Annotated in this window: 89 protein-coding genes, 5 tRNA genes and 1 pseudogene (2 of these 95 only partly in view); 27 read left to right on the plus strand and 68 right to left on the minus strand. The window is 61.6% G+C overall.

The window, feature by feature from the left end; translation table 11 throughout:
• The 9 genes from GM668_RS17520 to GM668_RS17560 form a co-directional block, all read right to left on the minus strand.
• Positions 1–585 carry the 5' end (the start) of a two-component system response regulator gene (locus GM668_RS17520; RefSeq protein WP_155440243.1) on the minus strand. It extends 1,647 nt beyond the left edge of the window, so the window shows 585 of its 2,232 coding nt (coding positions 1–585); its start codon is at positions 583–585; the stop codon falls past the left edge of the window.
• A 52-nt stretch (positions 586–637) separates the two neighbouring features.
• Positions 638–1,873 carry a sensor histidine kinase gene (locus tag GM668_RS17525; RefSeq protein WP_155440244.1) on the minus strand — a complete coding sequence of 412 codons (1,236 nt, stop codon included), beginning with the start codon at positions 1,871–1,873 and terminating at the stop codon, positions 638–640.
• On the minus strand, positions 1,870–4,095 hold the full coding sequence (locus GM668_RS17530; RefSeq protein WP_229499474.1) for a PAS domain-containing sensor histidine kinase: 2,226 nt from the start codon (positions 4,093–4,095) through the stop codon (positions 1,870–1,872). Before GM668_RS17530 ends, GM668_RS17525 begins: the two co-directional genes overlap by 4 nt.
• 151 nt (positions 4,096–4,246) lie before the next feature.
• Entirely contained in the window at positions 4,247–4,873 is a 627-nt protein-coding gene (locus GM668_RS17535; protein ID WP_155440245.1) for a response regulator transcription factor, read from the minus strand.
• Positions 4,870–6,066 (minus strand): sensor histidine kinase, encoded by a 1,197-nt coding sequence (locus GM668_RS17540; protein WP_155440246.1) that lies wholly within the window; start codon positions 6,064–6,066, stop codon positions 4,870–4,872. Before GM668_RS17540 ends, GM668_RS17535 begins: the two co-directional genes overlap by 4 nt.
• Positions 6,067–6,194: 128 nt before the next feature.
• Positions 6,195–6,773, minus strand: a complete 579-nt coding sequence (locus tag GM668_RS17545) for a sugar O-acetyltransferase (protein WP_211923412.1) — start codon at positions 6,771–6,773, stop codon at positions 6,195–6,197.
• A complete protein-coding gene (locus tag GM668_RS17550) occupies positions 6,773–8,434 on the minus strand; it encodes a SulP family inorganic anion transporter (protein WP_155440247.1) in 1,662 nt (553 codons plus the stop codon). Before GM668_RS17550 ends, GM668_RS17545 begins: the two co-directional genes overlap by 1 nt.
• Before the next feature lie 62 nt (positions 8,435–8,496).
• Positions 8,497–9,063: a TetR/AcrR family transcriptional regulator gene (locus GM668_RS17555; protein ID WP_155440248.1), complete on the minus strand. Its 567-nt coding sequence runs from the start codon at positions 9,061–9,063 to the stop codon at positions 8,497–8,499.
• Positions 9,064–9,161: 98 nt separating this feature from the next.
• Positions 9,162–10,646, minus strand: coding sequence for a GGDEF domain-containing protein (locus GM668_RS17560; RefSeq protein WP_155440249.1), 1,485 nt, complete (start codon positions 10,644–10,646; stop codon positions 9,162–9,164).
• A gap of 186 nt (positions 10,647–10,832) precedes the next feature.
• Between GM668_RS17560 and GM668_RS17565 the strand changes: the two genes are divergently transcribed.
• Positions 10,833–11,825 carry an SDR family oxidoreductase gene (locus tag GM668_RS17565; RefSeq protein ID WP_155440250.1) on the plus strand — a complete coding sequence of 331 codons (993 nt, stop codon included), beginning with the start codon at positions 10,833–10,835 and terminating at the stop codon, positions 11,823–11,825.
• A gap of 1 nt (position 11,826) precedes the next feature.
• Positions 11,827–12,783, plus strand: a complete 957-nt coding sequence (gene ku / locus GM668_RS17570; protein WP_155440251.1) for a non-homologous end joining protein Ku — start codon at positions 11,827–11,829, stop codon at positions 12,781–12,783.
• A 95-nt stretch (positions 12,784–12,878) separates the two neighbouring features.
• On the opposite strand, the gene ligD is transcribed toward ku, so the two are convergent.
• Together ligD and GM668_RS17580 are read right to left on the minus strand one after the other, a co-directional pair.
• Complete coding sequence (ligD, locus tag GM668_RS17575; RefSeq protein WP_155440252.1) at positions 12,879–15,452, minus strand: DNA ligase D; 2,574 nt, start codon at positions 15,450–15,452, stop codon at positions 12,879–12,881.
• A 73-nt stretch (positions 15,453–15,525) separates the two neighbouring features.
• Positions 15,526–15,996, minus strand: a complete 471-nt coding sequence (locus GM668_RS17580) for a cache domain-containing protein (protein WP_155440253.1) — start codon at positions 15,994–15,996, stop codon at positions 15,526–15,528.
• Positions 15,997–16,199: 203 nt separating this feature from the next.
• On the opposite strand from GM668_RS17580, the gene GM668_RS17585 reads away from it, so the two are divergent.
• On the plus strand, positions 16,200–16,982 hold the full coding sequence (locus GM668_RS17585) for a substrate-binding periplasmic protein (protein WP_170305685.1): 783 nt from the start codon (positions 16,200–16,202) through the stop codon (positions 16,980–16,982).
• On the opposite strand, the gene GM668_RS17590 is transcribed toward GM668_RS17585, so the two are convergent.
• The 6 genes from GM668_RS17590 to GM668_RS17615 all read right to left on the minus strand — a co-directional run bounded on the left by GM668_RS17590 (position 16,979) and on the right by GM668_RS17615 (position 26,088).
• A complete protein-coding gene (locus GM668_RS17590) occupies positions 16,979–18,796 on the minus strand; it encodes a sensor histidine kinase (protein WP_155440255.1) in 1,818 nt (605 codons plus the stop codon). The two genes, GM668_RS17585 and GM668_RS17590, sit on opposite strands and share 4 nt — an antisense overlap.
• Before the next feature lie 117 nt (positions 18,797–18,913).
• Positions 18,914–20,389 carry an efflux transporter outer membrane subunit gene (locus tag GM668_RS17595; RefSeq protein ID WP_155440256.1) on the minus strand — a complete coding sequence of 492 codons (1,476 nt, stop codon included), beginning with the start codon at positions 20,387–20,389 and terminating at the stop codon, positions 18,914–18,916.
• Positions 20,389–23,571: an efflux RND transporter permease subunit gene (locus GM668_RS17600; RefSeq protein ID WP_155440257.1), complete on the minus strand. Its 3,183-nt coding sequence runs from the start codon at positions 23,569–23,571 to the stop codon at positions 20,389–20,391. Before GM668_RS17600 ends, GM668_RS17595 begins: the two co-directional genes overlap by 1 nt.
• 11 nt (positions 23,572–23,582) lie before the next feature.
• The gene (locus tag GM668_RS17605) at positions 23,583–24,836 is read right to left on the minus strand and encodes an efflux RND transporter periplasmic adaptor subunit (protein ID WP_155440258.1); all 1,254 of its coding nucleotides are present in this window, start codon (positions 24,834–24,836) and stop codon (positions 23,583–23,585) included.
• A 143-nt stretch (positions 24,837–24,979) separates the two neighbouring features.
• Positions 24,980–25,861: an alpha/beta hydrolase gene (locus tag GM668_RS17610; RefSeq protein ID WP_155440259.1), complete on the minus strand. Its 882-nt coding sequence runs from the start codon at positions 25,859–25,861 to the stop codon at positions 24,980–24,982.
• Positions 25,861–26,088 (minus strand): hypothetical protein, encoded by a 228-nt coding sequence (locus GM668_RS17615; protein ID WP_155440260.1) that lies wholly within the window; start codon positions 26,086–26,088, stop codon positions 25,861–25,863. Before GM668_RS17615 ends, GM668_RS17610 begins: the two co-directional genes overlap by 1 nt.
• A gap of 187 nt (positions 26,089–26,275) precedes the next feature.
• On the opposite strand from GM668_RS17615, the gene GM668_RS17620 reads away from it, so the two are divergent.
• The 6 genes from GM668_RS17620 (at position 26,276) to GM668_RS17645 (ending at position 34,495) form a co-directional block, all read left to right on the plus strand.
• Positions 26,276–27,220: a LysR family transcriptional regulator gene (locus tag GM668_RS17620; protein WP_155440261.1), complete on the plus strand. Its 945-nt coding sequence runs from the start codon at positions 26,276–26,278 to the stop codon at positions 27,218–27,220.
• Positions 27,217–28,167, plus strand: coding sequence for a D-2-hydroxyacid dehydrogenase (locus tag GM668_RS17625; RefSeq protein ID WP_155440262.1), 951 nt, complete (start codon positions 27,217–27,219; stop codon positions 28,165–28,167). Before GM668_RS17620 ends, GM668_RS17625 begins: the two co-directional genes overlap by 4 nt.
• A 224-nt stretch (positions 28,168–28,391) precedes the next feature.
• Positions 28,392–30,218 (plus strand): TonB-dependent receptor, encoded by a 1,827-nt coding sequence (locus GM668_RS17630; RefSeq protein WP_229499501.1) that lies wholly within the window; start codon positions 28,392–28,394, stop codon positions 30,216–30,218.
• A gap of 11 nt (positions 30,219–30,229) precedes the next feature.
• Complete coding sequence (locus GM668_RS17635; protein WP_155440264.1) at positions 30,230–31,168, plus strand: type 1 periplasmic-binding domain-containing protein; 939 nt, start codon at positions 30,230–30,232, stop codon at positions 31,166–31,168.
• Positions 31,165–33,210: an ATP-binding protein gene (locus GM668_RS17640; protein ID WP_155440265.1), complete on the plus strand. Its 2,046-nt coding sequence runs from the start codon at positions 31,165–31,167 to the stop codon at positions 33,208–33,210. Before GM668_RS17635 ends, GM668_RS17640 begins: the two co-directional genes overlap by 4 nt.
• Positions 33,182–34,495, plus strand: a complete 1,314-nt coding sequence (locus tag GM668_RS17645) for a diguanylate cyclase domain-containing protein (RefSeq protein ID WP_229499481.1) — start codon at positions 33,182–33,184, stop codon at positions 34,493–34,495. Before GM668_RS17640 ends, GM668_RS17645 begins: the two co-directional genes overlap by 29 nt.
• 50 nt (positions 34,496–34,545) lie before the next feature.
• Here GM668_RS17645 and GM668_RS17650 read toward each other — a convergent pair.
• The 5 genes from GM668_RS17650 to GM668_RS17670 form a co-directional block, all read right to left on the minus strand.
• Positions 34,546–34,622, minus strand: a tRNA-Arg gene (locus GM668_RS17650).
• A 41-nt stretch (positions 34,623–34,663) separates the two neighbouring features.
• A tRNA-Arg gene (locus GM668_RS17655) sits at positions 34,664–34,740 on the minus strand.
• A 38-nt stretch (positions 34,741–34,778) separates the two neighbouring features.
• A tRNA-Arg gene (locus tag GM668_RS17660) sits at positions 34,779–34,855 on the minus strand.
• Positions 34,856–34,880: 25 nt separating this feature from the next.
• Positions 34,881–34,957, minus strand: a tRNA-Arg gene (locus tag GM668_RS17665).
• A gap of 81 nt (positions 34,958–35,038) precedes the next feature.
• Positions 35,039–35,115 (minus strand) — tRNA-Arg (locus GM668_RS17670).
• Positions 35,116–35,404: 289 nt separating this feature from the next.
• Between GM668_RS17670 and GM668_RS17675 the strand changes: the two genes are divergently transcribed.
• The 3 genes from GM668_RS17675 to GM668_RS17685 all read left to right on the plus strand — a co-directional run bounded on the left by GM668_RS17675 (position 35,405) and on the right by GM668_RS17685 (position 39,961).
• Positions 35,405–35,791: a response regulator gene (locus GM668_RS17675; RefSeq protein WP_155440266.1), complete on the plus strand. Its 387-nt coding sequence runs from the start codon at positions 35,405–35,407 to the stop codon at positions 35,789–35,791.
• Positions 35,792–35,868: 77 nt separating this feature from the next.
• Positions 35,869–38,739, plus strand: a complete 2,871-nt coding sequence (locus GM668_RS17680; RefSeq protein WP_211923413.1) for a hybrid sensor histidine kinase/response regulator — start codon at positions 35,869–35,871, stop codon at positions 38,737–38,739.
• 220 nt (positions 38,740–38,959) lie between these two features.
• Positions 38,960–39,961: a diguanylate cyclase domain-containing protein gene (locus GM668_RS17685; protein WP_155440267.1), complete on the plus strand. Its 1,002-nt coding sequence runs from the start codon at positions 38,960–38,962 to the stop codon at positions 39,959–39,961.
• Positions 39,962–39,993: 32 nt separating this feature from the next.
• Here the strand turns inward: GM668_RS17685 and GM668_RS17690 are convergent, their stop codons facing one another.
• Positions 39,994–40,416, minus strand: coding sequence for a hypothetical protein (locus tag GM668_RS17690; protein WP_155440268.1), 423 nt, complete (start codon positions 40,414–40,416; stop codon positions 39,994–39,996).
• 190 nt (positions 40,417–40,606) lie between these two features.
• On the opposite strand from GM668_RS17690, the gene GM668_RS17695 reads away from it, so the two are divergent.
• On the plus strand, positions 40,607–42,226 hold the full coding sequence (locus tag GM668_RS17695; protein WP_170305686.1) for a response regulator: 1,620 nt from the start codon (positions 40,607–40,609) through the stop codon (positions 42,224–42,226).
• A gap of 92 nt (positions 42,227–42,318) precedes the next feature.
• Complete coding sequence (locus tag GM668_RS17700) at positions 42,319–43,008, plus strand: sensor histidine kinase (RefSeq protein WP_229499483.1); 690 nt, start codon at positions 42,319–42,321, stop codon at positions 43,006–43,008.
• Between the two features lie 11 nt (positions 43,009–43,019).
• On the opposite strand, the gene GM668_RS17705 is transcribed toward GM668_RS17700, so the two are convergent.
• From GM668_RS17705 to GM668_RS17715, 3 genes are all read right to left on the minus strand, one after another.
• Positions 43,020–44,387: an NAD(P)/FAD-dependent oxidoreductase gene (locus GM668_RS17705; RefSeq protein ID WP_155440271.1), complete on the minus strand. Its 1,368-nt coding sequence runs from the start codon at positions 44,385–44,387 to the stop codon at positions 43,020–43,022.
• 9 nt (positions 44,388–44,396) lie between these two features.
• Entirely contained in the window at positions 44,397–44,837 is a 441-nt protein-coding gene (locus GM668_RS17710; RefSeq protein ID WP_155440272.1) for a hypothetical protein, read from the minus strand.
• 91 nt (positions 44,838–44,928) lie between these two features.
• Positions 44,929–45,699: a transporter gene (locus GM668_RS17715; RefSeq protein ID WP_155440273.1), complete on the minus strand. Its 771-nt coding sequence runs from the start codon at positions 45,697–45,699 to the stop codon at positions 44,929–44,931.
• A 96-nt stretch (positions 45,700–45,795) separates the two neighbouring features.
• Here GM668_RS17715 and GM668_RS17720 point away from each other — a divergent pair, with 96 nt between their 5' ends.
• From GM668_RS17720 to GM668_RS17735, 4 genes are read left to right on the plus strand one after another with little or no spacing between them, the layout of a single operon-like run.
• Complete coding sequence (locus GM668_RS17720) at positions 45,796–46,230, plus strand: MarR family winged helix-turn-helix transcriptional regulator (RefSeq protein ID WP_155440274.1); 435 nt, start codon at positions 45,796–45,798, stop codon at positions 46,228–46,230.
• Positions 46,227–47,729: an MDR family MFS transporter gene (locus GM668_RS17725; RefSeq protein WP_155440275.1), complete on the plus strand. Its 1,503-nt coding sequence runs from the start codon at positions 46,227–46,229 to the stop codon at positions 47,727–47,729. Before GM668_RS17720 ends, GM668_RS17725 begins: the two co-directional genes overlap by 4 nt.
• 43 nt (positions 47,730–47,772) lie before the next feature.
• Entirely contained in the window at positions 47,773–49,203 is a 1,431-nt protein-coding gene (locus tag GM668_RS17730; RefSeq protein WP_229499485.1) for an efflux transporter outer membrane subunit, read from the plus strand.
• Between the two features lie 8 nt (positions 49,204–49,211).
• The gene (locus GM668_RS17735; protein WP_155440277.1) at positions 49,212–50,363 is read left to right on the plus strand and encodes an HlyD family secretion protein; all 1,152 of its coding nucleotides are present in this window, start codon (positions 49,212–49,214) and stop codon (positions 50,361–50,363) included.
• A 5-nt stretch (positions 50,364–50,368) separates the two neighbouring features.
• Here GM668_RS17735 and GM668_RS17740 read toward each other — a convergent pair whose 3' ends face one another.
• Positions 50,369–51,922 carry a hypothetical protein gene (locus tag GM668_RS17740; RefSeq protein ID WP_155440278.1) on the minus strand — a complete coding sequence of 518 codons (1,554 nt, stop codon included), beginning with the start codon at positions 51,920–51,922 and terminating at the stop codon, positions 50,369–50,371.
• Between the two features lie 88 nt (positions 51,923–52,010).
• The gene (locus tag GM668_RS17745) at positions 52,011–52,505 is read right to left on the minus strand and encodes an Lrp/AsnC ligand binding domain-containing protein (protein ID WP_155440279.1); all 495 of its coding nucleotides are present in this window, start codon (positions 52,503–52,505) and stop codon (positions 52,011–52,013) included.
• A gap of 100 nt (positions 52,506–52,605) precedes the next feature.
• Between GM668_RS17745 and GM668_RS17750 the strand changes: the two genes are divergently transcribed.
• Both GM668_RS17750 and GM668_RS17755 read left to right on the plus strand, forming a co-directional pair.
• Complete coding sequence (locus GM668_RS17750) at positions 52,606–53,895, plus strand: D-amino acid dehydrogenase (RefSeq protein WP_155440280.1); 1,290 nt, start codon at positions 52,606–52,608, stop codon at positions 53,893–53,895.
• An 88-nt stretch (positions 53,896–53,983) separates the two neighbouring features.
• Complete coding sequence (locus GM668_RS17755) at positions 53,984–54,823, plus strand: HDOD domain-containing protein (protein ID WP_155440281.1); 840 nt, start codon at positions 53,984–53,986, stop codon at positions 54,821–54,823.
• A gap of 16 nt (positions 54,824–54,839) precedes the next feature.
• Here GM668_RS17755 and GM668_RS17760 read toward each other — a convergent pair whose 3' ends face one another.
• The 8 genes from GM668_RS17760 to GM668_RS17795 form a co-directional block, all read right to left on the minus strand.
• A complete protein-coding gene (locus GM668_RS17760; protein ID WP_155440282.1) occupies positions 54,840–55,289 on the minus strand; it encodes an RrF2 family transcriptional regulator in 450 nt (149 codons plus the stop codon).
• Between the two features lie 10 nt (positions 55,290–55,299).
• On the minus strand, positions 55,300–55,935 hold the full coding sequence (locus tag GM668_RS17765; RefSeq protein ID WP_155440283.1) for an FABP family protein: 636 nt from the start codon (positions 55,933–55,935) through the stop codon (positions 55,300–55,302).
• Between the two features lie 67 nt (positions 55,936–56,002).
• On the minus strand, positions 56,003–58,681 hold the full coding sequence (locus GM668_RS17770) for a bifunctional diguanylate cyclase/phosphodiesterase (protein WP_155440284.1): 2,679 nt from the start codon (positions 58,679–58,681) through the stop codon (positions 56,003–56,005).
• Between the two features lie 218 nt (positions 58,682–58,899).
• Positions 58,900–66,591, minus strand: coding sequence for an SPM autocatalytic domain-containing protein (locus GM668_RS17775; protein WP_155440285.1), 7,692 nt, complete (start codon positions 66,589–66,591; stop codon positions 58,900–58,902).
• A 122-nt stretch (positions 66,592–66,713) separates the two neighbouring features.
• Positions 66,714–75,056: an SPM autocatalytic domain-containing protein gene (locus tag GM668_RS17780; protein ID WP_155440286.1), complete on the minus strand. Its 8,343-nt coding sequence runs from the start codon at positions 75,054–75,056 to the stop codon at positions 66,714–66,716.
• A gap of 432 nt (positions 75,057–75,488) precedes the next feature.
• Positions 75,489–76,229 carry an SDR family oxidoreductase gene (locus GM668_RS17785; RefSeq protein ID WP_155440287.1) on the minus strand — a complete coding sequence of 247 codons (741 nt, stop codon included), beginning with the start codon at positions 76,227–76,229 and terminating at the stop codon, positions 75,489–75,491.
• 115 nt (positions 76,230–76,344) lie between these two features.
• Positions 76,345–77,355: a sensor domain-containing diguanylate cyclase gene (locus GM668_RS17790; protein ID WP_155440288.1), complete on the minus strand. Its 1,011-nt coding sequence runs from the start codon at positions 77,353–77,355 to the stop codon at positions 76,345–76,347.
• Positions 77,356–77,498: 143 nt separating this feature from the next.
• Positions 77,499–78,284 (minus strand): VPLPA-CTERM sorting domain-containing protein, encoded by a 786-nt coding sequence (locus GM668_RS17795; RefSeq protein WP_155440289.1) that lies wholly within the window; start codon positions 78,282–78,284, stop codon positions 77,499–77,501.
• Positions 78,285–78,638: 354 nt separating this feature from the next.
• Between GM668_RS17795 and prsT the strand changes: the two genes are divergently transcribed.
• Positions 78,639–81,395: an XrtA/PEP-CTERM system TPR-repeat protein PrsT gene (gene prsT, locus GM668_RS17800; RefSeq protein WP_170305687.1), complete on the plus strand. Its 2,757-nt coding sequence runs from the start codon at positions 78,639–78,641 to the stop codon at positions 81,393–81,395.
• Between the two features lie 70 nt (positions 81,396–81,465).
• Here the strand turns inward: prsT and GM668_RS17805 are convergent, their stop codons facing one another.
• Positions 81,466–82,752 (minus strand): ABC transporter substrate-binding protein, encoded by a 1,287-nt coding sequence (locus tag GM668_RS17805; RefSeq protein WP_155440291.1) that lies wholly within the window; start codon positions 82,750–82,752, stop codon positions 81,466–81,468.
• On the minus strand, positions 82,749–84,809 hold the full coding sequence (locus GM668_RS17810; protein WP_170305688.1) for a TonB-dependent receptor plug domain-containing protein: 2,061 nt from the start codon (positions 84,807–84,809) through the stop codon (positions 82,749–82,751). Before GM668_RS17810 ends, GM668_RS17805 begins: the two co-directional genes overlap by 4 nt.
• Positions 84,810–84,999: 190 nt before the next feature.
• On the opposite strand from GM668_RS17810, the gene GM668_RS17815 reads away from it, so the two are divergent.
• The 3 genes from GM668_RS17815 to GM668_RS17825 are packed head-to-tail and all read left to right on the plus strand — an operon-like array spanning position 85,000 to position 90,351.
• Positions 85,000–85,548 (plus strand): YfiR family protein, encoded by a 549-nt coding sequence (locus tag GM668_RS17815; protein ID WP_155440293.1) that lies wholly within the window; start codon positions 85,000–85,002, stop codon positions 85,546–85,548.
• 28 nt (positions 85,549–85,576) lie between these two features.
• Entirely contained in the window at positions 85,577–88,273 is a 2,697-nt protein-coding gene (locus tag GM668_RS17820; protein ID WP_170305689.1) for a response regulator, read from the plus strand.
• Complete coding sequence (locus tag GM668_RS17825) at positions 88,270–90,351, plus strand: putative bifunctional diguanylate cyclase/phosphodiesterase (protein ID WP_155440295.1); 2,082 nt, start codon at positions 88,270–88,272, stop codon at positions 90,349–90,351. The genes GM668_RS17820 and GM668_RS17825 overlap by 4 nt, the downstream gene beginning before the upstream one ends.
• Here GM668_RS17825 and GM668_RS17830 read toward each other — a convergent pair.
• From GM668_RS17830 to GM668_RS17940, 23 genes are all read right to left on the minus strand, one after another.
• Positions 90,348–90,836, minus strand: coding sequence for a hypothetical protein (locus GM668_RS17830; protein ID WP_155440296.1), 489 nt, complete (start codon positions 90,834–90,836; stop codon positions 90,348–90,350). The genes GM668_RS17825 and GM668_RS17830 overlap by 4 nt on opposite strands.
• Before the next feature lie 38 nt (positions 90,837–90,874).
• Positions 90,875–91,792: an MBL fold metallo-hydrolase gene (locus GM668_RS17835; protein ID WP_170305690.1), complete on the minus strand. Its 918-nt coding sequence runs from the start codon at positions 91,790–91,792 to the stop codon at positions 90,875–90,877.
• A 94-nt stretch (positions 91,793–91,886) separates the two neighbouring features.
• Positions 91,887–92,291: a hypothetical protein gene (locus GM668_RS17840; protein ID WP_155440298.1), complete on the minus strand. Its 405-nt coding sequence runs from the start codon at positions 92,289–92,291 to the stop codon at positions 91,887–91,889.
• Positions 92,278–93,036 carry a class I SAM-dependent methyltransferase gene (locus GM668_RS17845; RefSeq protein WP_170305691.1) on the minus strand — a complete coding sequence of 253 codons (759 nt, stop codon included), beginning with the start codon at positions 93,034–93,036 and terminating at the stop codon, positions 92,278–92,280. The genes GM668_RS17840 and GM668_RS17845 overlap by 14 nt, the downstream gene beginning before the upstream one ends.
• A gap of 203 nt (positions 93,037–93,239) precedes the next feature.
• A complete protein-coding gene (locus GM668_RS17850; RefSeq protein WP_155440300.1) occupies positions 93,240–94,958 on the minus strand; it encodes a tetratricopeptide repeat-containing diguanylate cyclase in 1,719 nt (572 codons plus the stop codon).
• 138 nt (positions 94,959–95,096) lie between these two features.
• On the minus strand, positions 95,097–96,518 hold the full coding sequence (locus GM668_RS17855; RefSeq protein ID WP_155440301.1) for a M56 family metallopeptidase: 1,422 nt from the start codon (positions 96,516–96,518) through the stop codon (positions 95,097–95,099).
• The gene (locus GM668_RS17860; protein WP_155440302.1) at positions 96,518–96,889 is read right to left on the minus strand and encodes a BlaI/MecI/CopY family transcriptional regulator; all 372 of its coding nucleotides are present in this window, start codon (positions 96,887–96,889) and stop codon (positions 96,518–96,520) included. Before GM668_RS17860 ends, GM668_RS17855 begins: the two co-directional genes overlap by 1 nt.
• Before the next feature lie 81 nt (positions 96,890–96,970).
• Positions 96,971–97,342, minus strand: a complete 372-nt coding sequence (locus GM668_RS17865; protein ID WP_155440303.1) for a 5-carboxymethyl-2-hydroxymuconate Delta-isomerase — start codon at positions 97,340–97,342, stop codon at positions 96,971–96,973.
• A gap of 114 nt (positions 97,343–97,456) precedes the next feature.
• Positions 97,457–98,566 carry an ankyrin repeat domain-containing protein gene (locus GM668_RS17870; protein ID WP_155440304.1) on the minus strand — a complete coding sequence of 370 codons (1,110 nt, stop codon included), beginning with the start codon at positions 98,564–98,566 and terminating at the stop codon, positions 97,457–97,459.
• An 89-nt stretch (positions 98,567–98,655) separates the two neighbouring features.
• Entirely contained in the window at positions 98,656–99,024 is a 369-nt protein-coding gene (locus GM668_RS17875) for a glyoxalase superfamily protein (RefSeq protein WP_155440305.1), read from the minus strand.
• Positions 99,025–99,106: 82 nt separating this feature from the next.
• Positions 99,107–99,721 (minus strand): hypothetical protein, encoded by a 615-nt coding sequence (locus GM668_RS17880; protein ID WP_155440306.1) that lies wholly within the window; start codon positions 99,719–99,721, stop codon positions 99,107–99,109.
• A 148-nt stretch (positions 99,722–99,869) separates the two neighbouring features.
• Entirely contained in the window at positions 99,870–100,184 is a 315-nt protein-coding gene (locus GM668_RS17885; protein ID WP_155440307.1) for a hypothetical protein, read from the minus strand.
• 116 nt (positions 100,185–100,300) lie between these two features.
• Positions 100,301–100,666: a hypothetical protein gene (locus tag GM668_RS17890; RefSeq protein WP_155440308.1), complete on the minus strand. Its 366-nt coding sequence runs from the start codon at positions 100,664–100,666 to the stop codon at positions 100,301–100,303.
• A gap of 85 nt (positions 100,667–100,751) precedes the next feature.
• Entirely contained in the window at positions 100,752–101,048 is a 297-nt protein-coding gene (locus GM668_RS17895; RefSeq protein WP_155440309.1) for a hypothetical protein, read from the minus strand.
• Positions 101,049–101,150: 102 nt separating this feature from the next.
• Positions 101,151–101,495 carry a low molecular weight protein tyrosine phosphatase family protein gene (locus GM668_RS17900; RefSeq protein ID WP_155440310.1) on the minus strand — a complete coding sequence of 115 codons (345 nt, stop codon included), beginning with the start codon at positions 101,493–101,495 and terminating at the stop codon, positions 101,151–101,153.
• Between the two features lie 70 nt (positions 101,496–101,565).
• Complete coding sequence (locus tag GM668_RS17905) at positions 101,566–102,063, minus strand: hypothetical protein (RefSeq protein WP_155440311.1); 498 nt, start codon at positions 102,061–102,063, stop codon at positions 101,566–101,568.
• 332 nt (positions 102,064–102,395) lie between these two features.
• Complete coding sequence (locus GM668_RS17910; RefSeq protein ID WP_155440312.1) at positions 102,396–102,710, minus strand: hypothetical protein; 315 nt, start codon at positions 102,708–102,710, stop codon at positions 102,396–102,398.
• 61 nt (positions 102,711–102,771) lie between these two features.
• Positions 102,772–103,233: a hypothetical protein gene (locus GM668_RS17915; protein WP_155440313.1), complete on the minus strand. Its 462-nt coding sequence runs from the start codon at positions 103,231–103,233 to the stop codon at positions 102,772–102,774.
• Between the two features lie 400 nt (positions 103,234–103,633).
• The gene (locus tag GM668_RS17920) at positions 103,634–103,933 is read right to left on the minus strand and encodes a hypothetical protein (protein ID WP_155440314.1); all 300 of its coding nucleotides are present in this window, start codon (positions 103,931–103,933) and stop codon (positions 103,634–103,636) included.
• A gap of 283 nt (positions 103,934–104,216) precedes the next feature.
• A complete protein-coding gene (locus GM668_RS17925) occupies positions 104,217–104,675 on the minus strand; it encodes an SMI1/KNR4 family protein (RefSeq protein WP_155440315.1) in 459 nt (152 codons plus the stop codon).
• An 87-nt stretch (positions 104,676–104,762) separates the two neighbouring features.
• On the minus strand, positions 104,763–105,008 hold the full coding sequence (locus GM668_RS17930; protein WP_155440316.1) for a hypothetical protein: 246 nt from the start codon (positions 105,006–105,008) through the stop codon (positions 104,763–104,765).
• Positions 105,009–105,090: 82 nt separating this feature from the next.
• On the minus strand, positions 105,091–105,741 hold the full coding sequence (locus GM668_RS17935; protein WP_155440317.1) for a hypothetical protein: 651 nt from the start codon (positions 105,739–105,741) through the stop codon (positions 105,091–105,093).
• Between the two features lie 548 nt (positions 105,742–106,289).
• Positions 106,290–106,697, minus strand: coding sequence for a hypothetical protein (locus GM668_RS17940; protein WP_155440318.1), 408 nt, complete (start codon positions 106,695–106,697; stop codon positions 106,290–106,292).
• A 164-nt stretch (positions 106,698–106,861) separates the two neighbouring features.
• Between GM668_RS17940 and GM668_RS31910 the strand changes: the two genes are divergently transcribed.
• Both GM668_RS31910 and GM668_RS17945 read left to right on the plus strand, forming a co-directional pair.
• Complete coding sequence (locus GM668_RS31910; RefSeq protein WP_211923414.1) at positions 106,862–107,143, plus strand: phage integrase N-terminal SAM-like domain-containing protein; 282 nt, start codon at positions 106,862–106,864, stop codon at positions 107,141–107,143.
• A 6-nt stretch (positions 107,144–107,149) separates the two neighbouring features.
• Entirely contained in the window at positions 107,150–107,854 is a 705-nt protein-coding gene (locus GM668_RS17945; protein WP_443094196.1) for an integron integrase, read from the plus strand.
• Here the strand turns inward: GM668_RS17945 and GM668_RS17950 are convergent.
• The 7 genes and pseudogenes from GM668_RS17950 to GM668_RS17970 all read right to left on the minus strand — a co-directional run bounded on the left by GM668_RS17950 (position 107,851) and on the right by GM668_RS17970 (position 115,226).
• Positions 107,851–108,198 (minus strand): STAS domain-containing protein, encoded by a 348-nt coding sequence (locus GM668_RS17950; RefSeq protein WP_229499489.1) that lies wholly within the window; start codon positions 108,196–108,198, stop codon positions 107,851–107,853. The two genes, GM668_RS17945 and GM668_RS17950, sit on opposite strands and share 4 nt — an antisense overlap.
• The gene (locus GM668_RS17955) at positions 108,195–108,563 is read right to left on the minus strand and encodes a response regulator (protein ID WP_155440319.1); all 369 of its coding nucleotides are present in this window, start codon (positions 108,561–108,563) and stop codon (positions 108,195–108,197) included. Before GM668_RS17955 ends, GM668_RS17950 begins: the two co-directional genes overlap by 4 nt.
• Positions 108,564–108,623: 60 nt before the next feature.
• Positions 108,624–110,048, minus strand: a complete 1,425-nt coding sequence (locus GM668_RS17960) for a methyl-accepting chemotaxis protein (RefSeq protein WP_371868726.1) — start codon at positions 110,046–110,048, stop codon at positions 108,624–108,626.
• Positions 110,031–110,807 (minus strand): annotated as a pseudogene (locus GM668_RS31770) (MCP four helix bundle domain-containing protein); the annotation flags it as partial. The gene GM668_RS17960 and the pseudogene GM668_RS31770, both read right to left, overlap by 18 nt.
• A 63-nt stretch (positions 110,808–110,870) precedes the next feature.
• Positions 110,871–113,198 (minus strand): methyl-accepting chemotaxis protein, encoded by a 2,328-nt coding sequence (locus GM668_RS31775; protein WP_170305692.1) that lies wholly within the window; start codon positions 113,196–113,198, stop codon positions 110,871–110,873.
• A gap of 230 nt (positions 113,199–113,428) precedes the next feature.
• Entirely contained in the window at positions 113,429–113,581 is a 153-nt protein-coding gene (locus GM668_RS30575) for a hypothetical protein (protein WP_170305693.1), read from the minus strand.
• A 223-nt stretch (positions 113,582–113,804) separates the two neighbouring features.
• A complete protein-coding gene (locus GM668_RS17970) occupies positions 113,805–115,226 on the minus strand; it encodes an amidase (protein ID WP_155440322.1) in 1,422 nt (473 codons plus the stop codon).
• A 78-nt stretch (positions 115,227–115,304) separates the two neighbouring features.
• Between GM668_RS17970 and GM668_RS17975 the strand changes: the two genes are divergently transcribed.
• Positions 115,305–115,343, plus strand: partial view of an L-lactate dehydrogenase gene (locus tag GM668_RS17975; RefSeq protein ID WP_229499491.1) — the 5' end (the start) only. Its footprint extends 900 nt past the window's final position; the window shows 39 of its 939 coding nt (coding positions 1–39); its start codon is at positions 115,305–115,307; the stop codon falls past the right edge of the window.

Consider the following 115,343-nt stretch of genomic DNA (forward strand, 5'->3'; position numbering starts at 1 on the left):
GCGCGTGGCGGCAAAGACCTGGCTGGCCAGCTTGAGCGCATCTTCATTGGCGCGCCGCCGTTTGACTTCCGCTTCCAGCGACATGGCCACGGCCGCCAGTTCCGCCGTGCGCTGCATGACATGCTGTTCCAGGCTGGCGCGCTCCATGGCCAGCGCCTGCTGCGCGCGCCGCAAGCGCACCTGGGCGTCGGTGCGGGCCAGGATTTCCTCGGCCTGGAACGGCTTGGCAATGAAATCCACGCCACCCAGTGAAAAGCCGCGCAACTTGTCGTCCGTATCGTGCTGCGCCGACAGGAAGATCACCGGCACGTCCTGCAATTCCGGCATAGCCTTCAGGCGGCGGCACACTTCATAGCCATCCATGCCGGGCATGCGCACGTCGAGCAAAATCAATTCCGGGGGCCGCGACTGGGCAGTCCACAGCGCCAGTTCGCCATTGGGCGCCTGCCGCACGTAATAGCCGGCGCCGGTCAGCAAATCGCTCAACAGCTTCAGGGAAGCCGCCGTGTCTTCCACGATCAGCACTTCCCCCTTGCCGACGCCTGCCTTCGCTGTTGCCTGTCCTGTTGCCTGTTCTTGCCGCATTGCTTCCTTTCGCCGCCGCACCCGTACCGCGCAAACCGTATACTATATAACGCTACCACATATTCGACGATGCCCCAAGGGCCGGCGCGCTGAGCGGCAGCCGGATATCGAACCAGGCGCCGGGCCGCCCGCCGCCGCTGTGCACTTCAATGGTCCCGCCCAGCACATTGACGATCAGGCTGTGCACCACGTGCAGCCCCAGTCCGCCCGTGCCCTCGCCCATGCGGGTCGTATAAAACGGTTCAAACACGCGCGCCATATGGTCTGCCGGAATGCCGGCGCCATTGTCGGCAAATTCCAGGCGCACCGCCGCACCGTCCACCGATGCCGTCAGCGCAATGGCGCCGCCCGCGCCGGGCGCAAAGGCATGCACCAGCGAATTGCGCGTCAAATTCGTGATGACCTGGCACAGCGCGCCCGGATAGCTGTCCATTTTTATACCCAGCGCGACGCCGGTTGCCATCTCTACGCCTGCTTCGCGCAGCGACGGCCCCAGGGTCTTGGCCATGCCCTCCACCAGGGTCGCCAGGTCGAATTCGCGGCGCTGGGAACTGGTCTGGTCCACGGCCACCTGCTTGAAGCATTCAATCAAGTCGGCGGCACGCTGCAGGCTGCGCAGCATCAGCCCCGTGGCTTTGCACGTATCGGCGCCAAAGCGCTCCAGTTCCGAGCGGCGCAAGCCCTGGTCGATGTTGCTGAAAAATTCCCGCGCGCGGTCATCCAGCGCGCTGGCGGCCAGCACGGTATTGCCGATCGGCGTATTCAATTCATGGGCAATGCCCGCCACCAGCGCACCCAGTGCGGCCATCCGTTCCGAGCGCATGATTTCCTGCCGCGCGGATTTCAATTCCGCCAACGCGCGCGACAGTTCGCCATTGCTCGATGCCAAAGCGGCCTGAGTGCGTGCCAGGCGGATATGGGCGCGCGTGCGGGCCAGCACTTCTTCCGACTGGTAGGGCTTCGCAATAAAGTCCACGGCGCCGGCCTGGAACCCGCGCACCTTGTCATCCGTGTCGTACTGGGCCGACAGGAAGATCACGGGCGTATCGCGCAATTGCGGATCGGCTTTCAGGCGGCGGCACACTTCATAGCCATCGATGCCCGGCATCCGGATGTCGAGCAGGATCAATTCCGGCGGCCGCGCCTGGGCGCTCCACAGCGCCAGTTCGCCGTCGGGCGCCTGGCGCACCAGGTAACCGGCGTTGCCCAGCAATTCACTCAACAGCTTGAGCGACGCGGGCGTGTCTTCCACCACGAGGATTTCACCTTCCATAGCGCCCTGGCTCATCCTGCTTGCTCCTGCATATCAATGCCCTGCGCGGCGGCGCCCGGCCCCCCCAGCAGCGTACACAATTGCGGATAAGCGTGCTGCTGCAGCATTGCTTCGATGCCGGCCACCACGTCATCCAGCTCTTCCGGCAGCGGCGCCAGCAAATCCCGCACTTGCTGCAAATTCAGCTGCAGCACGGCTTCGCGCAATGCGTGCCGCACCGCCGGGTCCAGCCGGTCCAGCTGGGCGGCCGACAGCACCGTCGTGGCAGGCGGCGCCGCCGGCGCCCGTTCCACGTGCGGCACCGGTTGCTGCGCCTGGCCATATTGCGCGGATTCCGCCGGTATAGAAAAGCGGAACGTGGCGCCCTGCCCCGGCGCTGACTGTACGCTCAGGGCGCCGCCCATCAGCTGCACGAATTCCCGGGAAATCGCCAGCCCCAGTCCCGTTCCTTCCACGGCGCCGCCATTGCCTGCCTGGACAAACGGCTCAAAAATACGCTGCTGGTCCGCCGCAGCAATGCCGGGTCCCGTATCGCTGACAGCAAACGACAGCAGCCAGCCGCCCACGTCATCACGCGCGGCGCGCGCTTCCAGCCGCACGTGGCCCGTGCGCGTGAATTTCACGGCATTCGACATCAGGTTCAGCAACACCTGGCGCAGCTTGGTGCCATCGACGCGCACGCGCGGCGGCAGCCCGGCGCTGTCCAGCAACAGCCGCAAGCCCGCCTGCGCCGCCCGCACGCTGACCATATCCGTCACGTCCTGCACCATTTCCGGCAACAGCAGCACGTCGGGCTGCAAGTGCGCGCGGCCCGCTTCGATGCGGGACAATTCCAGGATATCGTTGATCAGTTCCAGCAAATGCTGGCCGGAGCCGTAAATGATGCCGAGGTTGCGGCGGTCTTCCGGCTGCATGTGCGGCGCATCGGCCAGCAGGCGGGAAAAACCGATGACCGAATGCAGCGGCGTGCGCAATTCGTGGCTCATGTTGGCCAGGAATACGCTCTTGGCCTGGTTGGCCGCCTGCGCCTGCGCCACCGCCACGGACAATGCACGGGTGCGCTCGCCCACCAGTTCTTCCAGGTGGTGGCGGTGCCGTTCCAGTTCTTGCTGCGCCAGCTTATGGGCCGTGATGTCGTAATTGACGCCCACCATGCGCAATGGCCGCCCGTCGGGCGAGCGCAACACCAGTGAATCGGTCTGGATATGGCGCACCGAGCCATCGGGCCACACAATGCGGAACTGGTGCGCTGATTCAATGCTGCTGCCGTCCAGCACCCGGCGCAAGGCTGCTTCACTGTCCGCCACGTCATCCGGGTGCAGCATGTCGCGCCACAATTGCACGGCGTTTTGCACGTCTTCCCGTTTCGCGCCATACAGCCGGAACATCTGGTCATCCCAGTCCGCGACGCCGGTTTCTATATTCCAGTCCCAGATGCCGATGCCGGCCGCCCGGGTGGCAATTTGCAGGCGCTGTTCGCTGGCATGCATGGCTTCATAGCGGTGCTGCAGCAAGCCCACCATTTGCCGGATGGCGCCGTACAACCCTTTTAATTCGCCGAAATACCAGGCGCGCGGCATGGTGGCGTCCGCATTCAGGCCCGCCTGCACCAGCACCGCGTAGCGTCCGATGGCCCGCACGGGTTTCAGCATCACGTGCCACAGCAGCAGGTACAGCCCGGCCACCAGCGCCAGGTCGAGGATGACGATCATGCCGGCAATGGCCGCGCTGCGCTGGCGCAATTCCGCCAGCAGCGGCGCCGGCGTCGCATACAGCGTAATGGCGCCGATACTCTGGCCTTCGACGATCATGTCACGCTTTTCCACCAGTAAGTCCGGGTCTTGCGGCGCCACCAGGCTCGACACCAGCTGGCCCGCGTCATTGCGCAGCAAGATATAGGGGTGGTGGGCGCCGGCCGGGGCAACCATGCTGGCATGCAAAGCCCGGTTGCTCAAGCCGCTCTTCATGATGGTGACGATTTGCGCTTCGTCGAAATTCCAGACTGGCAACGCCACGGCGGACGCCAGCTCATCGGCGCTGGTGGCCAGGCTATGGCGCAACTGGTCCCAGCGCTGTTCTTTTTCACTGAGGTAGAAATACACGGCAAAGGCTGCCAGCACCACCGTCACCACGGCGGTCAGCGCAACGCTGACCAGCAGCGCAATCGACACGTCGCCCCGCGCGCGCCGCCGGCGCATCGCTGCCTGGCCGGATGCTCGCTGTGTCGCTGTTGCCATGATTCACGCCGTATTGGTCAGCATGTCATAAATAATAGGTTTAACCGCCAGTCAAGTCCAACCTTTCCCCCTGCCAATGCCATTGTAGCGCTCACGCCAGGGCACTTGTAACGTGTCCTTTAGGACAAGCCGTACGGGTTTGTTGCGCGGATCATTCAGCTGCAGCACCGCTGCCCGGGCTGGCAATCCCCAGCCGGTTGGCCATTTGCACCAGTTCCGCCAGCGAACCAGCGCCCAGTTTTTCCATCAGGCTGTGGCGGTGCGCCTTGACGGTGCGTTCCGTATTGCCCAGTTCGAAGGCAATCTGCTTGTTCAGCATGCCTTGCACCACCAGCGCAAACACTTCCCGTTCGCGCACGGTCAGCGTATCGGCTTTCTTGCGCAAGTCCAGCAGCGCGCTGTTTTGCGCCGCCGCCGCTTCATAGCGCTGCATCGCGCGCCCGATTGCATCGAGCAGCGCATCCTTGCCGATCGGCTTCGGCAAAAAATCTTCGGCGCCCGCCTTGATGGCGCGCACGCTCATGGCAATGTCGCCATTTCCCGTCAAAAACACGATGGGCAAGATACTGCCCCGCGCCCGCAAATAGTCTTGCAACTGCAAGCCGGACAAGCCGGGCATATCGACGTCAAGCAAGATGCAGCCCGCTTCGCCGCCGGTTTCCGCCCGCACGAACGCGTCACCCGATTCATACACGGACACGGCATAGCCGCACGCGCCCAGCAGGCGGGCCAGCGCCGTACGCAACGCGTCGTCATCGTCAATGATGTGGATTCTCATGGACGTTCCGCCGCGTAAGGAGGCAGTGCAAAGCCAACCGTGGCGCCGCCGCCGGCGTTATTACCGGCCCAGATCGTGCCGCTGTGCGCCTGCACGATGGCTGACGCGATGGACAACCCCAGCCCCATGCCATGCGGCTTGGTGGTGAAAAACGATTCAAACACGCGTTCATGCCCTTCCGGAAAACCACACCCCTGGTCTGACACCAGCACTTCGGCGCGGCCATCGCCGCGCCGCTGCGCCGACAGGCACACGCCACGCACGCCGTCGGCCACCTGCGCCATGGCGTCAAACGCATTGAGGACCAGGTTGATCAATACTTGCTGCAACTGGATGGGATCGGCCGCCACGGTCAGCGCGTCCGGACCCAGTTGCATTTCCAACACAACACGGCGCATGCGCGCCTCGCCGGACAGCAAGGTGTGCACCTGGCGCACCAGTTCATTGAGGTCCAGCTTTTGCGCGACGGGATCGGATTTTTTCAGCAATTCCCGCATGCGCTGGATCAGGTCGCTGGCGCGGCGGTCATCGCGCTGGATATCCGACAGGATTTCCGCCACATCGTCCAGCGCGGGGGGATTTTTTTTCAGGAACAGTTCCGCGGCTTCCGCATTGCTCATGATGGCGGCCAGCGGCTGGTTCAATTCATGCATCAGCGCCGCGCAATACACAGTGGCGCTGGCGTTGCGGTTCAAATGGGCGATTTCCGCCAGGCGCTGGCGCGATTCTTTTTGCAGGCGGTCATTGTGCGCCGCCAGTTGCTGTTGCAGGCGGCGGATTTTCAAATGCGACTGGACGCGCGCATTGACTTCTTCAAACTGGAACGGTTTGGAAATGAAGTCAACACCGCCAACCTGGAAGCCGCGCAGCTTGTCATCCGTATCGCTGTGGGCGGACAGGAAAATCACGGGCACTTCATCGAGGCCCGGCATGCGTTTCAGACGGCTGCACACTTCATACCCATCGATGCCGGGCATGCGCACGTCGAGCAAGACCAGTTCCGGCGCCTGCGCCTGGGCGCTCCATAGCGCCAGTTCGCCATTCGGCGCTTCGCGCACGCGGTAACCGGCGTCCGTCAACAGGCGCGACAGCAGCTGCAGCGACGCCGGCGTGTCTTCCACCACCAGAATATCGCCACGCACCGGTTCCGCCTGCGCGCCCGGCGTCCCCCCTGCCTGCCCCAACTGGTCCATGCGCCTCCCTCAACGATGCGGACCAGTATAGGGTATGCCGGCATGGCCACGCCATGGCGCATGGGCCGGCATGGCAAGGGCGTTGCAGAGTGACAACATTCGCCAGCCCGCGCTACGGAAGCGGTCAATCAATCTTTCCGCGCCTCCGGGGAATCGCCGCCGCCCGGCTGAATCGCCCGGATCACTTTGCAAGGGCTGCCGGCCGCCAGGCTGTTGGGGGGAACGTCGCGGGTCACAACGCTGCCAGCGCCAATCGTGCAATTGTCGCCGATGGTGACGCCGCCCATCACGGTGACATTGGCGCCAATCCACACGCTGTTGCCAATCGTAATCGGCTTTTCAACAAACACGCCCGCGTTACGTTGTACTGGGTCGAGCGGATGGCCTGCAGCGGAAATCACCGTGTTGGGGCCGATCAACACGTTGTCGCCGATGGTCACGGGCGCGCAATCGAGGATCACGACATTGTGGTTGGCAAAACAGTGGCGTCCGATCGTGATATTGGTACCGACGTCACAGAAAAACGGCGCTTCGAAATGCGCATCAGTGGGCTTGCCCAGCAATTGTTCCAGGATACGCAAGCGCGCATCGGGATCGTCTTCCCGGTTGAATGCCGCGCACAATTGCTTCACACGGCGCCGCTTCAGGTTGGGCCAGCCGGCCGGCCCTTGTTTGGTTTCGCTGTCCTGCATGCCTTCTTCCCCCATCAGATATATTCCGCATATTCGCCGTCCCTGCCCTTGTGCAGCTTTTGCGCGGCCATGGCCGTGGACAAGAAAATCGGCCCGGCCAGCTGCGCCGGCAAGTCGCTTTCGCGCAAGCGGTCCAGCACCGGGCCTTTGACTTCGGCCAGGTGCAGCGCAATGCCGCGCCGCTTCAGGCTGGCATTCCATTCGCCCAGCGCAAACAGCGCGGACGTGTCGATGGAACTGACCGCTGTCATGACCAGCACCAGATGCTGCGCCGTCGGATGGCTGCGCACTTCCTCTTCAATGCGCTCGCCCACCGCTTCCACATTGCCGAAGAACAGATTTGCATCGACCCGCAGCAACAGCACGTCCGGCTGCGTTTCGGCCGGATAGCGGTCGATATTGCGGAAGTGTTCCGTGCCGGCGATCCGTCCCAGCACGGCGATATGGGGACGGCTGGCGCGCCAGATCAGCGTGCCCATCGACAGCAGCACGCCCACCACCACGCCTGCCTCCACACCCAGCACCAGCACGCCGCCGCACGTGACGATCCACGCGGCCGCGTCGCCGCGGTCATAGCGCCACGCGGTTTTCAGCGTACCGAGTTCCAGCATGCCCAGCACGGCCACGATAATGGTGGCAGCCAGCACGGGCAGCGGCAGCAAGGCCAGCCAGCCCGTGGGCGCCACCAGCGCACCGGCCAGCAGCACGGCCGTGATGATGGACGCCAACGGCGTTTGCGCGCCCGCCGCGAAATTCACGGCGGAACGCGACAGGCTGCCCGTGACAGGGAAGCCGCCCGACATCATCGCTGCCACATTGGCCGCGCCCAGGCCGATCAATTCATGGTTGCTGACCAGCTTTTCATTGCGCTTTTGCGCCAGCGCCTGTGCAGCCGACATGCTCATCAGGAAGATCACGAAGCCGATCAGCAAACCAGGCTGCAGCAGTGCACGCCAGTGCGCATGCGACAGCGCCAGATTCAGTTGCGGCAAGCCGGACGGCACGTCGCCCGCCAGTTTGACGCCCTGTTCCTGCAACTGCAGCAGCGACGCCAGCGCCAGCCCGCCCAGCACGACCAGCATGGGCGCCAGCTTGGCGGCAACCCCCGCCGCGTGGGCCGGCATGCCGCAGCGCTGCAGCAACGGCTCCAGGTAGCGGCGCGCGGCAAACAGCGCGATGACGGCGCCAATGCCCAGCATGGCGCTCGGCGCATGCCAGTGCGGAAATGAAGCGCCCAGCAGCGGCTTGACCTGGCCCGCTGCAATGGCCAGCGCGCAGCCGACTGTAAAGCCGCTCATCACGGGGCGGGAAAAGAAATTCGCGAGGAAACCCAGGCGCAGCAGGCCGCACACCAGCAGCACGATGCCGCACACCAGCGCCAGCTGTGCCGCCAGCACCGAGTACAGGCCGGAACCGCCGGGGGCCAGCGGCGCCAGCACGGCGCCCGTCATCAGCGACACGATGGCCATCGGCCCCACCGATTGCGTCATCGATGAACCAAACAGCGCATAGACAATCGGTGGCAGGATACTGGCGTAAATACCGGCGACCGGCGGCAAGCCGGCCACCAGCGCATACGCCATGCCTTGGGGGATTAACATCATGGCGACAACGATGCCGGCGCCGATATCGCCAGCCAGCATGGCGCGCCGATAGTGCTTCAGCCAGTGCAGCATAGTTCAAGCTCAAAAGCCGAAGCCTAACACGCCTTGCCGCACAGCTACAATGTACTAGGCCGCTAGCGGTGCAGCGTGGTGCGCACCGCGTCCAGCACTTCATTGGCTTGCGCCGCATCGGCAAACAGGCGCGCCAGCACGATTGCGCCCACCATCGCGGCATAATCGGCAATGGCCTGGCGGCGCTTTTCCTTGTCATTGGCGCCCTGCTCCAGCGGCGCAAGGATGGCCAGCTGTTCGCGCACACCCTGCGCCAGCGCATCGCGCGCAGCCGGGCCGCAGCGCGACACGTCCGCTGCCAGCGCCGTCACGGCGCAGCCCGCGCCCGGATTGTCGCAATGGCGCGGCGTCAGGTACGCATCAATAATTGCCTGGCGCGCAGCGTCCGGCGCATTGGCCACGCGCTGGCGCCACTTTTCCACCGACTGTTCCAGCGCCTTGGCGCAGGCTTCCGCCAATAAATCTTCCTTGGAACTGAAATGGCCGTAAAAGCCGCCGTGCGTGAGCCCGGCGCCCTTCATCAAGTCCGCCACGCCGATGCCGTCGTAGCCCCGTTCGCGGAACAAGGTTGCGGCGGTTTCAACGATGCGTTCGCGGTTCAGCGCCGCCTGTTCCCTGCTGACTTTCATCTGGCCTCCCTCTTTTCAGCATAGATTATAGTCGTAATTTATGCTACCCAAATGAAATGGCCGGCAAATGCCGGCCATTCGTGCGAGTCACGGTGCGCTTACTGCGCCATCGCCAGTTCCACGCAATTGCGTCCTGCCCGCTTGGCGCGGTGCAGCGCCGCGTCGAGCCGTTCCAGCAGGGTGGCCGCCCCTTCCTCCGGCCCGGCTTGCGCCACGCCCAGGCTGATGGTCACGTTGTCGCAGCCCGGCAATTGGGTGTTGGCAATGGTTTCACGCAGCTTTTCCGCCAGTTTCAGCGCATCGATGGCCGCCGTGTGGGTGGCAATGATGAGGAATTCTTCACCGCGCATGCGCACCAGCGTATCGGACGTGCGCAAGCGTTCCTGCACCGTCATTGCCACCGTGCGCAGCGCCTTGTCGCCGCAGGGGTAGCCGTAAATATCGTTGACGGAACGGAAATTATCGATGTCGAAAGCAATCACGCCCAGCGGGATGCCATAGCGGCGCGCACGGCGGATTTCATTGTCCAGCTCCGCTTCGCCATGGCGGCGGTTGACGGCGCCCGTCAATGCGTCGGTGGTGGTGATTTGCGTCAGCTGGCCGGCCAGCGCATCGTTTTGGTGCTTCAATTCGCTCATGGCCAGGCCAAAGCTGATGAATTGCGCCAGGCTGCCAAAGCACGAGAATTGTTCGCGCGACGGGTGGATCAGGCGGTCAAACATCAGGCTGACAGCGCCCAGCACCGGGCCGCCGGCTTCACTGCGCAGCGGCAGCGCCAGCATCGTGCGCACGCCATGGTCATGCAAGCCCATGGCCAGCATCGGGTCGCCGGCTTTTTCCGGCGCATCAATCAAGACCAACTCACCCGTGCCCACCGACAGCAGCGGCGGGAACGCCTCGTGCACGGGCAATTGCAGCAACTGGTCGGTACGGCCCAGCAATTTGGCGATGTCCAGGTGGTTGCGGGATTCCTGCGCTTCCAGCACCAGGTTGCCGCGCTCTTTCATGTGGAACAGCGCCGCATGGCGCACACCGGGGAACGTGCACAGCGCCACGCAAATCTGGCTGGCCATCAGCGACAATTCATCCATCCCGGTCAGCGCGCGCTGGACATTGCGCTGCACGGCCAGCAAGTCGCGCAACTCTTTTTCCTTGTCCAGCAATTGCTGCTGCGCGGCAGCGGCGGCATCCAGCGGCGCCGTCAGCGCATAGCTGACGGCCTGCTGCATTTCATCGCCGAGGATGGGGCTGATACGGTACGTCACCGGCCCGGCCGTCATCAATTCCGGCAGCCACGACGTCTTGCCATACGGGCACAAAACGAGCACGGGACGGCCCATGCGGGCCCGCACCAGACTGGCGGCAGCGGCCAGGTCGCCATGGTCTTCAAACCCTTCCAGGTCAATCACCATTAAATCGACTGGCTGCCGGCCCAACGCGACCATTGCAGAATCGAATGTTTCAACTAACAGCAGGCGGTTAAAAAGTTCACCGCAAGCACTTTGAAACTCGCCGCGGCGTTCGCTGGCGAGGTTCAGGAACAGGCCAACCCGCTGGGCTTGGCCGTCGATGTCTGTCGCCATGACATGATCCCCATACCGTTATAAGTATCGTATTCCAGCAGTTTGCCATAAAGTTCACAAATAGCAATATTATTTGCTCTAAAAACTACAAAAAAAGGGGCAAAACACGCGCTACGGTGCGCCTGCGCACGGTGAACAATAGCCGGTTTTTCAATACTGGCCCTTTGACGGACCACGGAGGACACCATGGCGAATTCGGAAAACAAGGCAACGTCAGCCGGCAGTATGCAGCGCGACATCCAGCAGCAACAGGACCGCCGCGACCACGCGCAGGGCCAGCAGAAGGAAAGCAAGGACGCGGTGCAGACGGGCCGCGCCGACCAGCCCAGCCCGCCGCTGCCAAGCCAACACCTGGAAAAACCCGGCCTGGAAACCGAGATGGAATTAAAGCCCCGCTTCCTCGCGCCGGATTATTGCGGCAGCGGCAAGCTGGCCGGCATGGCGGCGCTGATCACTGGCGGCGATTCCGGCATCGGCCGCGCGGTGGCGGTCCTGTATGCACGCGAAGGCGCCGACGTTGCTATTGTTTATTTGCCGGAAGAACATGACGATGCATTGGAAACCAAGCATTTCGTGGAAGCTGAGGGCCAGACGTGCCTGCTGATCCCCGGCGACGTGCGCGATCCTGTGTTTTGCAAAAACGCCGTGGAGCGCACCATTGCCAACCTCGGCAAGCTAGACATTCTCGTCAACAATGCCGCGTTCCAGGAACATGCCGGTTCGCTGGCGGATTTGTCGGAAGAACGGTTCGACTTGACGATGAAAACCAATATCTATGGCTACTTCCACATGGCGAAGGCGGCGCAGCCGCATTTGCAGCGCGGCAGCGCCATCATCAACACCGGGTCCGTGGTGGGACTGAAAGGTTCCAGCCACCTGCTCGACTATTCAACCACCAAGGGTGCGATCCACGCGTTCACGATGTCGCTGGCGTCGAACTTGCTGGACAAGGGTATCCGCGTCAATGCCGTGGCGCCCGGGCCGGTGTGGACGCCGCTGAACCCGGCCGACCAGTCACCGGAAAAAATCCGCGAATTCGGCGCCAGCACGGACATGAAGCGGCCCGCCCAGCCGGAAGAATTGTCGCCCGCCTACGTCTTCCTGGCGGCGCCCTGCTGTTCCAGCTACATCACAGGCATCGTGCTGCCGGTAACGGGCAGCGTCGGCGGAGGAGCGTGACATGGCGGCCCGCTCCCTGTGGAAAGGCGCCATCAGTTTCGGCCTGGTGCACATCCCCGTCGACTTGCACTCGGCGGTACAAGACCATGACCTGGATTTGACCATGCTGGACCGGCGCGACTTTTCCCCGATCGGGTTCAAGCGCTACAACAAAACCACGGGCAAGGATGTGGCGTGGGACGACATCGTCAAGGGCTATGAATACCAGGATGGCGAATACGTGGTGCTGTCGGATGAAGATTTAAAGCAGGCCAACGTGGAAGCCACGCAAACCATCGACATCCTGTCGTTCGTGCCGGCGGCGGATATCCCGCTGACGTATTACGACACGCCGTATTACCTGACGCCGGGCCGTGGCGGCGACAAGGTCTATGCGCTGTTGCGGGAAACCTTGCGCAAGGCGGACCGCGTCGCCATCGCCACCGTCGTGATCCGCGTGCGCCAGCACTTGTGCGCATTGCTGTGCGAGGGCGACAGCATCATCCTCAACACGCTGCGCTTCCCCGATGAAATCAAGGATACGGAAGAATTGAAATTGCCGGCCCGTTCGCTGAAGTCCACCGGCATCACGGACAAGGAAATGCAGATGGCGCTGTCGCTGGTCGATGGCATGACGGAAGACTGGGACCCGTCGCAATACCACGATACGTACCGCGAAGACGTGCTGGAACTGGTCAAGCGCAAGATCAAGGCCAAGCAGACCAAGACCATCACGGAAGCGGCGCCCGAGAAGAAACAGCGCTCGGCAGCGAAAGTCGTGGATCTGGTGGCGCTGCTGCAGCAAAGCCTGGCCGGTGGCGCCAGCAAGCGGGGCAAGGCGGCCAACGATGAAGAAGAGGACGATGAGGAAGCAAAAGAGCCGGTCAAGCGGCGCACCGCGGTAAAGAAACCTGCGGCGCGCAAGACTGCCGCCAAGAGCCCTCGGACCGCATCGAAAACCGCGCGGAAAGCTGCGTAGGGCCGTTTCTACGAAACCGCCGTGCATGCCGCCGTACATGCGTCAGCGTGGCACAATCAATGCCTCGGCGGCTCCGCGGATTTATAAAATCTGCGCTACGGTTCAAACCCCAGCTTTTTCATCGCCGCAGCCAGCCCCACCGCGCTGTCCGCATAATCAGCCCACGGCCCATTGCCCACATCGAGGCGCGTATGTGCATTGTGCACGGTCCACTGCGCCCCGCCCTTCAGCGTATCCAGCTCATCCCACGCGACCGGCACGGAAATTCCCAGCCCTGGCCGCGCACGCACCGACCACGCGCAGGCCGTCGTCGCGCCGCGGCCATTGCGCAGGTAATCGACGAAGATTTTCCCCACGCGGTTTTGGGGCCCGCTCTTGAACGCAAACCGGTCCGGCAACGTGTGTGCAATGCGGTCCACGATCGCCTGGGAAAAAGCCTTCACGGCATCCCAGCCGTAGTGCGGCTTCACCGGCACCACCACGTGCAAGCCCTTGCCGCCGCTGGTTTTCAGGAATGCCGGCAAACCCAGTTCGTCAAGGAACGCATGCACCAGCTGCGCAGCTTCCTGCATTTGCGCCCATGCGACACCCTCGCCCGGGTCCAGGTCAAAGACCATGCGGTTCGGCTTTTCATAGCTGCGCGCCGTGGCGTTTTGCGTATGGATTTCCAGCACGTTCCACTGCGCGGCCCACAGCAAGCCCTGTTGATCGCCCACCGCCAGCATGGCCGGGTGGCCCGGGTCCAGCTTGGGGTTCAACAGTTTCAAGCCGGGCATTTTCGTGACGTCCGCATGCTTCTGGAAAAACAGCTCGCCCCCCACGCCGGCCGGCGCACGCACCAGCGCCACGGGGCGGTCCTGCAAATGCTCCATCATCAGGCTGCCGACCAGCGCGTAATAGCGCACCACGTCAATCTTGTGCGCGCCGCTGGCCTTATCAATCACGCGGTCTGGATTCGTCACTTTGACGTCTTCAGGCAAATTGCCCTGCAGCGCGGGGGCGTCCGCCTTGCCGCGCTTGCGGGCAGGCGCGGCGTCGTGCGCGAGGTCTTCCACGTGGGCCGGCTGTTCGCGCGTGATGGCGCGGGGCGGCTTGTCCGCGCGCAGCCCCTGGAACACGGCGTGCCGGATCGAACCGTCGCGCGTCCATTCGCCAAAACTGACTTCCGCCACCAGCTGGGGCCGGACCCAGTGCGCTTTCTTGCCGATTTTCCGGCCGGGGGCAAACGGGCTGCTGCCGGTTGCCAGTTTGTCGAGCTGCGCCCGCAATACCTGCAAATTTTCCGCCTTGAAGCCACTGCCCACATTGCCCGCATAATGCAGCGCGCCATCCTTATCCTGTACGCCCAGCAGCAGCGAGCCGATGCCCTGGCGCGACCCTTTCGGATCCGTATAGCCGCCAATCACAAATTCCTGCCGCTGCCCGCATTTCAGCTTGATCCAGTCCGGCGTGCGGCGGGATACATACGTGGAATCCCTGCGCTTGCCGATGATGCCTTCGAGTCCCATCTTGCACGCGGCCGCCACCATATCGGCAGGCGGCGCATCGAGTTCCGCGCTGTAGCGCACTGTGTCGCTGGGCCGGTCTTTCAGTACCGCATACAGCAATTCGCGCCGCTGCGCGAGCGGTACGCCGCGCAAGTCATGGCCATCGAGGTACGGCGCATCAAACACGAAATACACGATGCTGCCATTGCGCGCTTCGTCAAACGCTTGCTGCAGCAAACCGAAATCGGGCCGGCCGTTCTGGTCATGGACAACGATTTCGCCGTCATACCAGCCTTTGGGCAGCTGCATTTTTTCCAGCGCCGCGCGCAGCGGCTCCAGCTTGCCGGTCCAGTCATTGCCGTTGCGGGTGATCAGCTGGATGCCTTTGCCATCGATGCGGGCCAGGATGCGGTAGCCGTCGAATTTGATTTCAAACAGCCAGTTGTCCGGGTCCGGCGGCGGCCCGTCGACCAGCGTGGCCAGCGGCGGCGCCAGCGTGGCCGGCAAACGGGCCTTGGGCAAGGCCGCCGCCTCCGGTGCGGCTTCCACAGCAGGTTTGGCCGCCGCACGGCGCGCCTTGCCCGCGGCGCCCGCGCTTTTCACCCGCGCCCCCTTGGCTGGCGGCGCGCCCGGCATCCCCAGCGCCTTGACGCTGTCGGGCATTTCATCGACCACGGAAAATTCGTCCGCAGGCTTCGCATAATCATCTTTTTCCTTGATCAGCAGCCAGGCCGGCTGCTTTTCGCCCCGGTCTTTCATGCGCACCAGCGCCCAGCGGCCCTGCATCTTATGGCCGTGCAGCGTGAATTTCAGGTTGCCGTCGCGATAGCCCTGGTGCGGATTGCCGTCCGGCTGCCACGTGCCCCGGTCCCAAATGATGACTTTCCCGGCGCCATACTGGTGCTCGGGTATCGTCCCTTCGAATTCGTTATAGGCAATCGGATGGTCTTCCACCTGCACAGCCATGCGCTTGTCGTGCGGGTCATAGCTGGGCCCTTTCGGCACTGCCCAGCTTTTCATGGCGCCTTCCAGTTCCAGCCGGAAGTCATAGTGCAGCCGCGACGCCCAGTGTTTCTGGATCACGAACGCACGCTGCTCGCCGCCCTCCTTGCCGCCTTCGGCAGGTTCCGGCGTGATATTGAAATTCCGCTTGGCTTTATAGGTTTTCAGTGGGTCGCGCATAACAGCGATGCTACTGCCGCTTGCGGCAACCCACGGTTAGCCAGCTAACACAGCCGCGCTGGGCCTGGCTTGGTTACTTGCCTTTGTAAATCCCCGCGGCAAGGTAGACGTCATCGACGCGTTCAATGTACGTGCTCTTCTGTTCCAGCTGCCCCGTCTTGGCATTGGGCCACTTGTAGTCGACCCAGCCCTTGCCTTCCTTGCTGTTGGCCACGTCACGGAATTTCTGCACGAAATTCACGCCATCGACGTCGCGCATATCACCCAGTGTCTTGCCCACCATTTTTGCATTGGCGCCATGGGCAATCAGGGCGCCGCCCGCCGCTGGCGACATGAACAGGTACAAATCCTTCTCCTGGAACATGGGCGAACGGCTATTGATTTCCGCCGCCAGCTTTTCCTTGCCATTGGCCTTATAAAATGCCGCACCTTTCTTGACCAGTGCTACCGCTTCTTCGGCCGTGCCGCGCTCCTGCGCCATTGCCAGCGCGGGCGCCGCCACGCACACTGCCACGGCAACAGAACGTAGCCATTTTTCTACCATGATTGTCTCCCTAGCACGTTGTTATGATTGTTAAACAGCAAAACTGGCTGCTTCATACTATGGCGTGTGGAGAACTATCGCAAGCAATGCATCAGCAAATGGCGCGTAGCGGCAACAGCTGGGGCCGTTACGCCGCAGCCAGTGTTGCCCACTACCGTCCCGCACCTTATATTGCTATCAATAATCAATCAATTGGAGGCGGTATGGCAGCTGGGCCGCTGGCATGGTACGCGCGCTGGGCAGCGATGGCCGCCGCCTGCGCGTGGCTGCCCGCGCTGGCTGCGCCGCCGCTGCACCTGCGCTTTGTCGCGCAGCCTTGGCCGCCCTTCATTTATTCGGACCAAGGCAAGCTGGCCGGCCCTTTCACTGATTTCGTCCATGCCGCCTGCGCCGCCATCCAGGCGCAATGCACGATAGAACTGTTCCCTTGGCGGCGCGCGCTGCAAATGGCGATGGAAGGCGAAGCCGATGGTTTGCTGGCCATCCTCGATACGCCCGAACGCCGGCAACTGTTCCACGTGAGCCCCGGACTGATCCACACGGCATACGTGCTGTACGCGCGCCAGGACAGCGCGCTGCACGATCCCACGCCCGCCATGCTGGCGGGCTATACCGTTGCAGCATTCGGTCCGTCCGGCACAGCCACCGTGGCGGCCCGCCTGGCAAGCAGCGCGCCGAATGCCCAGCTAAAAATTGAAATCGATAATGAAACCGCATTGCGCAAATTGCGCATGGGCCGCTATGGCGACCAAGCCGTCGTGCTGATCAATGAAGACCTGGGCATCTGGCTGATGCAGAAAGAAGGCGATGCGGGGTTGCGGCAAGTGGGCGAAGTACAAAAGATCACGTACCACATCGGCATGTCGCGCAAACGGGGAGCCCAGGAAGCCAGGACGCGCTTCCTTGCGGCACTCGACGCCATGATACACAGCGGCGCCGTGCGCGACATGGCGGCGCGTTACGGCATGCGCGGCGTCTCGCCCTAGCCTGCCGCCTCCTCGCGCCGGTCCGGCACGTCCTGCGCCAGCGGCAACCGCACCGTGACCGTACTGCCCTGCTCCGGGCCGGCGCTATAGCACGCGATATCGCCGCCATGCAGCAGCACCAGGCTGCGCACCAGCGCCAGCCCGATACCCAAACCGCCCTGGCGCCGGTCGATGCCGCGGCTGCCCTGTGAGAACAAGTCAAATATGCGGGGCATGAATTCTGGCGCGATGCCGATGCCGTGGTCAATCACGGCGATATCGGCCCACGCGCCGCGGGCGTGCACTTGCAGCGTAATGGCGCCGCCTTCATGGCTGTATTTGCTGGCGTTATGCAGCAAATTGCTGACGATCTGCACCAGCCGCGCACTGTCGCCGTGCACCACCAGCGGCGCATCCGGCAATTCGCACGTGATGGTTTGATGGCGCGCTTCCGCCATGCTGCGCACTTGTTCCACGGCCGATTGCACGACGTCATGCAATTCCACCGGTTGCCGCTTCAAGTCCGCGATACCGCGCGTCACGCGCGACACGTCGAGCAAATCTTCCAGCAAGCGGTTGATGTGCTGGACCTGGCGGCCTATCACGGCGCTGGCCGTGCGCGCCTGTTCCGGTGTCAGCTCCGGCTTGCCCAGCATATGCGCGGCCACGCTGATGGGCGCCAGCGGATTACGCAATTCGTGGCCCAGCATGGCCAGGAATTCATCTTTCGCGCGGTTTTCCGCTTCCGCCTGCTGGCGTGCCTGCTGTGCAAATTCCAGGTGGGCGCGGCGGTCCGCTTCCGCTGCCGCCAGCCGTTCCGCCACGTGCGCGAGACGCGTATGCAATTCCTGGAAATCGTCGATTTCCAGCTTTCCCGGCGGCAGCGCCTTGCCCTCGCCCAGCGTTTCCGCAGCCTGCGCAATGCGCTGCGTGCCCCGCACCAGGCGGCGGATCAGGAACAGCGCACCGCCAATGGCGCACGCGATGGCAAACAGGAAACCAAATATCGTCAGCGTACGCGCCTGTACAGCGGAGCGTTCATATTCCGCCACCGGCACGCCCACGGAAACCGTCCATCCCGACAAGATAGAACGGTCGTTGACGCCATACATGTCTTGCCCCGCGCGGTTCACTGCGCGGAATTCGCTTTTCGCCGGCCCCATCAGGGTCGCCTTTAATTCCGGCGCCGGCTCGGAACCCACGAACTGCTCCGGCCGCTGATTGCGCGCCAGCGTGACGCCGCGCCGGTCCAGCACGGAAATCAGCCAGCCCGGCGGCACGCCGTCCGACGGCAACTGGCTGGACAGATCCCTGGCAAACATCCACACGCCCAGCACGTAACGGCTGCCGCTGGTGGCAGTGACGGGCATTTCCATCGATACGAGGAATTGCCCGGTGGTGGAACCCAAAATCAAATCCGACACACGCGGCTTGCCACCGGCCAGCACTTCACGCGCACTGAGGGATATCGCACCCGATGACGGCGGCAGCATGGCGCCATAAGGCTGCACGGTATTGAATACTTGTTGCCCATGATTATCGAGCAGCGCCACGTGCAGCGGGCTGTTGCCGACAGCCGCCTGCGCTTCGCGGTAAAACGCGGCGAAATCTTCCCGCGCCAGGCTGGCCGACGCCGCCAGCGCCTGCGCGCCGGCCTGTGCCCGCGTCATTTGCATATCCATGCCCAGCACGGCGGCACGGGCCAGCTCATGCATGCCGCGCATGGCGGCTTCGCGCTCACGGGTCACCAGCATGTTCAACACCAGTGCGGAGAACACGATCACCGGCGCCAGCACGACCACGGCCAGCAACACCAGATGGGTTTTGACTTTCATGGAGGGACCGCGAATACAGGAAGCATTTACTGTATCGCAAAATTAGCAAACTGGCACGTCCAAAACAAAAACGGCAGGCAGGGTTGCCCCTGGCCTGCCGTTGCTTTGCAGCCAGCGTTACCTGGCGCTGACGCTATCCCATCCGCCGCCCAGCGCGCGGATCAGCGCCACCGTGGTCACCGCGCGGTTGCCCCGCAGTTGCACGGCATTGCGTTCCACTTGCGCCAGGTTGCGCTGCGCATCGAGCAAATCCAGGTAGCTGGACCGTCCTGCCGCATACAGCTTTTGCGCCAGGTCCGCCGAACGGCGCGCCGACACCAGTGCGTCGTCGATTTCCTGCGTCTGGCCCGACAGGATGCGCAAGCCCGCCAGGTTATCTTCCACTTCAGCAAATGCATTCAATACGCTATTGCGGTAGCTGGCCACGGATTCTTCCAGTGCCGCTTCGCTGCGCGCGACGTTATTGCTGTTGCGGCCGCCATCGATGAGCGGCATCGACATCAATGCGCCCAAGACCCATGAACGGCTGCTCCACTTGAAGACGTCGGCAAAGGTGCCGGCCGCCCCGCCGCCATTGGCATTGATGGTCAGCGAAGGGAACATCGCAGACCGGGCCACGCCGATACGGGCATTGGCCGCTTCCATTGCGCGCTGCGCCGCCACGATGTCAGGACGGCGCTCCAGCAGCGACGACGGCAGGCCGGCCGGGATCGATGGCAGCAGCGAAGCATCCTGCAGCGGCGACACACCGGCCGTGAAGCTGGCAGCCGGCTGGCCCAGCAGCACGGCCAGCGCATGTTCGGTCGTGACGCGCTGGCGCTGCAAGCCGATGGCTTCAACACGGGACGTGGCCAGTTCCGTCTTGGCGCGCGACAAATCGAATTCGCCGATGTCGCCCAGGTCAAAACGGCGCTGGTTGACTTTGACGTTTTCTTCACGCAGGCGCACGGTCTGTTCCAGCGTCGCCAGTTCCGCGTCCAGCGCGCGCAAGCGGAAATACGCTTGCGCCACGTCGGCCTGCAAGGCCAGCAGCACGGAGCGGTAATTGGCTTCCGTCGCTGCCGCATCGTTGCGGCTTGCTGCGATGTCGGACGACACGCGGCCAAACAAATCCACTTCATAGCTGGCCGTCAGGCTGGCGCTGTACGACGTTTGCGGCGCAACGGCCGTACCGGCGGGCAGCCCCAGCGACTGGGCCGATGCGCGGGCGCGCTGCGCCCCCACGCCAACGCCGACTTGCGGAATACGCGCCGCTTCCGAGATGCCGGCAATGGCGCGCGCCTGTTTGACGCGCGCCGCCGCCACGGCCAGGTTGGCGTTGGCCTTGGTGGCTTCGCCGATCAAGCCGTTCAGCGCTGGATCGTTGAACGCGAGCCACCATTCGCCGCGGGCTTGCTGTTCCGCAGGCTGGGCCTGCTTCCAGCGGGTGCCGTCGGCAGCCGTCACGACGCCGCCCGTGCGGATTGGCGCCGTTTGCGATTCTTTAAAAGCGGCCGGCGTATCGATTGCCGGCTGCTTGAATTCAGGCGCTGCGCACGCCGTCAGCAGCAGCGCCGCCAACAGTGGCGCCACACCTTTCGCAGTCATGTTCATTATTTGCTCCCTTCCAGTTCAGCGGCCACCGGGGCGGCCACATGGGATTTCTTGGTCATTTTTTGCGCCAGCGTACGCAGCAGCACGTAGAACACGGGCGTCAGGAACAGGCCGAAGAACGTCACGCCCAGCATGCCGGCAAACACGGCCACACCCATCGCATGGCGCATTTCCGCACCCGCGCCGCTTGAGAACACCAGCGGCACCACGCCCATGATGAACGCGATCGACGTCATCAGGATCGGACGCAGACGCAGGCGGCAAGCTTCCAGCGCGGCCTGCAGCACGGTGCGGCCATGGTCTTCCAGTTCCCGGGCAAATTCCACGATCAGAATCGCATTCTTCGACGCCAGCCCCACCAGCACGAACAAGGCAATCTGCGTAAATACGTTGTTGTCGCCGCCGGTGACTTTGACGCCGACCAGCGCGCACAGGATCGACATCGGCACGATCAGGATCACGGCCAGCGGCAAGGTCCAGCTTTCATACTGGGCGGCCAGCACGAGGAACACCAGCAGCACGCACAGCGGGAACACGTACACCATCGTATTGCCGGACAAGATGTCCTGGTACGTCAATTCCGTCCATTCGTAGCCGATCCCTTTTGGCAGCGTCTCTTTGGCGATCTTTTCCAGCGCAGCCTGGGCCTGGCCGGACGATACGCCCGGTGCGGCGGCGCCATTCATTTCAGCGGCAACGTAAGCGTTGTAGCGCTGTACGCGGTCCGGGCCATAGCTGTCCTTCAGGCGCATCAGCGACGACAGCGGGATCATTTCGCCTTTGTCATTGCGCACCTTCAGCTGTGCAATGTGCTCGGCCTGCGAACGGAATGGCGCGTCAGCCTGCACCCGCACCTGGTACGTGCGGCCAAACTGGTTGAAGTCATTCACGTACAGCGAACCCAGGTTGATCTGCAAAGTCTGGTAAATGTTCGCCAGCGGCACGCCCAGCTGCTTGGCCTTGGCGCGGTCCACGTCGGCAAACAATTGCGGCACGTTGATCTGGAAGCCGGAGAACACGCCTGCCAGCTGCGGATCTTGCCACGCCTTCATTTGCATTGCCTGCACGGCTTTATACAGTTCGTCGTAACCCAGGTTGTCGCGGTCTTCGATCATCATCTTGAAGCCGCCCGTGGTGCCCAGGCCATTGACTGGCGGCGGCGGGAACACCATGATGAACGCGTCTTGCACGGCGCCCATGCGCTTGTTGATTTCCGCGGCAATGGCTTCGCCGGATTCCGACTTCTTGGTGCGCTCATGGAATGGCTTCAACGTGGTAAACACGATGCCCGCGTTAGGCGCATTGGTAAAGCCGTTGATCGACAGGCCGGGGAAGGCCACCGACGATTCCACGCCCGGGATTTCCTTGGCGATGTCCGACATGCGGCGGATCACGGCGTCCGTGCGTTCCAGCGAAGCGGCATCCGGCAATTGCGCGAAACCGATCAGGTATTGCTTGTCTTGCGCAGGCACGAAACCGGCCGGCACCATCTTGAACACGACACCGGCCAGTGCGGCCAGCACCACGTACACGGCGATGGCAGCGCTCTTGCGGCGCAATACGCCCTGCACGCCTTTTTCATAGCGGTTCGATGCGCGGTTGAAGAAGCGGTTGAACCAGTGGAAGAAGCCGCCGAACACGCGGTCCATCCCTTTGGTCAGTGCATCTTTCGGCGCATCGTGCGGTTTCAAGAGCGTGGCCGACAACGCTGGCGCCAAGGTCAGCGAGCAGAATGCCGAAATCACGGTCGAGAACGCGATGGTCAGCGCGAACTGCTTGTAGAACTGGCCCGACAGGCCGGACACGAATGCGATCGGCACGAACACGGCGCACAGCACCAGTGCAATGGCAATGATCGGGCCCGACACTTCTTTCATGGCCTGGATCGTGGCGTCGCGCGGCGACAGGCCATTCGCAATGTTCCGTTCCACGTTTTCCACCACGACGATGGCGTCATCGACGACGATACCAATGGCCAGCACGAGGCCGAACAGCGACAAGGTGTTGATGGAGAAGCCAAAGCCCATCATGACGGCAAAGGTGCCGACAATCGACACGGGTACCGCCAGCAGCGGGATGATGGACGCGCGCCACGTTTGCAGGAACACGATGACGACGATCACCACCAGCGCCACGGCTTCCAGCAAGGTGTGGATCACGGCCTTGATGGATTCGCGCACGAACTGCGTCGGGTCATACACGACGTCATACGACACGCCTTGCGGGAAGTCTTTTTTCAATTCTTCCATCTTGGCGCGCACATCGCTGGATAACTGCAAGGCATTCGCGTTCGGCGCTTCAAAGATGCCAATTGCCACCGCTGACTTGTTGTTCAGCAGTGAGCGCAAGGCGTAACTGTTCGAGCCCAGTTCAACACGGGCCACATCCTTCAGGCGCGTCAGCGCGCCATCGGCATTGGTCTTGACGATGATTTCGCCGAATTCTTCCACGGAATTCAAACGGCCCTGGGTGTTGACGGTCAGCTGGAATTCGCTGCCCTTGGCCGGCGTCGCGCCCACCACACCGGCTGCCACCTGCACGTTTTGTTCACGGATGGCGGCCACCACGTCGGACGCCACCATGCCGCGGGCTGCGACTTTCTGCGGGTCGAGCCACACGCGCATGGCGTAATCGCCGGAGCCGAACAGGTTGACTTCACCCATGCCCTGGATGCGGGACAGGTGGTCCTTGATGTTCAGCACAGCGTAGTTGCGCAGGTACAGGTCGTCGTAGCGGCCGTCCGGCGACACCAGGTGGACCACCATGGTGAGGTTCGGGGAGCTTTTGACGGTGGTCACGCCGATCTGGCGCACCTCTTCCGGCAAGCGTGGCAAGGCCCGCTGCACGCGGTTTTGCACCTGGGTTTCCGCCTGCTCGACATTGGTGCCGATCTTGAACGTGACGGTCAGCGCCAGCGCGCCATCGGACGTGTTTTGGGAAGACATGTACAGCATGTTTTCCACGCCGTTGATTTGTTCTTCCAGCGGCGCCGCGACAGTTTCCGCGATGACTTTCGGGTTAGCGCCCGGATACATGGCGCGCACCACGACCGATGGCGGCACCACGTCAGGGTATTCCGAGATCGGCAGCTTGATAATCGATATCAGCCCCGCCACGAATACCAGGATCGACAACACGGCCGCGAAGATCGGCTTGTCGACAAAGAAGCGTGAGAATTTCATAGGTAATCCTTTTACTTGGCCGTACTGCCGGTATCGGCGGCAGCGACTTTTTCATCCTTCTTGGGCGCCGGTTTGGCCTGCTTGGGATCTTGCGGCGCCAGCGGGTCGTAATCCATGTTGACCATTTGCGCCGTCACCGGTGCGCCTGGACGCACGCGCTGCAAGCCATTGACGACAATCTTTTCACCCGGTTTCAAGCCGTCGCGCACGACGCGCAAGCCTTCCGCCGCCGGGCCCAGCACGACCGGGCGGTATTCCGCCTTGCTGTCGGCGCTGACCACGTAGACGAACTTGCGGTTCTGGTCCGTGCCGACTGCGCGCTCGTTGATCAAGACCGTTGGTTTGCCTGTCCCGGCGCCTTCGAGCTGCACGCGGGCGAACAGGCCCGGCACCAGCGCCTTGTCTTCATTGGCAAACGTGGCGCGCATGCGCACGGAGCCCGTTTGCGGATCGAGGCGGTTGTCGACGAATTCCAGCTTGCCTTCATGCGGGAAGCCGGTTTCATTGGCCAGGCCCACTTTGACGGTGACGGCGTGGCCTTTCTGGGCCAGCGCGCCGACGCGCAGATACGTGTCTTCATCGCCATCGAAGCTGGCGTAAATCTTGTCGGTGGACACCACGGACGTCAGCACGGCGCTGCCATCCACAAGATTACCCAGCGTGATTTCCGCTTTCGATACGCGGCCATTGATGGGCGACGTCACTTGCGTGTACGACAGGTTCAGGCGCGCCGCTTCCGCCTGGGCCGCTGCCGCGCGGGCATTGGCGTCCAGTTCTTTCAGGCTCGATGCTTTTTCATCGTATTCGCGCTGCGCAATGGCTTTATCGGCCAACAGTTTTTCAGAACGGGCCAGTTCCAGTTTGGCCAGGTCCGCCTTGGCACGGGCCGAGTTGGCAGCCGCTTCCGCGCGCGACAATTCAGCCTGGTATGGACGGGGATCGATCTGGAACAGCACGTCGCCTTTTTTCACTTCGCTGCCCGGTTTGAAGTTCACGGCCGTAATAAAGCCGGACACGCGCGAACGGATTTCCACACGCTCGATGGCTTCCAGGCGGCCGGAAAATTCCTGGGTTTCCGTGACAGCTTTTTCCACCACGGTGGCGGCGGAAATCGGCGGACCGGCCGGTGCGGCTTCCTGCTGCTTGCCGTTAGCGGTATCGCAGCCGGCCAGGGTCGCGGCAGCGATACCTGCCACGGCCAGCGCAGCCATGATAGGCCGGACTTTGTCGGCCAGGTTGATCGAGTGGGATGTCGGGCTTTTCATAGTTTTTCCTTTTTTGTATGAAAATCTGTCGAATCAGGCGATACCGCGCAGCCTAGTCAACAGCGCGGGCAAAAGCGTCCCCTGCCGCGCTCGGGGCGCGGAAAAAACTGGTACAGCGGAATGGGTTAATCGTCCGTTATTAATTACGGGGCTGGCGGCGGGACCTCCATCCCATCCAGGCTGGCCACGAAGCCGGCGATTTCCGCCAGCGCAAAGGTTTTACATGCACATTCGTTGCGTGCTTCCACGTCAGGGAGCGGGGTCGGCGGCAAGCGGCGCACCGTGGTTTTAATCCCGCAGGCAATCAGCTTGGCGCCATATTGTTCAGCTTCATCGCGCAGCGGATCGTCTTCGGCGGACAGGATCAGCGCCGGCGGCAAATTCTTCAGCCGACTCGACTGCAAGGGCGACGCATACGGGTGCGTACGGTCTGCCGCATTCGGCAGATACCCCCGGTAGCCGGCGGCACACACATCGGCCGCTTGCGCTTTATAGCTGCAAGTCGGCATTGCACGCATCGAACCGCTGGTTAACCCCGGATCCAGCATCGGCATGATTAAAATCTGCCCGCCGAGCGCAGGACCGCCCCGGTCCCGCGCCATCAGCGTGCAAACGGCAGCCAGGTTGGCGCCGGCTTCGATACCGGCCACCAGCAAGCGTTTGCCGGTCCAGCTCAACTTGGCTTTATTCTTTTTTGCCCATAACAGCACGGCGTGCGCATCTTCGACCGCGGCCGGGAACGGGCTGGTGGTGGCCAGCGTGTAATTGCTGGCCAGTACCACATGGCGCGGATCGCATGACACCAGGCTGCGCAGGAATTCATCCGCTTCTTCCAGGTCGCCGGAAACAAAACCGCCGCCATGGAAAAACACAATCAAGGAATCGCGTTTCACACCCGGCGCATCCACCGACATATACAAGCGGGCGCCCAGCGGGCCGGACGCGCCCTGCACTTCCAGTTCCTTGGTCTTCAGTTGCACGCTAGGTTGCACGGTCGCGACCTGTTCCACAGCCTGGCCCGCCATTATTGCTGCACCGCCGCAGACGCGGCCGCGGAAGCCGTCATCGTGCCATTGAGGCTGGCCGGCGTGATTTGCGCATTGCCGCCGGACACTTCGTGGGTCAGCGCCATCATGCCTCGCGCTTCCGTACGGGCGGCGGCCGCATATTCATCCGTGACCACCATGCCGCCCAGGGCCAGTCCGCTCAGCACAATGGCGGCGGCTGCAATCATTCCATCCAGACGTTTCATGGTTAACTCCTCAAGTGGCACTGCAGTCATGGCAATTCTTTGCTGCAGTACGTGAACTATAAACTTGAACTAGAATCTATTAAATAGGTCAATCGCGAATTGATTGTTCAGAATTCCGAACAATCAACGTAGTCGATTGCCATCGACAAGGTACCAGCGGCTCGGCCGCCAACATAGTGTGATCAAAATGAACAAATTGCAGGCCATGGAAGTTTTCGTGCAAGTGGTGGACGCGGGCGGCTTCACGCGCGCCGCAGAAAACATGCAATTGCCGAAGGCCACCGTTTCCAACCTGATCCAGTCGCTGGAAACTGCATTGGCAGTGAAATTGCTGCATCGCACCACCCGCCAGATCAGCGTCACGGCGGATGGCGCCGCCTATTACGAACGGTGCCTGCGCATTTTGGCCGACGTGCGGGAAGCGGAAGAATCGCTGTCGCGCACCAAGCTCAGTCCGTCCGGGCGCTTGCGCGTCGATGCGCCCAGCGCGCTGGCGCGCGACATGCTGATCCCCGCCCTGCCCGATTTCTTTGCCCGCTACCCGGACATCACGCTGGAACTGGGCTGCTCCGACCGCCCTGTCGACTTGATTGAAGAAGGCGTCGATTGCGCCGTGCGCGGCGGTGCGCTGGGCGATTCCACCTTGATTGCACGCCGTATCGGCGCGCTGAACTTCACGACGTGCGCGGCGCCGTCGTACCTGGCCCGCTATGGCGTGCCCCAGCACCCGCGCGATTTGACGCGCCACGTGTGCGTCAATTATTTCTCGGCCAAAACCGGCAAAGTCTATGACTGGGACTTCAGCCGTGACGGCGAGCGCATCCAGCTGCCGCTGCCGGCGCTGGTGGCGCTCAATGATTCGAATGCGTATATCGCGGCGGGCCTGGCGGGCCTCGGCGTCGTGCAAATGTCAACCTTCGCGCTCGATGACTACCTGGCCGATGGCCGCATGGTGCAGATCCTGTCGGACTGGACCACCGACCCTATTCCTATTCATGTCGTGTACCCGCAAAACCGCCATTTGTCCGCCAAGGTGCGCGTGTTTGTTGAATGGGTCGCCGATTTATTTGCCAACCACCCGGGGATGCAGGTCGTCACGCCCGCCCCCGCCACCATCGAGGCAGCAGCATGACCCACAATATTGTTTTCCTGGACCGCGACAGCGTGATTGCCAACGTGCGCCGTCCTTCATTTGCCCATACGTGGACCGAATACCCTGCCAGCACCGCGCAAGACGCCGTGCCGCGCCTGCACGGCGCCACTATTGCCATCACCAATAAAGTGCCGCTGCGCGCCGACGCGCTGGCGCAATTGCCTGACTTGCAGATGATTGCCGTGGCCGCGACGGGGACCGACATCATCGACCTGGCGGCGTGCCGCGAACGGGGCATCACCGTGTCCAACATCCGCAATTACGCCTATGCCGCCGTGCCGGAACATACGTTTGCGCTGATCCTTGCACTGCGCCGCAATTTGATGGCATACCGGCTCGACGTGGAAGCGGGCCGCTGGCAGCAGTCGGAACGCTTTTGTTTGTTCAACCACCCTATCCTGGATTTGCACGGCAGCCGGCTGGGCTTGTTTGGCTATGGCGCGCTGGGCAAGGCCGTGGCCGGGATTGCGCGCGCCTTCGGCATGGAAGTCGCTGTGCATACGCGCACGCCCACCGATGATCCCGGCGTGAAAAACGTGTCGTGGGACGAATTGCTGCAAACGTCGGACGTGCTGAGCCTGCACGCGCCGCTGAATGACCAGACCCGCAACTGCATCGGCCAAGATGAACTGGCGCGCATGAAGCGTTCGGCCCTGCTGATCAATACTGCGCGGGGCGGCCTCGTCGATGAAGCGGCGCTGGCGCTGGCGCTGCAGACGGGCGTCATTGCCGGCGCCGGCTTTGATGTGCTGTCGAAAGAGCCGCCGGCCGAAGACAACCCGCTGCTGAAGCTGCGCCTGCCGAATTTCATCCTGACGCCGCACAATGCGTGGGCCAGCACGCAAGCCATGCAGGGGCTGGCGGACCAGCTGATCAGCAATATCGAAGCGTTTGCCGCCAATAAGCCCGTCAATGTCGTGGGGTGACCGGCGGCGGAGACTAGTTGCTACCATTTTGCAACTCTAGTTGTTATTTTTAATACCAAATTGATTAATATCGCATAAAATTGCCGCACGTCATTTTTTTGAATGGAGCGGCAAATGCGGGCTGGCTGTCGTGGCATCGTGCAAAGTGCAATGGCGCTGGCGTGCGCCGCTGCGTCCGGCGCCCATGCGCAAAGCGTGGAAGACGACATGGCGGCCATTTCGTGATGCGCACGCCGCTGGTCTATGAGCCCATCTATGTCATGCGCGGCATCTACAGCGTGCAGTTGCCGCAGTTGCTGGTGCTGCAAAACGGCTTGCCGGTGACCGTCAGCTATAGCGGCTCCAAAGGCACGGGCTGGGGCAGCTATCCATTGCAGCACGTGGCCCGCATTGAAGTCATCCGCGGCCCGGGCTCCGCGCTGTACGGCGCCGATGCCTACAGCGGCGTCATCAACATCGTCACCAAGTCCGGCGCGGACGTGTCCGGCACCCAGGCCGGCGTGCAGGCGGGCTCGTTCCGCTCGCGCGACGCGTGGTTGCAGCACGGCGGCCAGGTCGGCGAAGCCCGCCTGGCGGCCTACCTGCGCACCGGCACGACGGGCGGCCCCCGTGAAATCATCGCTGCCGATGCACAGACCGGGCGCGACCAGCAATTCGGCACCCATGCCAGCCTGGCCCCAGGGCCGCTGAACGCAGGCTATGATTCGGCTGACGCCAACCTCGACATGACGCTACGCCAATGGCGGCTGCGGGCCGGCTATAAATTGCGCGACAACATGGGAACCGGCGCAGGGATAGGTTCGGCGCTCGACCCCGTCGGCAAAACCAGCAGCGAGCGCATCATGGCGGACTTGTCGTGGGCCGGCGCGTGCGATGACTGGGCCATGGGCGCCACGGCCGGCTGGATGGGGTACAAACAGCGCATTAAGACCGACTTCCGGCTGTCGCCGCCCGGTACGCGTTTTCCCACCGGCGTTTTCCCTGACGGCATGATCGGCCATCCCGACGCCTTTGAACGCCAGCTGCGCCTGTCGGCTTATGCCATCTGGACCGGCTGGCCAAGCCACAGCGTGCGGCTGGGCACGGGCCACGATGATTTGAATGTGTACCACACCGCCACGTTTAAGAATTACCTGTCGAGTGCGGCCGGCGTGCCGATCCCGGCGGGACCGGTGGCAGATTATTCCGTATTGTCGCCATTCATGCTGCCGCAGCGGCGGCGCATTGATTACCTGTATGTGCAGGATGAATGGCAATTCCAGCCCGACTGGACCTTGACGGCCGGCGTGCGGCGCGACCGCTATTCCGACGTCGGCGTCACCAGCAATCCCCGCGTGGCGCTGGTGTGGGTGGCATCGTACGACGTGACGGCCAAGCTGATGCATGGCCAGGCGTTCCGCGCACCGGCGTTCAACGACTTGTACAGCATCAGTAATCCGGTCCAGCAGGGTAACCGCAACGTGCGGCCGGAAACCATCCGCACCACGGAAGCTGCGCTGATCTGGCAAGCGGCGCGGGACCTGGTGGTACGCGGCAACCTGTTCCAGTTCATGATGAACGACATTATCCGCGTGGTGCCGAACGCAGTGTCCGGCACCGGTGCGACCATACAAAATACGGGCAGCCAGCAAGGCAAAGGCATGGAATCGGAACTGGCCTGGCAAGCCACACGCGACGTGCGCGTCATGGCGAACTTCAGCTACCAGCGCAATATCGACCAGGCCACCGGCAAGAATGCCGGCTACGCGCCCCGCCGCCACTGGTACGGCCGCGCCGACTGGCACTTCGGCGATGGCTGGCTACTGAGCCCGCAAGTCAACCGGGTCAGCGGACGGGTGCGCGCGGCCGGCGACAGCCGCCCGCCTGTGGCCGACTACACCACCGTGGATGCAGCGTTGAGCAAGACCTTCGGCGCGTGGCAGATTTCGCTGCAGTTGCGCAACGCATTCGATGCCGATGCACGCGAACCCAGCCCCGCGCCCGGCTTGATTCCACTTGACTTGCCGCTGGCCGGACGCGCCGTGTTCGCGCAAGCGGCTTACCGCTTCTGACAGCGTCTCCCATGCGGATCGTCTCCACCCTGCTGCGGCATGCATTGCTGTGCTGCCTGCTGTGGTGGCAAAACGCGATGGCGGGCGAACCCCGCGTGGCGGTGCTGTACCCGGACATCGGCGGCGCCTACCGCACGGTATTTGCCAGCATGATTGCCGGCATCGATGACCGCGTGCACGGCAAAAGCATCGGCGTGGAAGTGGGCCCGAACACGGCGTCCCTGCAGGCGGAATTAAAGCGGCAAGACGTCAAGGTCGTCATTGCGCTGGGCCGCCAGGCCATCAAGGCGGCAGCAGGACTGGAGCAGGAATTCAAAGTCATCGGCGGCGGCGTATTGAACGTCCCCGACCTGGAGCCGCCGCGCATCCCGGTCCGCACGCTGGCGCCGGATCCCGCATTGCTGCTGGCCCGCCTGAAAGCGTTGCAGCCACGGGTGCGGCGCGTGCACGTGGTCTACGACCCGGTGCAAAACGGCTGGCTGATCAAGCTGGCGCAGCGCGCCGCGAGAGCACAGGGGATGGAACTGGCTGCGCATGACGCGGCCGACATCAAGGCCGCCATGCAGCAATACCAGGCCATCCTTGCGGCGCTGGACCCGCAAACGGAAGCACTGTGGCTGCCGCAAGATACCGTGACGGTACAAGATTCCGTCGTGCTGCCGCTGGTGCTGCGCAGCGCGTGGACCGGCAGCCTGACCGTGTTTTCCAGCAGCGTGGGCCATGTGCGGCAAGGCGTGCTGTTCGCGCTATTCCCCGACAATGCCGCCTATGGCCGCCACCTGGGCGCCCTGGCGCAAGCCATGCTGGGCAACGCATCCCTGCCCGATGCCGGCCTGGCGCCGCTGCGCGAACTGTCGTCGGCCATCAACCTTTCGACCCTGAACCACTTGCAGCTGAAGCCAGGCGGCCGGGCACTGCAAGAGTTCGACATCACGTTCCCGGAACCATGACACCGAAGGCGGCCATCCAGCGCATCACAGCGATATTGCGCGCAACGACACTGCGGCGCCAGCTCAGTATTGCCTTCGCACTGGGCATGCTGATGCTGGCCCTGTTTGGATCCCTGGTCAGCTCGATCCAGAGCACGCGCCAGGTCCGGCAACTGTTGCAGGCACAAGGCATCCTGGCGGCGGAAACGCTGGCGCAAGGGTCGCAACTGGCGCTGATGTATAACGCGTCCGGCAATGCCGCCACGGCGCTGCGCCTGGCGCTGGCGGCGCCTGACGTATTACGGGTGGAAATCCGCACAGTGGATGACCGGCTGCTGGTGGGCATGGACCACGACGGCAATACAGTGGCGCCCTTGAAAGCGCTGGATTTACAGGGCGACAGGCCCTACCTGGAAGATGAAAGCAGCGACGCGTGGAGTTTCGTGGCGCCCGTCACCATTGAACGCAATGCCGCGTCGCCATTCGAAGCGGCCGGCGCCGACAGCATCCCGCTGGGCTATGTGCGCATCGTGCAAAGCAAGGCCACGCTGCAGCAAATGCGCACGGAAATCTTCCGCGCGAATTTTTTGATTTCCTTCTTTTTCGCGCTGCTGTTCCTGTGGCTGATCCGCTTCCTCACCGGCCGCATCACGGCGCAGCTGGAACAAGCCACGCGCGAAGCGCAGGCCGCCAGCCGCGCCAAGTCGACGTTCCTGGCCAGCATGTCGCATGAAATCCGCACGCCGCTCAATGCGGTACTGGGATACGCGCAATTGCTGGAACACGACCCGCAACTGCCGCCGGCGCTGCAGGCGAATGTGGCGCCCATTACCAAGGCCGGCAACCATTTATTGCACCTGCTGTCCGACATTCTCGACTTGTCGAAAATCGAAGCAGGCCAGATGGCGCTGCATGCCACGGGATTCGACTTGCACGCCCTGGTCGATGAAGTGGCGCTGCTGTTCGTGTTGCGCTGCCGGCAAAAAGGCTTGCAGTGGCGCTGTGAAAAACACGTGGCGGCGCCCTGCCCGGTCGATGGCGACGCGGGCAAGCTGCGCCAGGTCTTGATCAATTTGCTGGGCAATGCCGTGAAATTCACGGAGCACGGCAGCGTCACGCTGCGCGTATCCGCGGCCCATGACGGCATCCGGTTTGACGTGGCGGACACGGGGCCCGGCATTGCGCCGGAAGACCAGGCGCTCGTGTTTGAACCGTTCCGCCAGACCGACAGCGGCAGCCGGCATGGCGGCACGGGCCTGGGACTGGCCATCGCGTCGCGCCAGGTGCAGATGATGGGCGGCCACCTGGCGCTGGAATCGCGCCCCACGCTGCAGGGCGCCTGTTTTACGTTTACGCTGCCGCTGGCCCACGCCACGGCGCACGAAGCGGCCCGCATGGCCGCCCCCTCCCAGGCCCCGCTGCGCCTGGCGCCGGCCAGCCATCCGGCGCTGCTGGTGGTCGATGACAATCCCGACAACCGCCACATCCTGTCGGCCATGCTGGCCAATATGGGCGCATCCGTGCAGCAGGCCGGCAGCGGCGATGCGGCGCTGCAGATGTTGCGGCGCCAGCCAGCCGACCTGGTGTTCATGGATATCCGCATGCCGGGCATGGATGGCATGCAAACACTGGCGCGGCTACGCCAGGAATGGGGCGCCGCCGCGCCGCGCTGCGTTGCCATCACGGCTTCCGCGCTGGCCCATGAAACGGAACGCTACCTGGCGGCAGGCTTCGACGGTTTTGTCGCCAAGCCATTTTTGTTTTCCCAGATTGGCGACTGCCTGCAGCGCCAGCTGGGCGTGCAATTTGTCGCGGAAGATGCGAGGGCCGGAGCGGAGGCCAGGCTGGAGGTGCCGCTCAAGCTGTCGATGCCGCCCCGCTGGCACAGCGACGTGGCCACGGCGCTGGACAGCGGCTGGGCCTCCGGCGTGACGGCGCTGCTGGAAGAAATGGCCCGCGTGCAGCCGCATGCGCGCGCGTTTGTCCACCGCGTGGCCGCACTGTTAATGGAATTTGATATGGACGCAGTCCGCAATGAGTTACGAAAGGTGCACCATGAATAACAGCGACATGACCAGTATTGCGGGAGCCCGCATCCTGATTGTCGATGACATGCCCGCCAACCTGGGCGTACTGCAGCAAATGCTGGAGGCGGAAGGCTATCAAGTGCTGGCCGCCACGTCGGGCGAACGGGCGCTGGCCATTGCCGGGCAATTCTTGCCGGATTTGATCGTGCTCGATGTCATGATGCCCGGCATCGGCGGACTGGAAACGTGCCGCCGCCTGAAAGCCGATGTGGCCACGCAGCCGATCCCCGTGATTTTTATTACCGCGCTGACCGATACCGGCGACACGGTGGCGGGTTTTGACGTGGGCGCGGTGGACTACATCCATAAACCGTTCCAGCGCGCGGAAGTGTGCGCGCGGGTCCGCACGCACCTGCAAATGTGCAGCTATATGAACGCGTACCGGTATGAGACAGACCGGCTGCGCGCCATCATCAACAATATGGGCGAAGGGTTGCTGACGCTGGCGCCCGATGGCCGCATTGCCAGCGTCAATCCTGTCGCACAGCGCATGCTGGGCTTGCAGCCGGGCGATATCGCGGGCACGCATTTGTTTGATTTGCTGGCGCCGCCATATGACAGCCATTACCGGCATTGGTTCCAGCGCGGCCCTGACGTCTGCCATGGTCCGCACGAAGTGCAGTTGCGCGCTCCGCAGGGTCTCAGCGTATTCGTCGATGTGACCATCACGCCAGTGTATTCAGCGGAACCCATGCTGGTGTGCCTGCTGCACGACATCAGCGCGCATAAGCGTTCGCAGGAAGAATTGCTGCGCGTGGCCAGCACCGACCAGTTGACGGGCGCGGCCAACCGGCGCCACTTCGACATCGTGCTGCAGCGCGAATGGCAGCGGGCCGAACGCAGCCACACGATGCTGTCGCTGGCCATGTTCGATGTGGATTGCTTCAAAGGCTACAACGACACGCTGGGCCACCATGCGGGCGACCAGTGTTTGCAGCGGGTGGCGCAAGCGCTGCAGTCCGCCGCGCAGCGGCCGACCGACGTGGTGGCGCGCTATGGCGGCGAAGAGTTTGTCCTGGTGTTTGTCGATACCGATGAGCGGACTGCGGAAAAACTCGCCAACAATGCGCGCCGCGCCGTGGAAGCGCTGGCCTTGCCCCACCCTGCATCGGGGGCGGCCGCCTGTGTGACGGTCAGCGGCGGTGTCGCCACGCTGGCGCCGGCCCGGGGCGGCAACCTGCAAGACTTGCTGCGGCAAGCGGACATCGCGCTGTACCGGGCGAAAAGCCTGGGACGCAACCGCGTGGTGCGCGCTGATTGACGGGGAAATGAAAAAAGCCAGACCGGGTGATCTGGCTTTTTTCTGTATTCTGGCGCGGCTGGCAGGAATCGAACCCACGACCCCTTGGTTCGTAGCCAAGTACTCTATCCAGCTGAGCTACAGCCGCTTATTTGTTACTGCGTTTGCTACTGACTGCATGGCGAAAAGTGGCGCGGCTGGCAGGAATCGAACCCACGACCCCTTGGTTCGTAGCCAAGTACTCTATCCAGCTGAGCTACAGCCGCGTATTTTTCGCTTTGTTACGTATCACAGGCATGAGAAGTGGCGCGGCTGGCAGGAATCGAACCCACGACCCCTTGGTTCGTAGCCAAGTACTCTATCCAGCTGAGCTACAGCCGCATCTTCATCATGTGCATGTAATAACTGGCGCGGCTGGCAGGAATCGAACCCACGACCCCTTGGTTCGTAGCCAAGTACTCTATCCAGCTGAGCTACAGCCGCGTTGCTATTACATAGTTTTACTGCTGCTCTTGATTACGATGTCAAAAGCGTCTTACCGCATTACTACTTTAACGTAAAAACTGGCGCGGCTGGCAGGAATCGAACCCACGACCCCTTGGTTCGTAGCCAAGTACTCTATCCAGCTGAGCTACAGCCGCGTTGCTTTTTACTCTTTACTGCATTCCTTATCAGGCTGTGCCGTCGAAGGAAGCAAGATTATAGGGAAGCCTGCGATGCTTGTCCAGTAGGAATGTATGAATTTAATTCCAAGCATATTCAAACAGCACAGTTGGCAGAAATTCCATTCAGAAAAATGATAGCGTTCATCACCATTTAAAATTGGATTCCTTGCGGAAATATCGGCATCATTACACCTGTCTCCTCTATTCTCCTCCTCGGAAATAGATTCAGCCCGCTTCTCATAGCGGGCTTTTTTTTGGCCGCTTGGTGTACGATAGCATCAACTTTGATGTTTTTGACAATAAACAAATGACCTTGCCGCGCATATTAGTTGTGGAAGACAATCCTGATTCGCTGTTTCTCGCAGCGGAAATTCTGCGTACCCTCGGTTATGACGTCGATACGGCAGAAAGCGGTGAACTGGCTTTAAAACAGTTAAGCGCGAACCCGCGTGATATTTTATTTACCGACGTCAGCCTGCCCGGCATGTCCGGCATTGACCTGGCCCGTGCGGCCCATGCGCAATACCCTACACTTCGTATTATTTTTGCAACAGGCTATGGCGACACGCTGACACGCAGCCTGGATTTTGCCGCCGCCACGATCCGCAAACCATACGACCTCGACCAGCTGCAAGCCGCATTGGCGGGCTAGCCGCATAGCCTGCGCACCGGTGCGTCGGTCAAAAAGATGTTTCGTTAGAATAAGTCGAAGGTTGGCAACTACTCAACATGACTCTTCTCCTCGACTCTGCAATGACCGCGCGCATGGGCGCTGTACTGGAAAGCATCACCGATGGCTTTCTGGTGCTGGCGCCTGACTGGACGATTTCTTACCTGAATCCGCAAGGCGCCCAATTGCTGTCGGCGGACCGCGATGCGGCCGCGCTCACCGGCAAGACCCTGTGGGAAGCGCTGCCGGAACTGTGCGGCACCGTACTGGAAGCGCAATTCCACCGCGCGCTGGAACAGCAGCAGCCTGCCTGCTTTGAACTGTATTACCTGCCCCGCAAGCTGTGGCTCGACGTGCGCGCCTGGCCCTCATCGGCCGGGCTGGCCGCCAGCCTGCAAGACATCAGCAAGCGCAAAACCGAAGAACGCATGCTGCGGGAAAGCGCGAACCGCCTGCAGGTGGCGCTGGCGGCGGGCAAGATGGGCGACTGGGTGTGGGACGCCGCCACCTGCCAGGTGATCCTGGGCCGGCGCGCGGCCGAATTGTTTGGCTTGCCGGGCGAAAGCATGGTCAGCTGGGATGCGCTGGCCGGCCATTTGCTGGAAGAAGACCGCGCCCAGGCCACGGCAGCTTTCATGAATGCGTTTTCCGAGCGGGCCGACTTCAATATCGAATGCCGTATCGTGCGCAAGGATGGCGAACGGTGCTGGCTGTCCGTCGTCGGGCACGGCAATTACGGCGACGATGGCGCGCTGTTGGGCATGACGGGCATGGTGCAGAATATTTCCGACCGCAAAAGCGCGGAAAATGCGCTGCGCCAAAGCCAGGAAGAATTGCAGGCCATGGCCAATTCGATTCCGCAACTGGCGTGGATTGCCCGCTTTGACGGCGCCGTGGTCTGGTACAACGAGCGCTGGTATGAATATACGGGCTTGCCGCGCGGCCATGCACCGGCCGGCGGCTGGGATGAAGTCTATGACCCCGACTGCATGGCCGCGATCCGCCAGCACTGGCAACAGTCGCTGCGCACAGGCCAGCCGTTTGAAATGGAATTCCCCATCCGCGGCGCCGATGGCCAGTTCCGCTGGTTCCTGTCGCGCGCCAATCCCGTGCGCGACAGCACGGGCCGCATTACGCGCTGGTTCGGCACCAGCACGGACGTCGACCAGGTCAAACGCGTGCAGGAAGCGCTGCGCGAAGAAACCAATGTGCTGGAATTGCTGAACAATACAGGCAACGCCATCACGTCGCAGCGCGACTTGCGCTCGCTGCTGCAGGAAGTCACGGATGCGTGCACGCGCATCAGCGGCGCCCGGTTTGGCGCGTTCTTTTATAACACGACGGGCGCCGATGGCGACAAGCTGACCTTGTACACGCTGTCCGGCCTGCCGCGCGAGCGCTTTGCGCACTTCCCCCACCCGCGCGCCACGTCCATGTTTGGGCCGTCCATGCGGGGCGAAGGCGTGATCCGCATTGACGACGTGCTGCAAGATCCCCGCTATGGCCATAACGCGCCGTATGAAGGCGTGCCGCCCGGCCACCCGCCCGTGCGCAGCTACCTGGCCGTGCCTGTGATTTCCCGCAATGGCGACGTCATCGGCAGCCTGTTCTTTGGCCATCCGGAACCGGGCATGTTTGACGAACGCACGGAGCGCATTATCAATGGCATTGCGGCCCAGGCCGGCATCGCCATTGACAATGCCCGGCTGTATGAAGCCGCGCAAAAAGCTGCGGAAGAACGCAAGGTGCTGCTGGACAGCGAGCGCAGCGCCCGCGCGGAAGCGGAGCGCACGAGCCAGATGAAAGATGAATTCCTCGCCACGCTGTCGCATGAATTGCGCACGCCGCTGACCGCCATCCTGGGCTGGGCGCAAGTGTTGCGGCGCGGCAGCCGCGATGAAGCCGACTTGCATAAAGGCTTGCAAACCATCGAGCGCAATGCCCGCGCCCAGGCGCAATTGATTGAAGACTTGCTGGACATGAGCCGCATCACGTCCGGCAAGGTACTGCTGGACATGCAGCTGCTGTCGCCGCAAACCGTCATCGACGCCGCCATTGAAACCGTGCGCCCTGCTGCGGATGCGAAATCCATCACGATTACGCGCGACTACCACGCCACCGGCGTCGTCGCAGCGGACCCCAGCCGCCTGCAGCAAATCATCTGGAACTTGCTGTCGAACGCCATCAAATTCACGCCCAAAGGCGGCGCCGTCACGGTCCACGCGGGCGAAGCGGACGGCCACGTGGCCATCACCATCAGCGACACGGGCATCGGTATCCGCCCGGAATTCATCGCCCACGTGTTTGAACGGTTCCGCCAGGCTGACTCCACCACCACGCGCCGCCACGGCGGCCTGGGCCTGGGGCTGTCCATCGTCAAGCACCTGGTGGAACAGCATGGCGGCACGGTAGCCGCCAGCAGCGGCGGCGAAGGCCAGGGCGCCAGCTTTACCGTGAATTTGCCGCGCGCCAACGGCGCCCCCGGCTTGCGGCAAAACCGCGTCAGCGGCATGGGGCCCCTGCCCCCGGCCGCTGAACCGGAAGCCGGCCGGCGCGACTTGGCCGGCTTGCGGGTGCTGGTGGTGGATGACGAACCGGATGCACGCGACTTAATTAAACGCATACTTAATGATTGCAATGCGAAAGTGTCTACTGCCAACAACGCGCAGGAAGCGCTGGCACTGGTGGAAGCCACCCGGCCACAACTATTGGTTAGCGACCTCGGCATGCCGGACGTCGATGGGTTTGAATTGCTGGCCAAAGTACGGGCCTTGGGCGCGGCCCGGGGCGGCGACGTGCCGGCCATCGCGCTGACGGCGTTTGCCCGTTCCGAAGACCGCTTGAAAGCACTCGAATCCGGATTCCGCAACCACGTGTCGAAGCCGGTCGAGCCTGCGGAACTGATCAGCGCTATTGCTCATTGCTTATAAGTTTGATAAATTCCCATGAGAAACTTAGATTTCCACATGGAATATTGTGCACTCCTACTGCAAGACGGCATGCTGTCCTACAGGAAACTAGGAAAAGCTTTGCTAGACTAGGATTAGTGGATCCGCTCGACGCATCCAGGCAACTTGTGGTTGCGTGCGCCATGCTCTGGCATGGCAGAATACACTTTCAAAATAAGTAACTGTTTTAACGAGACTCATTATGCCCAGCCCGGACGAAATTCTGAACGCCAAGATTCTAGTGGTGGACGATTGCGCCGATAACATCGACCTCATGATCGAGATTCTGCGTGATGCCGGCTATATGAATGTCTCGTCGACGATGTTGCCGGAACAAGTGTGCGAGCTGCACCGCCAGCATTGCTATGACTTGATCTTGCTGGACTTGCAGATGCCGGAATTAAATGGCTTCCAGGTCATGAAGGGCTTGAAGGAAATTGAACAGGACGGCTACCTGCCGGTACTGGCGCTGACGGCGCAACCCAGTTTCAAGATCGCCGCGCTGGAAGCCGGCGCCCGCGATTTCATCAGCAAGCCGTTTGATTTGCTGGAAGTGCATAAGCGCATCCACAACATGCTGGAAGTGCGGCTGCTGTATAAAGAACTGGCCCAATACAGCAAGAAGCAGCAGGAACTGGCGCTGCACGACCCGCTGACGGGCTTGCCGAACCGCCGCCTGCTGGAAGACCGCATTGCCACCACGCTGCAGCACGCCGCGCGCCATAACCGCAAGGCCGCCGTCATGTATCTGGACCTCGATGGCTTCAAGCCCATCAACGATACGCATGGCCACGCGACCGGCGATGAAATCCTCAAGCAAGTGGCGCAGCGCCTCGTGAATTCGTCGCGCAAGGAAGATACCGTGGCCCGCGTGGGTGGCGATGAATTCGTCATTGTGCTGGCGGAAGTGGCGAATGTCGCCAGCGCCCAGGAACCGGCGTCGAAGCTGATTGAAGTGGTGTCGGAACCGTATAAGGTGGGCGAATTGACGCTGAACCTGTCGACCAGCATCGGCATCGCGCTGTTCCCAGACCATGCGCAAGACGTCAACCAGTTAATCCACATGGCCGACCTGGCGCTGTATGACGCCAAGCGCAGCGGCAAGAACCGCCACTGTGTTGCACAACTGCCGCTGGCGCCCGACGCGCTGGATGGGGCGACGCCGGCAGTGGGTGTCGGCGCGGCGCAGCAAGTAACGGTGTGACGTTTGGCGGGCTCTGCGAACCCGCCGTACGTTTAATGCGCCATTTCCTCTTCCTTCTGCACACCCTCTTCGGTCGACGCTTCCACCCGCGCCGCATGCTGGTGGTCGGTCGACGCATCGACTTTTTCCGGCGCCACTTCAATGCGCGTAATCCCCGCGTCGACGGAAATCGGATCGCTGGCCGGGAATGTCATTTCCACGGCTTCATCGAGCAGCACTTCCTTGGCGATTTCCGCCGGCCCCGGCTGCTCCTGGTCCGCCAGGATGGTAATTGCCTGCGCCCACTTGACGAATTCCAGCTGCGCAAAATCACGCACGGTCACCACATTGAACGCCTTGGCCAGCGCTTTCGCATCGTTGGCGCTCACGCCGCGCAAAGCGCTGACCGGCGCATCGGCCAGCTCACGAAAACATTTGTTGGCCCATTCTTTGTCTACGACAGTATCGATATTCATCACGCATGTCCTTTCTACGGTTAAGCAAATCCGGTTTCACTATGGCATGCGTGCACCCCGCACACTGTGCGCAGGCGTACACTTACCCGTGTTCTGTTAGAAGACACGCTTTTGACACTGTTTTATCAGGTTGTTATGATCTGACAATAGTTTGTCTTGGCGAAACAACGTCTCCATCCACTGCTCAACCGTGCCTAAAATAGACAAACCAAAAATCCTGGTGGTCAACGACGATGCCAACAGTTTGTTTGCATTGACCAGCTTGCTGGCACAGTGGTCGGATCAGGAATCTTTCGAAGTCATCGCCGCGCGTTCCGGCGAGGAAGGCTTGCGCCAAGTCTTGATGCACGACTTTGCTGTAATCTTGCTGGACGTAAATATGCCCGGCATGGATGGCTTTGAAACCGCGGAAGCCATCCACCAGCGGGCCAAGTCCGCCGACATCCCCATCATCTTTGTCACGGCCTTTGTGGCCGATGAACTGGACCGCCTGAAGGCGTACCAGCGCGGCGCCGTGGACTTCCTGTTCACGCCCATCATTCCGCAAATCCTGCACGCAAAAATTTCCGTGTTTGTGGCGCTGGCCATGAAAAACGAGGAGTTGAAAAAGCAGGCCCGCCAGCTGAGCCAGCGCACGACGGAATTGACGGCGACCAACAAGCGCTTGACGCGTGAAATGGAAGAGCGGCGGGTGGCCGAGCGGCAAAACCATGCGAAGGATGAATTCCTTGCCATGCTGGGCCATGAATTGCGCAATCCCCTGTCCGCCATCAGCAGCGCCGCGTCGCTGCTGGGCCTGCCTGGCGCGTCGGCGGAAAGCATGGGGCGCGCCAAGCAGATCATCCAGCGCCAAAGCCGCCACCTGGGCCGCATCGTCGATGATTTACTGGACTTGAGCCGCGCCATGTCTGGCAAAATCCTGCTGAACCTGGCCCCGCTGAACATGGCGGACCTGGTCACATCGTGCCTGAACACGTACCGCACCACCGGCCGCACGGGCGGGCACGCCGTGACACTGGACGTGGAACCTGGCTGGGTCAGCGGCGACACCACGCGGCTGGAACAAATTATCAGCAATTTGCTCGATAACGCACTGAAATATACGCCGCCTGGCGGCGCCATCCACATCAGTTGCGACTGCGACGACAAGGAAGTTTCCGTGTCGGTTGAAGACAGCGGCATGGGTATCGGCGCCGAACTGTTGCCAAAAGTGTTCGACGTCTTTGTCCAGGGCACCAGCACATTGGACCGCGCACAAGGCGGGCTCGGTATTGGCCTGGCGCTGGTACGGCGGCTGGTCGAATTGCACGGCGGCGCCATCAGCGCCCACAGCGATGGCGCCGGCGAAGGCAGCATATTTACATTCCGGTTGCCGCGTATTGCGCCGCCGGCAGAACAAAGGTCCCCAACGATGGAAAATACCGACACCGGCAAGCCGACCGTGCTGCTGATTGAAGATAACGATGACGGCCGTGAAATGATGGCCATGATGCTGTCGTGCTATGGCTTTGAAGTGCGCCACGCGGCCGATGGCTTGCAGGGCCTCGACGTGGCGGAACAGTTCCGCCCCGACCTGGCGCTGGTCGATATCGGCTTGCCCGGCATCGATGGCTATGAAGTGGCGCGCCGCCTGCGCGCCAATCCCGCCACGCACGACATGAAATTGATTGCACTGACGGGTTACGGCCTGGCGGAAGACCAGCGCCGCGTACTGGAGGCAGGATTCGACTTGCATCTGGTAAAACCCGTCGATATCGACAATTTAATGAAAGCCATTGCGTCCTGTGCCCCGGCTGCCGTTAAGACGTGATGGCAATGCAAGATTCCGCTAGCGAGTCCGTGCGACAACTTTCTTCAGGCACAGGTATGATCGCGCCATCCGCTACTGCAAATGAGCCTGCCATGCCTGCATCCTTCGCACCTGCCTCCGACGACGCGCTGCGCGCGGCTGAGTTGAATGAGTTGCTGGGCCACAGCTTCACATGCTGGGACAATGAACGCCGCCAATTGTCGCGCCAACTGCATGACAGCGTCGGCTCGTCGCTGACGGCGCTGACTATGCACCTGGGCTTGCTGATGCAAAAAATGCCGCAGGAACCCGCGCTGCAAGACCGCGCCACGCAAATGAAAAACCTGCTGCACACGGTGATTGAAACCAACCGCGCCATGCAGCACCGGCTGTGGAATGACAAGCTGGAATTCCTCGGCGTGCGCGTGGCGCTGGGCGAACTGGTTACGCAATTCGGCGAAGAACACAAGATCCCGGCGCGGGCCAGCCTGCCGGAAGACGAACCGCGCTGCCCGCGCAGCCACCATGTGGTGCTGTTGCGCACGCTGGAAGAAGGCTTGCGCAACATTGCTGCCCATGCACAGGCCAGTGAAGTCGATGTGATCGTGGACGATAACGACGACGCCATCATGCTGACTGTCAAAGACAATGGGGTCGGCCCGAACGGCCTGCCGTGCCACGGCAAGCACGGCTTGCGCGTGCTGCGGGAACGGGCGCATTACCTGGGCGGCACGCTGACCTTCGCGGCAGGGCCTGCAGGCGGCGCGGTACTTACGGTGACCTTGCCGAAGCCTGCGGCGTAGCCCGGCAGGCTTCAGTGCAGCTTGACGAGCGGCGTGGAACGCTTGATGAGGAACCGCGCCACCGCCAGCACGGCCGTGCGCACGGTGCCCAGCACCGCCTGGTGGTGCATCAAGTGCAAACTCGTGTACATGAGCCGCGCGACAAAGCCATCGACAAACCAGCTCAAGCCTTTGAGCGAGCCCATCAAACTACCCACCGACGACGTCTGCCCAAACGACACCAGCGACCCATAGTCGCGGTACACATACGGCAAGGTGGATACGGGCTTGCCGGCGGCTTCGCGCAAGAACCGGTCCGCCAGGTAATCAGCCTGCTGGTGCGCAGCCTGCGCGCGGGGCGGCACAGGTTTGCCGTCCGGTCCTTTGCAAAACGCGCAGTCGCCGAGGCCGAATATAGAAGGGAAGCCTTGCACCGACAGGTTGGGCGCCACATCGAGCTGCCCGCCTTTCACGGTCGGCAAGCCCAACGCCGCCAATAAATCCGGCGCCTTGATACCGGCAGCCCACACGACGATATCGGACGGATAACGCCCGCCCTCCTGCGTTGTCACGGCATCGGCAGCAATCGCCGTCACGCGGGTATGCGTCACGACTTGAATGGCCCGCTCGTTCAGCAGGCGCAATGCCGCGGCCGACACGCGCTCCGGCAACGGCGCCAGGATACGGGGTGCCCCTTCCAGCAGCGTAATGCGCACGTCGCGCATGGCTTCCAGGTGGCCCGTACCGTAGGCGGCATAGACACTGCTTGCTTCGCGCAATTCCGCAGCCAGTTCCACCCCGGTGGCGCCGCCGCCGATGATGACGATATCGACACCGTTGGAACCCGGCCCCGTGCTGCCGGGTGCAGGATCGGCCGCGGTGGCGGCCAAGTCCGGCGCGGCAGGCTGGCCTTTGCGCAGCGCCGCCTTGGTCAGCAATTTCAGCAGCGTCAATCGGAAGCGCTCCGCGTCTTCCGTGGCATTGAGGGAAATCGTGTGTTCCTTGGCGCCAGGGACGCCAAAGTAATTGGACGTGCTGCCGATCGCCAGCACCAGCGATTCAAACGTGATAGTACGTTCCGGCAGCACTTCTTCGCCATCGGCGGCAGTGATGGCGGCCACCGTCAATTGCTTCGCGTGGGGATCCAGCGCCGTCATCGCGCCATACGCAAACGTAAAGCCGTTGTCGTGGGCCAGCATCTGGTACGACAGCCCTTCCTGGTGGATATCCAGCGTACCGGCCGCCACTTCATGCAGCGACGGTTTCCAGATATGGTACAGGCGGCTGTCCACCAGCATCACTTGTTCCGGGCCTGACCGGCGGCCCAGCTTGCGGCCCAGTTTGCAGGCCAGCTCCAGTCCGCCGGCTCCGCCTCCTACGATGACGATTTTGCTGTGCAATGGCGCTCCTTAGTCGTCCTTGTGGTGTCCTTTACCGTGGTGCTTGCCTTCGTGCTTGCCGTGGCCATGGCCATGGCCATGGCCGTGATCGTCATCGCGGCCACGGTCGTAATCGCCGTGGTGGCCTTCGCGGTAGCGCGGTGCATATTCATTGACGTACCAGTCGTCGCGTACGAAATACACTTTGCGGCCACACGCGTTATACGCGGCGCAGTGTTTGGACCATTTCTTTTCATGGCCAGGCGGGACGCGCAGGTACAACGGCGCTTCCACGATACGCACCGGGCGCTGCACGATGACAGGTTCCGTGTAAATCACGGGCGGCGGCGCCATGTTGCCGATATCGATACGGCCATAGAAGCCGGGCTGGCCCACGCTGATGGATACGTTCTGTGCGCTGGCGGCTGCCGAGACTGCCAGCAGGCTGGCTGCGATCAGGATCTTGTTCATTTTGGATGGATGGTAAAGGGTTATGAATCAGCTACCCCGCCATTGTAATATTTCCAAAGATCAAGGTCTGTACGCCAGCGAACATATCCAACTAAAAGTTAGCGATCGGCAATACCATGCCGGTAAACAGCGCCCATTGGGGTGTCGCATGGTTCAATCCCCGCGCCACGCCCACGTCCAATGTCAGGCGCGGATGGGGGCTGTAGGCGGCCGCAGCCAGCAATTGCGCCGTGGACGCGACGCCGCTGCGGCGCGTCCCCGACCATTCGAGTGTCGCGCCCCACTTGTCGTTGACCGGCGCGGAAAAGGATGCCGACAGGCCGGTTTGCACGCGGCCTTCGCTGACACCCCGTGCGCCGATGCGGGTGGCGTTCAAGTTGGCGTCCATGTGCACGGAGCCGAAATCACGGCTGCAAATGGCATTCAAGCCATAGTCCGCCTTGCCGCTGCCGATCGCGCTCTTGGCCGTGGGCGCGCGCGCCATGACTTCCAGCCCATACGCTTCCCCTTCCCCGGCTGCCCACGCCCGTTTCAGCGTGAACGCTGTATCGCCAATGCCACTGTCGCGCGGCATGCCGGCGTCACGCTGCGACACATAGGCTTCGCCACTGACCACCACGCCCCATTCCGGGTTAAAGCCCAGCTTGAACGCATACGGCAAGCTGTCGCGGCGGGCGCCATGGTCGCGCACGGCCAGGCCGCCCAGTTCCAGCTCCAGCTGGCCCGGCGCGGGCAATTGGGCGGGGCTCGATACGGAAGGACGGTAAGGCGTCACAGGCGGCGCCTCATCGGCCAGGCACGTCAGCGGGGACAGCAGCGGCGTGGACAGCATCAGCAACATCGCGGCACGGCAAGAGCGCATACAACCTCCGTAGGGTCTTCAGGTCATCACAGCCTAGCACGGCCTGAAAACCCGTGCTAAACTAATAGTTAGATATCTAATGATTAGCACCTTAATATGTCACAGTCTAACGATGAACGCTTTGCCATTGCCTTGCACACGACGGCGCGCATGTGGCGCGTGGCGCTGGACCGGCGCCTCAAGGACCTGGGCATGGGCCAGGCCAGCTGGATGACGATTGCCACCGTGGCCAAGGGCGAACCGCTGTCGCAGACAGAATTGGCCAGCCGCATCGGCGTCGAAGACCCGACCATGGTGTCGATGATTGACCGCCTCGTGAAAGCCGGCTACCTGGTGCGCACGCCGTCCGATAAAGACCGCCGCGTCAAGCTGGTGTCGCTGACCGATGGCGGACGCGAGATTTATGCGCGCGTGAAAGCGGAAGCGGAAGGCTACCGCAACGAAATCCTCGGCGATGCGGATGCGGCAAAACTGGCCGAAGTGGCCGATTTCCTGGAAGCCGTGCAGCGCAAGATCGAAGCCCGGCTATGACGGCGCCGCCCATCAACCGCCGCATGATCACGCTGTCTATCATGCTGGCCACCGTGATCCAGGCGCTGGACGGCACCATTGCCAACGTGGCGCTGCCGCACATGCAGGGCAGTTTATCCGCGTCGCAAGACCAGATCACGTGGGTGCTGACGTCGTTTATCGTGGCGGCCGCCATTGCCACGCCCCTGACCGGCTGGCTGTGCGACCGCTTTGGCTTAAAGCGCGTGTTCCTGATGTCAGTGGCGGGTTTTACCATGGCGTCCGTGCTGTGCGGGCTGTCGATGTCGCTGGGGCAGATTGTCGGCGCCCGCCTGCTGCAGGGTATTTTTGGCGCGGCGCTGGTGCCGCTGTCGCAATCCGTGCTGCTCGACATCAATCCCCGCGAAAAACATGGTTCCGCCATGGCTGTATGGGGCATGGGCGTCATGATCGGCCCCATCCTCGGTCCCACGCTCGGCGGCTGGCTGACGGACAGCTATGACTGGCGCTGGGTGTTTTTCATTAACGTGCCGGTCGGCGCGCTGGCGTTTTATGGCATCTGGAAATACATCCGCCCGACCGAAGCGCCGCGCCGCATGCGTTTCGACGTATTCGGCTTTGCCACGCTGAGCCTGGCCATCGGCGCGCTGCAAATGCTGCTGGACCGCGGCGAACAGAACGACTGGTTCGCGTCAACAGAAACGTGGATCGAAGCGGTGGTGCTGGCGCTGTCGTTTTCATGGTTTGCCGCGCATACGGCGTTTTCGCCGGCCGGCACGACGTTCTTTAATTACCGCTTGCTGAGCAACGCGAATTACGTCAGCGGCCTGCTGTTTATTTTCATTGTCGGCATGGTGCTGTTCGCTACCCGCGCGCTGACGCCGACCTTGCTGCAGGGCTTGATGAATTATCCCGCCACCGTGGCCGGCCTGGTCACGGCGCCCAGCGGGCTGGGCACCATGGCGGCCATGCTGGTGGTGGGCAAACTGGTGGGCAAGTTCGACGTGCGCATGCTGCTGGCCACGGGCTTTGCCATCACGGCGTTATCGCTGTGGCAAATGAGCGGCTATACGCTGGTGCTGTCCACGCCGGACATTATCTGGCCCGGCGTCATCCAGGGCCTGGGACTGGGCCTCGTGTTCGTGCCGCTGTCCACCGCCACCTTTGCCACCCTGCCCGCCGAACTGCGCGCGGACGGCACGGCCATTTACAGCCTGATGCGCAATATCGGCAGCAGCGTCGGGATCGCGCTGGTGCAGACGCTGCTGGTGCGCAATACGCAAACCGTGCATGCGGCGCTGGTGGAACGGGCCGTGGTGACGGACGCCACGCCGGATGCGCTGAATTTACTGAACCTGGAAGTCACGCGCCAGGCATCGATGATTGCCTATGTCGATGACTTTTGGCTGATGACGATATTGACCTTGGCGGCGATTCCATTGCTGGTCCTGGTGCGCCAGCCGGCCAGGCAGGCCGCCGCCAAACCGGATGCCGCCGCCAGCCACGCGGCCATGGAGTAAGACTATGCTAGTAAAACGGTTAGCCTCAGCTTGCCTCGGCGCCATGACGGCGCTGGGCCTGGCCGGCTGTGTTGCCATCCCGGCTGACAAGACTGCGCCAGCCAAGAGCGCGCTGCACGGCGCGCCCGCCTCGCTGGCGGCCATCGGCGCGGCCGATATCCGGCTGGCCCGCGATGGCTGGCCTGACGCGAACTGGTGGCAGGCGTACGGCGATGCGCAGCTCGACGCGCTGGTTGCGCGCGCCCTGGCATCGAGCCCGTCGCTCGACGCGGCGGCAGCCCGCATTGCGCTGGCCCAGTCCGCGCAGGCGCATGCGGCAGCCGAAGGCGGCCTTGCGGCCGGCGTAACGGGCAGCGCCAACCGCCAGCGTTATTCCGGCACCGGCCTGTTCCCTGCCCCGATTGGCGGCAGCTGGTTCACGGAAGCGTCGGCCCGGATGGAAACCCGCTATGACGTTGACTGGTGGGGCAAGCACAAGGCGCAGGTGGCCGCTGCCGCAGGCGACGTGCAGGCACGCCGCGCGGAACTGGCGCAGGCGGAGCGGGCGCTGGCCGCGTCCATCGCGCAAAGCTATTTCCGTTTGCAGGGCGGCTGGGCGCACCGCGCCAACCTGGAACAGCGCATTGCCGCGCAGCGTGAAGTCATTGCCGACACGGTAAAGCGCGTTGCCCATGGCCTGGCCGTGGACGATGACGTGCGCCGCGCGCAAGCCGATTTGGCGCTGCTGAACCGCGACGCCGCCGCCACCGATGGCGCCAACGTGCGCGAACGCGAAGCCTTGCGCGCACTGGCGGGCGGCGCCGATGCGGCAGATTTGATGGCGTCGCTGGCGCCACGGGCATTGCCTGGATCCGGGCCCGCGCTGCCATCGCAACTGGGCATGGAATTGCTGGCGCGCCGCCCGGATTTGCAGGCCGCGCGCTGGCGCGTGGAGGCATCGCTGAGCCGCACCGATGCGGCCAGGGCAGCGTTTTACCCGGACATCAACCTGGCCGCCAGCATCGGCTTGAATTCGATTTCACTGGAACGGCTGCTGTCGCTGCCCAGCCGCACACTGTTTGCCGGCCCATCCATTTCCTTGCCGCTGTTCGACAGCAAGCTGCTGGCCGCGCAACTGGATACGGCGCGCCAGCAGCGCAACGGCTTGATCGCCGACTATAACGAAGCCGTCATCGATGCCGTGCGCGCTGTCGCGCAAGACGCCGCCACAATGCAGGCGCTGGAGGCGCAGGCGGACCAGCAGCAGGCGGTCATTGCCGCGCTGGCCGCGCAGCAAGCCGCCGTGCAGCGCCGTGTTGATGCGGGGCTGGCGGGCCGCCGCGCGGCGCTCGATGCGCAGCTGGCGCTGCTGGTGCAGCAAGACCAGCAACTGCAATTGCGGCATGCGCAGGCGCTGGGCCAGGTCGCGCTGATCCACTCGCTGGGCGGCGGCTACCAGTCCGTACCCGCCCCTGCCCTGACTACCAACCCGTGAGCACTACCATGACCACCGACTCCACCACTCCCGCCCATTCCAAGCGCCGCAAGCGCGCACTGGCCGCCATCACGGTGGCGTTCGCCGTGGCGGGCGCCGCCTATGGCGTGTACTACAGGACCACGCTGTCGCATTACCAGCAAACCGACAATGCGTATGTGGGCGGCAATCTCGTGACGCTGTCGTCGCAAGTAGCGGGCAACGTGGTGGAAATCGGCGCCGATGAAACCCAACTGGTAAAAGCAGGCGCCCCCGTCGTCAAACTGGACCCGGCCGATGCGGAAGTCGCGCTGCAGCAGGCGCAAGCCAGGCTGGGCGCCGCCGTGCGGCAGCAGCGCCAGCGCTATGCGGACGTCGCGCAATTCGACGCCGCCATCGCGCAGCGCAAGCTGGCGCTGGCCAATGCGCAGGAAGACCTGGCGCGGCGCGCTCCGCTGGCGGCCGACCATACGGTGTCCGGCGAGGATGTCGCCCATGCGCGGCAAGCCGTGGCCAATGCGAAAGCTGCCGTGGCCGTGGCGGAAAAGCAGGCGCTGGCTGCGCAAGCCGGCGTGTCCGGCGTGCCGCTGGCCGAGCACCCGGCCGTGCAGGCGGCGCGTGCGGAATACATCGCCGCGTGGCTGGCCGTACGGCGCAATGCCGTGGCGGCGCCCGTGTCCGGCTACGTGGCGCGCCGCAACGTACAAGTGGGCGCACGCGTGACGCCGGGCCAGCCGCTGATGGCCATCGTGCCGCTGGAGCAGTTGTGGGTCGATGCGAATTTCAAGGAATCCGAAGTGCGCGACATCCGCATCGGGCAGCCAGCCACCATCGAAGCGGATGTGTATGGCGGCAAGGTCGTGTATCACGGCAAAGTACTGGGCTTATCGGCGGGCACCGGCAGCGCGTTTTCCGTGCTGCCGGCGCAAAACGCCAGCGGCAACTGGATCAAGGTGGTGCAGCGCGTACCGGTGCGCATTGCGCTCGATCCGCAAGAACTGGCGGCGCATCCGCTGCGCATCGGCCTGTCAACCACGGTGACAGTGGATATCCACCATACGGATGGCGCCATGCTGGGCAGCGCGATGCCGCCTGCGCCGGTGTATCAGACCAAGGTGCTGGAGCAGCCGTTGCAGCAGGCGGGCGTGGCGGCGGATGGGGTGATTGCGCGGAATTTGTGATGCGTTCAATGCACCACACCCGCCTGCCCGACCTCTTGCTCCAGCAGCCTCACGGCTTCCTGCGACTGCGCAATGACTTTGCCCGCAATCCGCGCCCGCATTTGCAGCACCCTGCCCGCAGCCTCCGCTTCCAATAAAATCGGCGTCAACACTTGCCGCGCCGATTCGTGGAAGGCGACAGCCACCTGTTCCAGTTGCGCGGTATACGCGTTCTCGGCTTCCTTCAGCCGCTTGCGCAATTCTTCTTCAAACACGAGACGCTTGTCGCGGATTTCCGAACGCTTGCGCTTGCCGGCATCGGCAAACCATTTAAACGCGCCCGCCAGCAAGACGGCGCCGCCGACAAACGGCGCCACCGGCACCACCACCGGCATGATGACGGCCACGCCGAACACATAAGCAGCCGTTCCCGTGCCTGCCGCCGCCACGGCGCCGCCCATCAGCGTGATGTTGGCGGCAGTTTCCGCCTTGTTGGCCAGCCGTGTGCCGATACGCATGCGCGGCATCAGCTTGGCCAGCGCCGCATGGTGTTCGCGGTGGAACACGGTGTTTTGCGACAACCGCATGTCGGACTGGAACAAGCGCAAATCATGGTTCAGCAAGGTCAGCGCTTCTTCCTTGCGCCGCACGACGCGGTCCAGACGGCGCTCCATTTCCTGTCCAAACTGGTTGCGGGCAATGCTGTCCCACACTTCGCCATCTTTCCACTGGTCCGTATTCAAGCGGTCGGTGATGGCCAGCTCGATGGCGTTGCCCGCGTCATGCACGGCGTCGTCGATGTCTTGCCACAGCGTGCTGCGCTCATGGGCAATGCGGGCATCGACCAGCGCCAGCCGCTGCTGCACTTGCCGTTTCAATTCCAGCGCGGCCGACACCAGCGCTTCGGCCTGGGCCGCCAATGCGGCCTGTGGCGCCACGTGGTCTTCATAAGCCAGCACACCGGCCTGGATGGCTTGCGCCGCCTGCTGTGCCTGCACGCGCAATTGTTCGATGTCCAGCTTGCCCGCCTGGCAGCGGCGCGCGCTGCCGATCAATTCCATGTTGCCGGTCTGGCGGCCGAAATCCGCCACGGCATCGGCCACGGAACGGCCGCGCACCAGCTTGCGCGCCTGGTCGCCTATATTGGCCAGCAAGTTGCGGTCTTCTTCCAGCGGCATGTCCGTCACGTCGTCAGTGCGCAACTTGATGCTCAACGCTTTCGCGGCTTTGCCCGCCAGCGCCCGCGCCTTGCCGTTTTGCAGCGCAATCAGGGGCCGCAGCATGGCAAACGCGCCTTCGCGCGCCTGCTGGTCCACTCCCACCGCGCTGCGCGACAGCGCCTGCAAGGCCCACTCGACATTGACGCCGGATTCAATGGCATTGAGCACCAGCGCATTGAAGACGGCCGAGGCTTTCCCTTCGCCCGCCAAATCCGTCACGGCGGCAAATTGCGCCAGGTTGGGTGCGCCATCGGCCGCGGCAATCGCACCCACGGTACGGGCCAGCGCGGAACCAAAACTATGGTCGCTGGATAAATGTTCGTCCAGGCTGCGGACGTCGATCAAATGCTCGGGCTCCATGCTGTGCTCGTTGGGATGTTGTCGGAAACATTATAGTTCGCCGTCATCCCGCAGCAAGCACGCTACGATGCCGCCACTGTTATAGCTTTTATACGGGGGCGTCTGTCGACAGGAACAGGGTTTCCTTGATTTCTTCCATCACCACGTAACTTTTAGATTGCGCGGCGCCCGGCAATTGCAGCAGCATGTCGCCCAGCAATTTGCGGTATTCCGCCATTTCGTGGATGCGGGCCTTGATCAGGTAATCGAAATCGCCCGACACCAGGTGGCATTCCTGCACTTCGGGGATGCGCAGCACTTCGCGGCGGAATTGCTCGAACATGGAGGCCGACTTCGTGTTCAGCGTGATTTCCACGAACACCAGCAATGTCGCGCCCAATGCCGGCGCACTGATGCGCGCGTGGTAGCCGGTAATGACGCCATCGCGCTCCATACGCTTGACCCGTTCAATGACCGGCGTAATCGACAAGCCCACCTGTTCACTGAGGTCTTTCATGGAAATGCGGGCGTCTTCTTGCAGGATGCGCAGGATTTTGCGGTCCAGCTTGTCCAGCCCGCGCACGGATTCTTTTTGAGTTCGCATGATTTATTCCTGTTTCTCTACGAATATACAGTAACAAATACTAGTAAAACATAAATACCATAGCAGCATCAACCAAATAAGCATTCATCAGGGGGACATTATGCGTATCGTGATTCTCGGCAGCGGCGTGATCGGTGTGACCAGCGCGTATTACCTGGCCCAGGCCGGCCATGACGTGACGGTATTGGACCGCCAGAGCGCCTCCGCCCAGGAAACCAGCTTCGCCAATGCCGGCCAGATTTCCCCCGGTTACGCTTCCCCTTGGGCCGCGCCCGGCATTCCCCTGAAAGCGCTGAAATGGATGGTGCAGCGCCATGCGCCACTGGCCATCCGTCCGGACGGTACCTTGTTCCAGTTGCAGTGGATGTGGCAAATGCTGCAGAACTGCAATGCCGAGCGTTATGCCGTCAACAAGGAACGCATGGTGCGCCTGGCTGAATACAGCCGCGATTGCTTCAAGGCGCTGCGCGCCGCCACCGGTATTCAATACGAAGGCCGCCAGCAAGGTACGACCCAGCTGTTCCGTACCCAGCAGCAGCTCGATGGCGCGGCCAAGGATATCGAAGTGCTGAAAGAAACCGGCGTGCCGTTCGAATTGCTGACCCGTGACGAGCTGGTCAACGCTGAACCGGGCCTGGCCCGTTCGAAAGACCGCCTCGTGGGCGGCTTGCGCTTGCCCAACGATGAAACCGGCGATTGCCAGCTGTTCACCACGCGCCTGACGGCCATGGCGGAAAAGCTGGGCGTCAAATTCCGCTACAACGTCAATATTTCCAGCCTTGCCATGGCCGGCGATGAAGTCAAAGGCGTGATGACGGAAACCGGCCTGGTGGAAGCGGACAGCTTTGTCGTGGCGCTGGGCGCGTACTCGACCCAGCTGCTGGCCGACATCGTCAAGATTCCCGTGTACCCGCTGAAGGGGTATTCGATCACCGTGCCGATTGTCAACGCGGACGCGGCGCCCACGTCGACCATCCTGGATGAAACGTACAAGATCGCCGTGACCCGCTTTGACGACCGCATCCGCGTGGGCGGCATGGCGGAAATTGCCGGCTTCGACAAGCGCCTGAACCCGCGCCGCCGCGAAACGCTGGAAATGGTGGTCAATGATTTGTTCCCGGGCGCCGGCGACACGGCCAAAGCAGCATTCTGGACCGGCCTGCGCCCAATGACGCCGGACGGCACGCCGGTCGTGGGCCGTACCGGGGTGCGCAACCTGTTCGTCAACACGGGCCACGGCACCTTGGGCTGGACCATGTCGTGCGGCTCTGCACAATTGCTGGCCGATATCATGTCGGCCAAGCGTCCGGCCATCAAGGCGGACGACTTGTCGGTGAGCCGCTACAGCCGCGAACGCGCTGCCGGCCGTCCGGAATTTGCCAACGCGTGACGCGGGTTAGCGTGGCGGCCGATGTGCCGCCGCCACGCCTGACCATCCTTCCATTGTGGCAGCCGGGTCCCATGCGTATAATTTTTGCATGAACAAACTCGAAGCCTACGGTCACATCGCAGCCCTTGCGATACGCGGCGACCTCGTTTTCCCCACCAGTGTCAATGCAGCGCTGCGCGTGCAGCTGGCGCTGGACGATCCTGACTGTCCCATCGAAGAAGCCATCCGCCTGGTGCTGCAAGAGCCGCAATTGGCGGCGCGCACGGTGGCGCTGTCGAATTCCGCCATGTTCAACCGTACCAGCGGACCGGAAGTGGTCAATGTGCGTTCCGCCATCATGCGCATCGGCTACCACAACTTGTTTGCGCTGGCCGCTGCCATGGTGGTGCGCTCGTTTGGCGCCAAGATCACCAATCCCGACGTGCGGGCCAAGGCCGAGCAGCTGTGGCAGCACACGGTGCACGTGGCGTGCCTGTCCCGCATCCTCGCACGCGAAGTGACGGGCGCCAATCCCGATACGGCGCTGTTCGCGTCCATCGTGCATGAAGTGGGCAATTTTTATTTGCTGTCGCGCGCCGATGAATTCCCCGGGCTGCTCGATGACGATCCCGACAACTGGCAGCCGGCCAGCGAGGAAATCATTACGCGGGAAGTGCTGGCCAAGCTGAATGTGCCGGAACCCGTCAGCACGGCGATCCAGAATTTGCGCGATGGCTTCCTGCAAATTCCGCCGGAAACCTTGCTCGATACGCTGATTTTAGCGAATCAGCTGTCGCCGGTCGCATCGCCGATGGCGCCGCCGCCACGGGAATTGCCGCCACAAGGCGATTCCGTCATTGACCTGTTCATCGATGATGAGATGATGGAAAGCATCATGGCGGAAGCAGAGCGCGATGCGGCTGCCATGAATGCGGCTTTATTGGTGTGACTGCCGCCCTGCGCACTCACTGCCGCGGAACGAATTCAAGAGGCTGGGCTTCCGCCGCCAGCCCCTTGCGCGGCAGCAAGCGGGCCAGCGTCAAGCCATCAAGCACGTGCAAATACGCTTCCGTGGCTTCCTTCAGCTTGAACTTCAAATAGCAATTCCCGTCCAGCACGCACGAATTGTGTTCCGTGTCGAAGCACTCGGCCATGAAGAAGTCCGATTCGCTCTGGCGCACGACTGCGCCGATATTGATTTCCTCGGGTTCCTTGCCCAGCCGTAGGCCGCCATTGCGGCCCCGCACGGTTTCCACCAAACCGTTGACGCCCAGCTGGTGGATCACTTTGGTCAAGTGGTTTTTCGAAATAGCGTGCAAGTCCGCAATATCCTGGATCGTGACCAGACGGTCCCGGTTCATGCCCAGGTAAATCAGCGAACGCAGCGTGTAATCAGTAAACGAAGTCAGTCTCATGGCGGGTATGTCAGCGTCGCGCAAGCGGGTTGGGCGTCGGCTCCCCTACCTTCTGCAACAAATTACGGTCTATATGGTGGAAGGGCTCGTCTTCTTTGCCACGAATCAGCATCACGGTATCTTCCTCATACCCCCACGTGCCGTCATCGTGAATCGTAACCTTGATCCGGTATTCGACTGTCTTGAATCCATATTCCAGGAATGGGTTCGAGCGTATGCCATACGTTTCCGACGCGCGTTCAGCCACCAGCTCAAACGTTTTCGCATCCGGTTCGGCCGTGCCGGACGCCATCGCGATCTGGCCGCGTGGAATCGCCAGCGTCTGGATCACGGTCTTGGTGGCCGGCTCCCACAGCCAGTAGCCAACCTGTTCATGGTAGGTTTTCACCTGGTCTGGCTTGGTAATGAAAATCACATAGCGCAAGCCATAAAACAGTTGCGGGCCATTGGTGACCGGGTCGATCGGCTGCAGCTCGATGCGCTCCACATACGCCTGCTTGCGGGGACCGTCTTTTTTCGGCTTGATGTCGAGGCCGCGCTCACCTTGCCACACGCCGGCCATCGCCGTCAGCGGGCCCAGGTTCGCCAGCGTGTTGACGTCCACGTCGGACGGTTCGGTATAGATGTCGTCGGAAAATTCACTCATGGCGCGCGGTACAAGAAGTTGCAGTATGTCCATTTTAATGCAACTCCCCGCCCGCTGCCCGCAGTGTTTACGCCATGCTCCATTCCGGCATTTCCGCGTCCGCCTGCCCTTCCAGCATCCCCTGGATCAATTCCGGCGCCACCGGGCGGCTGAACAGGTAGCCCTGCATGTCATGGCAGCCGCTCTCGTGCAGGAAACTGCGCTGCTGCGTGGTTTCCACGCCTTCCGCAATGACACGCAATTGCAGCTGGTGCGACAGTGAAATAATCGCACGGGCAATCGCCTGGTCGTCGCTATTCGTGTCGAGGTCGCGCACAAACGATTTATCGATCTTCAGGCTGCTGATCGGGAACGATTTCAACGCCGCCAGGCTGGAATAACCGGTGCCGAAGTCATCGATCGACAGCGAAATCCCCATGGCTTTCAATTCCCGCATCTTGGCAACCGATTGCTGCAAGTCGCGCATGATCAAGCTTTCCGTGACTTCCAGCTCCAGCCATTTCGGGTCCAGGCCGGAAATTTCCAGCGCGCGCCGCACCCGCGCCACCAGCCGCGCATCGTCAAACTGGCGCGGCGACACGTTGACGGAAATGGTAATCGGGTGCAAGCCCATGTCTTGCCATGCGCGGCCCTGGCGGCATGCCGTCAGCAGCACCCATTCGCCAATCGCGACAATGGCGCCGCTTTCTTCCGCCAGTGGAATGAACTGGTCCGGCGGCATCATGCCCCGCTCCGGATGGCGCCAGCGCAGCAGCGCTTCCACGCCAAACACGCGGCCCGTTTCCAGCCGCACTTTCGGCTGGTATTGCACGAGGAATTGTTCGCCGTGCAGGGCCGTCCTCAGCCCTTCCATCAGCGCGAGTTTTTCTTCCAGGCTGGCGTTCATTTCCTGCGTATAGAACTGCACATTGTTCTTGCCCGTATCCTTGGCGCGGTACATGGCGGCGTCCGCGTTCATCAGCAAGGTGTCCGGGTCGCTGCCGTCGCGCGGGTACATGGCCACGCCGATGCTGCAGCTGACCTGCACGGGCTGGCCGTCCAGCACCACGGGCTGGATCACGGCTTCCCGTATCTTGTCCAGCAACACCATCAATGCGCTTTCACTGTCATGCTGCTCTGGCAATACCAGCACGAATTCATCGCCGCCAAAGCGGCCCACCGTATCATGGCGGCGCACGCAGCCCACCATGCGCGACGCGACTTCCTTCAGCAATTCATCGCCCGCCGTATGGCCCAGGCCATCGTTGACCAGCTTGAAACTATCGAGGTCGATAAACGCCACGGCCACTTCGCGGTCATTGCGCTCGCCATGCAAAATCGCCTGGCGCAGACGGTCGTCAATCAGGCTGCGGTTCGGCAAGCCCGTCAGCGTGTCATGGTGCGCCATGTGGACGATGCGTTCCTCGGCCAGTTTGCGCTCGCTGATGTCGCGCACGATGGCCACGACGCCGTCGGCCACGGCCACCACTTGCCAGTGCAGCCAGCGCGCATGCAGTTGCGGCATCGTGTTATGCAATTCCGCTTCATACACGCCGCCTTTGCACATGATGCGCTCCAGCTCGGCAAAGATGCCGTTGTGGCGCGCTTGCGGCAGCCATGCGCTGAGCATCATGCTCTGCAATTGTTCGCGCGACAAGCCCGTCAATTTTTCCGCGCGGCTGTTGGTGGTGACGATACGGAAGTCCGTCACGGCGCCTTTGCGGTCACGCTCGCCCTGCAGCACGAAAAATGCATCCATGTTTGCTTCGGATGCGGCCGCATACGTTTCATTGGCGCGGCGGATGCGGCGGCGCGCCCGCGCGCCCTGCCATGCCCAATACCACGCCAGCGACGCCAGCACCACCAGCACGGCGCTGGCCACGCCCGCTTCCATCAGGCTGTTGCGGCGGCGCTGTTCAAATTGCGCCAATTGTTCGCGCTCGGACAAGCCGGCCAGCGCCAGCAGCGGGAAGCCTTGCAGCTGGCGCGCCGTCGCATAGCGCGACACGCCATCCCACGAATGAATGGCCGGCGCGCCGACTTCCGCGCGCACGTCGATCTGGTCGCCCCAGGAAATCTTGTCGCCGGTGCGCAGTGCGCGCACGACGCCATCATTGCCAACCAGCGCCAGCACGCCCTGCTCGCCCTGGCGGCGGCGTTCATAGCCAGCCGTGAAATAGCCGGGATCGACTTCCATGATGACGATACCGGCGAATTCGCCATCCGCATCGTTGATGCGGCGCGTGAAATGCAGGCGCGGATCGCCCGCCGCATCGTCGGCTTGCGTTTCGCCCACGCGCACATCCTGGCCGGGCGTATCGCGGTGCACGCGGAAGTAAGGCTGCGTGGCAACGGACAGCGCGCGGGCAGCAGGATTGCGCGCCACGATGCGGCCCTGCGCATCGGCTATGCTGACGGTAAAGACCAGGCCAGACGGCAGCAAGCCGTGCGAATTCAATTCCTGCAGCGCACCGGCCGCCCCCTTGCGTTCGACCGCATAGGCGACCACGCTCAGCGTCTGTTCGATGCCGGCCAGGTTGCGCGACACTTGCGCTTCATACGTGTCAGCCAGCTCTTGCACGGAGTCAGCCGCCCCGGCGCGTGCCGCGTGGCGTTCAATGTCGATGAAATGGAAGGTAAAGGCCCAGATCGCGCCCAGCAGCAGCGCCATTGTCAGCGGCAACGTCACGTACGTTTCCAGCGCCAGGCGCATCCATTTACTGTGCGCGGTGGTGGAGAAATGGCGGACGTGACGTGCTTTTGGCATGGGGAAATGTATCCAAATGGGCGCGCGCGTGCACCTAAACTACGGGAACCGGGCGCAAACCCAGCACTGTAAATCAATTGCTAGTAACTGTCGATTAATTTCTATCTTTCACTACACATTGTATTTATGAAAACAATAATCTGGCTTAAAAAATAAAAAAGGCAAGACCGCAGCCTTGCCTTTTACGTGCCGGCGGGCTGGCGCCCGCCTACGCATGCTTACTTCGACGCCAGGATGCCACCCTGGCCTGCACTGCTGGACAGCGCCTTCAGACGCAAGTCGCTGTCGCTAGCCGCCAGGTCTGCCGCACCATTGAGCTTGGTGGCGTCAAACTGGTCGATGGCTGCCGCCAGTGTCGCGACACTGGCGTTGACGGTACTGCCGCCATCCATCGCCAGGGCGCCGCCACCTTGCGGCGTGTCGCCGGTGAAGGACGACATCGACTGCACCAGTCCGCTGACATTGCCGCGCAGGCTGGACGCATCGCCACCCACGTTGCGGCCGGCGAACCATACGTCGGCTGCGTCATGCGTCTGGCCATCGGCAGTTTCGTATGTCGACGTCAAGCCCACGAGGTTGCCATTGTTGATGTCGCTGCCGGCTTTCGCATCCAGGCTCAGACTCGTGATGTTCAAGTCAGCCAGCGATTTCAATTCGCTTGCCGAGCTAACGCCATCCGCATTGCCATCCACCCATACGCGCAAGTTGCCGAAGGCCGCGTCGGCACTGGTCAGCTTGCCGTCGCCATTGATGTCGAGTTCCGCCAGCGCCTGGTAGCCGTTCAATGCTTTCGCACCGTTCGCCAGGATGGTGCCGGTACCGAACAGTTCGGAGCCATCATCGATGGAACCATTGCCGTTGCGGTCCAGTGCCAGCAAGCCGTCGCCACCGCCAACCCAGCCAGTGCCCGCCTTGTTGCCGGAACCGGTCAAGTCAAACGTGACGCCTGCGTTGAAGGCCAGCGTCTGGATGCCGTTGCCATCCAGGTCCAGCACGATCGGCGAGTCGCCTGCCGCCAAAGCATTGACCTGGGCAGTGTTCAAGGCCGCCGTCTGCAAGGTCGTCAGCGCATTCACTTGCGACGTCAACAGCATCGACAGCTGCAAGGTCGTCAGGCCGGCGAACTGCTCGGAATTCAAGCCGAGGATGGTTGACGTCCGCAGCGCCGTCACATCGGTGGTTTCCAGCGCCGAGATTTGCAAGGTCGTCAAGCCCGTTACCTGCTTGCTGGTCAGTGCAGCAAACTGGCTGGTCGACATCGCGACCAGCTGGTCCGTCGTCAAGCCGGTGATCTGCAAGGTCGTCAGCGATGCGACGGCGGACGACTTGATGCCAGCCACGTCGATGGTATCCATCTTCGTGATTTGCGCCGAACTCAAGCCGGCCAGTTGCGTCGTGGACAGTGCCGCCACTTGCAGCGAGTCCATCGCCACCAGCTGGTCCGTCGTCAACGCAGCAATCTGCGTGGACTTCAGGCCGGCCAGCGACTTGGTCGTGATGGCCGCCACGTCTTCCGTACCCAGTGCGGCAATCAAATCGGTACCCAGCGCCGACAGTTGTACCGAGCTCAGCGCAGCAACTTGCGTATCGCTCAGCGAAGCAGCCTGGTTGGTGTTCAAGGCTGCCAGCACCGACGAACTGAGCGCCGCGATTTGCTGCGACGTCAATTCGCCCAGCTGTGCCGTCGTGATGGCGGTGACTTGCGTCGACTTCAGTGCGCTGATGACGGAAGTCTTCAGCGTATCGATGTCGGCCGTTGCAATGGCGCCGATGGTATCGGTGGTCAGTGCAGCGAATTGCATGCTCGTCAGGCCAGCCAGCTGCAGGCTGTTCAACGTTGCCAACTGGTTCGAATTGAAGCCAACGGCCACTTGCTTGGTCGTCATCGCACCGATCTGTGCCGACGTCAGCGCGTCGATCTGGTCGGTCGAGATTCCGGCCATCTGCAGCGTGGTCAGCGACGAAATCACGCTGGTCTTGATCGCTGCCAGGTCCGCATCTTCCATTGCGCGGATTTGCGAGCTGTCCAGGCCGGCCAGTTGCGTGCTGGTCAGCGCAGCCACCTGGCTGGTTTCCAGCGCCACGACTTCGGCCGTGTTCAGTGCGCCAATCTGCGTGGACTTCAGGCCAGCCAGCGCCTTCGTGGTAATCGCGGCCACATCATCCGTGCCCAGCGCAGCGATGCCATCGGTGGACAGTGCCGACAGTTGCAGCGACGTCAGCGCAGCCACTTGCGAGTCATCCAGCGCCGACACTTGCAGCGTGTTCAAGGTGCTGATGACCGACGTGGTCAGCGCGGCAATCTGCGTGGACGACAGTTGGCCCAATTGCGGCGTGGTCAATGCCGATACCTGGCTCGACTTCAGCGAAGCAATCACCGTGGTCTTCAGCGAGCTGATCGCATCGGTGGCAATGGCGCCAATGGTGTCCGTCGTCAGCGCCGCGAATTGCGCACTGGTCAGGCCCGCCAGCTGCACGCTGTTCAACAGCGACAACTGGTTGGAATTCAAGCCCGTCGCCACTTGCTTGGTGGTCAGCGCGCCAATTTGTGCCGACGTCAGCGCGTCGATCTGGTCGGTCGAGATACCGGCCATCTGCAGCGTGGTCAGCGACGAAATCACGCTGGTCTTGATCGCTGCCAGGTCCGCTTCTTCCATTGCGCGGATTTGCGACGAATCCAGGCCGGCCAGTTGCGTGCTGGTCAGCGCACCCACCTGGTTGGTATCCAGCGCCACGACTTCGGCCGTATTCAAAGCGGCGATTTGCGTGGACTTCAGGCCAGCCAGCGCCTTCGTGGTAATCGCGGCCACATCATCCGTGCCCAGCGCAGCGATGCCATCGGTGGACAGTGCCGACAGTTGCAGCGACGTCAGCGCAGCCACTTGCGAGTCGTCCAGCGCCGACACTTGCAGCGTGTTCAAGGTGCTGATGACCGACGTGGTCAGCGCGGCAATCTGCGTGGACGACAGTTGGCCCAATTGCGGCGTGGTCAACGCCGAAACCTGGCTCGACTTCAGCGAAGCAATCACCGTGGTCTTCAGCGAGCTGATCGCATCGGTGGCAATGGCGCCGATGGTATCCGTCGTCAGCGCGGCGAATTGCGCACTGGTCAGGCCCGCCAGCTGCACGCTGTTCAACAGCGACAACTGGTTGGAATTCAAGCCCGTCGCCACTTGCTTGGTGGTCAGCGCGCCAATTTGTGCCGACGTCAGCGCGTCGATCTGGTCGGTGGAAATACCGGCCATCTGCAGCGTCGTCAGCGACGAAATCACGCTGGTCTTAATCGCTGCCAGGTCCGCATCTTCCATTGCGCGGATTTGCGACGAATCCAGGCCCGCCAGTTGCGTGCTGGTCAGCGCGCCCACCTGGTTGGTGTCGAGCGCGACGACTTCCGCCGTGTTCAGTGCACCAATCTGTGTGGACTTCAGGCCAGCCAACGCCTTGGTCGTGATGGCAGCTACGTCATCCGTACCCAGCGCAGCAATGCCATCGGTGGTCAGCGACGACAGTTGCAGCGACGTCAGGGCCGCCACTTGCGTGTCGTCCAGCGCCGATACCTGCAAGGTGTTCAGGCTATTAATGACCGACGTGCTCAGCGCGGCAATCTGCGTGGACGACAGCTGGCCCAATTGCGGCGTGGTCAACGCCGACACCTGGCTCGACTTCAGCGAAGCAATCACCGTGGTCTTCAGCGAGCTGATCGCGTCGGTGGCAATGGCGCCGATGGTGTCCGTCGTCAGCGCGGCAAATTGCGCGCTGGTCAAGCCGCCCAGTTGCAGGCTGTTCAAGACCGACAACTGGTTCGAGTTCAAGCCCGACGCCACTTGCTTGGTGGTCAGCGCACCAATTTGTGCCGACGTCAGCGCATCGATCTGGTCGGTCGAGATACCGGCCATTTGCAGCGTCGTCAGCGACGAAATCACGCTGGTCTTGATCGCTGCCAGATCCGCATCTTCCATTGCGCGGATTTGCGAGCTGTCCAGACCGGCCAGTTGCGTGCTGGTCAGCGCACCCACCTGGTTGGTGTCGAGCGCGACGATTTCCGCCGTGTTCAGTGCGCCAATCTGCGTGGACTTCAGGCCAGCCAGCGCCTTCGTGGTAATCGCGGCCACGTCATCCGTGCCCAGCGCAGCGATGCCATCGGTGGACAGTGCCGACAGTTGCAGCGACGTCAGCGCAGCCACTTGCGAGTCGTCCAGCGCCGACACTTGCAGCGTGTTCAAGGTGCTGATGACCGACGTCGTCAGCGCGGCAATCTGCGTGGACGACAGCTGGCCCAATTGCGGCGTGGTCAACGCCGAAACCTGGCTCGACTTCAGCGAAGCAATCACCGTGGTCTTCAGCGAGCTGATCGCATCGGTGGCAATGGCGCCAATGGTATCCGTCGTCAGCGCGGCGAATTGCGCACTGGTCAGGCCCGCCAGCTGCACGCTGTTCAACAGCGACAACTGGTTGGAATTCAAGCCCGTCGCCACTTGCTTGGTGGTCAGCGCGCCAATTTGTGCGGACGTCAGCGCATCGATCTGGTCGGTGGAAATACCGGCCATCTGCAGCGTCGTCAGCGACGAAATCACGCTGGTCTTAATCGCGGCCAGATCCGCATCTTCCATTGCGCGGATTTGCGACGAATCCAGGCCCGCCAGTTGCGTGCTGGTCAGCGCGCCCACCTGGTTGGTGTCGAGCGCGACGACTTCCGCCGTGTTCAGTGCACCAATCTGTGTGGACTTCAGGCCAGCCAGCGCCTTGGTCGTGATGGCAGCTACGTCATCCGTACCCAGCGCAGCGATGCCATCGGTGGTCAGCGACGACAGTTGCAGCGACGTCAGGGCCGCCACTTGCGTGTCGTCCAGCGCCGATACCTGCAAGGTGTTCAGGCTATTAATGACCGACGTGCTCAGCGCGGCAATCTGCGTGGACGACAGCTGGCCCAATTGCGGCGTCGTCAACGCCGACACCTGGCTCGACTTCAGCGAAGCAATCACCGTGGTCTTCAGCGAGCTGATCGCATCGGTAGCAATGGCGCCTATGGTGTCCGTCGTCAGCGCGGCAAATTGCGCGCTGGTCAGGCCGCCCAGTTGCAGGCTGTTCAAGACCGACAACTGGTTCGAGTTCAAGCCCGACGCCACTTGCTTGGTGGTCAGCGCACCGATTTGCAGCGACGTCAGCGCGTCAATCTGGTCGGTGGAAATACCGGCCATCTGCAGCGTCGTCAGCGACGAAATCACGCTGGTCTTGATCGCTGCCAGGTCCGCATCTTCCATTGCGCGGATTTGCGACGAATCCAGTCCGGCAACTTGCGTGCTGGTCAGTGCGCCCACCTGGTTGGTATCCAGCGCGACGACTTCGGCCGTATTCAAAGCGGCGATTTGCGTGGATTTCAGGCCGGCCAGCGCTTTCGTGGTGATAGCTGCCACATCGTCCGTACCCAGTGCGGCAATGGCATCCGTGGTCAGCGACGACAATTGTGCAGACGACAGCGCTGCCACTTGCGTGTCATCCAGTGCCGACACTTGCAGCGTGTTCAGGCTGGCAATGACGGACGTGGTCAGCGCGGCAATCTGCGTGGACGACAGCTGGCCCAATTGCGGCGTCGTCAACGCCGACACCTGGCTCGACTTCAGCGAAGCGATCACCGTGGTCTTCAGCGAGCTGATCGCGTCGGTAGCAATGGCGCCAATGGTGTCCGTCGTCAGCGCGGCAAATTGCGCGCTGGTCAAACCGCCCAATTGCAGGCTGTTCAAGACCGACAACTGGTTAGAGTTCAAGCCCGAAGCCACTTGCTTGGTGGTCAGTGCGCCAATTTGTGCCGACGTCAGCGCGTCGATCTGGTCGGTGGAAATACCGGCCATCTGCAGCGTCGTCAGCGACGAAATCACGCTGGTCTTGATCGCGGCCAGATCCGCATCTTCCATTGCGCGGATTTGCGAGCTGTCCAAACCGGCCAGTTGCGTGCTGGTCAGCGCACCCACCTGGTTGGTATCCAGCGCGACGACTTCGGCCGTATTCAAAGCGGCGATTTGCGTGGACTTCAGGCCAGCCAGCGCCTTCGTGGTAATCGCAGCCACATCATCCGTGCCCAGCGCAGCAATGCCATCGGTGGTCAGCGACGACAGTTGCAGCGAACTCAGCGCGGCCACTTGCGTGTCATCCAGTGCGGACACTTGCAAGGTATTGAGGCTGCTGATGACGGACGTGCTCAGCGCGGCAATTTGCGTGGACGACAGTTGGCCCAATTGCGGCGTCGTCAACGCCGATACCTGGCTCGACTTCAGCGAAGCAATCACCGTGGTCTTCAGCGAGCTGATCGCATCGGTAGCAATGGCGCCGATGGTGTCCGTCGTCAGCGCGGCAAATTGCGCGCTGGTCAAGCCGCCCAGTTGCAGGCTGTTCAAGACCGACAACTGGTTCGAGTTCAAGCCCGACGCCACTTGCTTGGTGGTCAGCGCACCGATTTGCAGCGACGTCAGCGCGTCGATCTGGTCGGTGGAAATACCGGCCATCTGCAGCGTCGTCAGCGACGAAATCACGCTGGTCTTGATCGCTGCCAGGTCCGCATCTTCCATTGCGCGGATTTGCGACGAATCCAGTCCGGCAACTTGCGTGCTGGTCAGTGCGCCCACCTGGTTGGTATCCAGCGCCACGACTTCGGCCGTATTCAAAGCGGCGATTTGCGTGGACTTCAGGCCAGCCAGCGCCTTCGTGGTAATCGCGGCCACATCGTCCGTGCCCAGCGCGGCGACGCCATCGGTCGTCAGCGCCGACAGTTGCAGCGAATTCAGTGCGGCCACTTGCGTATCGTCCAGCGACGACACTTGCAGGGTATTGAGACTGCTGATCACCGACGTGCTCAGCGCAGCAATTTGCGACGACGACAGTTGGCCCAATTGCGGGGTGGTCAGTGCCGAAACCTGGCTCGACTTCAGCGAACCAATGACGGTCGACTTCAGCGCGCTGATGGCATCGGTGGCGATGGCGCCGATGGTGTCCGTGGTCAGCGACGAGAACTGTGCGGTCGTCAAGCCTGCCAGCTGCAAGCTGTTCAATGCGCCGATCTGGGCCGAATCAAAGCCGCTGGAGATTTGCTTGGTCGTCAGGGCGCCGATTTGCGCGGACGTCAACGCATCGATCTGGGCGGTGGAAATACCCGCCATTTGCAGCGTGGACAGCGACGAAATCACCGTGGTCTTGATTGCCGCCAGGTCCACGTCTTCCATGCCGCGGATTTGCGCGGACGTCAGGCCGGCCATCTGCGACGTGCTCAGCGCGCCAATTTGCACGCTGTTCATTTGTTCGATTTGCAGCGTCGTCATCGCGCCGATCTGGCTCGACTTGAAGCCGGCCATCGCGGTGGTCGTCAGCGACGACAGCTGGTCCGTGGTCAGGGCTGCCACGGAATCCGTGTTCAGCGCCGCCAGCTGGGACGATTTCAGGGCGGACAGTTGCAGCGTATCCAGCGCAACGATGTCCGTGGTGTTCAGGCTGCTGCTCAACTGCTGGGTCGTCAGCGCACTCACCTGCGCAGTCGACAGCACGCCGATTTGAACGGACGTCAGGGCGTCAACCTGCAAGGTCGTCATCGCAGCCAGCGCCGACGACTTCAAGCCTGCAATGGAATCCGTGGACAGCGCGACGATTTCATCGGAAGTCAGCGCCTTAGCTTGCGACGTGCTGAAGCCGCCGATCTGGTACGACGACAGTGCAGCGATTTGCAAGGTCGACACAGCCGACACCTGCAACGTCGATAGATAGCCGACCTGGGCCGACGTCAATGCCTTGACTTGATCTGTCGTCAAAGCCCCCAGTTTCTCCGTACCCAGCGCACTGATATCCGCCGAGTTCAGGCCGGATATGGTTTCTGTGCTGAGGGAAGCAATCTGGAAGGTGTTCAGTAATGAAATAATGCTAGCCACTTCCATTCTCCTTGTGAAAGACACCGCGCAGTACGGCGACGCTTAATTGATGAAAACGGCAAAGCCCGTGCCTTGCCGTTCCGGGAGCGGCACCCGGTCACCCGGGTACCGGCCCCCTCGCCTTACTTGGCTGCCAGGATGCCGCCCTGGCCTGCGCTGCCGGACAGTGCCTTCAGTCGCAGGTCGCTGTCCGTTGCCGCCAGATCGGCTGCACCGTTCAGCTTGGTAGCGTCGAACTGGCTGATTGCTGCCGCCAGCGTCGCTACGCTGTTATTCACGCCGCCGCTTGCATCGAGCGACAGCGCACCACCCGTTGCCGGGGCCGAAGTATGGTCAAAGGCTGCAATCGACTGCACCAGGCCGCCCACGTTGCCGCGCAGGTCAGCTGCACCTGGCGACACGTTGCTGCCGGCGAACCAGACGTCGGCTTCCGCGTGGCTCTGGCCATCAGCCGTTTCGTAGGTGGACGTCATCCCCACGATATTGCCGTTGTTCAGCGACACGTCAGACTTGCCGTTCAGGTTCAGCTTGCTGATGTTCAAGTCAGCCAGCGACTTCAGTTCGCCCGCATCGCTGACGCCATCGGCATTGCCATCCACCCACACGCGCAGATTGCCGAACGCGGCATCCGCACTGGTGATGGCGCCGTCGCCGTTGGTATCGAGCTCAGCTAGCGCTTCGTAGCCGTTGCCAGCTTTCTGGCCGTTCGCCAGCGTGGTGCCGGAGCCGAACAGTTCGGAACCATCGTCGATGGCGCCGTTGCCGTTGCGGTCCAGCGCCAGCAAGCCGTCGCCACCGCCCACCCAGCCCGTGCCCACCTTGCTGCCGGTACCCAGCATGTCGAACTGCACCGCATCGCTGTACGACAGCGTTTCGATACCGTTGCCATTCAAGTCCAGCACCAGCGGCGTGTACAGCACAGACTGGAAGGCGCCGATCTGCGTGCTGCTCAAGCCGCCCACCTGCGTGGTCGTCAGTGCGCACACTTGCATGCTGTTCATCGCCGAGATTTGCAAGGTCGTGAAGCCAGCCATCTGCGCCGAGCTCAGCGTGCGGATCGTCGCAGTCTTCAGTGCAACGATATCGGTGGTTTCAATTGCCGACAGCTGCAAGGTCGACAGGCCGGTCAGCGACGTCAGTGCACTGAACTGCGAAGTCGTCATGGCCACCAGCTGGTCGGTCGTCAAGCCCACCACTTGCGTGGAGCTCAGGCCGGCAACCACACCGGTGGACAGCACCGCCACGTCGGCCACTTGCATCGCTGCAATGGTCTGCGTCGATACCGATGCAAACTGCGAGCTGGTCAGCGCGGAAACCTGGTTGGTGCCCAGTGCATACATCTGGTCGGTCGTCAGCGCTGCGATCTGCGTCGACTTCAGGCCCGCAATCGTCGTGACTTTCAAGCCATCCAGTTCCGCCGTGGCCAGTGCGGCCAGCGCATTGGTCGACAGTGCGGCAATTTGTACGGAGCTGAAGCCGCCCAGCGCCGTGTCATCAAGGCCGGCTACCTGCACGCTGTTCAGCGCGCCGACAGCCATCGTGCTCAGCGCGCCGATTTGCGTCGTCGTGAACTCGCCAATTTGCGCCGACGTCAGCGCCGCGACATGCGTGGTCTTCAGCGATGCAATCACGCTGGTCTTGATGCCAGTGATATCCGTGGTTTCAATTGCCGTCACGGTAGCTGCGGCCAGTGCGGAGAACTGTGCCGTGGTCAGCGCGCCGATCTGTACCGAGTCAAACGCGGCAATCTGGACCGACGTCAAGCCCGTGCCAACCTGGTAAGTGGTCAGGGCGGCAATCTGCGCCGTTGCCAGGCCATCGAGCTGGTTGGTGCCGATGGCAGCGATTTGCGCCGTCGTCAAGCCCGTGATGGCCGTCGACTTGATCGCTGCCAGGTCGTTGGTTTCCATCACCGCCACATTGGCAGCCGTCAGGCCCACCAATTGCGACGACGTCAGGCTGGACACTTGCAAGGTCGTCAGGCCCACCACCTGCGCGGTATTCAAGCCTGCCACCTGGCTGGACTTCAAGCCGGCCAGCGACGTGGTCGTCAGCGCCGCCACGTCTTCCGTGCCAAACACAGAGAGCAGGTCGGTACCCAGCGCGGACAGTTGCGTCGAGTTCAGAGCCGCCACTTGCGCACTGTTCAGCGCTTGCGCCTGATTGGTATTCAGCGAAGACAGCGCCGAGCTCGACAGCGAGCCCACTTGCGAAGCCGTCAGCTGGCCCAGCTGCGCCGTCGTCACGTAGCCCACTTGCGTGGATTTCAGCGACGCGATGACCGTGGTCTTCAGCGTATCGATATCGTCGGTGGCAATCGCGGCAATGGCGGTCGAATTCAGCGCGCCGAATTGCGCCGTGCTCAGCGCACCGAGCTGCGTCGTATCGAATGCGGCAATCTGCGCCGAGTTCAGGCCAGTCGACACTTGCGTGGTCGTCAGTGCGGCGATGTTAGCCGACGTCAGGCCATCAATTTGGTTGGTGCCGATCGCATTGATCTGGTTCGACGTCAGCGACGAAATCACGCTGGATTTGATGGCAGCCAGGTCATTGGTTTCCATCACGGCGATGTTGGCCGCCGTCATGCCCGTCAATTGCGACGATGTCAGCGCCGCCACTTGCAGCGTGGACAAGCCCACGACTTGCGCCGTGTTCAAGCCTGCCACCTGCGTGGATTTCAAGCCGGCCAGCGCCGAAGTCTTGATCGCGGCAATGTCTTCCGTATCGAATGCCGCCAGCACGTTGGTGGCCAGCGCGCCCACTTGCGTGGAACCCAGCGCGCCAACCTGCACGCTGTTGAGCGCCGTGCCTTGCGCGGCGCTGAGGCTGCCCAGCGACGAACTCGACAGCGCCGCAACCTGCGCGCTCGACAGTTGTGCAATTTGCGTGGTCGTCAGGCCAGCAATCTGCGTGGACTTCAGGCCGGAAATCACGGTGGTCGTCAGCGTATCGATGTCGGCCGTGGCAATCGCGGCAATCACGTCGGTGGCCAGCACGCCGAACTGGGTGCTGTTCAAGCCGGACAGCTGCACGCTGGTCAGTGCAGCAACCTGTACCGAGTTCAAGCCAGTCGATACTTGCAGCGTGGTCAGTGCGCCCACCTGTGCGGACGTCAGCACGCCGATCTGCAAGGTCGTGATGGCGCCGAACTGCGTCGACGTCAGCGCGGCCAGCACATTGGTCTTGATGGCGGCCAGGTCATTGGTTTCAATGACAGCGATGTTGGCAGCGGTCAGGCCCGCCAGTTGCGACGATGTCAGGCTCGCTGCCTGCAGCGTCGTCAAGCCCACCACTTGCGCGGAATTCAAGCCGGCGATCTGGCTGGACTTCAGGCCGGCCAGCGACGTGGTGGTAATGGCTGCCACGTCTTCCGTGCCAAATACACTCAGCAAATCGGTACCCAGCGCGGACAGTTGCGTCGAGTTCAGCGCCGCCACCTGCACGCTGTTCAGCGCCTGTGACTGGTTAGTGTTCATGGCAGCCAGCGCGGAGCTCGACAGCGAACCCACTTGCGAGGCCGTCAACTGGCCCAGCTGCGCCGTCGTCACGTAGCCCACTTGCGTGGATTTCAGCGACGCGATGACCGTGGTCTTCAGCGTATCGATATCGTCAGTGGCAATCGCGGCAATGGCGGTCGAATTCAGCGCGCCGAATTGCGTGGTGCTCAACGCGCCCAGTTGCGTCGTATCGAACGCGGCAATCTGCGCCGAGTTCAAGCCAGTCGACACTTGCGTGGTCGTCAGTGCGGCGATGTTGGCCGACGTCAGGCCGTCGATCTGGTTGGTGCCGATCGCATTGATCTGGTTCGACGTCAGCGACGAAATCACGCTGGACTTGATGGCAGCCAGGTCATTGGTTTCCATCACAGCGATGTTGGCCGCCGTCATGCCCGTCAATTGCGACGATGTCAGGGCCGCCACTTGCAGCGTGGACAAGCCCACGACTTGCGCCGTGTTCAAGCCTGCCACTTGCGTGGATTTCAAGCCGGCCAGCGCCGAAGTCTTGATCGCGGCAATGTCTTCCGTATCGAATGCGGCCAGCACGTTGGTGGCCAGCGCGCCCAGTTGCGTGGAACCCAGCGCACCGACTTGCACGCTGTTGAGCGCCGTGCCTTGCGCAACGCTGAGGCTGCCCAGCGACGAGCTCGACAGCGCGGCAACTTGCGCGCTCGACAGTTGTGCAATTTGCGTGGTCGTCAGGCCGGCAATCTGCGTGGACTTCAGGCCGGAAATCACGGTGGTCGTCAGCGTATCGATGTCGGCCGTGGCAATCGCGGCAATCACGTCGGTGGCCAGCACACCGAACTGGGTGCTGTTCAAGCCGGACAGCTGCACGCTGGTCAGAGCAGCGACCTGTACCGAGTTCAAGCCAGTCGATACTTGCAGCGTGGTCAGTGCGCCCACCTGTGCGGACGTCAGCACGCCAATCTGCAAGGTCGTGATGGCGCCGAATTGCGTCGAGGTCAGCGCGGCCAGCACATTGGTCTTGATGGCAGCCAGGTCATTGGTTTCAATGACAGCGATGTTGGCAGCCGTCAGGCCCACCATTTGCGACGAAGCCAGGCTCGACACTTGCGAAGTCGTCATGCCTGCCACTTGGGCGGAATTCAATCCCGCCACCTGGCTGGACTTCAAGCCGGCCAGCGACGTGGTGGTAATGGCAGCCACGTCTTCCGTGCCGAACACGCTCAGCAAATCGGTGCCCAACGCGCCCAGTTGCGCTGAGTTCAGCGCCGCCACCTGCACGCTGTTCAGCGCTTGCGACTGGTTGGTATTCATGGCGGCCAGCGCGGAGCTCGACAGCGAACCCACTTGCGACGCCGTCAGCTGGCCCAGCTGCGCCGTCGTCACATACGGTACCTGCGTGGCTTTCAGGGTCGAGATGACCGTGGTTTTCAGCGTATCGATATCGTCGGTGGCGATCGCAGCAATGCCGGTCGAATTCAGCGCGCCAAATTGCGTGGTGCTCAACGCACCCAATTGCGCCGTATCGAACGCGGCAATCTGCGCCGAATTCAGGCCGGTCGCCACTTGCGCCGTGCTCAGGGCGCCGATCTGCGACGACGTCAAGCCATCGACTTGCACGGAAGTGATGGCATTGATCTGGCTGGACGTCAGTGCGGAAATCACGCTGGTCTTGATGGCGGCCAGGTCATTGGTTTCCATCACGGCGATATTCGCCGCTGTCAGGCCCGTCAATTGCGACGACGTCAGCGTCGACACTTGCAAGGTGGACAGCGCCACCACCTGGGCCGTATTCAAGCCTTCAATCTGGCTCGATTTCAAACCGGCCAGCGCCGAAGTCTTGATGGCGCCGATATCATCCGTATCAAACGCGGCCAGCACGTTGGTGGCCAGCGCGGACAGTTGCGTGGAACCCAGCGCGCCGACTTGCGCGCTGTTGAGCGCGGTGCCTTGCGCGACGCTGAGGCTGCTCAGCGACGAGCTCGACAGCGCCGCAATCTGAGCGCTCGACAGTTGGCCGATTTGCGGCGTCGTCAGGCCGGCGATCTGCGTAGACTTCAGGCCGGAAATCACGGTGGTCGTCAGCGTATCGATGTCAGCCGTGGCAATCGCTGCAATCACATCGGTGGCCAGCACACCGAACTGGCTGCTGGTCAAGCCGCCCAGCTGCACGCTGGTCAGCGCGGCAACCTGTACCGACGTCAGGCCGGTCGATACCTGCAGCGTGGTCAGCGCGCCCACCTGTGCGGACGTCAGCACGCCGATCTGCAAGGTCGTGATGGCGCCGAACTGCGTCGACGTCAGCGCGGCCAGCACATTGGTCTTGATGGCGGCCAGGTCATTGGTTTCAATGACAGCAATGTTGGCAGCCGTCAGGCCCACTACTTGCGAAGAAGCCAGGCTGGACACTTGTTGGGTCGTCATGCCGGCCACTTGCGCGGAATTCAGCCCCGCCACCTGGCTGGACTTCAGGCCGGCCAGCGACGCCGTCGTCAGCGCCGCCACATCTTCCGTACCGAATACGGTCAGCAAATCCGTGCCCAGTGCGGAAAGCTGCGTGGAGCTCAGCGCCGCCACTTGCACGCTGTTCAGCGCTTGCGCCTGGTTGGTATTCAATTCCGCCAGCGTGGCGCTCGACATCGCGCCCACTTGCGAGGCCGTCAACTGGCCCAGCTGTGCCGTCGTGATGTAGCCGATTTGCGTGGATTTCAGCGACGCGATCACGGTGGTTTTCAGCGTATCGATATCGTCGGTGGCAATCGCGGCAATGGCGGTCGAATTCAGTGCGCCGAATTGCGCCGTGCTCAGCGCTGCCAGCTGCACCGTATCGAATGCGGCGATTTGTGCAGAGTTCAGCCCGGTCGCCACTTGCGTGGACGTCAGCGCGCCGATGTTGGCCGCCGTCAGGCCGTCGATCTGGTTGGTGCCGATCGCATTGATCTGGTTCGACGTCAGCGACGAAATCACGCTGGACTTGATGGCAGCCAGGTCATTGGTTTCCATCACGGCGATGTTGGCCGCCGTCATGCCCGTCAATTGCGACGATGTCAGGGCCGCCACTTGCAGCGTGGACAAGCCCACGACTTGCGCCGTATTCAAGCCTGCCACTTGCGTGGATTTCAAGCCGGCCAGCGCCGAAGTCTTGATCGCGGCAATGTCTTCCGTATCGAATGCGGCCAGCACGTTGGTGGCCAGCGCGCCCAGTTGCGTGGAACCCAGCGCACCGACTTGCACGCTGTTGAGCGCCGTGCCTTGCGCAACGCTGAGGCTGCCCAGCGACGAGCTCGACAGCGCCGCAACCTGTGCGCTCGACAGTTGTGCAATTTGCGTGGTCGTCAGGCCGGCAATCTGCGTGGACTTCAGGCCGGAAATCACGGTGGTCGTCAGCGTATCGATGTCGGCCGTGGCAATCGCGGCAATCACGTCGGTGGCCAGCACGCCGAACTGGGTGCTGTTCAAACCGCCCAGCTGCACGCTGGTCAGCGCGGCAACCTGTACCGAAGTCAGGCCGGTCGATACTTGCAGCGTGGTCAGCGCGCCCACCTGTGCGGACGTCAGCACGCCGATCTGCAGGGTGGTGATGGCGCCGAACTGCGTCGACGTCAGCGCCGCCAGCACGTTGGTCTTGATGGCGGCCAGGTCGTTGGTTTCAATGACAGCAATGTTGGCAGCCGTCAGGCCCACCATTTGCGACGAGGACAGGCTCGACACTTGCTGCGTCGTCATGCCCGCCACTTGCGCGGAATTCAAGCCGGCCACCTGGCTGGACTTCAGGCCGGCCAAGGACGAGGTCGTCAGCGCTGCCACATCTTCCGTACCAAACGCGGCCAGCAAATCGGTACCCAGCGCCGACAGTTGCGTCGAGCCCAGCGCGGCCACCTGCACGCTGTTCAGCGCTTGCGACTGGTTGGTATTCATGGCGGCCAGCGCGGCGCTCGACATCGAGCCCACTTGCGAGGCAGTCAGCTGGCCCAGTTGGGCGGTCGTCACGTACGGCACCTGCGTCGCTTTCAGGGAAGCGATCACGGTGGTTTTCAGCGTATCGATATCGTCGGTGGCAATCGCGGCAATCACGGTCGAGTTCAACGCGCCGAATTGCGCGGTGCTCAACGCGCCCAATTGCGCCGTATCGAACACGGCAATCTGCGTGGAATTCAAGCCGGTCGCCACTTGCGTCGTGCTCAGCGCGCCGATCTGCGACGACGTCATCGCGTCGATTTGCAAGGTCGTGAAGGCGTTCAACTGCGCCGTCGACAATGACGACAGCACGTTGGTCTTGATGCCTGCCACGTCGGCGGTTTCCAGCACGGCGACGTTGGCGGCCGACAAGCCCGCCACTTGCGACGACGTCAGTGAAATGATTTGCGCACTGGTCATGCCGACCACTTGCGCCGAGTTCAAGCCTTCGACCTGGCTCGACTTCAAGCCAGCCAGCGCCGTCGTGCTCAGCGCCGCCACTTCATCGGTGGACAGCACGGAAATTGCATTGGTGCTCAGCGCACCCAGTTGCGAAGAATTCAGTGCGCCGATTTGCAGGGAATTCAGTGCCTGGATATCAATCGTGTCCAGGCCGGCAGTCAGTTGCAAGCTCGTCAGTGCGCCTACTTGCAGCGACGTCAGCGCCGACACCTGGGCGGAGTTCATTGCCGCAATTTGCGTGGTCTTCAGGGAAGCAATCGTCGCCGTCTTGAAGCCGATAATGTCCGTCGTTTCAATGCCGGCCACGCCATCGGTCGTCAGCGCATTCGCCTGCGCCGTCGTGAAACCACTCAATTGCAGCGAATTGAGCGCGGCAATTTGCGTCGACGTCACCCCCAGGGAAATCTGTGCCGTCGTCAACCCTTGCAATTGCGCCGTATTGAAGACGGCCAGCTGCACACTGGTGAGGGCGCCAATCTGATTGGTGCCAAGGGAAGCGAGGTCTGCAGAACCGAACGCGGCAATTTGATCGGTATCGAGACTGGCGATCTGGGAGGTACTCAAGAGGGTTAAGAGGCTCACTTCCTTCTCCTTGGGGGGACGACGCTACTGATTTGGACTCGCAACATGGCGAAAGCCGGCACAAGACCGGCTACCACCACGTACGCTACTTGTTATTGATTAAACCTACCCTGCAACTATTGACGTCGCTCGAAGACATTTACGACCTGCAAGTTAATTTACTTTAATAAATATTTGTAATGCCTAGAAGTAAAACCTAGCTTGCAGTAAATAATTGTCTTGCAGGAAACATCCGTTAACTCCCGGTTTATCCTGTACGGTAGAGCGACCACTTTCTGTGCTGCTTTAAGCAAATTTCCTTGCGGACACCAAAAAAAATTGCAATCGATTATCAGTATATCGCAGAAATTTCCTATCGGAATGATTCCCGTAAGTATTTTTACAACGTGACGTGATTCGCCATCAACATGTAACAATCTGATTCCACTGTGTTTATTTGCCGCCGCCGACGGTTACCGTGGTCGCCGTCATATACGACGCGGCTGGCGACAGCAGCCACACGACGGGGGCGGCAATCTCTTCCGGCTGAGCAACACGGCGCATCGGGATCGACGGTGCGGCACGCTGCAGGCGTCCGCCATCGCCACCCCGCTCATGGATTTCTGTTTCCGTCATGCCGGGCGCTACGCACAACACGCGGATTCCCTGCGGCGCGACTTCGCGACCCAGTCCCAGCGTAAAGGCTTCCACAGCAGCCTTGCTGGCTGCATAGTGCACGTAATCGCCGGCACTGCCGCTAGCTGCCGCCGTGGATGAAATATTGACGATGACGCCCGCGATGCCATGCCGCTGGAATGACGCCAGCGCCGCACGGCAGCATTCCATCAGTCCCAGCACATTGATGCGGAAGACGTCGGCAATCATCGCGTGATCCGCTTCCATAAAGCGGGTAATGCGGCCGGTGATGCCTGCGTTATTGACGAGGGCCGTGACCGGGCCCAGTGCGCGCTCCGTATCGGCAAACAGGCGCGCCACGTCGGCCGGTTCGCCCACGTCGGCCTGGATGGCGACTGCCTGGCCGCCCGCGGCGCGGATGGTTTGCACGACTTCGCCGGCCGCGTGCGCATCGCGCGCATAATTGACCGCCACCGCATAACCATCGCGCGCAGCCGCCAGTGCAATGGCCGCACCGATGCCGCGGCCACCGCCGGTCACGATTAATACTTTGCTCATGGAAAGTTTCTCGTTAGCATGACGGCGAATTTTACGTGCTTTTGCCTGTAAAACCCTCACCAATTGTCACACTGCAAGAATGCCGTGGCATGGCCGCCACGACAAAATGACATGCTTATTCGGCCATTGTCACAGCATCACCATCAACGACAACGCGGTCGCGGCCGCTGCGCTTGGCCGCGTACAGCGCCTGGTCGGCGGCCCGCAGCAGCGATTCGCCATCATTCAGGCGGTCTTTATCGAAGCTGGCCACGCCGATACTCATCGTCACGTTGGGACGGCTTGCTGCCGGCGCATGCGTGATGTTCAGCGCCGCGATGCAGGCACGGATGGCTTCCGCATGCTGGCGCGCCTGTTCCGCACTGGTGTCGGGCAACACGGCGGCGAATTCTTCCCCGCCATAGCGGGCCGCCAGGTCGGCGGCGCGCTGCAATTTGCCGGCAAATGCTTCCGCCACCATGGCCAGGCAAGCATCGCCCTGCTGGTGGCCGAAGTGGTCGTTATACGCTTTAAAGGAATCAATATCCATCAGCAGCAGCGACAAATGGCCGCCGTGGCGCTGGGCACGGCCCAGCTCGCGCTGCAATGCCACGTCAAAGTGGCGGCGGTTGGCAATGCCTGTCAAGCCATCGACATACGACTGCGCCCGCAGCGATTCCGCCTGGTCGCGCAACAGGCGCTCGCGCCCCACCGTGGTGCTGACGTCGCCGATTTCAATCAGACAAAACCGCTCGCGCCCTTCGGAAAACGGCGTCACGGCAATCGATTGCTCGACCCGTTCGCCGCCCCATGTGCCGGATGGATACAGGGGAAATGGCGTGCGGTTCAACGCTTGCGGCAAGTGCGCGGCAATATTGTTGGTCAGTGCGCTGTGCACGGCCAGTTCCAGCCGCTGGCCCAGCAATTCCGGGAACAAATCAAATAATTCCTGCCCTTCCACGCGGCTGGCCGCCATGCCGGAATGGCTGGCCATCCACTGGTTCCACAGCACGATGCGTTTGCGGGCATCCAGCACCACCAGGCCCAGGTTTGCCAGCCCGAGTATGCGTTTGAACAGGTTGGGATGCTGTGGAATGGCGGGCGCGGTGCGCTGGGCCAACGGGGTGTTAGGGAAGTGGTCGAGCATGCAACTTTTCCAGGCCGGCATACAAAACGTCAATTATAAGCCAGCAATATTACCTAATGGCATCAATGCAACATTAATGTGGCAAGAAAGACACTGCCCATAAAAAAAACCGCACAGGCGTGCGGTTTTTTATAGTAAGGCGATCACGCGCGGCGACGGCGACGCATCCAATACAAGCCCGCCAGGCCCGCCGCCAGCAACGGCAAGGTGCCGGGAATCGGCGTCAGGCGCACCACGCCTTCAATGACGTCGTTCTGGCAAGTCTCACCCCAGTGCATGGCAATCGTGGAAAATTTCGCCAAATCCGTACCCGCCACATTGATGGTGAATTGCAGCGACTTATCGGCCAGCACAGTCCAGGTACCCGAATTCAAGCCCTTCACGGTAGTCGAGACGGTCGAGGAGTTTGTCTTGACAGCAACTTCCTGGCCGTTACGGTACGTGCAGCTGGTGCAGGTAATAAAGCTTTCGGAATTCGAAATATTTTGCGCGTTGGTTGCCCCGTTCAGCTTATACAGCGTGAACGTGCCGCCAGTGTTGCTCCAGCGGTTAGCCAGGTTGAAGCCATAGTCCCAGATCGTACTGTTGGCCGCATTGTCGGCCGTGTAGTGATCCGTGGCGGTGCCAACCGGATTCCACGTATCGGCAAGGAACACGTCGCCATAACCGATACCGCCAGGCCCAGCAAAGCTGTCGGCGCCCGCATGGCCGGCAAAATTCGTGCCGATGGTAATTGTCAGTACATCATTAACGCGGGTAATCTTGGCGTCGTTGATGTTATACGTGCTGCCGCCGATCACGTCGCCATAGCCGTGACCATCGGCGCCCCAATAGTTGTCCGTGATGGTATCGGCAAAGGCGCCAGCCTGTGCGCCCCCTCCGGTAGCCAGCGCCAGGACCGCGATGGCTGCATTCAGCAGTCTTTTCATGATTATTCCTGTAGAAATTTATAGTTCCAGTAAGCAGGAATCATGCCTAACATTAACTATTCTTTGTAATCAGTTACTTAGCGCGCAAACAACTTAGTTTCCACACATCACTGTAAAAATCTTCGACAGTATTGTGCCAAGATATCAAAAAACAGTGCATAAAAGCAAGGAAAATATCAAAATGAATTACTGAAAGTTCAAGAACTGTTGAGCTTGAACACAGTGTAGGCCACCAGTCATATCCTGCACGCTTACTTATTTATCGCACAGGCGAAATGAATATACGGCCTGTATTGCGGCCCTGCGGCAACCATGCCAACATGCGGGCTGCCCATCCGCCTGATAAGGAATGCCATGCCGTACCGTTTGACCGCCCCGTTCACCGCCCTGCTGCTGGCAACCGCTTTGTTCGGCTGCGGCGAGCAAGACAAAGACGCCTTGGTGGCCAAAGCACGGCAATACCGCGCCAATGGCGAATTACGCGCGGCAACCATTGAATTCAAGAATGTACTGCAAGCGCACCCCGATGATGGGGAAACGCGCTTCTTGCTGGGCCAGACCTACAATGAAACCGGTGAAGCGCTGACTGCAGAAAAAGAAATCCGCCGCGCCATCAATCTTGGCTATCCGGAAGAAGCGGCGCTGGGGGAGCTGGGCAAGGCCCTGCTGCTGCAGGGCGAGTATCAAAAAGCACTGGACCAAACGGCCAAAGCAGCCAAGCCCGGCCCCGCGCTGTCGTGTGTACGCGCTGATGCACTGCGCGCGCTAGGCAAAGCCAGCGAAGCCCAAGCCCTGTATGAATCCGTGCTGCAAGCACAGCCCGGTTTCCCTGCCGCGCTGATCGGCATGGGCAGGCTGGCGCAAACCGCGGGCGATATGGCGGCAGCCAGCCAGTTTGCCAGCCAGGCCCAGCAAGCCGATCCCCGCAATACGGATGCCCTGTTATTCATGGCGGACTTGCAGCGTTCGCAGAAGCAGTATGACGAAGCCATGGCGACGCTGGACCGCATTTTGCAGATTGCGCCGGAACACCGCTCCGCACACATTGAAAAAGCCTACATCCTGATTCCACAGGCAAAATTCGAGGCGGCGCAAAAAGAACTGGATACCGCCGTGCTGTCCGGCCCCAGCGGCATGATGATCGCGTACACGCAAGCACTGCTGGACTTTACCCAGGGCAAAGATGCGGCTGCCCTGGAATCGCTGCAAAAAGTCTTGCGCGCCGCGCCCGAGCATCCCCCCAGCATGCTGATGGCGGGCGCTATCAATTTGAATATGGGCGCCCTGTCGCAAGCCGAGTATTACTTGCGCAGTTACCTGCGCACCAATCCAGGGAATTTATATGCCCGCAAGCTGTTGACGTCAGTCCTCTTGAAAGCAGGCCAGGCGCCCGATGCCATGGCGGTGCTGGAGCCAGCCATGAACACGTCCGGCCAGGACGCGGAAGTCCTGGCGCTGGCCGGTGAAACGTTCATGCAAGCGCGCGATTTCAACAAGGCGGGCGAACTGTTTTCCAAGGCCGCATCCATCGCACCGAACGTGACAGGCTTGCGCACGGCGCTGGGACTGAGCAAGCTCGGACAAGGCAACAATGAAGCGGCGCTGGCGGACTTGCAGGAAGCCGCGCGGCGCGAACCCGCCAACGCGCAAGTCGGCATTGCGCTGACCACCACCTTGCTGTCGCTCAAGCGCTATGACCAGGCATGGGCGGCAGTCCAGGAGCTGGATAGAGCGCAGCCGAAAAATCCCGTGATCCACAACCTGAAAGGCATGGTACTGGCCGCCCGTAAAGACCTCGACGGCGCGCGCGCCGCCTTTGACCAGGCGCTGGTGCTGCAGCCGTCCTATTTCGCCGCCGCCGCCAACCTGTCGCGGCTGGAAACTGAACTGAAAAATCCGGCCGCTGCAAAAAAACATTTGCAAGACTTTCTGGCCAGGAACAAAGGCAATGTCGACGCCATGACGGCGCTGGCCGCGCTGGCGGCGCGCAACCGCGACCTGGCGGAAGCGACGCGCTGGCTGGAAAAGGCCCAGGCAGACAATCCGGATGCCGTCGCCCCCGGCATCCGCCTTGTCAACCATTACCTGATGATGCGGGAAACGCAGAAGGCCGAAGCGCTGGCGCAAGCGCTGCACGGCAAGAATCCGGACAATCCGGACTTGCTGGACATGCTGGGCAAGGCCCACACGGCCAATGGCGATTTGCCGCTGGCCGTGGAAGCGTACAAAAAGCTGGCCATCGCCATGCCGCGCTCGCCGCAAGTGCACATGCAGATCGCGGCGCTGTACCTGAAAATGAATAACGTGGGCGCGGCGGAAGACCATTTGAAAGCCGCGCTGGGCATGCAGCCGGACTTCCCCGCCGCGCAGCTGGCGCAGGCGGAAATTTACGTGAAGCGGGGATCGTACGACCTGGCGCTGATGATTTCAGACCAGCTGCAAAAGAATTACCCGAAAGCGTCGGGCGGCTACCAGTTGCGGGGCGATATCCTGATGGCCCGCAAAAAGCCGGAGCAGGCGCTGCCGGCTTTTGAAAAAGCCATGCAAATCACGCCGGCCAGCGAATTGCTGATCAAGATCGCCAATGCGCTGCGGGTGTCGGGCAAAACCGCCGACGGCGCGGCCCGCATCGACCAGTGGCTGAAGCAGCATCCGGACGACGTGCGCGTGCAGCTGTACAAAGGTGAAACCCTGCTGGCCGACAAACAGTACAAGGCTGCCGCCGACTACCTGCAAGGCTTGGTACAGCGCTATCCGGGCAATATCACGGCCTACAACAACCTGGCGTGGGCCTACCAGCAGGCGGGCGACGCGCGCGCCGTGGCAGCCGCCGAACAGGCGTATAAACTGGCGCCCCAGCATCCGGTCGTGATGGACACGATGGGCTGGGTGCTGGTGGAACAGGGCCAGGCAACGAAAGGCTTGCCTATCCTGCAAAAAGCCAGCGCGGCCGCGCCGGAAGCGCGCGATATCCGCTTCCATTTGGCGCAGGCGCTGGCAAAAACCGGCGACAAGGCAGCCGCGCGCAAGGAACTGGAAACCGTGCTGTCAGGCGAAAAGCAATTCGCGCAGGCCGACGAAGCCAGGGCGCTGCTGAAGCAGGTGCAATAGCTCGCCCATTCCTCGTCATGCGGCCGATGGATTGCCGCGGGGGCGCCGAGCCATGTGCGGCAATGACGGATTATTTTCCCGCGCCCGGTTCAAACGTGAATACCTTGCGTTCAACAAACGCCATGGTCCCGTCGGCCCCCCGCGCCACTTCGGAAATCAAATAAGTCCCGCTGGTCGGGTCGCCATTCGCATCGAAATCAATCGACCCCGCCACGCCCTGGTAATCAATATCGCGTCCCGCTTTCGCGGCGGCCAGCGCCTGCGCAAACTGGCCGGGTCCGATCACCACCGGCGCTGCGCTATCCGGCCGCGACACCGCCTGCAAGTTCGCCAGGATGGCCGCGCGGGTATTGGCGCCGCCCTGCGCCATGGCCAGCGCCAGCAAATACACGGCGTCATAGCCGGTAAACGACGTGCCTTCCGGCTCCAGCCCCACATTGCGCACGAATGCGTCGCGGTACGCGGCGTAGCTGGGCGTGCTGCGGGGCGCCGTGGGCGACACCCACTGCATGCCCAGCGCCGCGTCGCCGGCATTGCTGATGAAGGCGGCGCCGAAATTGCCGCTGCCGAACAGGCGCGGCATCTGGCTGCCCAGCTTGTCCTTCAAGCCCCGCGCAATCGATGCGCCATCGAGCGCAAAGCCCACCATCACGACAGCTTGCGGCACGCCATTGGCGGTCAGCGCCGCCAGTTCGCCATCGAAGCCCACCGTCTTGGTGGCGGAATACGTGATATTGGCCAGCGGCGGATAGCCGCGCGCTGCCAGCCGCTGCCGCACGGCTTCGCTGGCGCCCACGCCAAAGGCATCATCGACGTGGATCAGCGCGACGCGGGTCAGGCCCTGGTCCAGGATATGGTCCGCCAGCGCCGCGCCCTGCAGCGAGTCCGACGCCACCGTGCGGAACACGGTCCCTTTGTCATCGAGTGCGGTAATCAGCGGCGACGACCCGCTGGCAATGAATGGAATGCCGGCGGCAATCGTCACCTGCTGCGCGACGGGAATCGCCACGCGGCTGGAGAACGGCCCGAAAATCGCCACCGGGGCCAGCGCCGCCAATTCACGTGCACTGAGCACGCCGGCATCCGCATCGAGCTTGTCGTCCCGTAGAATCAATTCCAGCTGCTGGCCATTGACGCCGCCCGCCTCATTGATTTCCTTGACGGCCAGGCGCGCCGCATATTCAACGTTTTGCCCCAGGCTGGCCGAGGATCCCGTACGCGACACCAGCAAGCCCAGTTTCAGCGTGCCCGGCGTGGTTTGCGCTGCCGGATTGCTGTCGACATTCGTGCCCCCGCCGCCGCAGCCGGCCAAAGCCGCCAGCGCCACCATGGCCAGCGTCGCTGCCTGTTTATTCATAACGTCCCCCAGCGGTAGGTATAGCTGAACGCGGCGCTGCGTCCCGGCGCCGGTAAATCCACGCCGCCATAGCCGGGTTCCGCGTAGCGCCGGTCCAGCACATTGGCAATGCGCAGCGCCAGTTGATGCGGCCCGAACGCGTGGTTCCAGCTGGCGTCCACCGTCGCATAAGACGGCAGTTGATAGGGCCGCAGGAAGTTTTCCTGGCTGTTGGCCTTGCTGGCGCGGCGCGGCGACACGCCGCGCGCCGCCAGCGCGAACTGGCCCCACGTGGCATGCAGGTATTGCCAGCTGACGCGCGCCACCAGCCGCGGATAGCTGGCCGTGGGTGTGATTTGCATGGGCTGCAAACGGGGCTGGAAATGGTCATCGGTATCGGCCCACGACCACTGCGCGCGCCAGCGCTGCGCGCCGCGCTGCCATGTGGCTTCCGCTTCCACGCCCCGGCCCTGCTGGCGGCCGCTGTTTTGTGGCTGCAGGTTCGCGCCCAGCGGCAGCAGCTCGGTTTTTCCCTTCACGGTCAGGCGATAGGCATTGACGGACAGCGCCAGGTCCGGATTGGCCTGCCATTGCAGCGCCGCTTCCGTGCTGGCCGACGTTTCCGGCCGCAGCGCCAGGTTGCCCAGTACTTCGCCAGCATACAAGGGCTGCGCATACAGCTGCGCCGCAGTCGGCGCTTTATACGACGTGCCGTGCAACAGTTTCCACGCCAGCGCCGGTGTCGAACCGCCCACCAAGGCCAGCCGATAGTTATTGCTGTCGCCAAAAATACTGTGGCTGTCGCGCCGCACGTTGGCCGTCACGCCCACCCAGGACAGCGGACGCACGCTGTATTGCAGGTAATAACCCTGGTTCGTGATGCGTTCCAGCGCGCCCGTCCCGGCCAGCAACGTGCGCTTGCCGCTTGCCACGTCCACCGTATAAATCTGCATGCGCTGCTCATCGTCGCGCACGCGGTCCGCGCCCGCCATCAGGCTGTGCTGGTCGCCAAACCGGTATTGGGCTTCCACGCCCAGTTCCTGCGTCGAGAATCCCAGCGCGCGCTCGGGATACGAGGCCGCGGCGCCCAGGCTCAAATGTTCGCGCTGGTCCGGCCCGCCCTGTGCATGGGCGATGCTGGCCCGCAGCGTCCAGTTATCCAGGCCGCGGTATTCATGGTGCAGGCGCGCCGTGCTCTGATGCAGCGCGAGCCGGTTGTTGTGGCTGAGGATACCGAAATCCAGGAATTCCGCATCCGCATCGAGCCGGTAGCCATGCAGCATCAGCGCCGTGTCGCTGCTGTCCGTCACGTACGCGGCGCGCAGCAGCGCCGTGCGGGGCCGCTCATCATCGTTTTGCGACACATCCCCTTTGGCTGCCGCCACCACCCGCGCATACAGCGGCGATGAACGGGGCAGCGCCATGCCGCTGCGGTCCATGGAATCGCCCGCCACCGACACCAGCCACTGCCACGCGCCGGCCTGGCCGGCCGTATGCAGGGCAAGCCCGCCGCCATCCTGCGCCCCCCTGGCCACGGTCCCGGTGGCGGCAAACACCGGCTGCTCGCCGGAGTGCGTAATGATATTGACAACGCCTAAAAACGCGTCCGCGCCATACAGGGCCGATGCCGGGCCCCGCACCACTTCGATGCGTTCGACTACCGCCATATTGATCAAGCTGGCGCCGAGAAAATTACTGGCGTCGGCGCGATATACGATGGGCTGGCCATCAATCATCACTTTCAGTATCCGCGACCACGAGCGCACGCCGGCATTGATGCCCCGCACCCCGACATTCGGCGCCACGCCATCCGATATCGCATACATGCCGGGCACCTGCACCAGCGCGTCGGCCACCGAGCGGTAGCCGAACTGGCGGATATCTTCCGCAGTAATCACCGACACCACCGCCGGCGCATCGCGCGCTGCCAGCGCCTGGCGGCTGGCGGTACTGAACGGCATATCCAGCAGCGCTTCCACGCTGACACTGAATAAGTCCTTACCCTGCTCTTGCGCCTGTGCAGGCGCGATCAGCGCGGCGCCAGCGGCCAGCGTCCACCAGGATGCGATCCTTTGCATGCGCAACTCTCCGTATGGGGTGACGGCTAATGGTAGACCCAAAGCGCGGTGCGCGCGCCGCTTTTGGTGTTTCCACAACAACATTTTGGATGGCAAGCCACACCGCCCTCCTCCCCGGGGTATCAAACCACGATATGCGCTTATACTTGCTTGCAGTCACCTTTGATAACTGATCTGGTAAAGGACTCGCTTGGCCCTTCGCGAAACGCCCGCCGGCCGCTGGCTGGCCATGCGCACCGCGCTGCTGGCAGCAGCATGGTGGCCATGCGCGGGCGTTGCGCAAGCAACCGTGCCAAAGGAACAAATCAAGGCCGCGCTGGTGTTCAATTTCCTCAAGTTCACCGAGTGGCCCGCCGATGCGGCCAACGCTGCCAATGCCCCGCTGGTACTGTGCGTGGCGGCGCCGGACCGCAAAACCGAAGCAGCATTTGCGCAAGTGCAGGGACGTATGATTGAAAACCGGCCGATCCAGGTACGCACCGTGCGCGGCAGCGACGTGGCGGCATGCCACCTGCTGTATATCCACGACCATGGCCGCGACATGCTGCCGCAACTGGCAGCCGGTCACCCAAATTTACTGACAGTCGGCGACCAGGATGACTTTACGGAAGCCGGCGGCGTGATCGGGCTGGTGGAAAACCAGGGCCGGCTGCAGTTCAAGGTCAACCTGGACATGCTCAAGCGCGGCAATTACAAGGTCAGCTCGCAGTTGCTGAAGCTGGCCGTCAATATGCGGTAAAGGGACAGGGCACATGTGGCGCACGCTTTTGCTCAGACAAAAAATCACGTGGATGGTGGTGGCCGTGTGCGCGCTGATGCTGCTGCTGTTTGAAGGCGTGTTCCTGAAAACCCAGCAGGCAACCTTGCAGGGCCAGGCGCAGCGCTCGCTGGACGGGCTGGCGGAAATGATCGCGTATGGCAGCGCCGCCCCCCTCACCTTCGACGATGCCGATGGCGGCAACCAGACGTTGAAGGCATTGGCGTCCGTGCCGGAAGTCGTGCAGGCGACGGTGCGCCATGCGGATGGCCGCGTCTTCGTCACCTATACGGGCAGCTCCGGCGGCGCCGGCGACGCCGGCATGACGGCCAGCGCCGTGGTGCGCCAAAAAGGTGCGGAGATCGGCAAAGTCGAGTTGCGCGCCACCTTGCGCTATGTGGACCAAGCGCTGTATCACGCAATGACGGTGGCGGGCATTGCAGGGCTGGTGCTGCTGTTGCTGGTGGCGTATGTGGCGCGCCTGTCCGCGCACAAGCTGTCGGCGCCCTTGCTGAAGCTGGCGGCGCTGGCCAATGCCGTCGGCCAGGGAGGCGACTACACGCTGCGCGCCCAGGACAACGGCGCCGCCGATGAAGCGGGCCAGCTGGCCCGCCGCTTCAATCACATGCTGGAACAAGTGCAGGCGCGCGACCTGGAACTGGCCAGCCACCGCGACCACCTGGAGCAGGAAGTGGCGCACCGCACGGCGGACCTGGTGCGCGCCCGCGACGCGGCGGAAGCAGCCAGCCGCGCCAAGAGCGAATTCCTCGCCATGATGAGCCATGAAATCCGCACGCCGCTCAATGGCGTGCTGGGCATGACGGATTTGCTGGCCAATACGGAACTCGATGACCGCCAGCGGCGCTTTGTACGCATCGTGCGCCGCTCCGGCGAAGACTTGCTGGCCATCCTCAACGATATCCTGGACTTTTCAAAAATCGAAGCGGGCCGCTTTGAACTGGATGATTGCGCGTTCAATTTGACCTTATTGATGGAAAACGTGGCGGAACGCTATGCGCCCGTGGCCCACGGCAAAGGGCTGGAACTGAGCTGCGCCGCCCCGCTGCGCCCCGTCATGCTGCGCGGCGACGCCAAGCGCCTGGGCCAGGTGTTGACGAACCTGGTCAGCAACGCCATCAAATTCACCGAGCGGGGCCAGGTCGTGCTGCGGGCCGAAGTCACCGACATCCCTGCTGCGGATGGAGGCAGCGCCATGGCGGACATTCATTTCACGGTGACCGATACAGGTATCGGCATTCCGGCCGCCAAGCAGTCCTGCCTGTTTGAAGCATTTACGCAGGCCGACAGTTCGACCACGCGCCGCTTTGGCGGCACCGGACTGGGGCTGGCGATTTCGCAGCGGCTGATGGGGCTGATGGGCAGCACCATTACCCTGCGCAGCGAGGAAAACCAGGGCAGCGAATTCCACTTCACGGTCCGCCTGCCGCGCTGCGACATGGGCCAGGGCCAGGACGATACCGTGCTGGCGCCGATGCGCGTATTGATCGTCGATGACAATCACGTCAACCTGGAAATCCTCGCCGAGCAATTGCACTCGTGGGGCTGCCAGGTGGTGCAGGCGCATGACGTCCAGGGCGCCCGGGCGGAACTGGCGAAATCCGGCGCGCCGTTTGAACTGGTCATCACCGACATGATGATGCCGGACGAAGATGGCGCCGGCCTGGTGGAATCCATGCAGCAGCAGCCGCACCTGGCAGCCATCCCTGTCATCATGCTCAGTTCCGCCGGCATGCAATGGCATGGCGCCAGCGGCGGCCCGGCCCCGCAAGTGCTGACCAAACCCGTGCGCCAGTCGGAACTGTACAACGCACTGTGCCAGGCGTTGCGGGCAAGCCAGGGCGGCAGCCCGGGCCAGCGGGCGGCCAAAGGGGCCGCGCGCAGCCGCGTGGTGAAATTGCAGGGCAATGTGCTGCTGGCGGAGGACAACCTGGCCAACCAGGAAGTGGCGCTGGCCATGCTGCGCAACCTGGGCGTGCACGTGGAAGTGGCGGGCAACGGCATGGACGTCATCTCGCTGCTGGAGCGCCAGCAGTTTGACTTGATCCTGATGGATTGCCAGATGCCCGTCATGGACGGCTTCCAGGCCACGGCCGCCATCCGCGCCGCCGAGGGGCTGGAACGGCATATCCCCATCGTGGCGCTGACCGCCAATGCCGTGGCGGGCGACCGCCAGCGCTGCATCGACAGCGGCATGGATGAATACCTGTCGAAACCGTTTACGCAAGACCAGCTGGGCGACATGCTGCAGCGCTGGCTGCAGACCGTGCAAGTGGCGCCGCGCGACGACGCCGCCGCAACCGCTGCTGCACCGATGGCCGGCAGCGCAGCGCTACCGGCGGCCGACGGCAATATCGATGCGGACGCGCTGCACACGATCCGCCAGTTGCGTCCCGGCCTGCTGATCCGCGTGCTCAATGCCTGGCTGACGGAGTCGCCCGGCCTGTACCAGGAAATCGTGGACGCCGCCGCGCAAGCCGATGGGGGCGCCCTGTTCCGCGCCGCCCACACGCTGAAAAACAGTTCCGCCAACGTGGGGGCGCGCCAGTTGTCGCAACTGTGCGCGGAACTGGAACAGCGTGGCCGCCACAGCCAGCTCGATGAAGTGGATGCCGTCCTTGCCGAACTGGCGCGGCACTTCGACTATGCGCTGAAGGAATTGACAGCGATCCGCGACCGGGAGCAATGATGGAAACGCGCGAGCGGCAACTGATCATGGTGGTGGACGACGAATTGTCGGCCCGCCTGCTGATGCGCGCCACGCTGGAAGAAGGCGGTTTCGATGTGGTGGAAGCGGGCACCGTCAAACAGGCTTTGTCGCTGTTTGAATCGACGCGGCCGGATCTCGTCATGCTTGACGTGATGCTGCCGGATGGCGACGGCGTCGACCTGTGCGCGTCGCTGCGCGCCCTGCCGTGCGGACGCGACGTGCCGATCGCCATGGTCACAGGCGTCAATGACGACACGTCGATCCAGCGCGCTTACCAGTGCGGCGCGACAGACTTTATTACCAAGCCGATCAGCTGGGGCACGATGGCCAACCGCACGCGCTACCTGCTGCGATCGCACATGGCGATGCGGGAACTTGCGTTGTCGGCCATGCGTGCGCGCCTGTCGGCCAAGGTATTTGAAACGTCCAATGACGCAATCGTCGTCTGCGATGCGCAAAACCGCACGGTGTCCGTCAACCGCGCGTTTGAATCCATTACCGGCTATGCCAAAGCCGATGTGCTGGGCCAGGATCCCGCCCTGCTGCTGGCCGACGTCGGGTCCCGCATCCGCTACCAGACCATGTGGGAAAACCTCGACGCGGGCGGTTCGTGGCAAGGCGAATTGCCGTGCCGGCGCCACGATGGCAGCACGTTCCCCGCCTGGTTTTCCATGAGCGTGGCGCGCGACGCGGAAGGCCGCCCCGAACATTACATTGCCGTGTTTGCCGACATCACGGAACGCAAAGTGCAGGAGCAGCGCATTGCCCACCTGGCTTTCCACGATGAATTGACGGGATTGCCGAACCGCCGCCTGTTTTCCGACCGCCTGTCCGTCTCGCTGCTGCAGGCGCGGCGCGACGGCCATGCGCTGGCCGTGCTGTTTGTCGACGTTGACCGTTTCAAGAACATCAATGATTCGCTGGGCCACGCCAGCGGCGATGAATTGTTGAAGCAAGTCGCGCAGCGGCTGCAAGATACCGTGCGGGCCGGCGACACGGTGGCGCGCATGGGCGGCGATGAATTCGTGCTGCTGTGCCCCGGCGGCGACTCCAAGGCCATTGCCGCCCGCGCGCAACTGATGCTGGACCAGCTGGAACAGCCCTACCACGTGATGGGCATGGCGCTGCACGTTTCGTCCAGCATGGGTATTGCGTGCTATCCGGAAGATGGCGATACGGCCGACGTGTTGGTGCGCAATGCGGATGCGGCCATGTACCTGGCCAAGGAGCGGGGCCGCAACAATTTCCAGTTCTATGCGCCGGAACTGAACGCCGGTATTTTGGCCCGCCTGAAGCTGGAAATGGATTTGCGGGCCGCGCTGGATGCGGGCGAATTCGAATTGCACTACCAGCCCAAGATCAGCCTGGCCAGCGGCACGCTGCACGGCGTGGAAGCATTGATCCGCTGGCGCAAGGACGGCGCCATGGTTCCGCCCGGCCAGTTCATCCCGGTGGCGGAAGAATCCGGCCTGATCGCCGCGATTGGCGACTGGGTCGTGGGCGAAGCGTGCCGCCAGCACCTGGCGTGGAAACAGGCGGGCTTGCCGCCATTGCAGGTCGCCGTCAACGTGTCGGCCCGCCAGTTTTCACAGCCTGGCTTTGCCACGGCCATCGGTGAACTGGTGCGGGCCCAGGGGTGCACGCCGGATGCAATCGAACTGGAATTGACGGAATCCATGCTGATGACGGACGTGCAGCGCGCCGCCATGACGCTGGCGGAATTAAAGGGCCTGGGCTTTGCCGTCGCGATCGACGATTTCGGCACGGGTTTTTCGTCACTCAATTACCTGCGCCACTTCCCTGTCGACGTATTGAAAATCGACCAGTCTTTCGTACGCGAATTGCTGGACGACCGCGCCGCGCTGGCCATTATTGAAGCCATCATTGCGCTGGCGCGGGCGCTGGGGATGAAAACGGTGGCGGAAGGCGTGGAGACGGATGCGCAGCGTACGTTGCTGGGAGAGCGGGGCTGCTGTTCGATGCAGGGCTATCTGGTGGCGCGCCCGATGCCGTCCAATGAATTGGCGGGGTGGGTGGGCAGCTACCAGGGTCGTTAATGCGCATTGGTTTTCCACTGCCCCGCATCGAAATCGTACTCCATGAGCGCGAGCGGCATGAACACGGCGGGATAGCTCAATTGCGGCTTGCCTTCGTATAACCGGTAGGTGATTCCCCATTCTTCGCGCAATGCCGCACTGTTGAACCCGGCCGCATCAAGGCTGGTAGGATAGGCGCCGTTCCGCTTGCTGGCCGACACCAGCGCAGTGGCAACGGCATTGGCTTGGTCCAGCGATGCATGTTGCCAGTGCACTTGCGTTGCCCCCGCCAGCAGCAGCGCCGCGCTCCAGATGGCCAGGCGGATCGCCCGGCTGCGGCGTTCACCGCGTTTGAGCAGCAGACGCACCACGTTGTACAGCGCCCAGGCCAGGAAAAACAGGAAGACGCCGCCAAACCATACACCGCCGCCTTTCGGCAGCAGGAACAATAGCGCCACGGCAACCAGCACCAGGGTCTTTACGTAGGCGCGCGCTGGTACAGGCACAGTTGAGGACCCGCCATTTCCCGGGTCTGCATGCATGGTCATTTGCCGCAAAATTCCGCGCGTTTGGCAGGCGCCCGGATCACCTGGTCGACATAGTAGGCCAACGCCGCCTGCGTATATTTCGGGTCTGGATGCATGGCGACAAATGGCGCCCCTTTCTGCATCCAGACCGCCACGCAGCTTGCCGTCGGCGCATTGCCTTCAGCACAGGCGGTAAACGCATCAAACGCTTGCCGGTAGCTGGAAAATACAGCGTGTTCCATCGGCAGGCCATGGCCGGGAATCAGGGTCTGGAAATCCAGCTGGTCGATTTCAGCCAGCGCCTTGCGCCAGCCATCCGCGCAGCCGGTATCAAAGAATGGCAGCGGCGCCACGACCAGGTCGCCGGCAAACACGGTCTTGCTGGCCGGGTCGTGTACCCACACGTCGCCTTCCGTTGCCGCACGCTTGGCCAAATGCAGCGTCAGTTCGCGCTCGCCCAGTTTCAGCGCCACCGTGCCGTTGACTGGCTGGTCGGGGATCAGGTTGACTGGGTCGTTAATTGCGTTCAGGTATAGGCGCGTATCGGTCTTGCCCACTTCAGGCACCGCGGGATCATCCAGCCGCGCTCTGGCCTGATCGACATTGCGGATCAAAAAGCCTTTCAATGCCCCCTCGACGGCGGTACTGGTATAGAGCTTCGCCCCAGGATAGGCGGCGCGGATGCGCGCATTGCCCGTTGCGTGGTCCAGGTGCCAGTGGGTATTGATGATGGCGGTGATGGGTTTATTGCGCGCCTTGGCCACGGCAATGATTTTGTCCGTGTGCTCGGGATGGCGGCCGGTGTCGATGACCAGCATCTCTTGCGGTCCTTCAAGCACAATCGAGTTGCCGTCGGGCTGCCTGTCTGCCGGCACCTGGCCTTCAATAAAAGTGTACGGCGCCGTTGCGGCAAATGCCGTTGAAGTTGCGGCCATTGCCAGGGATAGTGCCATTGCGGCGGTTGATGCCATGCGTGTCTTCTCCAGTTCTCATGATTGGTGATGCATGCCGCGGTAAGGGGATCTTAAGTCATGTTTCATTGTTTTGCCACGGATCACATTCGGCACGCATGCCCATCACGGGCAGCTTGCCACGCGGCTCAACATCAGCAGGAACCGGGTCATTGGGCTCGCGGCGCAGCACAAGTGTTTTGGCATTTTCCTTGACTTCCAATTGGCACACGAACGTCCCGAATTTCGGCAGCGTCACAACATAATTCGCCGGTGCAGCCTGCCCCGTGGCGTCACAGCCGGCCAGTAATGCTTCGTGCAGTGACTGGACCATATCCCCACTGGTGGTTACCTCTCCGCAAGGCAACAACTGTTCAGCCACTCGCATGGCAGGTGGCAGGCCAGACACAAAACGGACCTCTTGCGCATGGTTTTGCACGGCTTGGCGCAATAGTGAAAGGAGGAATGGCTTAACGTTGTGCATCGGCTTTCCTCAAGTCCAAATGTATCCAGTTCCCATGCGGCGTTGCGAACATTTCGCTGAATTTGCCGGACCACGTGGCGCAACGCGTGGCCAGCCGCTGGCTGAACGTGCGCCCCGGCGGCGGGATCAGGTGCTGGCCGCAGTAAATACAGCCCTCTTCCTGGCTATAGGTGCCATAGGGATTACCCGCAAAATCCATCAATGCTGCCGATAGCCAGTTCGTCCGCGTCTTGCTGGCGCCAACGAATGACGTGGCCGCAAGACGGCAGGAAGGAAACAGTTCCGCAAAGCGCCGTTCGTCGAATGCATTCACATGGCCCCACGGCGGATTCTTTTTGCCGCACGACCGGCACGTGGTTCTTCCTGCACGGAGGTCTTGCTTATAAGGGACGCCAATTAAAATGCGCTGGCTGGCCACGCGTTCAATTTCCCGGCAGACCTTCGGCAACACCGCTGGCGGTATATGTTCCAGCACCTCGGTGCAAAAAACCAAATCAAACGCACCGTCGTCAAACGGCAGTTCGGCGGCATCGCCTTGGACGCAGCGGACTTTGGGATGGGAGATCTCGGGCAGGATCAGGTCCAGCGCCACCACGTCGTCAAAGCGCCCGGCCATCAGCACCGAGAAATGCCCGTCACGCGCGCCAATATCCAGGGCGCGGGTACCTGTTGCTGGCATCATGCGCAGCAGGTCTGCTGTCCTTTGTTGTTCTGACGGCGAAGCACGGTATTCACGCAGGTCCATACATGCTCTCCTTCGCGTCCGAACCCGGCGGAGCCATTCGTCCAAAGGTCGGGGATCGGCCGAGGTAATGCCCCATGGGTAGCACAAATCGGATATTGCCACAAGCGATGAATTAGCATAATAACAAAACATCACAGCGATCCCCAACAAGTTTCGTCAGGTCCCGTGATGTACGTCCATCGCCTGCTCAAGAACCCGCGCGGTCAACCCACCACGCAGTTCCGCCCCAACTCCTTGGCGCGGTACAGCGCATCGTCGGCCCGCTTGCACAGCGCGTCGAGGCGCTCGCTGGTATCGACTATCTGCGACAGGCCGATACTGATGGTCGGCCTCAGGTCCGGCGAAATGTCGCTGCAGTCGAGCGATTGCACTGCAGCGCGCATGCGTTCGGCGACTGTGCGCGCCTGTTCGAGGTCGGCGCCGCGCAGTAAGGCACTGAATTCTTCCCCGCCCATCCGGCCAACCGCATCGCTCGGCCGCACGGCGCCGCGCAAGGCATGCGCCACGCGCTGCAACAGCACATCGCCGGCCGCATGGCCATACGTGTCGTTGACCTTTTTGAAGAAGTCGATATCGAGGCCGGCCAGCGTCATGGGCGTGCCATGGCGTTTGGCGTCCGACAGCGCCGCTTCGGCCAAGGCCAGGAAGTGGCGCCGGTTCGGCAGGCGGGTCAGCTCATCGGTCAGGGCCAGGTCGCGCATGGTGCGGGCAAGTTTGACCTGGCGCGTCATCAGCACGGCCAGCGCCGCGATGCCGGCCAGGCTTAACACCAGCGCCGCCAGCTGCCAGTTGCGCACCGACGCCGCGTATTGCAGCTCGCGCTGCGCGGCGGCGTTTTCGCGCTCCAGTAATTCGTTCTGGCGCTTTTGCTGTTCGCTGTCGAATTGCACGCGCAGGCGCGCCGTGCGTTCGTCCAGCAGCTGGTCTTGCAGCTTTTGATGCACTTTTTCGTATTCGCCGCGGGCTGTGAAGGCTTCGCGCCAATCGCCCAGCGCGGCCAGCACCTGTGCGCGTTCATCGTGGATTTTTTCCAGGAAGCGCAGGTTTTCCTGCGCCAGGAAATAAGCACGGGCGGCATCGATATCGGGCAGCGCCTGCGCATACCGGCCCGCGCGTTTCAGCGCGATACCGCGCGACAGGCGAAACGCGGCAATGCTGTCCGGCGCGGCGCCCTTCGCATACAGGCGCTCGACATCGGCCAGCATGCGCAGCGCATCGTTGTGGCGGCCCAGTTTGGACAGCACCACGGCAACGGCTTTTTCATCGTCCGCCACATCGAGCGGCGCCCCCCGCTTGCGGTCCAGCTCGACTGCGCGCTGCATGGTTTTCAACGCTTCGTCGAGTTTTTCCTGGCTCTCCAGCGTCGAGCCGATGTTGAAATGCGCCGTGGCCTGCCCCTGCAAATCGCCGCGCTGCTCGTGCGCTTCCAGCGTCTTGCGGTAGTACTGCAGCGCGTTGTCGTAGTCCCGGACATTGCGGTCCGCGTACAGGTTGGCAATGGCATTGAGCACGTAGACTTCGCGCGCGTGCGTGCCATGTTCATGCTCCAGCGTATACGCTTCCTTCAAGTCGGCAATTGCGCTGGTGTACAAGCCGCGCACGGCGTTTTGCTCGCCGCGCAACGTCAACGCCAGAGCGAGGTGGCGCTGCAGGCTGCGGCTGCGCGCCTCCGTCACGGCAGCTTCATAGGCGGCCAGCGCCTGTTCGCTGCGCCCTGCCCGCTCGTGGGCATATCCTGCGCAAATGCGCAGGTGCAGCGCCAGATCCGGCTGGGGGGCGGTTTGCTGCTGGGCCGCCAGCTTCAGCGCGGCCTGCGGGTCATTGGCGGCCAAATCCATGCAGTGCTCGCCCTGCGCAAAGCGGGCAGCGGCATCGGCCCCGGCATCAGGGGCGGCGATAGCGGTGGCAGCAGCCAGCGTCAAGGCCAGCAGGATCAGGCGGAACAGGATAGTACCCCATGCGGTAATCGGTCACTGCCAGCATAGCTTGCAAATGTGAACTAATTATGGAGGTGGCATGCTGCGCAGTCCGTGCAATCCCGACTTCAGGCAGCGGCGTGCTTATTCCGCCTTGCTGACCATGACAGTCATATCAAACCCCTCGAAATTGCCCCCTTTGACTTCACCGGCCCGCATCCGCGATGGCTGGCCCAGCTTGGCCACCATGCGTGGGTTCGACGGCGGCTTATTCGCGCAGCGCACGACGGCGCTGATCTGGTAAAACTCGCTGCCGCCCGCCGCCGGCAAGGCGCGGAACTCATAGTCGCAGCGGTCGGCCGCCTCGCCGGACGAGAAGTTGGCCGTATTGTCGCCCAGGCCAACGCCCTTCATGACGATGGATTGCTCGCGGCTGTCATTGACCTTGAGCTGGATATTAACGTCGACCCGGTCAGCTTCCGCCGCTTGCGGCCGGGGCGCCGGAGCGCTACTGGCGGGCGTTGCGGCAGGCGCCGGACGTGGTGCGGCCGCTGCGGCAGCCAGCGCCAGCGCGGCATCCGCCTTTTTCGGCGCCGGCGCCACTGGCTTAGCACCAGGCGCCACGGTCACCGGCGCCTTGGAGGCCACCGCAGGCTGCGCAGCGGCAGCGTCACTCTGCGGCGCCAGCGCCCAGGCCGCAGTGCAGCTGGCCGCGATACCCATGGCGAGCGCACATAGCCCCGCCGCGCGAACTGGTTGTGCTACAGGTGGCCGTGCAATGCTCATAATGCGTCCTTTCAAGGGGTGGGTGGATTGCCATGTGCAGGCAAAGGCTTGCCCGCTGCTGGCCAACTGCGTTTTCAAAATGGCGTCCGCATAGCAGCGGCGGGCGCCGGGGAAGGCATCGAGCACGGCGGCGTCGCACGCCAGCTCCTGGTCCAGACGGAAGCAGCGTATCGCCGCGTGGGCCAACGGGTGGAACCAGAACAGCGCCAGCAGCAGCCCCGCCAGCGCATTGGCCAAGGCGTCGCCGCGCTGGGCGTGCACACGCTCGTGGGCCAGGATCAGCGCCTGCTCCTGCGGTGTATAGCGGACGGTAAAGTCATGGGGCAGCACGATGCGGGGACGCAGCACCCCTACCAGCGCCGGCCCTGCCCGGTCGCTGGCGGCGCGGTAAACATCGGCGTCGCCAGCCGGCAGCAACGCGCCCAAACTGCGCACAAAGCGCCTGTGCTGCAACGCCATCATGGCCAGCGACAGCGCGCTGCCAGCCATCCACAGCGTAATCCAGGCTGCACCCGGAACACGGGGCGCAGCCAGCGGCATCACGATCGTGTCGATCACGACCGTGGCCGAAGCCGGCGGCGCCGCCATGATCACCACGGCCTGTTGCGGCGCACGAGGCAGCAATACCGCCGCCAGCATCAGCGGAATCAGCAGCCATGCGGCATACACGACGCCCGCGCCACACACCTTGCGCAGCACCGGGCGCAAGGCCAGCACCAGCAGCGTGGCGGCGGCCAGCGCGGCAGACAGCGCGGCGAGTGTCTGGCATGCGTGTTCCATCACGAATCCATCTCATCGATGATGCGGCGCAGTTCGGCGATATCGCGTTTGCTCAATTTGCGCTGCTTGCTGAAATGCGCAACCAGCGGCGCCACCCGCCCGCCAAACAGCCGCTCAAGCATGCTGACGCTTTCCTGCGTCAGCCACGCTTCGCGCTTCAGGGCCGGGCTATACAGGTAGCGGCGGCCTTCCTGCGTGGCGCTGATGGCGCCCTTCTTCAACAGGCGGTTGATCAGCGTCTTGATCGTGGCGTCCTGCCAGTCACGCTCATTGCGCAGGACGGCGGCAATGTCTTCCGCAGCCAGCGGATGGCGCAGCCACAGGACTTCCATGACCGCGGATTCGGCTTCACTGATTTGGACGGGTTCCATGGCGTGTATCGGTTACAGTTGTAATCGGATGAATGATTACAGATGTAATTCATCTTGTCAATCGATACACGCCAGGGAATTTTATGGCGCTACCGGACTGATAGAAGACTTTGCGTAGGATTCACGCTCAATTTCCTGCACTTCGACGCAAAGCTGAACATGCGTGTCCGGCGGCCATGCGCACGCTTCCTTCAACACGTGCAGCAAAGTCGCGGAAAGCTCTTGCTTGGCTTGAACGGATCGGCCGCTCAGGATGGCCAGCTTGACGTGCACAAATGCCCGGCCGTCGAGCGACGTGCCGACCAGGAAGGCGTCAATCGGGACTGCACGGCTCTTGATGTCGATTTCTTCAAAGTGGCCGGAAGCCACGAGCGCCTGGTTAAGGACCAGCATGGCTTCATTGGCGTTGAATTGCGGAAGGTTGCTGGTGTATTCGATGGTGAGGTGAGGCATGTTGTTCCTGATGATTTTTTATGCTGGTGGCAAATGTGCGGCCGCGCTTGCCAGGTCTGCGACGCCGCAGTGGTCCGCCGCAGCGCTCTGGCACGCATCGCCATGGTACCGCCATTATTTACCCTGCGTCGTGTGGCGCACACCACCGGCCCGTTCCAGCACCTGCTGGACGTCCTGGCGGTTTTCGAAAATCGCCACGTCAAGCGGCGTATGGTAGTCCTTCTGGTTGACGGGGAACCCGGCCTTCAGTGCGGCCTCGATCACTGCTACAGGGCTACGCCGCACGAGAATTTCCAGCAGCGGTGCGCCGGTCTTATAGGTGCAGCGGGTATCCACCCGCCCCATTAACGCCACCATGGCTGCGCTGATGCCTTCGTCCGGATCCTTAAAGTCGCGCACACGCCCGCTGCGCGCTGGCGACGGCAGGTCCAGCAGCTCGTTGACGGCCTGGCACATGGCTTCGGCACTGCCGCCATTGGCCAGCAGTTCGTTGGCCTGCCGTAGCACTACTTTCCGCTCCAGCGCAGGGGCAGCCGCCGTTGCCCCCACAGCGGGCAACGCGTTTAATTCCTCTTCCAGCCTGCTTGCCCACAGCGGCACCCACTGGGTCGTGCGGCAATGCCCACCGCACAAAATCTGCTTCACTGGCGACAATAAATCGGTATGGATCTCGCAGAAATCGGCGCCCGACAACCAATACTGTTTCGCCTTGCCATTGCTGTAGACACTGACGACGGCATGCGCCACTTCTGCCGAGCAGGCTGCGCCTTCCGTGATCTGGAACGACGCGTGGCGCGTCGGGCCATCGCGGCGTGCAAATTGCCGGATGATTTTGCGCGCTGCGCCAGCCTCGACTTCCCGCATATCAACGGACGAGTAGTCGCGGTCACGCAGCAGCCATGCGTGTTCGCCATCAATGAAGAGGCCGTAGCGGTCGCCGACGTCGTGTTGCACGAATACCGCTTCATCCAGCCGGGTGAGCGGCACCTGCTGCAGGAAGTAGCGCATCTGCCAGCCGCGTTTGTCGATTGTTTGGTACAGGTTGAACGTATCGTTCCAGCCGCGCCGGATCGGCGGAGCTTCGGCGCGCTGGGCGGCGAACGTAAGATCCCAGCCGGCCGGCACTTCGATGGCTTGTGCTGGGGCGGCCAGGTATGCCGCGGCCGCTAGCAGCCAGGCTCTCCAAATGTGCTTGTGTGCCGCTTTATTCGTCGTGGTTGCCAATAGTTGTTTTCCTTCGCAAGAAAAGCGAATTGCTCCGATGACCGTCGGGTGAAATCAGCGGCGCCGCAGGCGCCTGCCGGATTGAACGATTAAGTACTAATGGCATTGGTGAAGGTCAGCCGGTTGCCAAAGGGGTCGTGCACCGACATATCCCGGCTGCCCCATGGCATTTGCACGATACTTGGCCTCGCATATTTGTACGCCTTGGCCACCAGTTGCTCATGAAAGGCTTCAAGCTGCGTCGTTTCAATCCTCATCGCTGCACCAGGGCTGCAGTCGCCATGGTGCTCCGACAGATGGAGGATGCAATCGTCCTTCGAAATCTGCAGGTAGAGGGGAAGGCCGGCTTCGAAACGGTGCTCCCAGTCGACCTTGAAACCCAGGAAATCAACATAAAACTCCCGCGCTTTTGCTTCGTCGAATATGCGAAGGATCGGGGTTGTTCTTCCAAAAATCATCTGCGATCTCCTTGTATGGATTGCGCCGCTTCCGGCCCATCCGTTTGCGCGTCATATTAGCGCCCGGTCGTCAACGCTGCCATCAACCCGGATCGAGCCTGCGCGCTTTTAGCACCTGTCCCACCTTCTTAGGATGCTTGAGAATTTCCTTGTAAATCCACGTGTAGTGATCCTCCGACCAGAAAGCCATCACTTCGCGTGCTTTGAGCTCTCCCAACAAGATTTGGTTGGCCCGGTACTCCAGATAGACGACGAGCATGTGTTCGTAGTTGCTCGCCTTATCGGATGCACCTTCCGGATAGCCTACCGGAATGTTTGGATAGATGCGTTGCAGATCACGTGCGGCAGCCATGGCTTGGGTGGGATGCTGCGCGAGAAACCAATGAAGCTGCTCATGGACGTACGTGGAAAGGAGCAGCTCATCATCCTTCATGTGTCGCGTGTGCAATGTCAGTACCGGATGACTGTGAGGTATTTCTTTCTCATCGATCAGAACTGAACGGGAGAACGTCCAGCGCGACAGGTCGTAGTCAGTCAAGAGGCGCCGCAGCTGCTGTTCTGTTCGTTGTTCCCGTTCCGTTTGGTTTGCAAGCTTGATGTCGACTTCATCGCTCGCGCTGGTTATGTAGCTGATAAGCAGCAAGCCAGTCAGGAGGCACAGGCGAATTGCAGCTTTCGTTGGCGGCGGTGCGTTCATGGATTCCTTTGCGTGCGGATCTGTTTATCTGTGTGCTCTGCGGTGCCGGCAGGCTTGCGCTGGAGTTGAAGGTTAAGAGTTTTACGTGTCATCTCGTGCATCCGACCAAGAACTGTAAAGAATAGCGCGGCCATAGCTTCCTAGCGTGTTAAGTCAGCGGCGCCGAAGGCGACTCGCTGGCGTGCGAGTTCGGACTGATTCGCGCACGCAGCGTTGCACGCGATTCCGCGATTGCAGACCAAGTAGCTTGGTCGGTATCGAGTTGCGGAAACGCGCGCACTGCCGGATTAATAAGGTGTTCGACGATGCAACCCATGGCCTCACCGAAAGCACGCTTCACTTTCGTCTGCTCTTCCGGCGGAAGACCGACTATCGCCTCACGAACGGCCATATCCAGAGCCGACAGAGCATCAATTCCCCCGTCTCGGATCAGCCGAGCAGAATCCAGCGTCGAAAAAGTCATGAATTCTTTAATCCTAAGTTCTAACGTTTGACGCTAACCGGCGTTGCGCGGTTTTTCTTCGCGCACCGTCCAGTGACCAGAGGGAGCGGGGTTAAGCGCATTGTTGGGCAATTGCATCACCATGGAACGAAATTAACTCCTGGAAATGATAAATGATCCGCCGCAGCGTTAAATGCCAGATCAATCAACTTGTGGACCTCTCCAATCGACACTTGCCTTGAGTATGAGCCAGATTTTTCAGGAATAGGAAAGTCCAGTAGAACAATTTTCAGATGGCGAGCATCCTCCATGTGATCGGGGACTCCGTCAGTGAAGCAAAACTGGATCGTACGTCCAAGTGAATCGATCAAACCAAGAAAATTACCTTCAACCGGACTACAGTCCGACCAAATATTCTTGGCCTGTATAAGTGTGACGTCAACTGGAGCATCTGAACCAGGCCCCACGCCACAGTCATGCCAATAAGCTCTCATTGTTTCCATAAAATTTCCGCCCGACGTCCAAGGTAACCGGCTGCCGGAACGCGTAGAGCGTAGGCGGTCCAGTTGACTGCAGGGTTGGGCCGACTCATGTTGAAATCACGTACAACTCTTCAGCAACATGCTTTAATTCGTGCCCAGGCATAAGCTGATCGGAAATCGTTAAAATAGAAAAGAGGTTCCTTTTTAGACTCTCTTCTGACAGTTCACCATCTCGCAGGGCTGTTTGCAGCAAGTGAAGAGCCATGTCCGCAAGTAGCACTCTTTGTTTCTCCCTCCATCCCGGCTCACCTCGTTTTGACAAATCCCTTTGATACGTCAATTCAGTTAAGTCGTGAGCAGTCCTTCCCAAGGACAGGATTTCATTTCTAACTACTTCATCCATCCACCGTTTCCTTCAAAAATCAATACTGTTGCCGTCCCACGTGAGAATTCACCGGACCGCGCGGCTTTTTGCGCGGGTCCGGTGGAATGAAAAGTTGGGCAGTTAGGTGCCATTGAATGCACCTGCCGGAAGAAACTTTGGCACCCTCGCCTCCAGCAGCCGAATAAGATCAGGATCCATGTACTCATATTCGTCCGGGATCTCAAGGCAGACAATCCGCTTCCCGTTCAGCGAAGGACGAAATTTCTTTTGAATCTTATTCCGGTGCGCACGTTCCATGACGACGATGCTATCGGCCCATTCCAAGACCTCCGGAGTCAAAGGATTCTCGGCATCGTGGTTTGTGCCGGCAGAAGTAACTTCAAGCCCCTTCCACGTCGAGAACACTTGTTCTGCCGTAGGGCTTCTAAGCCGATTCTGACTGCAAATGTAAAGTACCTTCTTCATATGGTTCCAACGTCAGAGGTCAGGCGTGGCCGCAGGCCATCGCCTGGACCGACAAGTAAGGCGGCTTACTTCAGCTACCCGCACGGCCATCCGCTGGCTTTGCGGGCTTCCTGCCGATCATGTCCGCAACCACCCCGATGACGATATGGTACGCGCGCTGGCCACGTTCATTGAGTCGTACCGAGTTACGGAGAAGCTGCTGTTCCTGATCAGGCGTCAGACTTGTCTTAGGAACGCGATCATCGACAGGATGCAGTGAGTTGAAGAATGCCTCATACTTGGCGAGCGGAACGTCAGCCTGCAGCAAGCCTTTTGCTTCTAGTTCCTTCCAGCCAGGGTTAGGGCGGTAGGAGTAATTGGCCACGACTCCAGTACGACCATCGTCGCTGGCAACAACCCTGTGGGATCCGTCCCCGAGCTTGAGGAGCCATTCAATCGCATTCTCGGACAGGTCATTGATGATTTTTGCGAGTTCTTCGTTCCCACTAGCTCTAGCCTGCTCGGCAATCTTCACCGAGAGACCGGCGATTCCGAACTCATTGGATTGCTTGAACTTATCGGGAAGCATGTCGGCGATTCGCCGGATTGGCGAATAGAAGATAGTCACAGCAAGAAGAAGGACAACGGGCCATGTAATTAAGCCGACTGCTTTGGAAAGTAGATCTAGGTAACTCCCCAATGCAGCGACTCTCGTGGGCCTCTCCGCAGGCAGTGTACTAGCAGTGCCGGTGGACGTGTTCGAAGGCGCGGATGTTGAAGGGGGTACCGGCGCTTGCGATGCTGTAGGTTCGATACTGGCCATGAGTGTCCTGTTCCTTTGCACGATTTAACGTGAAAATTCAACGGACCGCGCAGTTTTTTGCGCGGGTCCGGTGCAATGCTGGGTTGGGCTTAGAAAACTCATTCATACTGCTGCTTGGTTTGTTTGATGGCCCTCGATACAGCTGGGTTACTCATGTATTTCTTCAGGAGCGCTTTTTCATCAGCATCCAACTGTAAGCAGCGCAATTTTGTGACCGCTGCGAGGATTTCCTTCCGACGCTCGGCATCGTAAGGCTCTTCACCGCCCCAATGATTGCACTCCACATATCGATCTATAAACAAAGCCACATCCTTCGGTTGTCCTTTTTTCACTACATTAATTGGATCATCGGCAGCCCCGGCCGAAGTAATCAAACAGCAGAGAGCATATAAGGCGAGTCGTGGAGAAGTCATGTGGCCCAACGTGCGAATTCAGCGGGCGCCGCAGGCGGTCCGCTAGAATGAAGGGTTATGCTCATTTGCCGCGAGCTTCGAACTTACCTACCAATGAACAAAGCAATTTAAGCTCTTCACTCTGGGTTGGATCTTCCTCCAGAAGGTCGACATGGTGGCGAACCAGGTAATACTCGTTCTCACCACGAATGGAGCCACGCGCCTTTATTTTGAAAAGCCGTTCGGCATCTTTCTGAAGGAAATCTGGATAGTGCGCCGATGTGGCAACTGCTAACGCCTGTGCCGCCAACTTCCGCCCCTCGCGGTGAATGGAGCGTAAAAGCATTGGCGTCTCCCGAAGTCCTTGCTCCATACCAGACGCGAATGCAGAGCGGGGAGCCCCAACAGGCTCGACATATCGGTGCCGGATTTCGGCCCAGTTCTCAACTAGACGTCTTGCAGCAGGGTCATCGAGCTGCGCAATTGCTTCGTGAAATTGGTCATATACAGCAACCAATTTGGTCAGCTTATCTGTGCGTACCAATATTTGCTCCTGACGCATAACGTGCCAAATTCAGCCGCGCCGCAAGGCGTCGGCTGGAATGCTTGGTTCGGCCATTGCCATCATTTCGACGACTCCTTCATGTCGAAAAGGTCTTTGACCATGCTATTAAACATCGAGCTCTTAATGCTCCCGTCAACGAAATACTCCGCCGCTTCGACTAGCATGCGAAGCTGAATAAGTCCGCCAACGCGACGTTCAAGGTCAGCGCGTAGCTTCTGATCATGGCCGGGTAAGAACATTCCATTAGCTGGTCTGCCGCCACAGCCGCATGCACAAGTCATCGGAACTCCATCAATATAGTTTTCGTTTCTAGATCTGCCGAACGTGCCGGTTCAGTGGCGCCGCCAGGCGTGCACTGGAACTGAAGGTTAGAACCCATTCAGCCCCCCACCGCCATTGCGATTAGTTCTGCCTCTGATAGCTGGACCTGGGGCTCATGCAGAATGACACCGCGTACGCTTTCTGCCGGGCCGCTGACAACCTCTGAGATGTCATACGCGATGGGGAACACATCGATTAGCTGCAAGCCTAGGAACCGCGCAAGCGCCAACGGACCCGACTTTTCGTAATTGACATCTTGATAGCGAGCTAAGTCGAACGATTCGCCGTTCGGTTTGACAAGGCTGAGGGTCATGAAGTGTTCGTTCTGTTGCGGGTCTTCCAGTTCAACGTTGCCCAAGAGTGCCAATTCCTTCCGGCCGTTTGCAAGCTGAACACGACTTGCGACCAAGCGGCCCGAAAGCGAACGAACTGGAAGGAGCTGTACCGGTCGAACCCATGTTTCATCCCAATGTGCTGATTCCGGCACAAACTCCCAGACAGGAAATGTCTCCAATTCCGCGTATGACAGTTTCTCAAGTGATCTAGACAACATATTTATGGGCTCTAACGTTCAAGGAAACTGGCTGCCGGAACGCGCAGCGTGCTGGCAGTCCAGTTGACCGCAAGGTTGGGCAAAAGACTCATTTCCATTCGTCCGAATAGTCACGAAGGCTCCCGAAGAAACTTTCGAAAGAACTTGCTAGGAATTCGACTCCGTCATCCGTCGGTTCATCGCCATCATAGGAGAAGTAGTCGTGATCCGCGAAAAAAATTTGCCCGCACCTGTCTTCGGCGATTGACAAGCAAATCAGGTTGCCGCCAGGGTCGATTCCGATGGGCACGAGATGATGAGGTATTCGTCCAGCGTACTCTTTGAAGTTTTCAGGTACCGAGTGCAAACAATATGCCCCGGTCTGTAGCCCGAAGAACGAAACCTCTGTCTCCCACGCGTCGACGCCGCTACCGAGCGGGAATGAATTCATTTTCGGCGTCTCGCCACCAGTGGAAACCAGGAAAATCCTATATGCATCTGGAAGAGTCGCACCTATAGCGTTCTCAAATTGCAGTAATACTGATTCACGGGCTGTCTCAGCAGTCACAAATCCTCTCCTGCCTAACGTGAGAATTCACCGGACTGCGCGGCTTTTCGCGCAGGTCCGGTGGAATGCATGGTTGGGCCAGTAGGATTATTCAACTGGCCAATCCTCTTTTGCGACAGCTTCATGAAGCCACTTGATAAGGTTGTACGGAATTTCATCCTTGTGCGAAGTAAAAACCACGCGTCCTTCCTCGTCATAAAAAAACACTTCGGCCATTACTTCAATCTGCGGCCCAGTCCGGTCGGAGAGCTCCAGGTAAACGCCATTTCGGATCACATCGCTTCCGAAAATGATCTCGTAAGTCCGCTTTCCGATTACACGTACTTCGCTCAAACAGTAGCCTCCCAACGTTTGAATTCACCGGACTGCGCGTTTTTTTGCGCAGGTCCGGTGGAATGATGGGTTGGACATTACTTCAGCCGAGCCGCAGCATGAGACCGCCCGGTCCCTCGCCATTAGCAAACTTGAGGTAAAGGGCGAGGCAGTCAACCAGAGCAGATGCCTCTTTGTAAATCGCATCGATATCGACGCTCCACTTCATGTTGTAGAACTTTCGCTCAACCGACACATATAGCCTTATCGGATACACAGGAGGATCGAAGACTTCCCAGTGGGAAATAACCATATTGTAAGCAGCCATCGGTGAAGGAGGCAGCTTTCCTTGGGATAACGAAACGTTTGCTTCATCGAGGTATTCATCGAAGTGCTCAAGCGTATTTCTGACCTTGGCGTTGAGCATTTCCTTGAGTGGCACGTTTGATGTGAGTGCTCTAAGCGCTGCGGCACGCGCTTTGCGCAACCGATACTGGCGGCCGGATTTCCCATTTAGCCGAGCGCTCGCAGTAATCAACAACTTTTTGAGATTTGCTGCGTCGGATAGGATTGAAGCAATCAATGAGTGGAGTTCTGGGCTTACTTGCATGGCGTAGCCGTTGTCAGGAACCTTGGCCTCGTCAAACAGTTTCTCAGCCTTCGTCTTGATGGCGTGTGCAAGCCACCAGAGTTCATGGAAATAGAGAGTGAAGAGCTTCGTGTCCTCCAACTTCAGATCAGTGGCTTCGTTCATAATTTTTATGACACCCAACGTGTCACGCTAACCGGCGCTGCGCGGCTTTATCGCGCAGCGTCCAGCGACCAAAGGGAGCGGGGTTGAGCGCGTTGTTGGCGCCAGCATCCCCGCGACGAGTGCAGCCGAAGCCGCAGCAGCAAACCGACCAGCGAACCAAGCGCCGCGCGCTGCCACACCAATACGCGCCGCAACGAACGAAGCGCTAAGCCCAGTGGCGAAGCCAGCGGCGCCGGAAGCCCGCACGCAAAGCGTAGCCTCAACGTTTGCACCGCCGCGACACCAAACGCCAAGCGTAGCCAATGAATTCAATGCCGCTCCTTATCCACGCCAACGTGAAAATTCAGCCGCGGCGTAGCCGTCGGCTGGAATGCCCTGTTGGCGCGGAAAGACCGCAGACCACAAGCAGCACACCCCAGCAATAAAACGCAGCCACGACAACACGGCACAAGCCGGAGCGAAGCGACGCCCGGCAACCAAAATGACAAGCGCCAAAACGCTACCGAAAACCTCGACAGCCAGAATAGCCAGCGCAGAAAAGCAAAGATTTACCGTTGCCAGAAAGATACCACAGGCAAAAACATTTCCGAAAGCCACGGAAGTAAATTAGCCACCGGCCCAGCACCACGCCTTGAGCAAGCGCCCGCATTCACGATGCAGATCACACGCCAACGTGAAAATTCAGCCGCGGCGTAGCCGTCGGCTGGAATGCCCTGTTGGCACCAGCGCACCAGGACGAAACGCAAACCGCGGCCAAGCAGGCCAATGCCGCCAGGGCCGACAACAGTGCGACCAGGAGCGAAGCGAGACCAAGGCGCGAGAATTGCCAGCGCAGAAAAGCCGACCTTCACCGTTGCCAGAAAGATACCACGGGACGAAACGTTTCCGGAAGTCACGGGAGGGAAATAACCACCCAATCCAGCGCCAAGCACTGAGTAGCGGCCCGCTTTCAGCAAACGCTAATACGCCAACGTGAAGTAGACACCCCATCAGGTGCGTTAATTCCCGACACCTCTTGAGAATTCGCATCAGAAACGCAGTGCCTTTTCTTTATTATCAAATAGTTATTCGAGTTTAGCACACCCCATTCACAAAACCCAAACCCACCTCCGGAGGCACTATGTCCACTGGCAAGCCGAAACTACTAGACGAGGTGCGGGACAAAATCCGGCTCAAGCATTACAGCATTCGCACCGAGGCTAGCTATGTGGACTGGATACGGCGCTTCATTCTGTTCCATAATCCCCAACATCCCTCGACGCTGAACGCCACCCACGTCACCGCATTTCTCACGCACTTGGCAGTCGCGGGCAAGGTAGCCGCATCTACCCAGAACCAGGCCCGCAGCGCCCTGCTTTTTCTCTACAAAGAAGTGTTAGCCATCGACCTCCCTTGGCTGTAGGGCGTGGTGAGCGCCAAAGCATCCCGGCGCTTGCCAGTTGTATTGACAACAGAAGAAGTCCAGCGGATATTGGTTCGCTTGGACGGCACGCCCGGGCTCATGCTGCGACTGATCTACGGCAGCGGTATGCGCATCATGGAATGCATGCGGCTGCGCGTGAAGGATATCGATTTCAGCCGCCGCGAAATTTTGATCAGAGAAGGCAAAGGCAACAAGGACCGCGTAACGGTGCTGCCCGAATCTGTCATCCCAGCACTGCAGCAGCACTTGCTGCGAGTTCATGCCCTGCACTGTACTGACCTTGCGGAAGGTTATGGCGAGGTCTATCTCCCTTTCGCACTGGCCCGCAAATACCCCAACGCAGCACGCGAGTGGGGATGGCAATATGCCTTCCCGTCGATTAAACGGTCGACAGATCCACGCTCCGGTGCGGTTCGGCGCCATCACGCCGATGAGAAGGCTGTTCAGCGCGCAATGCGCCAGGCTACGCGTGATGCGGGCATCGCCAAGCCCGCCACGCCGCATACACTGCGCCATTCATTCGCCACCCACTTGCTCCAGGCAGGCTATGACATTCGAACCGTTCAGGAATTACTGGGGCATCAGGACGTCAGCACCACCATGATCTATACCCATGTGCTGAACCGGGGCGGCCGCAGCGTCATCAGCCCGCTGGACCAGACATTGCCCCTTCTCCGCCCCGCCCCTTAAAGCGCCACCGGCAACACATCCCCAAACCACCGCCCCAGCGCCAGCCGCTCAAACACATCCCGGACCGCATCGCTGTGATGCACCAGCCGCAATTCCCGGCTTTCATCGCGCGCCATCAGCTTGGCCAGGATCAGCACCTGAATGCCCGCGCTATCGATGTCGGTCACGCCCGCCAGGTCCACTTCCAGCACGGCGCAGCGCTTCAGCTCCGTTTGCAGCATGTGTTTGATTTCCGCCGCCCGGTAGATGGTTATCTCGCCTTCCAGCGCGACGTAGCCGACATCCATCCCGCCCCCGACATCCACGCCGTCTTCATCGACAGCCTGCATTGCGCGCGCATTCATGGCAGCACCAGTTTCTGGATCGCGCCCAGCAGCACGTCCGGCTTGAATGGTTTCGTGACCCAGGCGCGCGCGCCGGCGGCCTGCCCTTCCTTCTTTTTCGATTCCTGCGATTCCGTCGTCAGCATGATGACCGGCGTGAACTTATAGTTCGGTAATTGCTTGATCTCCTTGACGAACGTGATGCCATCCATCACCGGCATGTTGACGTCGCAGACCACCAGGTTGATTTTCTGCGCCGGCAGCTTATGCAGGGCGTCCGAGCCGTCCACTGCTTCCACAACGTCATATCCCGCGCCTTTCAGCGCAATCCCCACGACTTGCCGCAGCGAAGCCGAGTCATCGATGACCATGATGGTTTTTCCCATGCTTTCCTCCCGAAGAGTAGCTACACCACACTGGAGAGCGTCACAGTGCGCCCTCCGCCACTAGAAATTCGCGAAATGCGCTTCATCCGGTCCGGCCGGCATAAAGCGCGACAAGCTGGCCGTGCCACGCCGGGTCGATGCACGCGGCGCGGCGCCTTTGCGCACCACCTGCGGCAAATTGAACGCGCCTGTCTCGACCTTGAAGAAGCCCATCGTGCGCTGTAATTGTTCGGCCTGGCCGCTCATCTCTTCGGCGGTGGCCGCCAGCTCTTCCGAACTGGCCGCATTTTGCTGCGTGGTCTGCGACAACTGCTGCACTGCCGAATTGATTTGCGCAACACCCGACGCCTGCTCTTCCGACGCGGCGGAAATTTCCTGCACCAGGTCGGACGTGCGGCGGATATTCGGCACCATCTGGCCCAGCAACTGGCCGGCACGCTCCGCCAGCTGCACGCTGCCGGAAGCCACTTCGGAAATTTCCTGCGCCGCCACTTGCGACCGCTCCGCCAGCTTGCGCACTTCCGCCGCCACCACGGCAAAGCCTTTGCCGTGTTCGCCGGCCCGCGCTGCTTCAATCGCCGCATTCAGCGCCAGCAAATTGGTCTGATAGGCTATGTCGTCGATGATGCTGATCTTGGCGGCGATCTGCTTCATGGCCACCACTGTCGCATCGACCGCCCCACCGCCCTCCGCCGCTTCCTGCGCCGCCTTGGCCGCCATGCCATCGGTAGCCTTCGCGTTATCCGTGTTTTGCGTGATCGACGCCGTCATCTGTTCCAGCGACGCACTGGTTTCTTCCACGCTGGCCGCCTGTTCGCTGGCCGATTGCGACAGCGACTGCGCCGTGGCCGACACTTCTTCCGAGGCGCTGGCCAGCGCATGGGCGCCCTGGTTGACTTCCGTCACCACTTGCAGCAGCTTGCTCACAGTATTGTTGGCGTACGACTTCAATTCGCCGAAGCTGCCTTCATAGTGCTTGTCGATGGTTTTGCTCAAATCGCCATCGGCCAGTGCGCCCATCACGCGCACCACGTCGTCAATCGATGCCCCCGTCGTCACCATCAGGCGGTTCAAGCCTTCACCCAAGTCTTTCTGGAAGCCTTGCAAGCCCGCCAGGTCGATGCGCGCCGTGAAATCCCCATGGTTGGCGGCTTCCACCACTTGTTTCTGGCTCTCGATCACCTGGTTCAGCTTGGCCACGGTATTGTTGGCGTACTTTTTCAACTCATCGAACGCGCCTTCATACGGCTTGTCGATCTGCTTGCTCAAGTCGCCCGCCGACACGGCGCCCATGACCCGCACCACGTCGTCCACGCTGGCGCCGGTGGTGGCCATCAGCTGGTTCAAGCCATCGCCCAATTCTTTTTGGAAGCCTTGCAAACCTGCGGTATCGACACGCGCAGAAAAGTCGCCCCGGTTGGCGGCCGCCACTGCCTGCTTTTGCCCGTCCACCACTTGCCGCATTTTGTCCACCAAGCTTTGCATGGCCTGCAACAGCAGGCCAGTCTCATCGGTATGCTTGGCTTCGATATGGATGGACAAGTCGCCCGCCGCCAGCTTGCCGGCCGCTTCCATGGCCTGCGTGACGGGGCGCGTGACACTGCGGCTGATGAACCAGCCCAGCGCAATGCCGGACAGCACTGAAACGATAATCGTGGCCACCATCAGGTTGCGGCTGCTTTCATACAGCATGGTCGTGTCGGCCGCCGCCTGTTTGGCCCGGGCTTCCTTTTGATCCGTCAATTCCGACATCAGTTCGTCCAGCGCTGTGGCTACCGTGCCCACGGCGGCCTGGGCCTGCGCCAGGTTTTCATCGCGCTTTTGCAAATCGCGCGAGGAGGCAATCTGGAATACCGCCGCGTTGGCACGCTGGTAATCCTCGACTTGCTTGCTATAGGTGACGAACAATTGCTTACCGCGCTCGCTGACAAACAGGGGCCGCGCCTTGTCCATGTAGTCCTTCATGGTGGCAATCGCCTTGTTGGCGATGTCCGCCTGTTTCGTCCGTTCCGCTTCGGTCGTGGCCAGCAGCGCGTTGGCGCGGGCCCGGCCGACATAAATCAGGTTGATGTTGGCTTCCTTGATATGAGACAGGCCCATCAACTCCATCTCATACATGCGGTCGGCCGCTTCGTCGATCTTGCCGGCATTGGTGATACCGACAGCGCCCACCACGATGCTGAATGCGGCGACCAGGATAAAGCCGCCAATTAGTTTCATGCCTATCTTCATATTTGCAAACATCGCATCCCCTTTCAGCTACATGACGTCCCGCTAGCCACCATGGCATTGCCGCTACACTGGCGCTTAATACCGCGCAAACTGGGTTTCATCGACGTCCGGCGTGGCGGACATCCTCGCATGGCCGCTGTCGGACGAACGGCGCAGCGGCGCCCGCGGCCCGTTGGCCCGGCGCGCCGGCAACGTGGCAACATGGCCGTGCATGCCAAGTACGCCGTGATCGACTTTGAAGAAGCCCATGGTCCGCTGCAGCTGTTCGGCTTGCCCGCTCATTTCCTCGGCAGTCGCGGCCAGCTCTTCGGAACTGGCCGAGTTTTGCTGCGTGGTTTGCGAAAGCTGCAGTACGGCGGCATTGATTTGTGCAACGCCGGATGCCTGCTCATTCGACGCAGCGGAAATTTCCTGCACCAGGTCCGATGTGCGCTTGATGTTCGGCACCATCTGACCCAGCAGCTGGCCGGCACGCTCCGCCAGTTCCACACTGCTGCTGGCCACTTCGCCGATTTCCGCAGCCGCCACCTGGCTGCGCTCGGCCAGCTTGCGCACTTCCGCCGCCACCACGGCAAACCCTTTGCCATGTTCGCCAGCGCGCGCCGCTTCAATCGCCGCGTTGAGCGCCAGCAGATTGGTCTGATAGGCGATGTCGTCGATGATGCCGATCTTGGCGGCAATCTGTTTCATGGCCGTAGCCGTCGCGTTGACGGCATCGCCGCCTTCCGCCGCTTCCTGCGCTGCCTTGGACGCCATGCCATCGGTGATTTTGGCGTTATCGGTATTCTGCGATATCGACGACGTCATTTGCTCCAGCGACGCACTGGTTTCCTCCACGCTGGCCGCCTGCTCACTGGATGCCTGCGACAGCGATTGCGCCGTGGCCGACACTTCGTCCGATGCGCTGGCCAGCGCCTGGGCGCCCTGGTTCACTTCCGTCACCACTTGCAACAGCCTGGCCACCGTGTTGTTCGCATACGACTTCAACTCGCCAAAGCTGCCCTCGTAATGCTTGTCGATGGTCTTGTTCAAGTCGCCTTCGGCCAGCGCCCCCATCACGCGCACCACGTCATCGATCGATGCCCCCGTGGTGGACATCAATTGGTTCATGCCGTCGCCCAGCTCTTTCTGGAAGCCCTTCAAGCCGGACGTATCGATGCGCGATGTGAAGTCGCCACGGTTGGCCGCTTCCACCACGCGGCGCTGGCCTTCGATGACGATATTGAGCTTGGTGACGGTACTGTTGGCATACGTTTTCAAGTTGCCGTACGCACCTTCGTATTCGCGCGAAATAGTCTGGCTCAAATCGCCTTCGGAAATCGCTCCCATGACGCGGCCAACGTCGTCAATCACGAGGTTCAGCTTGCCGATGGTGCTGTTGGTGTACGTCTTCAACTGGTCGAATGCGCCTTCATACGGCTTGTCGATGGACTTCGTGAGGTCGCCTTCGGACACGGCGCTCATCACGCGCACCACGTCGGCCACGCTGGCGCCGGTGGTCGTCATCAACTGGTTCAAGCCATCGCCCAGGTCTTTCTGGAAGCCCTGCAAGCCGGCCACGTCGATGCGCGCACTGAAGTCGCCCCGGTTGGCTGCCGTGACAGCCATTTTCTGCCCTTCCACCACCCGGTTCAGCTTGACAACCATGCTGCCCATGGCATTGAGCAGCTGCCCGGTTTCATCCCTGCCGCCCTTCTCCACCTGCATGCTGACGTCGCCTGCTTCCAGGCGGCGGGCCACATCGACTGCCGAGCGCAACGGACCGGTAATCGCCACGGTAATCAGTGCGGCAATTGCTATCGCTATCAGGACCGCCACGGCAGCGACCGTAATCACCAGCGTGCGCGTGCTTTCGTATGTTTCTTTGGCCTCGCCGCCAGCCTTGTCCATCAGCTCGGACTGGAATTGCGCCAGCGCCTCCAGCGCTGCCCAAAAAGCTTCATTGGCCGGGACCAGTTCGCCACGCAGGTAATCCGTGGCAGCCTTGCGGTCGCGCTTGGCCAAGTCATAGAACTGTTCGTATTTGGGATCGACCAGGGCGCGCTTGTCGTTGACGTCTTTCAGCAATTGCCGGCCACGCTCGATGGTGACCATTTTCTGCAATTTGCCCAGCTGCTCCGCCATTTCGCCGCGGTTGACTTCGGCGGCCTTGTGGGCTTTTTCCGCTTCCGCCTCCGAGTTCGCAATCAGCATGTTGCGGAACTGGCGGGCATTATCGAGGGAATTCTTGACGATTTCCTGCACCAGCACGTATTTGACGTAGCGGTCATCCAGGATCAGTCTGGTTTGGTCGTTGACGCTGCCCAGCCGTTGTACCGAGACCACAGCCAATATCAGCAACAGCACCACAACGCTGCCAAACCCCAATCCTAGCCGAGCGGCTATCTTCAAATTCTTGAGCATGGTTGTATCCCTGTTAAACACAACACGTGAGGACGAATGCCGCGAAGGCATCGCTAAACGGAGCAACAGGGACGCGGGGGCGTGGCGGCCTTTTTCTGGTGCAACTTTATTCCAGAAAGCAACTCCTGGAAATCATTATGCACATTGATGCCGCTCAAGATTCTATCGAAATGTCACACTGGTGGCGCGGCCTATTAAATCCGCACCAACAGTCATTTTCTTTTTAACAGTCATGCCAATTTGTTAGCAGGGATCAGCCACCATCCCAATTGCTCGCGGATACGCTCTGGAGCGGGCGGTGGAGACTGTTCGGTACGGCGCCGTTCCATCAGCGCGCGGACGGCTTCCTTGGACGGATGCGTGGTGTGGGTGTGCTGGGTCATGATGGCCTCCTGCCGGTCACTGTATTGCTGCGGTACAGAGACATGGTGCGCTTGTGCCGGGACGCGGAATACGTCAATGAAGACCAGGTTCGCGGCGCTGTTGCAGCTTTAAGTGCGCTTGCTTGTATTAGCGACCGGAAACGGCTCTTTCATTAGCCCAAATTTGTAACATCCAGTCGCCGTCGCGGCGGCGCAACGCCGCCCCGTCCGTAACGACAAAGATTTAATTCAGCGCCGCTTCCACCACGGCCGCCGCATCAAATAAGCGCCCCTCCGCGCCCGGCGCGCAAGCCAGCATGACAGCGGGCGCCAATCCCGTGGCACGGTCCTGGTATTTCCATGCAGGAATGGAAATCGCGGGCAAATCACAGTAATTACAAAACGTAATCGGCGTCACCAGCCCATTCGGTCCGGGGCGCAGCGTCTTGCGGTTCATGGCCCCGTGCCGGGGCGCCAGCATACCCAGCGGCGGCAACAGCAACACGCCATCATTCCCCAGCAGCGCCCGGTAGCGGGCGCGCGCCTGTTCAAACGTGGCGGCCAGCTTGCGCGCGGCGGACACGCTGTGCGGCTTGATGGCTTGCGCCAGCGTGGCGTCTTGCAGCAGCCACAGGAACAAGCCGCGGTCGATGGTGGCGCGTCCCGTCAACTGGCGCAGCGCCTCGCCCCACACATTGAACGGCCCCGCTTCCGGCGAACTGAGCAACCGCCGCCACTCATCGGCGCTGTCATGCAGGATGGCGGCGGGCACGTTGAAAAATAACCCCGTCACGTCCGCAAACGCGGCCTTGCCGCTGCCGTCGGCGCGCAACCCGGCATCGAGCAGCGCGCGCTGTGCGGCCGCCAGCGCCAGGCTGATGGCCGCGTCCTCGACGCGGAAAGGAAAGCCGTCCGGTCCGATCAGCCGCATGCCGGCCACCGTTGCCGGCGGTGGCGGCGCCTGTTCGGCAATCACGCCGTACACCAGCCGCGCGTCGCGCACGCTGCGCGCCAGCGGGCCGATGCCGAGCCAATTCGCGGTTTCTCCCGTTACCGTGGGCCAGGTGCCGGCGCCATCGACAGCCGTGGAACAGGGTTTAAAGCCCACCACGCCGCAAAATGCGGCAGGGATGCGGATCGAACCGAGGATATCGGATCCGAGACCGAACACGGCCGCGCCCGAACCCACCAGGGCGCCATCGCCGCCCGATGAACCGCCTGCCACCCGCTGCGGATCGATGGGGTTGCTGGTGCGGCCAAAGCGGGGATTGGTGGTTTCGCCAGTCATGGCGAATTCCGGCACATTGCCGCGTGCGATCACGATGGCGCCTGCCGCTTTCAGCCTGGCCACCACGGCCGAGTCCTGTGCATGCATTTGCGGCGCCATGCGCATGGAGCCGGCTGTCACGTTATGGCCCGCGATGCCGAAGGTTTCCTTGACCGAACAGGGCAAACCATATAACGGCCCCCTTGGCATGGCGTCCAGTTGCGCCAATTGTTGCTGTGCTTGCGTGCGCAAGATCGCGGTGGCGCCGTTGATCGTGGGCTGGGTGGCGTCGAGCCGCGCCAGCTGGCGTTCCAGCAGTTGGGCGGCCGACAGTTCGCCGTGGTCCAGCATCATGCGCAAGGCCACGGCGTCGGGTTGTAAGTGGGCAGGTCGTGTCATAGGCTGTTTTGATCCAGATCAAAGAAATTATGACTTGCAACTCCGACACTATCAACACATCGTGATAAAGGAGCTGCCATGCACATGAAGATCGGCATTGTCGGGGCTGGCGCCGTA

It is taken from the genome of Pseudoduganella ginsengisoli, assembly GCF_009720865.1.
Lineage (GTDB): Bacteria > Pseudomonadota > Gammaproteobacteria > Burkholderiales > Burkholderiaceae_D > Rugamonas > Rugamonas ginsengisoli.

What these genes read in the sequence shown, in the direction of transcription:
- GM668_RS17525 (WP_155440244.1), bottom strand. Translation starts at nt 1,873, where the DNA reads ATGAGCCAGGGCGCTATGGAAGGTGAAATCCTCGTGGTGGAAGACACG.
- GM668_RS17530 (WP_229499474.1), bottom strand. Translation starts at nt 4,095, where the DNA reads ATGGCAACAGCGACACAGCGAGCATCCGGCCAGGCAGCGATGCGCCGG.
- GM668_RS17535 (WP_155440245.1), bottom strand. Translation starts at nt 4,873, where the DNA reads ATGAGAATCCACATCATTGACGATGACGACGCGTTGCGTACGGCGCTG.
- GM668_RS17540 (WP_155440246.1), bottom strand. Translation starts at nt 6,066, where the DNA reads ATGGACCAGTTGGGGCAGGCAGGGGGGACGCCGGGCGCGCAGGCGGAA.
- GM668_RS17545 (WP_211923412.1), bottom strand. Translation starts at nt 6,773, where the DNA reads ATGGGGGAAGAAGGCATGCAGGACAGCGAAACCAAACAAGGGCCGGCC.
- GM668_RS17550 (WP_155440247.1), bottom strand. Translation starts at nt 8,434, where the DNA reads ATGCTGCACTGGCTGAAGCACTATCGGCGCGCCATGCTGGCTGGCGAT.
- GM668_RS17555 (WP_155440248.1), bottom strand. Translation starts at nt 9,063, where the DNA reads ATGAAAGTCAGCAGGGAACAGGCGGCGCTGAACCGCGAACGCATCGTT.
- GM668_RS17560 (WP_155440249.1), bottom strand. Translation starts at nt 10,646, where the DNA reads ATGGCGACAGACATCGACGGCCAAGCCCAGCGGGTTGGCCTGTTCCTG.
- GM668_RS17565 (WP_155440250.1), top strand. Translation starts at nt 10,833, where the DNA reads ATGGCGAATTCGGAAAACAAGGCAACGTCAGCCGGCAGTATGCAGCGC.
- ku (WP_155440251.1), top strand. Translation starts at nt 11,827, where the DNA reads ATGGCGGCCCGCTCCCTGTGGAAAGGCGCCATCAGTTTCGGCCTGGTG.
- ligD (WP_155440252.1), bottom strand. Translation starts at nt 15,452, where the DNA reads ATGCGCGACCCACTGAAAACCTATAAAGCCAAGCGGAATTTCAATATC.
- GM668_RS17580 (WP_155440253.1), bottom strand. Translation starts at nt 15,996, where the DNA reads ATGGTAGAAAAATGGCTACGTTCTGTTGCCGTGGCAGTGTGCGTGGCG.
- GM668_RS17585 (WP_170305685.1), top strand. Translation starts at nt 16,200, where the DNA reads ATGGCAGCTGGGCCGCTGGCATGGTACGCGCGCTGGGCAGCGATGGCC.
- GM668_RS17590 (WP_155440255.1), bottom strand. Translation starts at nt 18,796, where the DNA reads ATGAAAGTCAAAACCCATCTGGTGTTGCTGGCCGTGGTCGTGCTGGCG.
- GM668_RS17595 (WP_155440256.1), bottom strand. Translation starts at nt 20,389, where the DNA reads ATGAACATGACTGCGAAAGGTGTGGCGCCACTGTTGGCGGCGCTGCTG.
- GM668_RS17600 (WP_155440257.1), bottom strand. Translation starts at nt 23,571, where the DNA reads ATGAAATTCTCACGCTTCTTTGTCGACAAGCCGATCTTCGCGGCCGTG.
- GM668_RS17605 (WP_155440258.1), bottom strand. Translation starts at nt 24,836, where the DNA reads ATGAAAAGCCCGACATCCCACTCGATCAACCTGGCCGACAAAGTCCGG.
- GM668_RS17610 (WP_155440259.1), bottom strand. Translation starts at nt 25,861, where the DNA reads ATGGCGGGCCAGGCTGTGGAACAGGTCGCGACCGTGCAACCTAGCGTG.
- GM668_RS17615 (WP_155440260.1), bottom strand. Translation starts at nt 26,088, where the DNA reads ATGAAACGTCTGGATGGAATGATTGCAGCCGCCGCCATTGTGCTGAGC.
- GM668_RS17620 (WP_155440261.1), top strand. Translation starts at nt 26,276, where the DNA reads ATGAACAAATTGCAGGCCATGGAAGTTTTCGTGCAAGTGGTGGACGCG.
- GM668_RS17625 (WP_155440262.1), top strand. Translation starts at nt 27,217, where the DNA reads ATGACCCACAATATTGTTTTCCTGGACCGCGACAGCGTGATTGCCAAC.
- GM668_RS17630 (WP_229499501.1), top strand. Translation starts at nt 28,392, where the DNA reads ATGCGCACGCCGCTGGTCTATGAGCCCATCTATGTCATGCGCGGCATC.
- GM668_RS17635 (WP_155440264.1), top strand. Translation starts at nt 30,230, where the DNA reads ATGCGGATCGTCTCCACCCTGCTGCGGCATGCATTGCTGTGCTGCCTG.
- GM668_RS17640 (WP_155440265.1), top strand. Translation starts at nt 31,165, where the DNA reads ATGACACCGAAGGCGGCCATCCAGCGCATCACAGCGATATTGCGCGCA.
- GM668_RS17645 (WP_229499481.1), top strand. Translation starts at nt 33,182, where the DNA reads ATGAGTTACGAAAGGTGCACCATGAATAACAGCGACATGACCAGTATT.
- GM668_RS17680 (WP_211923413.1), top strand. Translation starts at nt 35,869, where the DNA reads ATGACTCTTCTCCTCGACTCTGCAATGACCGCGCGCATGGGCGCTGTA.
- GM668_RS17685 (WP_155440267.1), top strand. Translation starts at nt 38,960, where the DNA reads ATGCCCAGCCCGGACGAAATTCTGAACGCCAAGATTCTAGTGGTGGAC.
- GM668_RS17690 (WP_155440268.1), bottom strand. Translation starts at nt 40,416, where the DNA reads ATGAATATCGATACTGTCGTAGACAAAGAATGGGCCAACAAATGTTTT.
- GM668_RS17700 (WP_229499483.1), top strand. Translation starts at nt 42,319, where the DNA reads ATGCCTGCATCCTTCGCACCTGCCTCCGACGACGCGCTGCGCGCGGCT.
- GM668_RS17710 (WP_155440272.1), bottom strand. Translation starts at nt 44,837, where the DNA reads ATGAACAAGATCCTGATCGCAGCCAGCCTGCTGGCAGTCTCGGCAGCC.
- GM668_RS17715 (WP_155440273.1), bottom strand. Translation starts at nt 45,699, where the DNA reads ATGCGCTCTTGCCGTGCCGCGATGTTGCTGATGCTGTCCACGCCGCTG.
- GM668_RS17720 (WP_155440274.1), top strand. Translation starts at nt 45,796, where the DNA reads ATGTCACAGTCTAACGATGAACGCTTTGCCATTGCCTTGCACACGACG.
- GM668_RS17725 (WP_155440275.1), top strand. Translation starts at nt 46,227, where the DNA reads ATGACGGCGCCGCCCATCAACCGCCGCATGATCACGCTGTCTATCATG.
- GM668_RS17730 (WP_229499485.1), top strand. Translation starts at nt 47,773, where the DNA reads ATGACGGCGCTGGGCCTGGCCGGCTGTGTTGCCATCCCGGCTGACAAG.
- GM668_RS17735 (WP_155440277.1), top strand. Translation starts at nt 49,212, where the DNA reads ATGACCACCGACTCCACCACTCCCGCCCATTCCAAGCGCCGCAAGCGC.
- GM668_RS17740 (WP_155440278.1), bottom strand. Translation starts at nt 51,922, where the DNA reads ATGGAGCCCGAGCATTTGATCGACGTCCGCAGCCTGGACGAACATTTA.
- GM668_RS17745 (WP_155440279.1), bottom strand. Translation starts at nt 52,505, where the DNA reads ATGCGAACTCAAAAAGAATCCGTGCGCGGGCTGGACAAGCTGGACCGC.
- GM668_RS17750 (WP_155440280.1), top strand. Translation starts at nt 52,606, where the DNA reads ATGCGTATCGTGATTCTCGGCAGCGGCGTGATCGGTGTGACCAGCGCG.
- GM668_RS17755 (WP_155440281.1), top strand. Translation starts at nt 53,984, where the DNA reads ATGAACAAACTCGAAGCCTACGGTCACATCGCAGCCCTTGCGATACGC.
- GM668_RS17760 (WP_155440282.1), bottom strand. Translation starts at nt 55,289, where the DNA reads ATGAGACTGACTTCGTTTACTGATTACACGCTGCGTTCGCTGATTTAC.
- GM668_RS17765 (WP_155440283.1), bottom strand. Translation starts at nt 55,935, where the DNA reads ATGAGTGAATTTTCCGACGACATCTATACCGAACCGTCCGACGTGGAC.
- GM668_RS17770 (WP_155440284.1), bottom strand. Translation starts at nt 58,681, where the DNA reads ATGCCAAAAGCACGTCACGTCCGCCATTTCTCCACCACCGCGCACAGT.
- GM668_RS17785 (WP_155440287.1), bottom strand. Translation starts at nt 76,229, where the DNA reads ATGAGCAAAGTATTAATCGTGACCGGCGGTGGCCGCGGCATCGGTGCG.
- GM668_RS17790 (WP_155440288.1), bottom strand. Translation starts at nt 77,355, where the DNA reads ATGCTCGACCACTTCCCTAACACCCCGTTGGCCCAGCGCACCGCGCCC.
- GM668_RS17795 (WP_155440289.1), bottom strand. Translation starts at nt 78,284, where the DNA reads ATGAAAAGACTGCTGAATGCAGCCATCGCGGTCCTGGCGCTGGCTACC.
- prsT (WP_170305687.1), top strand. Translation starts at nt 78,639, where the DNA reads ATGCCGTACCGTTTGACCGCCCCGTTCACCGCCCTGCTGCTGGCAACC.
- GM668_RS17805 (WP_155440291.1), bottom strand. Translation starts at nt 82,752, where the DNA reads ATGAATAAACAGGCAGCGACGCTGGCCATGGTGGCGCTGGCGGCTTTG.
- GM668_RS17810 (WP_170305688.1), bottom strand. Translation starts at nt 84,809, where the DNA reads ATGCAAAGGATCGCATCCTGGTGGACGCTGGCCGCTGGCGCCGCGCTG.
- GM668_RS17825 (WP_155440295.1), top strand. Translation starts at nt 88,270, where the DNA reads ATGATGGAAACGCGCGAGCGGCAACTGATCATGGTGGTGGACGACGAA.
- GM668_RS17835 (WP_170305690.1), bottom strand. Translation starts at nt 91,792, where the DNA reads ATGGCCGCAACTTCAACGGCATTTGCCGCAACGGCGCCGTACACTTTT.
- GM668_RS17840 (WP_155440298.1), bottom strand. Translation starts at nt 92,291, where the DNA reads ATGCACAACGTTAAGCCATTCCTCCTTTCACTATTGCGCCAAGCCGTG.
- GM668_RS17845 (WP_170305691.1), bottom strand. Translation starts at nt 93,036, where the DNA reads ATGGACCTGCGTGAATACCGTGCTTCGCCGTCAGAACAACAAAGGACA.
- GM668_RS17855 (WP_155440301.1), bottom strand. Translation starts at nt 96,518, where the DNA reads ATGGAACACGCATGCCAGACACTCGCCGCGCTGTCTGCCGCGCTGGCC.
- GM668_RS17860 (WP_155440302.1), bottom strand. Translation starts at nt 96,889, where the DNA reads ATGGAACCCGTCCAAATCAGTGAAGCCGAATCCGCGGTCATGGAAGTC.
- GM668_RS17865 (WP_155440303.1), bottom strand. Translation starts at nt 97,342, where the DNA reads ATGCCTCACCTCACCATCGAATACACCAGCAACCTTCCGCAATTCAAC.
- GM668_RS17875 (WP_155440305.1), bottom strand. Translation starts at nt 99,024, where the DNA reads ATGATTTTTGGAAGAACAACCCCGATCCTTCGCATATTCGACGAAGCA.
- GM668_RS17880 (WP_155440306.1), bottom strand. Translation starts at nt 99,721, where the DNA reads ATGAACGCACCGCCGCCAACGAAAGCTGCAATTCGCCTGTGCCTCCTG.
- GM668_RS17885 (WP_155440307.1), bottom strand. Translation starts at nt 100,184, where the DNA reads ATGACTTTTTCGACGCTGGATTCTGCTCGGCTGATCCGAGACGGGGGA.
- GM668_RS17890 (WP_155440308.1), bottom strand. Translation starts at nt 100,666, where the DNA reads ATGGAAACAATGAGAGCTTATTGGCATGACTGTGGCGTGGGGCCTGGT.
- GM668_RS17895 (WP_155440309.1), bottom strand. Translation starts at nt 101,048, where the DNA reads ATGGATGAAGTAGTTAGAAATGAAATCCTGTCCTTGGGAAGGACTGCT.
- GM668_RS17900 (WP_155440310.1), bottom strand. Translation starts at nt 101,495, where the DNA reads ATGAAGAAGGTACTTTACATTTGCAGTCAGAATCGGCTTAGAAGCCCT.
- GM668_RS17905 (WP_155440311.1), bottom strand. Translation starts at nt 102,063, where the DNA reads ATGCTTCCCGATAAGTTCAAGCAATCCAATGAGTTCGGAATCGCCGGT.
- GM668_RS17910 (WP_155440312.1), bottom strand. Translation starts at nt 102,710, where the DNA reads ATGACTTCTCCACGACTCGCCTTATATGCTCTCTGCTGTTTGATTACT.
- GM668_RS17935 (WP_155440317.1), bottom strand. Translation starts at nt 105,741, where the DNA reads ATGAACGAAGCCACTGATCTGAAGTTGGAGGACACGAAGCTCTTCACT.
- GM668_RS31910 (WP_211923414.1), top strand. Translation starts at nt 106,862, where the DNA reads ATGTCCACTGGCAAGCCGAAACTACTAGACGAGGTGCGGGACAAAATC.
- GM668_RS17950 (WP_229499489.1), bottom strand. Translation starts at nt 108,198, where the DNA reads ATGAATGCGCGCGCAATGCAGGCTGTCGATGAAGACGGCGTGGATGTC.
- GM668_RS17955 (WP_155440319.1), bottom strand. Translation starts at nt 108,563, where the DNA reads ATGGGAAAAACCATCATGGTCATCGATGACTCGGCTTCGCTGCGGCAA.
- GM668_RS17960 (WP_371868726.1), bottom strand. Translation starts at nt 110,048, where the DNA reads ATGCAAAGCTTGGTGGACAAAATGCGGCAAGTGGTGGACGGGCAAAAG.
- GM668_RS31775 (WP_170305692.1), bottom strand. Translation starts at nt 113,198, where the DNA reads ATGCTCAAGAATTTGAAGATAGCCGCTCGGCTAGGATTGGGGTTTGGC.
- GM668_RS30575 (WP_170305693.1), bottom strand. Translation starts at nt 113,581, where the DNA reads ATGACCCAGCACACCCACACCACGCATCCGTCCAAGGAAGCCGTCCGC.
- GM668_RS17970 (WP_155440322.1), bottom strand. Translation starts at nt 115,226, where the DNA reads ATGACACGACCTGCCCACTTACAACCCGACGCCGTGGCCTTGCGCATG.